Origin of the sequence: Asanoa sp. NPDC049573 (genome assembly GCF_040676615.1) — a bacterium.
In the GTDB taxonomy this organism is placed as follows: Bacteria; Actinomycetota; Actinomycetes; order Mycobacteriales; family Micromonosporaceae; genus Asanoa.
The window spans coordinates 224,115-335,548 of record NZ_JBFAPI010000003.1 but is presented as its reverse complement, the minus strand read 5'-3'; the positions used below and the strand labels follow the sequence as shown (position 1 = coordinate 335,548).

Genomic DNA, 111,434 nt, shown 5'->3' with positions numbered 1-111,434 from the left:
AGCACGGTGGCGTTCGCCAGGTCCGCGGCCGAGACGCTGTGCGTGCGCGGGAGCACGACGGTGGCGCCACACGCGCGGGCATGAGCGACGGAGAACATGGTGACCGAGGAGACCAGCGGCGACGGTAGGTAGACCACGTCCGCGGCGGTCAGGCCGGTCAGCCGCTCGACGGCCGGGAACGACGCCGACCAGGACTCCTCGGTGCGCAGCACCACCCGGGGCGTACCCGTGCTGCCGCTCGTGAACGTCCCCCAGGCCATCCCGGGCGCCGGCGCGGCCGCGTCCACCCGGTCCTTCAGGGCGGCCCAGTAGGCGCCGTCCCAGCGGTCGTCGCCGACCAGCGGCACGCCGCCGGCCGCGCGCACCGCGAGCGCGGTGACCAGCGCGTCGACCCGGTCGGTGGCCCGGATCGGCACCGCCCGCCCGGGTGTGTCGACGCCGGCGGCGCCGGCGGCGGCGATCCGCTCGCGCAGGTCGTCGTCGGTGAGGACGGTGTCGCCGCAGACGAGCCCGGTCACGCGGCCACCCGGCGGGTCGGGTCGCCGAACGCGCGGGGGTAGGCCCGCCACAGGGCCATCGTGATGATCGTGGCGACCACGGCCTTGAGCAGGTCGCCGGGCAGGAAGGCGGCGGTGGTCACCAGGGTCTTGCTGATCGGCAGGCGGGTGACCAGCGACTGCACCGGGACGCCGATCGCGTACACGACCAATGCCCCGCCGATGAAACAACCCAGCGCGGTGCGCCACCAGACCGGCGGCCGTGCCCCGAACCGCACGATCGCGCCGACGACGAAGGCACCGAAGATCCAGCCGATCAGGAAGCCGGCCGACGGGCCCATGAAGACGCCGGCCCCGCCGCGACCGCCGGACAGCAGCGGCAGACCCGCGAGGACGAGCAGCAGGAAGATCACGACGGCGCTCGCGCCCCGCCACGGGCCGAGCACCGCGCCGGCGAGCATGACACCCAGGGTCTGCGCCGTGATCGGCACCGCGCCGCCCGGCACCGTGATCGCGCCCGGGATCCCGAGCACGGCGATGATGGCCGCGAACACCACGATCCGCGTCAGGTCTCGCATCTCGAACTGCTGCCGCACAGCCCTTCCCCTCCCGAACGCCGTTCACCTGAACACCGTTCTCCTGAACGGCGTTCACTATACTGGCGGCATGCCGAGATCGGATAGCGCCGGTTACGCCCGCAACACTCGCGATGACGTCGTCGACGCCGCGCTGCGCATCCTCGACCAGCAGGGCCTACCCGACCTGACGATGCGCCACCTGGCGGCCACGCTAGGTGTTCAGCCGAGCGCGCTCTACTGGCACTTCCCCAACAAGCAGACCCTGCTGGCGGCGGTCTCCGACCGGATCATCGCCGCGGCGCGCCCCTTGGCCGCGGCGGCGGGCGATTGGCAGACGGGGGTACGCGCGGAGGCGGCGGCGCTGCACGACGCGCTGCTGGCCTACAAGGACGGGGCCGAGGTGGTGTCCAGCACGCTGGCGCTCGGCCTCGGCGCCGGCGACCTGCACCGCAGGCTGGCAGCCGCGATCGGCGTGGGCGGCTTCGACGAGAAGACGACGGCCCTGGCCGCGGAGACCATGGTCCACTTCATCGTCGGCCACGCCTTCCACCGCCAGCAGCGCATCCAGGCCGACAGCCTGGGCGCCGTGGCGCGGGAGCATTCCCTTGACCGCGAAGACCCGGCCGTCGACACCCGCGAGCCGCAGGCCTTCGACCTGGGCATCACCTTGCTGGTGGCGGGCCTCGACGCCCAGTCCCGCGCGGCGGCCGACCGTTAGGTGGCCGCTTTTGCCGCGCGCTCGATCTCCGCGCGGCGGTCGGCCCAGAATTGCGCGCCGTGCGCGTCTTCCCGTTCGGCCCGTGTGCCGGTGGCCCCGTCGATCTGCTCGCGCAGGATGTCGGCGTGACCCGCGTGCCGGCTGGTCTCGGCCAGGCTGTGCACCATGATGTTGAACAGCTTGACGTCGGGCCGGGGCCACCAGGGCACGTGGCCGGGCGCGTCGATCGCCAACGCCTCGATCGTCGCGTCGGCGTGGTCGCAGACGCGCCGGTAGCGCTCGACGATCTCGGCGCGCGTCTCGTGCTCGGTCGCCCACATGTCGGGGCCGTCGGCGGCCGGGTCGTCCCAGCGCGGGAGCGGCTCGGGGAAGGGCCGGTCGAAGACCTCGCCGAAGTATTTGGACTGCCAGAGCGAGAGGTGCTTGACCAGGCCGAGCAGGTTGGTCCCGGTCAAGGTCATCGGGCGGCGGACGTCGTACTCGGAGAGGCCGTCGAGCTTCCACAACAGCGCTTCGCGGGTCACCCGCAAATCGCGGTGCAGGTAGTCCTTGGCGAACTCGTCGATCATGACCGACGAGCCTGCCACGGCCCGCCGGTGTGCTCAACCGGCGGGCGGCGCGACTCAGACCGTGTGGCGCTGCCGGAGCCAGAGCAACGGGCCGCTGGCCAGGTAGGCCACGACGATCGCGACGAAGGTGACGCGGATGTCGAGCAATGCGCCGACGACCGGGAGGACCAGGAGCCACGGCGGCAGCTTCACCAGGCGTGCCAGCTTGGCGTAGGGGAAGCTCGAGACCATCGCGAAGGCCAGGATCGCGACGCCGGCCACCACGAGAAGGCCCGAGACCGGGAGACCGATCAACACGGCCAGGGCGAGCACCGCGGCGGCCATCGTGGTCGGCACGCCGCAGAAGAAGCGGCCGTCCTTCGGTGAGACGTTGAAGCGGGCCAGGCGGATCGCCGCGCAGCCGGCGACCAGCGCGCAGGCTATCGCCGCGGCGGCGGTCGAGACGGTGCCGGCCAGCGACGCGTAGACGACAACGGGCGCGGCCAGGCCGAACGAGCACATGTCGGCCAGCGAGTCCATCTGGGCGCCGAATGGGCTGGCGACGCCGAGGCGGCGGGCCAGGATGCCGTCGAGGCCGTCGAAGATCACGCAGGCGACCAGGCAGATCGCGGCCAGGCGGACCTCGGACTGCATGGCCAGGAAGATCGCCAGCAGGCCCAGGCCGAGGCTCGACAGCGTGCAGGCGTTGACCACGGCGAACTTGAAGCGGCGGGCCAGCGTGCGATCGCCCGGCAGCAGCGGGATCGACATGCCGACCGTCGGCGCGGCCTCGCTGGGGCCCATCGCCGGGCTGACCGGAGCGATCGCCTGGATCTCGCGGATCACCAGCGGGTCGACGGCGTGGCTGTCGGGGTGCATCACCGTCATCCGGGAGCGCCGGCCGACCCGCACCCGCAGCACCTGACGGGCCAGCGTGGTGCCGCCGCGACGCAAGCCGTACCAACGGCGACCGCCCGGGCGCGGGCTGTCGAAAGCGAGACGCGGACTATCGGTGGTGATACGCCGACGCCAAGGGGCTCTCGGCACGTGGTCCCTCCAGGTCCGGATCGGAGCTCCGCCGCCAGTCGAGCGACCGCCCGATCTTGCGGTTTACACCATCGCACAGATGGGGCTCGTTGGCGAGACTCGTACACCGCTTTATCGGGTGAACGAGCCTAAACGCGACAGAATTCACTTAAGTGTCATAGCCGGCGATACGAGTTCTAGGCCCAACCAATGATTATACCGTCTAGGCGGCAACATTGGTGATTTGTGACGTCTGGCCAGCTCAGGCGGCCCATGCCGGGATCGCTGCCGCGGCGACATCGGTGAGCGTCAGCCCGCGCACCTCCTCGCGTGTGAACCAGCGCGCGTCGACTGTCGATCCGCTCACTTCGGTCACCCGCGGCTCCGTGGGGGTCGCGACGGCGACCCGGTAGACCACCCGGACGGCATGCCAGTCGATCGGATAACCCTCCGGGCCGAGCGCCCGCGGGTTGCGGTGGTCCGACACCGCGAGCAGTTCGACGATCTCCCCCGCCTGGGCCGACTCCTCCGCGAGCTCGCGCAGCAGCCCGGCCGCGGGCTGCTCCCCGAAGTCGGTGCCGCCGCCCGGCAGGTGCCACTTTCCGGCGCCGGGAAAACCTTCGGAGATCAGCGTCAGGAGTACGCCGCGCGGCGAAGTCACCAGGCCGTACGCCGCGAATCGTTGCCCCCGGTCCGTCGGCCGCGGCGGTGGCGGCCGGCGGCGCCCGAGCGGGTGCGGTGCGGCGAAGTCGAGCGGGACCACCGGCTGGCCGAGCAACTCGGCGGTGAACGGCATCAGCCGCAGGCCGGGCAGGTCGCTCTCGGGCACCCAGACGACGTCGTCACTGGTACCGGCGACCTCGCGACGCAGGATGCCGGTGCGCACCTCGACCTCGTACACGATCAGGTCGAAATGCCAGGCGACGTCGATGTCCCAGAGCTCGCGGACGGAGGCCAGCGCGGTCAGCGGCCGGCGGATCGCGATCTCCAGGCCGGTCTCCTCGCGGTACTCGCGGACGAGCGCGTGCGCGGGCGACTCGCCGTGCTCGAGCCCGCCGCCGGGGATCTGCCAGACACCGGGAAAGTCCGACTCGTCGGACGAGCGGGCGAGCAACACCCGCCCGTTGTCCCGGCACAGCCCGTACGCGCCGATCCGCCGCCGTTGCTCCATCAAGAAATGATCTTAAGTCGGCGTCAGCCGGCGTGCTCCCCGAAGGCGGCGCGGACCGCGTCGGCGGTGACTTCGGTGATGGCCGCGGGCGGCAGGTCGCGCAGTTCGCCGGCCGGGAACCAGCGCGCCTCGTCGGTCGAGCCGCCGACGTCGCCGACCCGCGGTTCGGCCGGGTCGTCGACCGCGACGCGGTAGAAGGCGCGGACGCCGTGCCAGTCGATCGGGTAGCCCTCCGGGCCGAGCGACGCCGCGTCGCGGTGGCTGGCCACGCCGAGCAGCGCGACCAATCGCCCCGTCTGACCGGTTTCCTCCACGAGTTCGCGGAGCAGCGCCTCGCCGGGCTGCTCGCCGAAGTCGGTGCCGCCGCCCGGGAGGTGCCAGCAGCCGGCGCCGGGGTAACCCGGTGCGACCCGGGTCAGCAGCACCCGGCCGGCCGGGTCGGTGGCCACGGCGTAGGCGGCGAAACGCTGGGCGCGGTGCAGGCCGTCGGGGCCGGGCGCGGCGTAGAACGAGGGGAAGTCCGGGGTCTCGTCGGGCCGCAGGTCGATCGAGCCCGGCGGGAGGCCGAGCGCGTTGGCGGTGAACGGGCGCAGCGGCAGGCCCTTGGCCTCGTCGAGGGTGTGCCAGCGGGCCAGGTCGGTCGGTTGGCCGACCCGGTCGAGCAGGGTGCCGCCACGGACCGAGGCCGCGTAGATGAGGCGGTCGGTGTGGATGGTGACACCGCGGTGCGGGAGGGCCCGCATGTCGGCGAGGACGTCGTACAGCCCGGTGACCGTGATGGACAGACCGGTCTCGGCGGCGGTCTCGCGTACGACCGTGTGGTTGGGGTCTTCGCCGTGATCGACGGCGCCGCCGGGTAGCGACCAGGCACCAGGGGTGCCGGAGCGCGTCGAGGCCCGGACGAGCAGCACGCGACCGCTGCCGTCGGTGCAGACGGCGTAGGCCGCGATGCGGCGGAGGGGTTCGAGCGCAGGGGTCACAGAGGGAGATTCTTCCCGAATCACACGACACCTCCGGGGGCGGAGTCGGATTGCTGACACCTGATCACCCGCAGGGGTCAGGATTCAGGGTACGGGTCCGGGCGGTACCCGAGGTAGGACCGTCCTGTCGGGTGGACTGTTGAAGCATGACGACGAGCGCGAACCCACCGTACAAACAACTCCGCCGAACCACCGACGACAAGATCATCGCCGGCGTCTGCGGCGGCCTAGGCCGCTACTTCGGCGTCGACCCGGTCCTGATGCGCGTGATCTTCGCGGTCACCGTGGTCCTGACCGGCGGCCTGGCCCTGTTCGCCTACCCGGTGCTGTGGTTCCTGATGCCCGAAGACCACGCGATGGCGCCGATGGCAAGCCCGTGGCAGGGCGGCGGCGCGTCGGCCAACTGGCAGAGTGCGACGCACGGCAACAGCCACTACCAGCCGCCGACCTACCAGCCACCATCCAACCCGGACCCCGCGCCCTACCAGGCGCCGGCCGACCACGCACCGTACGACACCCCGTCGCACCAGCCGCCGGCAGGCGGCACCACGCCGGGCGAGGGCGACACGCCGCCGCGCGCGTGACCCCGCTCGGCCGAGGATCACCCCCCGCGGCGTCCCGGGCCCGGCTCGAACTCGGCCCCAACCCACGCCGCGGGGCGGCGACCTCGGCCAAGACGACCGGCCGGCGACCCTCCACGTAGGGCTCGGCGGCCACCGGGGGCATGGCCGTCGGCCACAACCGTCCGCTGGGGACCGACGACGTCGGCCCCTTCGCACCAGGGTGCTCGGCCAAGGTCGTGGCCTGGCCAGCAGCATTCTTAGCTAGGTCTGGCACAGCCAGGCGCCGGGACTAGCCGCCCGCGGGCGGACGAGCCTAGGCCGGTGGTGGCCGCCGCGCACGCGTGACCGACGTAGACCCTTCCCTGGAGCAAGCGTCGGGCGGCGGCGGGCCATCAGCTCTTGGGGCAGCACGCCCAGATCCGGCTACAACCCGGCCTGTGGCAGCGGCACCCCAGATCCCAACGGCGGAGTCCGGGTAGGTGTCTGCCAGTGCCCACATGTTTTTCCATGTAGCTACATGGCGAAGCATGTAGGCGCTGGCAGAGAGGTCCCCGCTACCAAGTCACCAGCCGCAAGCCACGCCAGGTGAACCGACGCGGGCTCGCCAACGCGGCAGGCGGCCACGAACAGCCCGACTCCGGTCCCGCCGTCAACGGCGCGGCCCGACGTGGCCCAGCTCGGCGTGGCTCGGCCCGGCGTGGCTCGGCGTCGCTCGGCTCGGCCCGGCTCGGCCCGGCCCGGCGTGGCTCGGCGTGGCCCGGCCCGGCGTGGGCTCGGCCCGGCGTGGCCCGGCGTGGCCCGGCTCGGCCCGGCGTGGCCCGGCCCGGCGTGGCCCGGCCCGGCGTGGCCCGGCCCGGCGTGGCCCGGCCCGGCGTGGCCCGGCCCGGCGTGGCCCGGCCCGGCGTGGCCCGGCCCGGCGTGGCTCACCTCGGCTCGGTGCAGATCGTCGTGGCTCGGCTCGACTCGCTCAGCTCCACCCGGCCCGGTTCGGCTCGCTCCACTCGCGCAGCTGCGCCCGGTCCGGTCCGTCCTGGGTGACGATGATCGACCAGACACGGGCCCCGCAGGTTCTGGCTCGCCGAGGCGGACCGGTGGCGGACCGTCCTCGCGGGTCGCGTCACACGCGTCGGCGCGACGCGTGGTTGGGCGGTGAGCGGGCGTGGACCCGGGGGCGCGGTCAATCGGGCGGGGTGGTTACTCCCACTCGATGGTGCCCGGGGGCTTGCTCGTGACGTCGAGGACGACGCGGTTTACTTCGGGGACCTCGTTGGTGATTCTGGTGGAGATGCGGGCCAGCAGGTCGTAGGGCAGGCGGGACCAGTCGGCGGTCATCGCGTCTTCGCTGGAGACCGGGCGGAGGACCACCGGGTGGCCGTAGGTGCGGCCGTCGCCCTGGACGCCGACGCTGCGGACGTCGGCGAGTAGGACCACCGGGAACTGCCAGACGTCGCGGTCGAGGCCGGCCGCCGTTAGTTCTTCGCGGGCGATCTTGTCTGCCGCGCGCAGGACCTCGAGGCGGTCGCGGCTGACCGCGCCGATGATGCGGATCGCCAGGCCCGGCCCCGGGAAGGGGTGGCGCCAGACCATCGGGTCGGGCAGGCCCAAGGCTGCGCCCAGGGCCCGGACCTCGTCCTTGAACAGCGTGCGGAGCGGCTCGACCAGGGAGAACTTGAGGTCTTCGGGCAGGCCGCCGACGTTGTGGTGGGACTTGATGTTGGCGGTGCCGGTGCCGCCGCCCGACTCGACCACGTCGGGGTAGAGGGTGCCCTGCACCAGGAACTCGACGTCGCCTTCCGCGGCGACTTCGCGGGCCGCCTGCTCGAAGACCCGGATGAACTCGCGGCCGATGATCTTTCGTTTCTGCTCCGGGTCGGTCACGTCGGCGAGCGCGGTCAGGAAGCGGTCGGCCGCGTCGACGACCTTGAGCTTCACGCCCGTCGCGGCCACGTAGTCTTCCTCGACCTGCTCGGCCTCGCCCGCGCGGAGCAGGCCGTGGTCGACGAAGACGCAGGTGAGTTGGTCGCCGACCGCTTTGTGGACCAGGGCCGCGGCCACTGCGGAGTCGACGCCGCCCGACAGGCCGCAGATGACCTCCTTGTCGCCGACCTGGGCGCGGATCGCGGCCACCTGGTCGTCGATGATGTTGTCGGACGTCCAGCTGGGCTCGATGCCGGCGATGTCGTAGAGGAACCTGGTGAGCATGTCCTGCCCGTGAGCCGTGTGGCCGACCTCCGGGTGGAACTGGGTGCCGGCCCGCCGGCCCGCCAGGTCTTCGAACGCCGCCACCTCGGCGCCCGGCGTCGCGGCCGTGACCGTGAAGCCGGCCGGCGCCGCGGTCACACTGTCGCCGTGGCTCATCCACACCGGCAGGGACGCCGGCAGGTCGCGGAGCAGCACACCGGCCTCGGGCGCCACGCGCAACTCGGTGCCACCGAACTCGCGCCGACCGGTGTGTGCCACCGTGCCGCCGAGGGCCCGGGCCATCGCCTGGAAGCCGTAGCAGATGCCGAACACCGGGACGCCGGTCTCGAACAGGTCGCTCTCGACCTGCGGGGCACCCGCTTCATAGACGCTGGACGGGCCGCCGGACAGGATGATCGCGACCGGGTCCTTGGCCAGCATCTCCTTGACCGGCATGGTGTGCGGCACGATCTCGGAGTAGACCTTGGCCTCCCGCACCCGGCGTGCGATGAGCTGTGCGTATTGCGCGCCGTAATCGACGACGAGTACCGGGCGAGGCATGGTCATGCGTCCGGAGTTTACCGACCGTGTTGGCCGGCCCCCACCGCGCTCACCCCCTCGCCGAGCCCGGGGGAAGCCACCTCGCGGCGGCCGACGACCCGGCGGGTGACCAGCAGCAACAGCACCGCCGTCACGGCGAAGACCCCGTTGCCGGCCCACCGCACCGCGTCGCCGGGCCCGTAGAGCAGGGTGAGGATGAACCCCAACCAGGCATAGGTCAGCAGAGCGCCCGCCAGCAACGCCAACCGGTGGCGGTCGGACCAGCCGGGACGCCGGGCCAGCCAGGCCACCGCGACGGCCGACGCGGAGACGATCGCGACGTCGAACCAGAAGCCGGGCCAGCTCTCCGGGACCAGCACGTGCAGGCCCGCCGTAACGAACGTCACCGCCGCGACCAACCACGGCATGGGTAGCCAGCCCGCGGCGGCCACGACGACCGCACGCCGCCGGGGCACCAGGAACCCCAGGGCGATCAGCACGATCGCGGTCACCGCGGCCACCACGAGTTGGTGCGGCGCGGCCAGGAAGCTCTCCTGGTCGCGCAGTTCCTTGAAGATGAGCCAGCAGCCCAGCAGGTAGAAGACGAACGTGACCGACAGGCCGAACCGGCCCAGCCAGGGCGATCCGCGGCGGGCCGGGAACCACAGCTCGACCAGGGCGATCGGCACCCCGATGCTCCACACCGTGTGGCCGACCAGGAACGCCGCCGCGTTGTAGGCGCTCACCCCCAGCCAGGGCACGGGCGTCACGCCGCGCTGGTCGAGCCCTTCGAACGTGGTGTTGAACAGCGACTGGTCGACCAGGCCGGCCTCGATCACCCCGTAGGCCATCGCCAGCAGGAAGATCGTCGGCCAGCCCCGGCCGGTGTGCCGGGCGATCTCGCGGGCCAGCAGCGCGCCGCAGCCGTAGAGCGGGATCAGCACCGGCAGGAACGGCAACCGCTGGATCGGGACGTTGCCCAACAGGTATTCGCCCACCCACGGGGCGAGCACCAACAGCACGAGCACAGGCCAGAAGCGACGCATGCCAGCAAGCCTGGTGTACCACCGTGAGCCGGCGGTAAGGCGCGATTAAGAGTTCGATGAGAGCGGCAGCGTCACCGTGAAGACCGCACCGGAGACGCCGATCGTGCCGCCGTGCGCCGTCACGATCGACCGGGCGATCGCGAGACCCAGCCCCACGCCACCAGCGGGCCCGCGCGCCGGGTCGGCCCGGAAGAACCGGCCGAACACCGCCTCGGCCAACTCCGCCGGCACCCCCGGACCCTCGTCCGACACCACCAACGTGGCCGACCCGGCCGAGTCGGAGACGACGACGGACACCGCGCCCCGGCCGTGCCCCAGCGCGTTCGAGACCAGAATCCACACCAACCGCCGCAGGGCGTCGGCGTCACCCGACACCACGACCGGTGAGCCGGCACACGAAACCCCGGCCGCGACGCACACCGACGAGGCCACCGTGAAGAGGTCCACCGGGGCCGCCACCAGCGACACCCCGCCGTCCGACCGGGCCAGCAGGAGCAGATCGTCGAGCAGCCGCGCCATCCGCCCGCTCTCCGCCTCCAGGTCGTCAAGCGCCGCATCCCGGTCCGACGAAAGCGCCGAAGGATGCGCCCGCAGAAACCCCACGTTGCCCCGAATAGTGGTCAACGGCGTACGCAACTCGTGCGAAGCGTCCGCCGTGAACCGCCGTTGCGCGGCCAGCGCCGACTCGGTCCGCCGGTACGCCGCCTCCAGCCGGCCCATCATCGTGTTGAAGCTGACAGTCAGCCGCCCCAGGTCATCCCGTTGCCGCACCGCCGGCAACCGGCGCGTCAGATCGGCCGACCCACCCACCGAGTCGGCCAGCGACGCCAGCGTCCGCAACGGCAGCAGCGCCCGCCCGACGGCGAACCAGGTCGCCGCGAACGCCGCCACCAACCCGACGAACCCGACGGCACCGAGAACCCCGATCATCCCCTGCCGCTGCACCTGGATCGCCCGGATGGGCTGCGCCGCGACGACGTACCCGGAGCGCCCGAGATCCGTTCTTGCCCACGGCACCACCCGCACCCGAGTGGTAATCCCGGCAACCGGCACCGTGGAAACGGCCGACCCGGAGCGCGCCGCGTCCGCCAGCAACGACGGCGGCACGGCCGGCGGCCCGTCTCCGATGTGCCCGGTCGCGGAAAGCACCACACCGGCGTCGTCGAGCACCACCACCACGGCCTCACCGGTGGCCACCGCGTCGATCGACATCAGCGGCGTCCGCGGACCGAGATCGGCGGCCGGCACCGCGGCCAGCGCCGAGACCGCCGCGGTGGTCCGGCTCGCCAGCAGCGTGTCCTGGTCTTCGGCGAAGCCGTAGGAGAGCAGCGCGTAGACCAGCACCGCGATCACCGTGTAGATCACCGCGACCACGACGGCCCCGAACAACGTCACCCGGGCCCGGATCGACAGCGACATCAGCCGCCGCTCCGCAACACGTAGCCCACCCCGCGCACGGTGTGCACCAGCCGCGACTCGCCGCAGGCCTCAAGCTTCGACCGCAGGTATCCGATGTAGACGTCGACCACGTTGCTGGCCACCGGCTCACCGCCCCAGACCGCGGCCAGCAACTGCGGCCGGCTCAGCACCTGCCGCGGATGCCGCATCAGATGCGCCAGCAGGTCGAACTCCAGGGCGGTCAGCGAGACCGGCCGGACACCGCGCAGCACCTCACGCGCACCGGGGTCAAGAACAAGATCGGCCATCCGCAGTACGCCGCCCGCCGGCGCCGCCGGTGCCCGGCGCAGCAACGCGCGCACCCGGGCCAGCAACTCCTCGTGCGCGAACGGCTTGACCAGGTAGTCGTCCGCCCCGGCGTCGAGCCCGTCGACCCGGTCGCCGGTCGCGTCCCGCGCGGTCAGCATCAGCACCAAGGCCGCGCCGCCGGCCGCGCGCAGCGCCCGGCAGACCCCGAACCCGTCGAGCCCCGGCAGGTTGACGTCGAGCACGACGAGGTCGGGGGCGTCCCGGATCGCCGACGCCAGCCCGGTCGGTCCGTCAGCGGCAAGCGCGACACGGTGGCCGGCGTATTCCAGCGACCGCCGCAGCGCCGCCGCGACCCGTGCGTCGTCTTCGACCACGAGCACCCGCGCCGCCATGGCCGGCACGCTAGCGCAGGACCGCCACGGGCATGGGCCGAGCGCTGCCCACAAGGGTGCACAGCAAGGGGTGATCAGCTAGCGCAGGGCTCCGGGCGCGGCCGTTGGCACCGCGGGCCGCACCGGCCAGACCCGGTCGACCGGTTCATACGGCGTGCCCAGAGGCGGCCGCGAATCCGCCGCACCCTTGTTGGGCCAGAACGACAACGCCCGCTCGGCCAGCGCGGTGATCGTCAGTGACGGGTTGACCCCGAGGTTCGCCGGCACCGCCGCGCCGTCGACGACGTGCAGGCCCGGATGCCCGTACACCCGTTGATAGCCGTCGATGACCCCCGAAGCCGGCGCCGCTCCGATCGCCGCGCCGCCCAGGATGTGCGCGGTCAGCGGGATGTCGAAGGCCTCGGTCAGCGACCCGCCAGGCACCCCGCCGATCTCCTCGGCGAGCAAACGGGCGGCCGTGTTGCCGGCCGGGATCCAGGTCGGGTTCGGCGCGCCGTGCCCGGGCATGCTGACCAGCCGGCCGCGCCGCCAGCCGAGCGTCAGCGAGTTGTCGACCGACTGCATCACCAGTGCGATCACCGTGCGCCGGGACCAGTCGCGCACCGACAGCGCGCGCAGGTAGGTCAGCGGCGACGAGACCAGCGTGCCCAGCAGCCGCCGGACCCGACGCGGCCCGCCGTCGACCAGAGCCGACTGGAGCAGGCCCATCGCGTTGGAGCCGTGCCCGTAGCGGACCGGTTCGACGTGCGTACGCGAATCCGGGTGAAAAGAACTGGTGATCGCTGCGCCCTCGGAGTAGTCGACCGCCGACCGGCCCGGCACCGTCGCGCCAAGGATCGACTCCGAGTTGGTCCGGGTCAGCGCGCCGAGCCGGGCCGACAGCGCCGGCAGTGCGCCCGCGGCGCGCATCCGGTGCAGCAACTCGACGGTCCCGAGCGCCCCGGCCGCGAACACCACCTGGTCGGCGTGCACGGTCGCCCGGCCACCGAACCAGCGACCGGTCCGCGCCGTCGAGACGACGTACCCACCGCCCGCCGCGGGCCGCACCGCGGTGACGGTGGTCAGCGGCCGAACCGACGCGCCCAGTCGCTCGGCCAGATAGAGATAGTTTTTCACCAGGCTGTTCTTCGCACCGTGCCGGCAGCCGGTCATGCAGGCGCCGCAGTGCAGGCAGCCGGTGCGGGCCGGCCCGGCCCCGCCGAAGTAGGGATCGTCGACCGTCTCCCCCGGCCGTCCGAAATGGATGCCGACCGGAGTCGGGTGGAACGTGTCGCCGACTCCCATCCGGCTCGCCACCGCGCGCATCGCCCGGTCGGCAGCGGTCGTCTTCGGGTAGGTGGCGACGCCCAGCATCCGCTTGGCCTGGTCGAAGTGGGGCGCGAGTTCGGCCCGCCAGTCGGCGATCCCCTGCCACTGCGGGTCGGCGTAGAACTCCGGCAGCGGCTCGTAGAGCGTGTTGGCGTAGACCAGCGAGCCGCCGCCGACACCCGCGCCGGAGAGCACCAGCACCTTGTCGCCGGGCCCGCCGCGGGCGGCCGGGCGCAGCACGCGCAGCCGCTGGATGCCGAAGCAGCCGAGCTTGGGCGCCCAGAGGAAGCGGCGCAGCCGCCAGGAGGTCGCCGGCAACTCGTCGTCGGCGAACCGCCGCCCGGCTTCCAGCACGAGCACCGAATAGCCCTTCTCCACCAGGCGTAACGCCGCGACGCTGCCACCGAACCCGGAGCCGATGACGACCACGTCGTAACCCATGCCCTCATCATTACCGGCCGGTAGCTATTGCGCCATCGCGAACTTCCGTCATCATTTCGGCGTGACTGGCGCGGGTAATGACGTACGCGGCATCTGGCAGCGGCTCCCCGGGCGCAAGCCCGTGATCGTGATCGCCGCGGCGGTGATCGCGGTCCTGCTCATCGGCGGCGCGGTGTTCGCGGTGACCGCCGGAGACGACGACCCGAAGCCGGCGCCGGTGGCAAACGGCCCGGCTCCGACGACGGCAGCGGCGGCTCCGACGCCGACCCCGAGCCCCACGGTCCAACCCGGCGCCGACATCCGCGGCCCGCTCGACCTGCTGCTCGTCGGCGTCGACACCCGGGTCGCCGTGCCCGGCTGGGAGCCGCACGCCGACGCGGTGCTGATCCTCCACGTCAACAAGGGCCTCGACAGCGGCTACCTGTTCTCGCTGCCGCGCGACCTGGTCGTCGACATCCCGAAGTTCCCGAAGTCGGGCTACGGCGGCGGGCGCACCAAGCTCACCCACGCGATGAGCTACGGCAGCAAGCGCGGCACGGCCAAGCCCTCGGCGGCGCAGGGCTATCAGCTGCTCAGCCAGACGGTCAGTAGGTACACCGGGATCAAGACGTTCCAGGCCGGCGCGATCCTCAACTTCGGCGGCTTCCAGAAGCTCGTCGACGAACTCGGCGGCGTCGACATGTACGTCGACCAGAAGGTGGTGTCCAAGCACCGCCAACCCAACGGCAAGGCGCGCACGCTGAGCGGCGGCGACTACATCGGACCGCAGGCGACCTACAACCCCGGCAACCGGCACTTCGTCGGCTGGCAGGCGATCGACTACGCCCGCCAGCGCTACACGGCCGGCGGCGACTACGCCCGCCAGCGCCACCAGCAACAGCTGATCAAGGCGATCCTGGCCAAGGCGCTGTCCAGCGGTCTGCCGACCGACGCCGACGCGCTGAACCGGCTGCTCAAGGCGCTGGGCAGGTCGGTCGACGTGATCGCCGGCGAGCGCACCGCGATCGACTTCGTGTTCGCGCTGAGCAAGCTGACCCCGGCCAACCTCAAGCTGGTCTCGCTGCCGGGCAGCGGCGTCGGCTCCGGCGGCGGCTATCAGGGCGAGCAGCTCACCTCGGTCGGCCGCGGCTTCATCACCCAACTGCGGGCCGGCAAGGCCGACGCCTACCTCAAGGCCCACCCGACGCTGGCGGTCAAGCGCTAGGAGCCCGGCTTGGGCGGAGCGGTCTTCGAGGTCAGCCAGCTCATCAGGAACTCGCGCAGCGGCTTGCCGGACACCCGCTCGGCCAGCGCGATGAAGTCGTCGGTGGTCGCCGACGCGTTGCGCTTCTGGGTCGTCCACTCCTTGAGGATCCGGAAGAAGGCGTCGTCGCCGACCTGGAGCCGCAGCGCGTGCACGGTCAGCCCGCCGCGGGTGTAGACGCCGTTGCCGAACAGCCCGGCCCGGCCCGGGTCGTACGCCGGTTCCGCCCAGTTCATGCCCTCGTACTGCCGGTCGAACGCGGACTGCACGGACGTCCCACCCTCGTGCTCGGTCCACAGCCACTCGGCGTAGGTCGCGAAGCCCTCGTTGAGCCAGATGTCCTTCCACTGCGCGACCGACACGCTGTCGCCGAACCACTGGTGTGCCAACTCGTGCGCGACCACCCACTCACTGGCCGACGACGTGAAGAAGGCGTCGCCGTAGATCGGGCGGGACTGGGTTTCCAGGGCATAGCGGATGCGGGAGTCGTCGACCACGATTCCGCCGTACGCGTCGAACGGGTATGGGCCGAACTGGGTCTCCAGGAAGTCGACGACCTCGCCGGTGCGGGCCATCGCCTGGTCGGCGTTGCCGTCGCGCGGCAGCGTGTTGTCGACCGCGGTGACCAGCGGCTTGCCGTTGTGTGTGCCGGTGCTGACCCGGTAGTCACCGATCACCACCGTGGACAGATAGCTGGCCATCGGCTCCGACTCGGCCCACCGCCAGGTGGTCCACCCGTCCTTGTTGGTCTTCTCGCCCTGCACGCCGTTGCTCAGCACCGAGATGCCGGTCGGTACGGTCATCTCCAGCGCCCAGGTGGCCTTGTCGCTCGGGTGGTCGTTGACCGGGTACCAACTGCTCGCCGACTCGGGCTGGCCGAGCGCGATCGCGCCCTTGGGCGTCGACAGCCAGCCGCCGGTGCCGAGTTCGGGACTGGTGATCGGCTGCGGCACACCGCCGTAGGTCACCACCGTGGTGAAGGTGTTGCCCTTGGGCAGCCCCGTCTTCGGGGTGACGACCAACTCGTCGGCCTCGCGCCGGCTCTCGACGGTCGCACCGTCGACGGTGACGGCGGAGATCTCCGGGCCGCGGTAGTCCAGGTTGAACCGGGACAGGTTCTGGGTCGCCGTCGCCGTGATCTTCGCGGTGCCCTCGAGCTTGTCGGTCCCCGGGTCGTAGCGCAGCGTCAGGGCGTAGCCCGAGACGTCGTAGCCGCCGTTGCCGTAGGTCGGGAAGTAGGGGTCGCCGACGCCGTCGGCGCCGGGAGCGAACCCCTCGCCGGCGTTGCTCGACCCCGTGCAGGCGGCCGCGCCACCGATGGTCAGGACCGCCAGGACAGCGACCGCCGATCGCCTGATCATCATCACGGGAGCCTATTCTTCCGGGGTATCGACTGGGTGTCAGGCCGCGGCTGGCCGAGCGGCTGGTCCTTCTGCGTGGTGAACCGCTGCACCACGAGCAGCAGGAGCAGCGAATACAGGCCGGCGCTGCGGCTGATCAACGCGAGCACGATGGCGAGCGCGAAGACCGCGGTGGTGCCGGCCGCCGGGCGGATCTGGTCGCGCAGCGAGCGGCGGTCACCGCTGCGCCGCAGCCACGGATGGCGGGCGACATACCAGGCTTCGGCCAGCATCAGCGCGCTGACGCCGAAGAGCACCAGCAGGTAGAAGATCGCCGAGTCGGGATGTGTCGCGTCCTCGGCGAAGAGCCGGGCGGTCGGGTACGGCAGGAACACGACCAGCAACAGCCAGAACGTGTTGATCGCGAGCAGCCGCTCGTCGTAGTCGCCCAGGTGGTCCCAGAGCCGCCGGTGGGCTCCCCAGAACTGCGAGATCACCAGGAACGAGACCAGGAAGCCGAGCACCTGCGGCCCGGAGCGGTCGAGCTGGTCGAGGATGGACTCGGCGGGGTTGTCGGTGGCGATGTCGACCAGCGGCAGCACGAGCAGGGTCAGCGCGATCGACATGACGGCGTCGCTGAACGAGAGCGCGCGGTCGAGGCTCCGACCGCGCTGCTCCCGTAATGCCGCCAACTCGTCCGGCGCCGGTTCGGACATAAGGCCCAGTATGGGCCCTACCTGTCGATAACCAGGCCGACCTTCTGGAACTCCTTGAGGTCCCGGTAGCCGCACTTGGCCATCGCGCGCTTGAGGCCGCCGAACAGGTTGAGCTGCCCGTCGGGGTCGTCGGCGGGGCCGTAGAGGAGCTGCTCGAGGCTGCCCAGCGGCGGGCCGGCCACACCGAACGCGCCGCGCGGCAACTTCGGGTGGCTGGCGACCGAGTGCCACCAGGCACCGTTGGCCGGCGCCTCTTCCGCCTGGGTCAGCGACTCGCCCAGCATCACCGCGTCGGCGCCGCAGCCCAGCGCCTTGGCGATGTCGCCGGAGGTCTGCACGTCGCCGTCGGCGATCAGGTGCACGTAGCGGCCGCCGGTCTCGTCGAGGTAGTCGCGGCGGGCCGCGGCCGCGTCGGCGATCGCGGTGGCCATCGGCACCCGGATGCCGAGCACGGTGTCGGTGGTCGACCACTCGTCGGCACCAACCCCGACGATCACGCCGGCCGCGCCGGTGCGCATCAGGTGCAGCGCGGTCTTGTAGTCGGTGCAGCCGCCGACGATGACCGGGAGGTCGAGGTCGGCGATGAACTCTTTGAGGTTGAGGGGCTCGTCGGTGGTCGACACGTGCTCGGCGGAGACCAGCGTGCCCTGGATGACCAGTATGTCGACGCCGGCGTCGAGGATCACCGGGGCCAGCGCGAGGGTGTGCTGCGGCGAGACCCGGACGGCCACCGTGACGCCGCCCTCGCGGATCTCGCGGACCCGCTCGGCGATCAGCTCGGGGCGGATCGGCTCGGCGTAGACCTCCTGCAGCCGGCGGGTGGCCGGCGCTTCCTCGTCGAGGGCGGCCAGCTCGTCGAGGATCTTGCGCGGGTCTTCGTAGCGGGTCCACAGGCCCTCGACGTTGAGCACGCCCAGCCCACCGAGCTGGCCCAGCGCCACCGCGGACGCGGGGCTCATGGTGGCGTCACTCGGGTGCCCGACACAGGGGATCTTGAAGGGGTACGCGTCGAGCTGCCACGCGGTCGACACGTCGTCGACGTCACGGGTGCGGCGGCTCGGCACGATCGCGATGTCGTCAAGGTGATAGCCGCGCAACGCGGTCTTTCCCATGCCGATCTCGACCACGTCACGCACTGGTGGAACTCCTCTGTCGATTTAGGTCCTCAGAAGCCTGGATGCTGCCGCATCCCGACTTCTTCCGGTCATCGGGAGTGGTAGTTAGGGGCCTCGACGGTCATCTGGATGTCGTGCGGGTGGCTCTCCTTCAGCCCGGCCGCGGTGATCCGGATGAGCTGGCCGCGCCGGTGCATACCGGTGATGTCGGGCGCCCCGACGTAGCCCATCGCGGCCCGCAGGCCGCCGATGAGCTGGTGTGCCACCTGCGACAGCGGGCCGCGGTAGGGCACCTGGCCCTCGACGCCCTCGGGCACCAGCTTGTCTTCGCTGAACACATCGTCCTGGAAGTAGCGGTCCTTGGAGTAGGAGCGGGCCTGCCCGCGCGACTGCATCGCGCCCAGCGAGCCCATCCCCCGGTAGGACTTGAACTGCTTGCCGTTGACGAAGATCAGCTCACCCGGGCTCTCTTCGCAGCCGGCCAGCAGGCTGCCCAGCATCACCGAGTGGGCGCCGGCCACGATGGCCTTGGCGATGTCGCCGGAGAACTGGATGCCGCCGTCGGCGATGACCGGCACGCCGGCCGGGCGGGCCGCTCGGGTCGCCTCCATGATGGCGGTGATCTGCGGCACGCCGACGCCGGCGACGACCCGGGTGGTGCAGATCGCGCCGGGGCCGATGCCGACCTTGACCGCGTCGGCGCCGGCGTCGACGTGCGCCTTGGCGCCGGCGTAGGTCGCGACGTTGCCGCCGACGACCTCGACCTGGGTCTCCCGCTTGAGCCGGGCGACCATCTCCAGCACGTTGCGGCTGTGCCCGTGTGAGCTGTCGACCATCAGCACGTCGACGCCGGCGTCGATCAGCAGCCGGGCCCGCTTGTAGGCCTCGTCGCCCACGCCGACGGCGGCGGCGACCCGCAGCCGGCCGGCGTCGTCTTTGGTCGCGTTGGGGAACTGCTCGCTCTTGGTGAAGTCCTTAACCGTGATCAGGCCGCGCAGCCGGCCGCTCTCGTCGACCAGCGGCAGCTTCTCGATCTTGTGCTGGCGCAGCAGCCCGAGGGCCTCGTCCTTGGTCACCCCGACGCCGGCGGTGACCAGCGGCATCCGGGTCATGATCTCGTGCACCGGGGTGTTGCCGTTGGTGACGAAACGCATATCGCGGTTGGTCACTATGCCGACCAGCGCGCCGCCGTTGTCGACCACGGGGACACCGGAGATGCGGTAGCGACCGCAAAGGGCGTCGACGTCACGAACGGTGTCGTCGGGGCTGCAGGTGACCGGGTTGGTGATCATCCCGGCCTCGGACCGCTTGACGAGGTCGACCTGCAGCGCCTGGTCTTCCATCGACAGGTTGCGGTGCAGCACGCCGATGCCGCCGTTGCGGGCCATCGCGATCGCCATCCGCGCCTCGGTCACCGTGTCCATCGCGCTGGACATGAGTGGAATGCCGAGACGCACGTTGCGGGTGAGCTGGGTCGCGGTGTCGACCTGGCTCGGCACCACGTCACTCTCACCCGGTTGGAGGAGGACGTCGTCGAACGTGAGACCGAGCGGCACGGTCGCCGCGGGGCCGGCCCCGGGGTCCTCGAAGGTGCCGACCGGCAGGTCGTTGACGGGCTTGTTGTCCATGGTTAGTCCCCTCAGCGGCGCGATACGTCATGTTACCCGCGCGAGCGCGCGGACCGGCCGGCGCGGCCCCGCTCTGGGCAGGCGCGACAGGCCCGAAAACGACTACGGTGGGAGGGTGAACGACGAGCCCATCGATCCGTTCAAGGACGACCCCTCCGCGGGGCTCTCCGACGACGCGGGCGACGACGACCCGACCCTCGACCCGTTGACCGAGGTCGAGCGGCAGGACGTGCTCGAGGACCTTGCCGACCTCGAGGTTTATCAGGCCCTGCTGGGCCCGGTCGGGATTCGTGGGCTGGTCATCGAGTGTGAGGACTGCCACGAACCCCACTATTTCGACTGGGACCTGCTCCGCGGCAACCTGCGTCACCTGCTGAGCTCCGGTCGGCCCCGGGTGCACGAGCCGGCCTACGACCCTGATCCCGATCACTATGTGACCTGGGAATACGCCAAGGGCTACGCCGACGGCGTGCACGACACCCTGGCGGATGAAGCCGACGATCCCGAGCTGCCCGGCAAGCCGGACAGCTCGGGATCATGATCGCCGCACGCTGACCGGCCCAAGGAGAGGGGTGGGGGCCGGTCGGTCGCGTGTGTCAGGCCACGAGGCCTGACCGGAAGCCCGCGGCCACGGCGTGCGCGCGGTCACGCGCGCCCAGTTTCCGGAACAGCCGCCGGGCGTGGGTCTTCACGGTGTCTTCCGACACGAAGAGCTCGCGCCCGATCTCGGCGTTGCTCTTCCCGTCGGCCATGCCGCGGAGCACCTGGAGTTCCCGTTCGGTGAGCGCGGCGCGCCGGGCAACCGGCTCCTCGCGCCCGCCGTAGCGGTTGACCGGGTCGCCCTGGCCGCCGAAATAACGCCCTTCCTCGGCGTTGTCACGGATGTCCATGCCGGGACCCGCGTCGCCGCGCTGCACCGGGACGACAGCCGACGTCGACTCGGCCAGCCCGATCTGGGGGTGTCCGGCCCCCACACCGGCCTGCATCCGCATCGGCCCGGCGTTGCGGCCGGCGGCGGCGCCGGCGAGACCGCCGACTGCGGCCGGCACCCGGCCGGCGACGCAGAGCAGCAGCACTGCCTTGGCCACGACGCTGACCAGGTCCTGGTCACCGCCCTGGATCAGGGCCCGGGCTCCGGCGTTGACCGCGGCGGCCGCGATCCGCGGGTCTTCCGACCCGAAGAGCACGATCGTCGCGCCCGGGGCCCGACCCAGCACCCGCTGGGTGAATCCCACAGTGTCCGGTCTGGTCACAGCTGTGTCCGCGAGCACCACATCGGCGGGACGCTCGGCTAGACGGAGCAATACCTCGGGCTCGGATACCGCAGTTCGCACGGCGCCGGCTACTCCGAGCCGGGCCGCGGCCGCATTGACGTTCTGAGCGGCCTGCGATGTCCGAACGCAAACGAGGACAGTTCGCACGGTGGTCCTCCTCTCCTCATAGAAGAGGACCACGGAGCACTGAGATCATTACGGCGTTTCAGCTGAAAGAACAGGAAAGTTCCGGACAGTTCGCCACGCCGAGGTGGTAGGTGCGCGCAACGAATCGATCAGGCACGTGTGAGTGGACAGCGCTCGGGGTAGTGACACCGCTAGTCCAGAACGGCGCGGAGGCGCGCGCGAAAGGAGGGGTGCCGATGTCCAACGTACGCAGGCTGCCCGGGCCCATCGACGAGCGTTGGGATTGGCAGCGGCTAGGCGCGTGCCGGGGTCGCGACAGTGCCCAGTTCTTCCATCCCGACGGGGAACGCGGCTCGTCCCGCAACCGGCGCGAGATGAAGGCCAAGTCGGTATGCGGCACCTGTCCCGTGCGCGCGCAGTGCGCCGCGCACGCCCTCTCGGTGCGCGAGCCCTATGGCGTCTGGGGCGGCTTCAGCGAATCCGAACGGCTCCGCCTGCTGGCCACCGGCTGGGAAGACCTGGCCGATCGCCGGCAGACCACGGTCGACGTCGAGCGCCTCGAGGCGCGACTCGGCCGGCCACACAAGTCAGCGGTCCCGGCCGCGGTCCGGCCCACCCCCGCGCCGCTCCAGCGCCGCGCCAGCTGACCAACCTTCTTGCGGTCCGGGACCCCGACGGGTCCCGGACCGCCGTTCATCCGACGGTGACCGCCACGTTGTGATAGCCGGTCGCGCCGTCGGGCAGCACGTCGGCCGGCTGCGAGGTCTGTGTCTCGCCGGTCTTGTCGGTGGCCCGCACCCGCAGCACGTGATCTCCGCCGGTCGCCTCCCACGTCCACGACCACTGGACCCAGGTGTCGTCGGAGACGGCGCGGGCGAGCATCGCCTCCTGCCAGGGCTCGTTGTCGACCTGCACCTCGACCTTGGCGATGCCGCGGTGCTGTGCCCAGGCCACGCCGGCCACGGTGACCGGGCCGGCGCGGAGCGCGGTGCGGCCGCGCGGTGTGTCGATCCGGGACTCGGTCTTGATCGGACCCTCCTGCGACCAGCCGCGCGGCACCCAGTAGGCGTCGTAGTCGGCGAAGCTGGTCACCTCGAGTTCGACCACCCACTTGGTCGCCGAGACATAGCCATACAGACCCGGCACGACCACGCGTACGGGAAATCCGTGTTCGATCGGCAGCGGAGCGCCGTTCATGCCGATGGCGAGCATCGCGTCGCGGCCGTCGCGCAACACCGCCGTCGGCGTGCCGCAGGTCCACCCGTCGGCCGACCGGCCCACCACCTGGTCCGCGCCGTCGAGCGGCTGCGCCTGGTCCAGCAGCGGTTTCAGGGGTACGCCGAGCCAGCGCGCGTTGCCGATCAGGTCGCCACCGACCTCGTTGGACACGCAGGCGAGGGTGACGTAGCGCTCGATCATCGGCCGGGCCAGCAGGTCGGCGTAGGTCAGCTCGATCTCGTTGCGGACCCGGCCGTGGATCCGCAGCTTCCACCCCGCCGGATCGACCTGCGGCACCACCAGCGCGGTGTCGATCCGGTAGAACTCGTCGTTGGGCGTCACGTACGCGGAGAGATCGGGCAGCCGCAGGTCGGCACCGGCCGGCACCTCGGGCCCGGGCGTGGCCGGGGCAGGCAGTTTCACCTCGGCCCTGGCGGTCGCGACGCTGCGCCGGGTCGACAGCAGTCGGCCGGCGAACCCGACCGCGACGGCACCCAGGATGATCAACGCGCCGCCGCGCAGGAACCGGCGCCGCCCCTCGACCGCCTCTTCCTCCTCGTGCACCGAGGGCGCGACCAGTTCGGTCACCTCGGCCGGGGCCAGCGGGCCGACCACCAGCAACCAGAGTGTGCCGCCGGCCGCGGCCGCGCCGAGCAACGCGGGCAGGGCCGCCGAGGGGCCGGCGTTCGGGCGGGTCAGCGCGGCGGCGACACCGACGGCCGCGAACAGCCCGATGCCGGCGAAGCCGACCGCGAGCCAGCGCACCGACAACGCCCCGATCACGGCGGCGAACAGCACGAGCAGCACGGCGGTGCCGACCAGCAGGGCGGTCTTGTCGTGGACGCCGAACATGGTGATCGCGAACTGCTTGAGCGTCTCTGGCACGTGGTCGACGACCACACCGCCGACCGCGACCAGCGGGGCGCTGCGCGACCCGGTCACGACGGCGACCACCTCGGCGAGACCGAGGGCGACGGCGGCGGCCGCGACCCCGGCGAGCGCGCCGAACTTCCACGACTTCCTCGTCACGGCAGCAAGTGTGATCCCTGCCGGCCGTGAACCGGTAACGGGAGGCGGTGAACGTAATGAAACGACAAGATCCGCGCGGCCCGGGGGCCGCGCGGATCTTGTTTTCGTTGCTGGCTCAGGCTCAGAAGCCCGGGCCGTGCTGGTGCCCGTGGCCGTGCCCGTTGCCGCCCTCGGCGGGCTGCGCCTTCTCCGGCTTCTCGACCACCAGGCTCTCGGTGGTGAGCAGCAGCCCGGCGATCGACGCGGCGTTGAGGACCGCGTTGCGGGTCACCTTCACCGGGTCGATGATGCCGGCCTTGGCCAGGTCGACGAAGGTGTCGTCGGCCGCGTTGAGGCCGTTGCCCCAGGCCAGCTCGCGCACCTTCTCGACGACGACGTAGCCGTCGTGGCCGGCGTTCTCGGCGATCCAGCGCAGCGGCTCGTTGAGCGCCTTGCGGACGATCGAGACACCGGTCTTCTGGTCGCCGGTCAGGCCCAGGTCGCCGTCGAGCACCGACGCGACCTGCACGAGAGCGGCGCCGCCACCGGGGACGGTGCCCTCTTCGACCGCGGCCTTGGTCGCGGCGATGGCGTCTTCGATGCGGTGCTTGCGCTCCTTGAGCTCCACCTCGGTGGCGCCGCCGGCCTTGATCACCGCGATGCCGCCGGACAGCTTGGCGAGCCGCTCGGCGAGCTTCTCCTTGTCCCAGTCGGAGTCGGAGGCCTCGATCTCCTTGCGGAGCTGCGAGACGCGCTCGGCGACCTCGGTCGCGTTGCCGGCGCCGTCGACGACGGTGGTGTTGTCCTTGTCGATGACGATCCGGCGGGCCGAACCGAGCTGGTCGAGGCCGACCTGGTCGAGCTTGTAGCCAAGCTCGGGGGCGATCACCTCGCCGCCGGTCAGGATCGCGATGTCCTGCAGCATCTGCTTGCGGCGGTCGCCGAAGCCCGGCGCCTTGACGGCGGCGATCTTCAGCGTCTTGCGCACCGCGTTGACCGCCAGCGTCGCGAGGGCCTGGCCCTCGACGTCTTCGGCGATCAGCAGCAGCGGCTTGCCGGCCTGCACGACCTTCTCGAGCAGCGGGAGCAGCTCTTCGACGGCTGAGATCTTCTGCGTGGTGATCAGGATGTAGGGCTCGTCGAGGACGGCCTCCTGCGACTCCGCGTCGGTCACGAAGTGCGGGGAGATGTAGCCCTTGTCGAACTGCAGGCCCTCGGTGATCTCCAGCTCGGTCGCCAGGGTCGAGCCTTCCTCGACGGTGATGACACCGTCACGGCCGACCCGCTCCATCGCCTCGGAGATCAGTTCGCCGATGGTGGCGTCCTGCGCCGAGATGGTGGCGACGTTGGCGATGGAGCCCTTGGTGTCGACATCGGCGGCCTTGCCGAGCAGCGCCTCGGAAATGGCGTTGGCGGCAGCGTCGATGCCGCGCTTGAGGTCGCTCGGGCTGGCGCCCGCGGCGACGTTGCGCAGGCCCTCGCGGACCATTGCCTGGGCCAGGACCGTCGCGGTGGTGGTGCCGTCACCAGCCACGTCGTTGGTCTTGGTCGCCACCTCCTTGACGAGCTGGGCACCCAGGTTCTCGTAGGGGTTGGTGAGCTCGATCTCCTTGGCGATGGTCACACCATCGTTGGTGATCGTCGGAGCGCCGAACTTCTTGTCGAGGACGACGTTGCGCCCGCGGGGGCCGAGAGTGACCTTGACCGTGTCCGCGAGGGCGTTGACGCCGTGCTCGAGAAGGTGCCGGGCGTCGTCCGAGAAGCTCAGGATCTTCGCCATTTAAGTCCCTTCACAGACACGATGCCCCGGCCCGGGAAGAACCGGTCCGGGGCATCGCGCACTTCAGCTTGATCAGTTACTTCTCGATGACCGCGAGGACGTCGCGGGCGGAGAGCACCAGGTACTCCTCGCCGGCGTACTTGACCTCGGTGCCGCCGTACTTCGAGTAGATCACCGTGTCGCCGACCTTGACGTCAACCGGAACGCGGTTGCCGTTGTCGTCGACCCGGCCGGGGCCGACGGCGATGACGGTGCCCTCTTGCGGCTTCTCCTTGGCGGTGTCGGGGATCACGATGCCCGACGCCGTGGTCGTCTCAGCCTCGTTGGCCTGGACGAGAATCCGGTCCTCGAGAGGCTTGATCGCAACCTTGGTCGCGGTAGTCACGGGCATACCCTCCTGGGGTATCAGGTTCGTAGCCGGCCGACTTTCCGGCCGGCGCCAATTTGCCTCATGCCACCAGGGCGGGTCCGTCGTCGCGGGTGCCGGGCCTGCCTGGCGTTGTTGGCACCCTCAGACCGAGAGTGCTAATCGCAGGTTATGCCGCGACTAGCACTCCGTCAAGGAGAGTGCCAGCGAGCCGCCACGGAAGAATGGGTCCGTGGACCTGCCTGCCCTGCGTACCCCCGCCGGTGTCGCGGCGCTCACCGCCGCGACCGACCTGGCCGGCGGCGACCCGCTGGCCGCGGCGGCCGCGCTGCGTTCCGCGGGCGTCCCGCCCGAACTGGCCGCCGCCGCGCTCACCCAGGCGGCCCTGCGCCGCCAGGCGGCCGGCAAGTTCGGCCCGGACGCCGCCGAGATGTTCTTCACCCGTGCCGGGCTGGAGCAGGCGACCCGTGCCGTGGTGGCCGGGCGGCGGGCCCGGCGGCTGGTCGCGGCCGGCGTGCGCACCCTGGCCGACCTCGGCTGCGGCATCGGCGCCGACGCGATCGCGGCCGCTCGGGCGGGTATCGAGGTGGTCGGTGTCGAGATCGACGCGACCACCGCGGCGGTCGCCGCCGCGAACGCCGAGGCGGCCGGGGTCGCCGACCGCTTCCGGGTGGTACGCGGCGACGCGACCGGCTTCGACACCGGCGGTTTCGACGCGGTGTTCTGCGACCCGGCCCGCCGGTCGACCGGTGGCCGCCGGGTGTTCGACCCGTCGGCCTATTCGCCGTCGTGGGACTTCGTGGCCGGGCTGGCGGAGCGGACCGAGCGGCTCGCGGTCAAGGTCGCACCCGGGTTCGACCACGCGCTGGCGCCGGTCGGCGCCGAGACCGAGTTGGTCAGCGTCGACCGGGAGGTGGTCGAGGCGACCCTGTGGTGCGGCGCGCTGGCGGCGGTGCCGCGCCGGGCGACCGTGCTGCGGGCCGGCGTCGCGGCCGAGCTGACCGGTTCCGGGACGGTCGCCGCGCCGGTCGGCCCGGTCGGCGACTACCTCTACGACCCGGACGGCGCGGTGGTCCGGGCCGGGCTGGTCGCCGAGTTCGCGGCGACGGTCGACGGCCGGCTGGGTGACCCGACGATCGCCTACGTGTGGGCTTCGGAGGCCGCGCCGACCACGTTCGGCCGCTGTTTCGCGGTGACCGACGTGCTGCCGTTCTCGCTCAAGCGGTTGCGCGCCGAACTGCGGGCCCGCGACGTGGGCACGGTCGAGATCCTCAAGCGCGGCTCCGCCCTGGATCCAGCCAGGTTCCGCCGCGACCTGCGGCTGTCCGGCAGCGCCTCGACCTCGCTGTTGCTGACCCGGGTGGCCGGTGCGCAGGTAGCCGTCCTGGCCCAACCGGTGGCCCGATAGCCTCAAGGGGTGGCCAAGCCAGCCCGGGGAACGCCCGCAACCGTGGTGCTGACCCGCGAGAAGGTCCCGTTCACCACGCACCCCTACGACGTCGACCCGAAGACGCCCGCGTACGGCGAGGCGGTCGCGGCGGCGCTCCGCATCGACCCGCCGAGGGTTTTCAAGACGCTGGTCGCGACCGTCGACGGCCAACTCGGCGTCGGCATCGTCCCGGTGGCCCGGTCGCTCGACCTGAAGGCGCTGGCCGCGACGCTGGGCGCCAAACGGGCGATGATGGCCGAGCCCGCGGCGGCCGAACGCGCGACCGGCTATGTCACCGGCGGCATCTCGCCGCTCGGGCAGCGCTCGCGGCTGCCGGTCGTGCTCGACGACTCGGCGCTGGCGTTCGAGACCATCTTCGTGTCGGCCGGCAAACGCGGCCTCCAACTCGAACTCTCGCCGGCCGACCTCGTGCACCTCACCGACGCCGCCGTCGCACCGATCGCCACCAGCTGAGGAAGGGCGCCTTGCGTATAGGAAGGGGCCCTTGTCGACGAGCGCGGGCCCGGCAGCCGCAGCCGCCGGGCCCGTGTCGTGCGTCCGGCTAGACCCGGCCGGTGGACCGGGCGCGGCGCCGCGAGATCGCGTCGACGCTTGCCGCCACCAGGAGGACCAGGCCGGTCACCATGTAGACGACGCTGGAGGGCTGGTTGAGCAGGCCCATGCCGTTGATGATGATCGCGATCACGAAGCCACCCAGGATGGCGTCGACGATCCGGCCCTTGCCGCCGAAGAGGCTGGTGCCGCCGATGACGGCCGCACCCACCGCGTAGAGCAGGGTGGACGCGCCGCCCGTTGACGGCGAGATGGAGTTGTCACGGCTGGCGAGCATGATGCCGCCGACCGCGGCCAACGTCGAGGCGATCATGAAGCAGGCCAGCTTGACCAGCCCCACGTTGATGCCGGCGCGCCGGGCCGCCTCGGCGTTGCCGCCGACCGCGTAGACGTGTCGGCCGAACGACGTCTTGGTGAGCAGGAAGGTCAGGCCGACCAGCAGCACCAGCAGGACCGCCACCACGATCGGGACGCCCTTGATCGACGTCACGGCCGCGTTGCGGCTGCGCTCGGTGCTCAGCCAATAGGTGACCAGGCCGAGCAGCACCGCCAACGAGATGATTTTGGCGAGGGTCACCTGGATCGACTCGTAGGTCAGGCCGCCGGCCCGTCGCTTCGCGCCGCGGCGCAGCGCGATCAGGGCGTATCCGCCGACCACCAACGCGAACAACGCCCAGCCCAGCCAGATCGGCATGTCGTTGTTGTTGATCGCCCGCAGCGTCTCGTCGCGGATGGCGATGGTGCCACCCTCGCCGATCAGCTTGAGCAGCACGCCTTGCAGCGCGAGGAACGCCGCCAGCGTCACCACGAACGACGGGATGCCCAACTTGGCCACCAGCAGACCGATCACCAGGCCCACCACGGCGCCGGTGATCAGACAGGCCAAAAGGCCCAGCGGCCAGGACCAGCCCCAGCGGGTGACCACCACGCCCATCACGGCAGCGGCCGTGCCGGCCGTGTAACCGGCGGACAGGTCGATCTCGCCGAGCAGCAGGACGAAGACCAGACCCATCGCGATCACGATGACGGCCGCCGCCTGGTGGATCAGGTTGGCGAAGTTGAACGCGTTGGTGAACGTGTTGGGCCGCAGCGCGGCGAACACGATCACCAGGGCGATGATGCCGAGCACCGCGGGCAGCGAACCCGCGTCACCGCCGCGAACCTTGGCCCACCAGTTGCCGATCGCACCGACGATCGGGTTGGCCGGCGCGGTCGACTGCTCGTGGGCTTCTTCGGTCGTCTCGACCTTGGTCGGGGTGCTCATTTCAACTCCCCGTTTCCGTTGGTGATGCCGCCGATGGCGTCGGAGCGGCCGGTCGTGATGACCTCGACGACCTGGTTGCTCTTCACGTCCTTCGTCTTCATCTGGGCCGCCATGCGCCCCAGGTAGAGGACCGAGATGCGGTCGGCGACCTGGAACACGTCGTTGAGGTTGTGGCTGATCAGCACGACCGCGAGGCCGTTGTCGGCCAGCTGGCGCACCAGCCGCAGCACCTGCTCGGTCTGCGCGACGCCGAGGGCGGCGGTCGGCTCGTCGAGCACCACGAGCTTGGAGTTCCAGATGACCGCACGGGCGATCGCCACCGTCTGGCGCTGGCCACCGGAGAGGCTGGCGACCACCTGACGGATCGACTTCACCGTGCGGACCGACAGGCCGGCCAGGGTCTCCTGGGCCCGCCGTTCCATCGTCGCTTCGTCGAGGATGCCGTTCTTCGTGACCTCGCGGCCGAGGAACAGGTTGTCGACGATGTCCAGGTTGTCGCAGAGCGCCAGGTCCTGGTAGACGACCTCGATGCCGAGATCGTTGGCGTGCTTGGGATTCGTCACCGTGACCTGCTGGCCGTCGAAGACGTATTCCCCGGAGTCGAACGGCTGACTGCCGGCGACCCCCTTGATCAAAGTGCTCTTGCCCGCGCCGTTGTCGCCGACGAGCGCCGTCACCTGTCCCGCATATGCATCGAAGTCCACGTCTTGCAGGACGTGGACCGCACCGAAGCTCTTGTTGATCCCGCGCAGCGACAGCAGCGGCGCGGCATCCTCCGTCGCCGTCGCCGCCCCCGCAGCACCCTCCGGCACCGTCATGGTCACCTCACTAGTTGTTTCCCGGCCCGGCGGTAACCGTGGCCTTAAGCGCCCAGAAGGCCCGGCAGGACGTGCCTGCCGGGCCCTCCGCGTCAATTAGCTAACGCCTGCCGAAGTGCAGAGCGCGGCGTACTGGCCGGTGCAGATGTCGCTGGCCTTCCAGAAGCCGTCGGCGATGACGTCCTTGACGGAGTCCTTGAAGATGGCCTGCGGGGTCGCGAGCGCCGAGGGGACGTCCTTGTTGAGGACGGTGTCCTTGACCGAGCCGTTGACCAGGTCGCTGCCCGGGGTCTCGCCGTTGATCAGCGCGATGGCCAGCTTGGAGGCGGCGTCCGCCTCCTTCTTGATGGCCTTGTAAACGGTCATGCACTGGTTGCCGGAGAGGATGGCCTGCAGGCCTTCCTTGCTGGCGTCCTGGCCGGTGACCGGGACCTTGCCGTTGAGGCCGTTGGCGGTCAGGCGGGCGATGATGCCCTGGGCCATGGTGTCGTTGGCGGAGATGACGCCGTCAACCTTGCCGCCGTTCTGGGTGTAGAGCTGCTCGAACGCGGTGCCCGCGATCGTGGCGTCCCAGTTACCGGTCTGGTCACCGACTATCTTGTAGTCGCCGCTGTCCACCTTCGGCTTCAGCGCCTCGACGTAGCCCTGCTTGAACAGCGCGGCGTTGTTGTCGGTCGGGTCACCGTTGATCTGAACGATGTTGGCCTTGGTCTTCTTGGCGTCGGTCAGGCACTTGGTCAGGCCCTCGCCCATCAGCTTGCCGACCTGCACGTTGTCGAAGGAGACGTAGTAGGACGCCTCGCCACCCAGGGTCAGGCGGTCGTAGTCGATCGTCTTGATGCCGGCGCCCTGGGCCTTCTTCAGGCAGGCGCTGCCGGAGTCAGAGTCGAGGTTGACGATCAGCAGGACGTTGACGCCCGAGGTGATCATGCTGTCGCAGAGGGTGCCGAACTTGGCCTTGTCGCCGTCGGCGTTCTGGATGTCGGCCTGAATGCCCGCGCCGTCAAACGCGGCCTTCAGCAGCGGGCGGTCGTTGGCTTCCCAGCGCGGCGACGTGGAAGCGTCGGGCAGGATCACGCCGACCTTCTTGGCGGCGGTGCCGCCACCACTGTCTCCGCCCGAGTCGTCTGACGAACACCCCGCAAGTGCCAGCGCGCCGACCGCCATAGTGGCGACAGCGACCGACAGAAATCGGTTACGCATAACCTTTTGACTCCTTCATGGCCGTTGAGCGGACCACGTGGGCAGGGTGGCGTCGTTGGCCTTCGCTACCCAGCGATCCGAAACACAAAATACTCGCGCATTTGCCGCCCAACCTCGCGCGGTCGACACGCTGCCGTAACGATCCGGTCACGGCACTGGAACCGGCTTCGATGCGTTCGGGCGAGCCGAGAAAGCGCTCTCAGAGCGTACGCTTTCGCCCGCGGAGAGGGGATAGGTTGACTTTGGATACTCGTGCGTCAGACGCCGATCGACAGCGCGTAGTCGAGTTGTTACAACGGCATACCGCCGTCGGCCGACTCACCCTTGACGAGTTCACCGATCGTGTCGGCGTGGTCTACAACGCCGATACTTTGGCCGATCTGGCCGGGGTGACCAGCGATCTTCCGGCGCTGCCGGAGAAGCCCGGCGCGGTCCGCCGAGACCTTCTTGCAATGTTCGGAATCGCCGCCGTGACCTTGCTGTTACTTGCGCTCTACATGGCCGTGACCCGATAGGGACGTCAAGTTACGCCACTGTCGAATAAGGACTTTCGCGCCGTTTGGGGTCGGAACCGGCCTGGGGCTCTTCGTCGCCGTGCCACGAACGCCAGAGGGCCGCGTAGGAACCGCCCGCGGCGACCAACTCGTCGTGCGAGCCGAGTTCGGTGATCCGCCCGTCTACGACCACCGCGACCCGGTCCGCGTCGTGCGCCGAGAACAACCGGTGTGCGATGGCGATGACGGTGCGTCCCTGAAGCACAGCGGCCAGTGACCGCTCCAGGTGGCGGGCGGCCCGCGGGTCGATCAGCGAGGTCGCCTCGTCGAGCACCAGGGTGTGCGGGTCGGCCAGCACCAGGCGGGCCAGCGCCAGTTGCTGTGCCTGGGCCGGCGGCACGGTCTGGCCACCGGTGCCGACCACCGTGTCCAAACTGGAGGGCAGCGCCTCGACCCAGTCGAGCGCGTCGACCGCCGACAACGCCGCGCGCACCTCGTCGTCGGTCGCACCCGGCCGGGCCATCACCAGGTTGTCGCGCACGGTGCCGATGAACACATGGTGCTCCTGGGTGACCAGGGCGACGTGCGACCGCAACGCGTCGAACGGCAGCGAGGCCAGCGGGACGCCGCCGACGGTGACCGTGCCGGCCGTGGGCGCGTGGATGCCGGCCAGCAGCCGGCCGAGCGTCGACTTGCCGGCGCCGGACGGGCCGACCATCGCCAGCCGCTCCCCCGGCTCGATGGTCAGGTCGATGCCGTGCAGGACGTCGCGACCCTCCACATAGGCATATCGGACGCCGCTGGCCACCAGCCGCTCGCCGCGCGGGGCGGCCGCGGCTTCGGTGGCCGGCGCCGACCGGCCGGCGACCCCGAGCAGGCGGGCCAGCGACGCGCCGCCGACCTGCAACTCGTCGAGCCACGACAGCAGCCGGTCGATCGGGTCGACCAGCGCCTGCACGTAGAGCGTCGCCGCGGTCACCTGGCCCAGCGTCACCCAGCCCTCGAGGTAGAACCAGCCGCCGATCAGCAGGGTCGACACCACCGGCACCACGTAGCCGATCTCGACCACCGGGAACCAGACGGTGCGCAGCATCAGCGTGTAGCGCTCGGCGGCGTAGGAACGGCGGATGTCGTCGTCGGTGCGGGCTCGGCGGCGGTCCTGCAGCCGCAACGCCTCGGTGGTGCGGGAACCCTCGACGGTTTCGCTGATCCCGTCGGTGATGTCGGAGTAGGCGGCGTTTTCCCGCAGGTAGCCGGCGGGTGCCCGGCGCAGGTACCACCGGGTGCCGGCCCACAGCATCGGCACCGCGATCAGGCAGGGCAACGCCAGCAGCGGGCCGGTGAGCACGATGGCGCCGACCACGAAGCACCCGGTGACGATGGCGATCAGCGTCTCCGGCACCGCGAAGCGCACGCTGTGCGACAGCGCCGAGACGTCGCGCGAGGTGCGGGTGAGCAGGTCGCCGGTGCCGGCGCGTTCCACGGTGGACAGTGGGATGGCCAGGATCCGGTCGACGAACTCCTCGCGCAGCTCGGCCAGCACCCGCTCGCCGAGCCGGGCCGAGCAGAAGGCGGCAAACCGCGTCAGCACCGCCTGGGTCACCACGAAGGCGGCGATGGCCACCGCGATCTGGTCGACCGCGCGGGTCGTGGTGCCGGTCGACAGGCCCTCGACCAGGTTGCCCAGCAGGCGAGGGGCGACCAGGCCGGCGATGGCGGCCAGGCCGTGCAGGCCCAGCGCGAGGGCCAGGCTGCCGGGATGCCGGCGCATCAGCCGGCGGGCGTATTGCCGCACCTCGGCCGCGTCGGCCACCGGGAGTTGCTGGCTCATTGGTCTTCCTCCCGGGTGACCGTGGCGGCATAGGCGCGCGAGCGGCGCAGCAACTCGCGGTGGGTGCCGACGGCGGCCACCCGGCCGTCGGCGACGAAGGCCACCTCGTCGGCCCGGTCGAGCACCAGGGGGCTGGTGGTGCAGACGACCGTGGTGCGGCCGGCCCGCGCGGCGCTGAGCCGGGCGGCGATCCGGGCTTCGGTGTGTGCGTCGACCGCGCTGGTCGGCTCGACCAGCACCAGCGTCTCCGGGTCGGCGACCAGCGCCCGGGCCAGGCGCAGCCGTTGCTGCTGGCCGCCGGAGAACTCCCGGCCGCGTTCGGCGACGGCGGTGTCGAGGCCGGCCGGGAGCGCGTCGACGACGTCGACGGCGCTGGCCGTGTCGAGGGCGGCCGCGATCGAGCCGTCGCCCGCGCCGCGCGGGTCGAGTTCGGTGCGCAGCGGCCCGGAGAACAGCCGCGCGTCGTTGTCGGCGACCAGGATCCGCTCGCGCACGGCGGTCAGGTCGAGGTCGGCCAGGGAGACGCCGGACAGGGTCACCGTGCCGTCGGCGAACCGGCCCAACCGGTCGGCGATCGCGGCCGCGTCGACGGGGTCGCGGGCCGCGACGGCGGTGAACCGGCCTGGCCGGACGGTCAGGCCGGACTCGGCGTCGACCAGCGGCCCGCCGGGCGCCGCGGTGACCGGGGCGGCCGGCGAGGTGAACTCGGGCTCGAGCGTGAACATCCGCACCACCCGCCGGGCCGCGACGTGCCCGCGGGTCAGCCGGTCGATCGCCTCGGTGAGCTGGCGCAGCGGGCTGACCAGGAACGCGGCGTAGCCGTAGAGGGCGACCAACTCGCCGGCGGTGATCTCGCCGCGCAGGGCGAACCGGGCGCCGAGCCAGGTGACCAGGACCAGGAACATGCCGGGCAGGAGGATCTCCGACGCGGCGAGGAGCGACTCGATCCGGGCGACCCGCACGCCGGCCGACCGGAGTTCCTGCGACTCGGTGCGGTAGCGGCCGGCGAAGGTCGATTCTCCGCCGACGCCGCGCAGCACCCGCAGGCCCGCGACGATGTCGCCGGCCCGGGTGGTCAGCTTGCCCTCCTGGTCGCGGTAGACCTGCTGGCGCCGCTGCAGCGGCTTGATCAGCCCGGTGGCGATCAGCATCATCACCGGCACGCCGACCACGACGATCAGGCCCAGCGGCACCGAGGTGCGCAGCAGGATCACGCCGACGGCGACCACGGCGACCAGCGAACCGGCGGCCCGGGCGGTGATGTCGAGCGCGCCGCCGATGTGGTTGATGTCGGAGGTGCCGATGCTGACCACCTCGCCGGTCGCGAGTCGCTTGGGCAGCGTGGCGCCGACCCGGTTGGCCTGGCGCACGGTCAGCTGGACGGTGCGGTAGGCGGCGGCCAGCCAGTTGAACGCGGCCATCCGGTGCCGCAGGATCCCGGTCACCCCGGTGACCACGCCGAGGCCGAACAGCACCGCGCCCCACCGCAGCAGGCTGTCGGGGTCGCGGGCGGTGAGCCCGGCGTCGATGGCCCGCCCGACCGTGGCCGGAATGAGCGCCTGGCTGAGCATCCACAGGATGGCGAAGGCGATCGCGGCCGTCAGTGACGGCCAGGTGCGGGCCGCCAGCCACAGCAGGTAGCGGGTGGCCGACCGGACGTCGGGGTCGCCGGGATCACCGACGGGTAAGGGCCGCATAACAGGACGAAGTTAAATGATCAACTTCGCCCGGCGCCACCGATTATCGGTCGACCAGCGTGAAGTCCCACTCGTGCGGTGGCCTGGCCACCAGCGGCGACGGCGGGGCCGGCAGCGGCTCCGGGTCACTGCGCCATCTGGAAATCACGACGCAGCGGTCGTCGGACGAGGAGAACACCTCGCTCGTGATGTGCAGCGGGTTGACCTCGATCCGCGGCAGGGCCGTGTCACAGACCCAGTTGACCAGGTCGGGCAGCCGGCCGGGCTCGGCACGGGCCTCCCACATGCGAGCGATCACGGGGCCGGACATTACACACTCACGAGCGTCAACGGCATCGCGGAGTCGGCCGGAAGATCCAGCCGGCTGGGCCGGACCCCGGCGGCGACCAGGTGCGAGCCGAGCGCGGCGACCATCGCGCCGTTGTCGGTGCACAGCTTCGGCCGCGGCACCCGCACGGTGATGCCGGCCTTCTCCGCCCGCTGCTCGGCCAGGGCCCGCAGCCGCGAGTTGGCAGCCACCCCGCCGCCGATGACCAGGGTGTCGACGCCGCGCTGGCGGCAGGCGTCGATCGCCTTCGCGGTCAGCACGTCGCAGACCGCGTCCTGAAAGGACGCCGCGACATCGTTGACGGGCACCGGTTCGCCGGCCCGCTCGCGCGCCTCGACCCAGCGGGCCACGGCCGTCTTCAGCCCGGAGAAGGAGAAGTCGAAGCGGTGGGCGGCCTGGTCCTTGGCGGCGGTGAGGCCGCGCGGGAAGGCGATCGTGGCCTGGCCGTCGCGGGCGGCGCGGTCGATCGGGGGTCCGCCCGGGAACGGCATGCCGAGCAGCCGGGCCACCTTGTCGAACGCCTCGCCGGCCGCGTCGTCGATGGTCGAGCCGAGCGGGGTCACGCCGCCGGCCAGGTCGTCGACCAGCAGCAGCGAGGAGTGGCCGCCGGAGACCAGCAGAGCGATCGCCGGCTCGGGCAGCGGGCCGTGCTCGAGTGTGTCGACGGCGACGTGCGCGGCGAGGTGGTTGACGCCGTAGATCGGCTTCTCGGCGGCGATCGCGTAGCCCTTCGCGGCGGCCACGCCGACCAGCAGCGCGCCGGCCAGGCCCGGGCCGGAGGTGACGGCGATCGCGTCGACGTCATCGAGCGTCACGCCGGCCTCGTCGAGCGCCCGCTGCATGGTCGGCACCATGGCTTCGAGGTGGGCCCGGCTGGCCACCTCGGGCACCACACCGCCGAACCGGGCGTGCAGGTCCACACTGGACGCCAGCGCGTCGGCGAGCAGCGTGGTGCCGCGAACGATGCCGACTCCGGTCTCGTCACACGAGGTCTCGATGCCCAGGACCAAAGGTTCGTCAGTCACGTCTCATCACCAGTGCATCCGTGTTGCTCGGTTGGTAATACCCACGGCGTACGCCGATCGGCTCGAAACCGTAGGTGGCGTAGAGCTTCTGGGCCGGGGCGTTGTCGACCGCGACCTCCAGCAGCACGGCGCGGGCCTGCTGCCGGGCGGCCTCGGCGAGCAGGGCCTCCAGCATGGTCCGGCCGATGCCCCGGCGTTGCGCGTCCCGGCGGACGGCGATGTTCTGGATCCACGCCTCGTCACCGTTGACGGCCAGGCCGCCGTACCCCAGGATGCGCTCCTGCTCGTCTTCGGCGACCAGGTAGTAGTGGCCGCTGGACAGCTCGTTCCAGAACATGCCGGCCGACCACTTCTCGTCACCGAACAGGTCTTCCTCGATCGGCAGCAGGTCGGCGATGTGCCACCAGCGCAGTCGGGTCAGCGTGACGGTCACCGCAGCACCGGCTTGTGCCCTCCCGCGGCGACCGCGTCCGGCCGGCGCAGGTAGAGCGGGGTGAGTGGCTCGCTCGGCGCCCCGGCGCGGATCCGCTCGGCGGCCAGGGCGGCGAAACCCTCGATCGTGGGATAGCGCGGCTCGTCGAGCACCTTGAGCCCGAGCCGGTCGGCGTAGAGCAGCGCGCCGTCACCGACGGCCACCGAAGCGTCCTGTGCCAACTCGGCGACCCGGGCCGGCTGGTCGACGTGCGGGCCCTCGCGGCGGGCGCCGTCGGCGTCGTAGATCGCCCAGTAGACCTCACGCCGGCGCGCGTCGGTCGCGACGAGGGTGACCTGGCCGCGGACACCGCCGATGGCGTCGAGGGAGCAGACCCCGTAGGTGGGTCGGCGCAGCGTCTGACCCATGCTGGCCGCGGTGACCAGGCCCACCCGCAGGCCGGTGAACGGCCCGGGGCCCGTGCCGGCCACGATCGCGCCGAGGTCGCGGACGGTCGCCCCGGCCTGCGAAAGCGCCAGCTCGACCAGCGGCGCCATCCGTTCGCCGTGCTGCGGCCGCTGGTCGACGGTGCGGTGTTGGGACCGCACGGCGAAGCCGGTCGCGGTGACCTCCACCACAGCCGCGAGGACGGCCTGGGTGGACGTGTCGACGACGAGAGCAAGCACGATATGCACCTTATCCGGGTGGTCAGGCGGGGGCCGAACGGCTCCAGTCGATGGTGTGCCGGCCGGCGTCGGCGAGGGCCTTGTTGGCCGCGCTGAACGGGCGGCTGCCGAGGAAGCCACGCGGGTTGAGCGGGCTCGGGTGGCCGGCCTCCACCACCACGTGGGCGGGGTTGGTGACCAGGGCCGCCTTCTTGCGGGCGTAGTTGCCCCAGAGCAGGAAGACCACCCGGTCGGGCTGGTCCGACAGCGCCCGGATGGTGGCGTCGGTGAACGCCTCCCAGCCCTTGTTGGCGTGTGACCCGGCGGCACCCTCGCGCACCGTGAGCACCGCGTTGAGCAGCAGCACCCCCTGCGTGGCCCAGCCACGCAGGTCACCACCGTCGGGTGCGGCGGCGCCGAGGTCGGCCGCCAACTCCTTGTAGATGTTGCGCAGCGACGGCGGCACCCGGACGCCGGCCCGCACGCTGAAGCTGAGCCCGTGTGCCTGCCCGGCCTTGTGATAGGGGTCCTGGCCGAGGATCACCACCCGGGTGTCGGCCGGCTTGCACAGCCGGTAGGCGGTGAACAGGTCGGGTAGCGGCGGGTAGACGGCGGTGGCGGCATATTCGGCCTCGACGAAGGAGCCCAGGTCGTCGGTCGCGGCCGGGTCGAGGTGCGGCGCCAGGGCGGTCTGCCACTCGACAGGCAGCAGGTCGGTGAGGTTCATCGGGCGTCCTGGGTCAGCCCGGCGATCCGGCTCGCCCAGTCGCCGCCGGCCGGCTCCAGGGTGACCACCCGGGTGTCGTCGTCGCGCCGGTCGATGCGCACCCGCAGGTGCTCGTCGCGCAGTTGCTCGACGATGCCCTCGCCCCACTCGACCACGGTCACCGCGTCGTCCATCGAGGCGTCGAGGTCGAGCCCGTCGATCTCGGCGAGCGGGTCGGCCGCGGCGCCGATGCGGTAGGCGTCGGCGTGCACCAGCGGGACGGTGCCGCCGCGGGCCGAGTCGGGCCGGTGCACCCGGGCGATCACGAAGGTCGGTGAGGTCACGTCGCCCTGCACCCGCAGGCCGGCGCCGATGCCCTGGACCAACGCGGTCTTGCCGGCGCCGAGCGGGCCGGTGAGCACGACCAGGTCGCCGGGGCGCAACAGCGCCGCCAACCGGGCACCGAAGGCGCGGGTGTCGTCCACAGTGGTCAGCTCGATCATGCGGATGTCTTCTCCAGGAATGCGATGAGCGTCGCGTTGACTTCGTCGGCGTGTTCGAGCATGACGACGTGGCCGCTGTCGTTGACCTTCACGAACTCGGCGTCGGGCAGGTGCCGCAGGATCTCCTCGGAGTGCGCGACCGGCGTGATCATGTCTTTGTCGCCGACGATTATCACCGTGGGCGTCCGTTCGAGCGCCGCCAGGGCCGGGTAGCGGGCGTGCGTGTAGAGGGTGCGCAGGTAGCGGGCGACCGTGTCGACCGAGGTGCGCGAGTTCATCTTCTCCACATAGGACACCAACGAGGGGCTGGGCCGGGACTCGCCGAAGCCGTAGCGGCGGGTGAGCAGCCAGGCCAGGTCGGACGCGGCGGTGCGGGCCCGGTCGATGGTCGGGCCGGTCAGCCGGGTAGCGCTGTTGACCAGCGGCATCAGCGGGCCGCCGACCCGGCCGATCAGGGCGGGCAGGCCCAGCCGGGTCTCGTCGATCAGGCCGCCCGAGGTGGCCATCAGCACGCAGCCCTTCACCCGGTCGTCGAAGAACTCGGGGTAGAGCTCGGCGAACGCCATGATGGTCATGCCGCCCATCGAGTGGCCGATCAGGATCACCGGGCCCTCGGGCACGGTCTCCTGGAGCACCGCGTGCAGGGTCTCGCCGAGCGCCGGCAACTCGTATTCGCCGGTCTCCAGCTTGCCGGAACGGCCGTGGCCGGGCTGGTCGTAGAAGACCATCCGGTGCTCGCCGCGGGCGGTCAGCGCGCTGCGCTGGAAGTGGAAGGTGCCCATGTCGAGGCAGAAGCCGTGGACGAACACCAGCGTCGGCGCGGCCGGCACGGCCGCCGTCGGCTCGACCACCTCGACGCGGATGTCGGTGCCGTCAGCGGTGACGACCGTCAGCAACTCGTCGTAGGGCAGGCGATCGAAGGGCTCGTCCACGTAGGGGTCAGCCACGCCGCGCTTCGAGCGGCGGACGACCGCGCGCTCGACCGCGATCCCGGTGGCGATCCCGGCTGCGGCGAGACCGACCACCGCGCCGAGGATTCCCGCGCGGCGTCGGGTGCTCATTCACCGGCCTCACTCTCGTACACCCTGGGGGTTCGGGTGCTCCCGAAGCGGGTGACGATCTCGTAGTTGATCGTGTCGATCGCCTCGGCCCAGTCGTCGGCGCTCGGGCCGCCCTTGCCGAACAGCGTCGCCACGTCGCCCGGCGCGACCCGCTGGTCGCCCACGTCGAGCACGATCTGGTCCATGCAGACCCGGCCGGCGATCGTGTGCCGGACGCCGTCGATCGAGACCGGGCCGACGTTGGAGGCGTGCCGCGGGACGCCGTCGGCGTAGCCGAGCGGCACCACGGCGAGGGTGGTCTCCCGGGTCGTGGTGTAGGTGTGGCCGTAGGAGACGCCGGTGCCGGCCGGCACCCGCTTGGTCAGCATCACCCGCGCCCGGGCGGTCATCGCCGGCTTCAGGCCGAACTGCTCGCCCGGGATCGGCGACAGGCCGTAGACCGCGATGCCGGGGCGGACCAGGTCGAAGTGGGCGTCGGGGCGGGTCAGCGTGGCGGCCGAGTTGGCGATGTGGCGAAGCTGCGGCCGGACGCCGAGCCGCTCGGCCACCGCCAGCGCCTCGCGGAACACGTCGAGTTGGCGGTCGATCGTCTGGTGGCCGGGTGCGTCGGCGTAGACGAAGTGGCTCCACACCCCGACGATCTCGACCGCGCCGTCGGCCTCGGCCTTGGCGGCGGCCTCGACCAGGGCCGGCCAGTCGTCGATGGTGGCGCCGCCCCGGGACAGCCCGGTGTCGATCTTGAGGTGCACCCGGGTGGGGCGCTGCGCCTGCTGGCCGGCGGCGATCATCTCGTCGAGTTGGCCGAGGCTGGCCGCGCTCAGGTCGATGTCGTTGGCGACGCCCTCGTGCAGCGGCAGCCCGGGTGTGAGCAGCCAGGCCAGCACGGGTGCGGTGACGCCGGCCCGGCGCAGCCCGAGGGCCTCGTCGAGGGTGCAGACACCGAGCCAGGTGGCGCCGCCGGCCAGGGCCGCCCGGGCCGCCGGGACCATGCCGTGCCCGTAGCCGTCGCCTTTGACGACCGCCATCACCGCGGCGCTGGTGCCGGCGCGCAGCCGGGCCACGTTGTCGCGGATGGCGTCGAGGTCGACGCGGACTTCGGCTTGCCACATAGCGCCCAGCCTACTTGCCGGTAGCGACGTTTTCCGGTTCACCCGCTCGCGGTGCCCGTCAGGTCCGCCTGCACCGGGCGCAGCGCGGCGGCGACGTCCGGCGCGGTCACCGGCCCGTGCCGGGCCGCCTCGCGCCCGGCGAGTCCGTGCAGGTAGGCGGCTGTGATCGCGGCCACTTCGGGCCGCAGGCCGGCGGCCAGCAGGGAGCCGAGCAGGCCGGCCAGGACGTCGCCCGTGCCACCGGTGGCGAGTGCCGCGGTGCCGGTCGGGTTGGCGTAGGTCAGCCCATCGGGGGTGGCCACGATCGTGCGATCACCCTTGAGCAGGACGACGGCGTTGGTGTGCGCGGCCAGCCGCAGGGCAGCGCCCACCCGGTCGGTACCGGGCTCCTCGCCGGCCAGGCGGGCGAACTCGCGGTCGTGCGGTGTCAGCACCATCGGTGCGCTGCGGCCCCGCATGAGGTCCGCCATCCCGCCGTCGACCAGCAGGTTGAGCGCGTCGGCGTCGAGGACGACGGGGAGGCTGGTGGCCAGGACCATGCGTACGGCCGTGACGGCCGCCTCGTCGGTGCCCAGGCCGCTGCCTACCACCCAGGCCTGCACCCGGCCGGCGTCGGCGAGCCGGTCGGTGGCGATCACGCTCGGGTGCGCCTGCACGACCTGCTCCCGGGCGGTGCCGGCGTAGCGGACCATCCCGGCCGGCCCGGCCAGCGCGCCCCACGTCGACAGGATCGCCGCGCCCGGGTAGGTCGCCGAGCCGGTCGCGATGCCGACCACGCCGCGGGTGTATTTCTCGTCGCCGGGGCCGTGCTTCGGCAGCGCCCGCGCGATGTCGGCGCGGTCCGGCACCAGGATCGCCGGGTCCGCGCGCAGCCACGGCCGCAGCCCGATGTCGACGAGTTCGACCTCGCCGGCCAGCGGTGCGGCCGGGCCGACGACGTGGGCGGGCTTGAGGCAGCCGAACGTGACGGTGACGTCGGCGCGCACGACCACCCCCTCGACGTTGCCGGTGTCGACGTCGACGCCGCTGGGCACGTCGACGGCGACCACGACGGGGCGCTGGCCATGGCGGCCCCGTCGTTCGAGGGTGCGGTGCAGGGTCGTGGCGGCGCCGCTGCGCAGGCCGCCCTTCGCGCCGATGCCGACGATGCCGTCGACGACCAGGTCCACAGTGGCGGGTGGGGTCGCGGCGGCACGACCGCCCGCGGTTTTCAGCGCTTCCAGACCTTCCCGGTGTACGCGTTCCGGGTCGAGCACGACGGCCGTCACCGCGGCGCCACGGCGGGCCAGCATCGCGCCGGCGTAGAGGGCGTCGCCACCGTTGTTGCCGGCGCCGACGAGGAGCGTGACATGTGCTCCGTACACCCCTTGGTCGAGGATCAGGGCGCAGCGGCGGGCCAGGCCCGCGGCGGCGCGTTGCATCAGGGTGCCCTCCGGGAGGCGGGCCATCAGCGCTTCTTCGGCCGACCGGACGTCGGCGACCCGCCAGGCTCGTCTCACTGCTCCGCCACCACCATCGCGGATGCGATGCCGCCGTCGTGCGAGAGCGAGAGGTGCCAGCGGTTGACGCCGCGCTCGGTCGCGGCCGCGGCGACCGTGCCGCTCACGGTCAGCCACGGCCGGCCGTCCGGGTCGGTGACGATCTCGCAGTCGTGCCAGTGCAGGCCAGCGGGCGCGCCGAGCGCCTTGGCCACCGCCTCCTTGGCCGCGAACCGGGCGGCGAGCGACTCCGGGGCCCGCGGGTTGCCGGAGCCGGTGACCCGTTCCGCCTCCGTGAACAGGCGGTCGCCAAGCAGTGGGGTGCGGTTCAGCGCGCTCGTGAATCGTTCGACGAGGACCACGTCGATGCCGACTGCGACGATCATCAGCACAGCCTATTAGCACCCGGCGTACGGCGTGGGCAAGGCATGTGGACAGCGCCGGCCGCCCCTCCGCCGCCGTTGTCCACAGGCTGGTCTTTCGCCGCTTGTCCCGACCTAGCGTTCTCTGACATGGACGGTGATTTGCGGGTCGACCCCGACCTGTTGCGGGACCGGGCGGCCGAGTTGTCACAGGTGGCGCGGGCGCTGGCCACGGGCGGCTTCGGCCTTTCGGTGGCCGCTGCCGACTGGTCCGCCGGCGTGGGGCTCGCCGGTCTGGCGTCGGCGGTGTCGTCGGCGCTGGGGTCGGCGGCGGCGGGGGTGGCCCATTCCGGTGACCTGCTGCGGGCGGCGGCCGCCGGCTACGAAGACGCCGACCGGCGGGCGGCGAGCCGCCTGCACCGGGTCGGGTGAGCGGTGATGGTGACCTACGCCCAGTTGTGGCAGGCCGACCCCGGCGTCTGGCGGGCGGCCGGCGCGGCGTGGAACAGGCTGGCGACCGGCGTCGGCCAGCGGGCCGCCGAGCTGGGCGGGGTGGCGGCGCGGGTCGCCGACGGCTGGCAGGGCGCGGCCGGTTCGGCGGCCCGCGACCACGTTGGCGCGCTGCGCGAGCCATTGGATGCGGCCCGCCTGGCATTCGTCGAGACCGACCAGGTGCTGTCCGGCTTCGCGTCCGCCCTGGTCCGCGCCCGTGGCCTGCTCGCGGCGGCGGTGGCCGCGGCGGCACCGGCCCACGTGGAGATCGACCGCAGCGGGCGCACCGCGCCAGACGTCACGGTCACGGGGATCGACCGGGCCGCCGCCCTGGCCGCGGCCGACCGGGTCGGGACCGCGATCGGCGCGGCGCTCGACGCGGCGGCGGCCGCCGACCGGGCCACGGCCGAGCATCTCGCCCGGCTCGGCGCGGCGGCCGCCGCGGGCTGGCCGACCGCGCCGCCCCCGACCCGACTGCCGGTCGGCGCGCCACCGGTCGCGGTCCGCCACTGGTGGGCGGGTCTTCCCGAGGCGTCGCGGCGCTGGCTTCTGGTGCACGAGCCGGCCTACGTCGGCCGCCTCGACGGCATCCCGGTGGCGGCCCGCGACCAGGCCAACCGCTCAATGCTGGCGGAGCAGCGGGCGGCGCTGATGCGCGAGCGGGCCGCGGCGGTGCGCACGGCGATGCCCGGGCACGGTGCGGTCGCGGCGAGCATCCGGCTGGTCGGCCTGATGTCGGGCATCGACGCGGTCAACGCCCACCTGTCCACGCATTCCGGCGAGCGTGCCTACCTGCTGGGCCTGTCCACGGCCGGCGACGGCCGGTTGGTGCTCGCGGTCGGCGACCCGGACGGCGCCGACAACGTGCTGACCTACGTCCCGGGGATGACCGCCGACCTCGGCGCGATCCGTGACGACCTGGGCCGCACGGAGGCCCTGGCCGCCCGGGCGGCGTCGCTCGACCCGGCGCAACGCACGTCGGCGGTGCTGTGGCTCGACTACGACGCGCCGTCGTTCCTCGACGAGGCCATGTTCGCGTCGCGGGCCCACGAGGCCGGCCCGGCGTTGCACCGCTTCGCCGAGGGGCTGCGCGCGACCCACGAGGGCCCGCCGGCGCAGCAGGTGGTGCTGGGCCACAGCTATGGCGCCCTGACCGTCGGCACGACGGCCCGCGAGCAGGGTCTGGCCGCCGACGACCTGGTCTTCGTGGGCGCGCCGGGCGTGGGTGCCGACCGCGCGTCGGCGCTGGGCCTGCCGCCGGGCCACGTCTGGTCGAGCACGGCGGCCAACGACCCGATCGCCTACCTGGCGCCGGGCTGGAAGGAACCGTTCGCCAACGTGCGCGACCACCTTTTCCAGATCCACCCCCACGAGCATCTCTGGTTCGGCCGCAACCCCACCGACCCGGATTTCGGCGCCCACGTCTTCACCGGCGCGGCTGGCGGGCACAGCGGCTACTGGCGGGCCGGCAACGACGCCCTCGACGACATGGCCCGCATCGCCCTCGGCCCCGAACACCAGGGGGAGGTGAGGTGAGGTGACACGTCGGCGCGAACCTGTTGAGCCGGCCGGGGGGGCGGCCTTGTGCCCTCTGGGGACTCGGCATCAATCCACAGTCGGCCCCGTCCGCCCGCTCCGGGGAGCAATGCACATGGTTCGATCAACTGCCGCCCCGGGCAGGGTAGCGTCGTGACCATGGAGACGCGCGCGGCGATCGGCCCGATCGGGGTCTGGAGCAGGGAGTTCCGCAACGACGATCCGTCCGCCGCCGGGGTTCTGCGGGACGCGGCGGCCGAGTTGGAGGCGCTGGGCTACGGCGCCGTCTGGATCGGTGGCAGTCCCGGCACGGCGGCCGCGCGGCCGCTGCTCGACGCGACCACCCGGCTGGTCGTCGCCACCGGGATCCTCAGCGTCTGGGAGCACGACGCCGCCGAGGTGGCGGCCGAGACCGCCGCGCTCGACGAGCATTACCAACACCGCTTCGTGCTCGGTCTCGGCGTCAGCCACGGGCACATCGTCACCGGCTACGAGAAGCCCTACGCGAAGATGGTCGACTACCTCGACGCCCTCGACACGACCGGGATGGCGGCCGAGCGGCGGGTGCTCGCCGCCCTCGGGCCGAAGATGCTGCGGCTCGCCGCCGAGCGCTCCGCCGGCGCGCACCCCTACATGGCGCCGCTGGCGCACACCGTCACCGCACGCGCGACGCTCGGCGCCGGGCCGCTGCTCGCGCCGGAGGTCAACGTCGTGCTGGAGCGCGAGCCCGAGGTCGCCCGCGCCGCGGCCCGCGCGCACGTCAAGCCCTACCTCGAACTCATGCCGAACTACACCAACAACATGCGGCGGTACGGCTTCACCGACGACGACATCCGCGACGGCGGGAGTGACCGGCTCATCGACAGCCTCTACCTCTGGGGCGACGAGGAGCGCATCCGCGAGCGGGTCGCGGAGTTCCACGCCGCCGGCGCCGACCACCTCGCCATCCAAGTTGTCCGCGCGGCGCCGGACGACAGCCCGCCGATGTCCGAATACCGCAGGCTGGCGGCCGCGCTGATCTAGCTATTCGACCGTGACCGACTTCGCCAGGTTGCGGGGCTGGTCGACATCGTGGCCGCGGGCGGCCGCGATCTCGCACGCCAGCACCTGGAGCGGCACCGTGGTCACCAGCGGCGCCAGCAGCGTGGGAGTGCGAGGCACGGAGATCACGTGATCGGCGTACGGCAGGACCGCCTCGTCGCCCTCCTCGGCGATGACGATGGTGCGGGCGCCGCGCGCGCGTACCTCCTGGATGTTTGAAACGATCTTGTCGTGCAGCATGCCGCGGCCGGCCGGTGACGGGACCACGCAGACGACCGGGGTGCCCTGGTCGATCAGGGCGATCGGGCCGTGCTTGAGCTCGCCCGCCGCGAAGCCCTCGGCGTGCATGTAGGCCAGTTCCTTGAGCTTGAGCGCGCCCTCCAGGGCGACCGGGTAGCCCACGTGGCGACCGATGAACAGCACCGTGTTGGACGTGGCCAGCTCGCGGGCCAGCTCGCGGACCGGGCTCATCCGGTCGAGCAGCGTGCGCAGCTTGTCGGGCATCTCCTGGAGCTGTGCGACGACGGCGCCCACCTCGTCGGCGTATTTGATGCCGCGGACCTGGGCCAGGTGCAGGCCGATCAGGTAGCACGCGACGAGCTGGGTCAGGAACGCCTTCGTCGACGCGACCGCGATCTCGGGGCCGCCGTGCGTGTAGAGCACGGCGTCGGACTCGCGCGGGATGGTCGAGCCGTTGGTGTTGCAGATGGCCAGCACGCGGGCCTTCTGGTCCTTGGCGTGGCGCAGCGCCATCAGGGTGTCCATGGTCTCGCCGGACTGGGAGATCGTGACGACCAGAGTGGACCGGTCGAGCACCGGGTCGCGGTAGCGGAACTCGCTGGCCAGCTCGACCTCGCACGGGATGCGGGTCCAGTGCTCGATCGCGTATTTGGCGACCAGGCCGGTGTGGAACGACGTGCCGCAGGCGACGATGAAGATCTTGTCGACGTCGCGCAGGTCCTGATCGGTCAGGCGGACCTCGTCGAGGCGGATCTCGCCCTGCTCGGTCAGCCGGCCGAGCAGCGTCTCGGCGATCGCCTGGGGCTGCTCGGCGATCTCCTTGAGCATGAAGTAGTCGTAGCCGCCCTTTTCGGCCGCCGAGACGTCCCAGTCGATGTGGAAGTCGCGCCCGGTGGCCGGCGCGCCCTGGAAGTCGAAGATCTCGATGGCCTCGGGCGTGATCAGCACGACCTGGTCCTGGCCGAGCTCGATCGCCTCGCGGGTGTGCTCGATGAACGCCGCGACGTCGCTGGCCAGGAAGTTTTCGCCGTCGCCGCGGCCGACCACGAGCGGCGAGTTGCGGCGGGCGGCGGCCACCGCGCCGGGGGTGCCGGCGTCGGTCGCGAGCAGCGTGAACGCGCCCTCCAGGCGCCGGCACACGCGGAGCATCGCCTCAGCGAGCGCCTGCGGGCCGTCGATGCCGGGATTCTCCAGGTGCACGGCGGCCAGCGCGATCTCCATCAGGTGCGCCGCGCACTCGGTGTCGGTGTCGCTGGCGAACTCGATGCCGGTCGCCTCCAACTCGGCCCGCAGCGCCGCGAAATTCTCGATGATTCCGTTATGGATGACCGCGACCCGGCCGTTGCGCGACAGGTGTGGGTGGGCGTTGCGGTCCGTCGGGCCGCCGTGGGTGGCCCAGCGGGTGTGGCCGATCGCGGTGGTTCCGGTGCCGATCTGTGCCTCGGCGGTGTCGATCGGCCGGTCGGCGAGCGCCTTCTCGAGGTTGGCCAGCTTGCCGGCGCGCTTCTCGGTCAGCAGGCAGTCGGCCCCCACGACGGCGACGCCCGCCGAGTCGTAGCCCCGGTATTCGAGCCGCCGCAGTCCGTCGAGCACGATGCCCAGCGCCGGCCGAGCGCCGACGTAACCCACGATTCCACACATGAGGAGGACTCTAACCGAAAATCGCTCATGGCGCGTGCTCGAAAGTGTGGCTATCAATCATCTGACATGAGCGATCCCCCGCGTACGCTACGTGGCCGCCAGCGCCTCCCGCCACGTTGACCGGCACCGCCCGGTGTGGACGCCAACCGGTACTGTCGGCCCGTATCGCCGCGGTTGCGCAGATGGCCTGGTTGACGGGTTTCTGCTTGCCCGTGGCATCGGTTTCGGGGACGCTCGACGGCGTCCCGCGCCGTGGGTGGCCGCCCGCGGCCGCCCCTCGCTTGGAGCGCAGATGAGCCGACCCACCCCTCCCGAGCCCGACGACGCGGGAGGCGGCGAGCACAGGCCCGATCCGACCCAGGCCTATCCGCCTCCGCCCCCGTTCCCGGCGACCTCCCCGGCACCGCCGCAGCCGGCCACCGACGCGACCCCCACCGAGCCCCTCAGCCCGGCAACGCCCCCGGTCACCTCCGCCCCGCCTGCGCCGCAGTCCGACGCGGCACCGCCGGCCCCCTCGGCCCCGCCGGTGACCTCGGCACCCCCGGCGCCGGCATCGCCCCAGGCCAGCTCCGCGCCCCAGGTCGCCTCCGCGCCCCCGGCCAGCTCCGCGCCCCCGGCCAGCTCCGCGCCCCCGGCCAGCTCCGCGCCCCCCGTCACCTCCGCGCCCCCCGTCACCTCCGCGCCCCCCGTCAGCTCCGCGCCCCCCGTCAGCTCCGCGCCCCCCGTCAGCTCCGCGCCCCCCGTCAGCTCCGCGCCCCCGGCCGGCGGGCCGACGGATCCGTTCACGGTCTCCCCGCCCAGCGCCCCGCCGCCACCGCCCGGCGCCCCGCTGTGGCCGGCCGCGACGGCGCCACTGGACGCCCCCACCGCTGACGACGACCAAACGACGGCGTTCCCGCCCACCGGCCCCAGCGCCGGTGACACCGCGGCGCCTTCGCCGCCCGCGTCGGCCCCAACCAGCCCGCCGCCGCCGGCTTCGGCGCCGACCGCCCCGCTGCCGCCCGCACCAGGCCCGGCAACGACCGCCACGCTGCCGCCGCCCCCAGCAGGCCCGGCAACCACCGCCCCGCTGCCGCCTTCGACCGCCCCGGCCGCCGCCGGCCGCGGCGGCACGCCGACCTTCACCCCGGGCTCGGCACCGGTCTACCCCAGCGCGCCCCCGCCGACCGGCAGCCCGGTCGGCTACCCGGCCAGCGCCCCACCCGGCTACTCCGTCGACACCCCGCCGGGCGGTGACCCGGCCTACCCGAAGACCTCACCTCTGCCCCCGGGCGGCGCACCGGATCCCTACAACCCCTACGCCCGCCCACCCGGCACCCCGCCGGACGCACCGTTCGCTCCCCCGGACCCGGCCCAGCCGACCAGCCCCTACGCGTCCGGCGCCCCGAGCAACCCGTACGCACCGCCGCCGGCCAGCACCTACCAGTACGCGCCGGGCTACCCGCCGCAGAACCCGGGCGGCCCGCCACCGCCCTACGGTCCCTACAACGCGGCCCCGGCCTATGACCAGCCGCCCAAGCGCCGCGGCAACGGCTGGATCATCGCGGTCGTCGTGGTGCTGGCCCTGCTCTTCTGCGGCGGCGTCGTCACGGCCGGAGTGCTGCTGATCGCCAACCGCGACGACGACCCCGTGGTGACCCAGCCCGACAACCCGAGCCTGCCCGACCCGGTCGACCCGATGCCGACGTTCGACGTGCCGGACACCCCCGACGACCCCGCCACCGCGCTGCCTGGCCTGCCCGGAGTCGCCGGCAAGACCGTGGTCTACGAGGTCACCGGCTCGGGCCGGGCCGACATCAACTACGTCGACGATCTCGCGGGCGAGCCGCGCGAGCTCAAGAACCAGAAGCTGCCCTGGACGCACACGTTCAAGAGCACCGAGGGCTCGCTGCTGCTGACCGTCAGCGCGACCAGCAGCAGCGGCCACAACGACGGCATCGGGTGCCGGATCACGGTCGACGGCAAGGAATCGGCCGCCAACGAAGGCAGCATCATCGGCGCCTTCTGCATCGGCACGATCTTCGACTAGACGAGCACGCGACGTCAGGCGGTGCGGCGCTGGAACAGCAGCGCCGCCCAGCCGAACGCCACCACGGTGATCCCGCCGAACCAGATCAACGCGATCCACCAGCTCGAACCGATCGGCGTACCCATCAGCAGGCCCCGGGTGGTCTCCACGATCGGCGTGATCGGTTGGTGCTCGGCGACGCCTCGTAGCCAGCTGGGCAGGGTGTCGACAGGTACGAACGCGCTGCTCACGTAGGGCAGGAAGGTGATCGCGAAGGTCGCGCCGCCGGCGGCGTCGACGCTGCGCACCAGCAGGCCCAGGCAGGCCGACAGCCACGAGATCGACAGCATGCACAGCGCCAGGAACCCGGTCGCGGCCAACCAGCCGCCGACACCGGCCGCCGGACGCCAGCCGACCATCAGGCCGACGCCGACGACCAGGGCCATCGCGACCAGGTTGCGGGCCACACTGGCGACCACGTGCCCGGTGAGGACGGCCGAGCTGACCACCGGCATCGACCGGATCCGGTCGATGATGCCGCCGACCATGTCGTGCGTGACGCTGACGGCGGTGGTCGACGCGCCGAACCCGGCACACACGATGATGATCCCGGGTACGACGTAGTTGACGTACTCCGTGCCCGCGTCGATCGCTCCGCCGAAGATGTAGACGAAGATCAACATCAGCATGATCGGCAGCATGACCGCCAGGAGCAACGCCTCGACGTTGCGCGCGGAGATGCGAAGGCTACGGCCGATCAGCGCGAGCGAGTTGTCGACGGCCCAGTAGGCGCTGGTCATCGGGGGTTACCTCCGGTCAGGGCGAAGAACACGTCGTCGAGCGTGGGTCGGTGGATGGCGACCTTCTCGACCGTCGCGCCGAGCTTCTCCATCCGGTCGAGCAACTCGCGGACCTCGCCCGCGCTGCCGGTCGTCGCGACCGTCACCGATCGGTCGGCCGAGGACAGGACGGCCGCGCCCAGGTCCGCCGCGGCCAGCACCCGGTCGCTCGCCGAGCCGAACTCGAGTTCGACCCGCTCCTCGCCGATCCGCACCTTGAGTTCGGCCGCGGTGCCGTATGCGACCGTTTCGCCGTGATCGATCAGCATGATCCGGTCGGCCAGCTGATCGGCCTCCTCCAGGTATTGCGTGGTCAGAAAGATGGTGCTGCCCGCGCCGGCCAGGTCCCGGACGAACGACCACATCTGCTGCCGGCTGCGCGGGTCGAGGCCGGTGGTCGGCTCGTCGAGGAAGATCACCGGCGGCCCGGTCACCAGGCTCATCGCGAGGTCGAGCCGGCGCCGCATGCCTCCGGAATAGGTCTTCACCAGCTTGCGGCCGGCCTCCGCGAGGTCGAAGCGGTCGAGCAACTCGGCCGCCCGCCGTTTGGCGCCGGCCCGGCCGAGCCGGCGCAACCGCCCGACCAGGACCAGATTCTCCAGTCCGGTCTGCAACTCGTCGACCGCCACGAACTGCCCGGTGAGGCTGATCTTCTGACGGACCTCGAACGCCTCGGCCCGCACGTCGTGCCCGGCCACCTCGGCCCGGCCCGCGTCCGGCCGGACCAGCGTCGCGAGGATTCGCACGAGCGTCGTCTTGCCCGCCCCGTTGGGCCCCAGCAGCCCGAAAACCGTCCCGGCCGGCACGGCCAGGTCGATTCCGCTGAGCACCTGTTGGCCGCCGTAGGACTTCCCGATTCCTGAAACGCGGATCGCGTCCACGCCCCGCCCCCTAAACTGTTTATGCCCTACACGAATCAGTTTAGGCTATACGCAGTTCTAGGATGAAGCAATGTCCGACCTGCCACCCGGCGTCGACGTGCTGTGGGGACGCCGCGAGCCGGCCAAGCGCGGCCCGCGCCCCAACCTCAGCATCGAGCAGATCGTCGACGCGGCCATCGAGATCGCCTCGGCCGAGGGGCTCGGACCCGTCTCGATGAACCGGGTCGCCGAGAAGCTCGGGCGCTCGGCGATGTCGCTCTACCGCTACGTCCGCAACAAAGACGAACTGCTCCAACTCATGATCGACGTGGGCGCGCAGAAGAGGCCGCCGCCGGAGCCGGACGAGACCGTTGGCTGGCGACCCAACCTGGAGCGCTGGGCAATCGAGCTGGTCGAGCTCTACCGGCAGATGCCCTGGGTGCTCAACGTGCCGCTCGGCCCGACGCCGCCGATCGGGCCGGGCCAGCTCGCCTGGCTCGACCGCGCGCTGGCCTGCTTCCGCAAGACCAACCTGCCGGTCGAGATCCGGATGGGTGTGGTCCTGCTGCTCCTGACGTTCATCCGTGGGCAGGTACGCATGGCGCAGGAGATCAACCAGGGTGCGGTCGGCCAGGGAACGGGTGCACCCAGCTACGGCGACATGCTGCGCCAGGTCGTCGACAAGGACCGCTTCCCCGCGCTCGCCGAGATCGTCGACCACGAACTCTTCGACGACCCCAACGGGGGGATGAGCGAGCAGGAGTTCGACATGGAGATCCAGTTCGGCCTCACCATGATTCTCGACGGCATCGAGCGCCTGGTGGCCAACTTCGAGGAGGAACAGTGACGGATCCGCTGGTCGCGCGGATGCGCCCCTTCGGCACCACGATCTTCGCCGAGATGTCGGCGCTCGCCGTCAAGACCGGCGCCGTCAACCTCGGTCAGGGCTTCCCCGACACCGACGGTCCGCAGGAGATGCTCGACGCCGCCGCCGACGCGATCCACTCCGGACAGAACCAATACCCGCCGGGGCCGGGCATCCCAGCGCTGCGGGCCGCGATCAGCGCGCACCAGCGACGGTTCTGGAGCCTCGACTACGACCCCGACGGCGAGGTGCTGGTCACGGCTGGCGCGACCGAGGCGGTGGCCGCCGCGATTCTGGCGCTCTGCGAGCCCGGCGACGAGGTGGTCTGCTTCGAGCCCTACTACGACTCGTACGCGGCGTCGATCGCGCTCGCCGGTGCGGTGCGCCGGCCGGTGACGCTGCGACCGGGCGCCGACGGGCGTTACGCGGTCGACCCCGACGAGTTGCGGGGCGCGTTCGGGCCGCGTACCCGGATGGTGTTGTTGAACTCCCCGCACAACCCGACCGGCAAGGTCTTCACTCGCGCCGAACTGGCCCTGGTGGCCGAACTCTGCCAGGAGTTCGACGTCTACGCGGTCACCGACGAGGTCTACGAGCACCTGGTCTTCACCGACGCCGCGACACCGCACGTGCCGCTGGCGGCGCTGCCCGGCATGCGCGAGCGCACGCTGCGCATCTCGTCGGCCGGCAAGACCTTCTCCTGCACCGGGTGGAAGATCGGCTGGGCCAGCGGGCCGCGCGAGCTGGTCTCGGCGGCGCTGCGGGTCAAGCAGTTCCTGACCTTCGTCAACGGCTCGCCGTTCCAGCCCGCGGTCGCCATCGCGCTGGGCCTGCCCGACGCCTATTTCGACGGCTTCCGCGCCGGCCTGGAGGGACAGCGCGACCTGCTCGTCGCGGGGCTGCGCGACGCCGGCTTCGAGGTGCTGGTGCCGGAGGGCACCTATTTCGTCACCGCCGACATCACCCCGCTCGGCGGCACCGACGGTGTCGAGTTCTGCCGCTCGCTGCCCGAGCGCTCGGGCGTGGTGGCGGTGCCGACCCAGGTGTTCTACGACCACGAAGACGCCGGCCGCCGCCTGGTGCGGTTCGCGTTCTGCAAGCGGCCGGCGGTCCTCAACGAAGCGGTCGCCCGCCTTCGGAAGAACTAGATCGGTGATGCCGTACGCACGACCGCCGCGAGCCGCTCCGCCACCTCGTGTGCGGTCTCGGCGGTCGACGCCTCGACCATGACCCGCACCAGCTGCTCGGTGCCGGACGGGCGGAGCAGCACCCGGCCGGTGTCACCCAGCTCGGCCTCCGCCGCGGCGGCCGCCTCACGCACGGCCGGCAGCTGGGCCGCGGTGGTGCGGTCGCCGACCGGCACGTTGATCAGCACCTGCGGCAGCTTGGTGACCACGGCGGCCAGCTCGGCGAGCGACTTGCCGGTGGCGGCGATCCGGGCCAGCAGGTGCAACCCGGCGAGCACACCGTCACCGGTGGTCGCGTACGCCGGCATGATGATGTGTCCGCTCTGCTCGCCGCCCAGCGCGAGCCCGGAGGCCCGCAGCTCGTCGAGCACGTAGCGGTCGCCGACCTTGGTCTCGACCAGCTGGACGCCCTCGGCCTTCATGGCCAGCTTCAGGCCGAGGTTGCTCATCACCGTGGTGACGAACGTGTCGCCGGTCAGCGTGCCGGCCTCGCGCATGGCGAGCGCGAGGATGGCCATGATCTGGTCGCCGTCGACCTCGGTGCCGTCTGCGGTGACCGCGAGGCAGCGGTCGGCGTCGCCGTCGAGCGCGATGCCCAGGTCGGCGCCGTGCTCGACGACGGCCGCCCGGACGGCGTCGAGGTGGGTCGAGCCGCACCCGTCGTTTATGTTGAGGCCGTCGGGCTCGGCGTGGATCGCGATCACCTCGGCGCCCGCCTCGCGGTAGACGACCGGGGCGATGTCGGCGGCCGCGCCGTTGGCGCAGTCGATCACCACCTTGATCCCGGCGAGCGACTGGCTGACCGAGCCGACCAGGTGTTGCACGTAGTGGTCCGCACCGTCGAGCAGGTCGTGCACGCGGCCGACGGCGGCGCCGGTCGGCCGGACCCAGTCGGCGGTGCCGGCCTCGATGGCCGCCTCGATCCGGTGCTCGATGTCGTCGGGCAGCTTGTGCCCGCCGGCCGCGAAGATCTTGATGCCGTTGTCGGGCATCGGGTTGTGCGAGGCGGAGAGCATCACGCCGAAGTCGGCCTTGGTCTCGCCGACCAGATAGGCGACCGCCGGCGTGGGCAGCACGCCGACCCGCACCACGTTGGCACCGGCGCTGGTCAGGCCGGCGACGGTGGCCGCCTCGAGCATCTCGCCCGAGGCCCGGGGATCACGGCCGACGACGGCCAGCGGCGGGTGGGACCGGTCGACTTCGGCGAGGGTACGGGCGGCCGCGACCGCCACGGCGAGCGCGAGCTCGGGGGTGAGGTCGGCGTTCGCCTTGCCACGTACCCCGTCGGTGCCGAAGAGACGGCCCATCTGAACCTCCGCAGTGGATTGGTCGCGGGAATGCCAACGGCCGGGCTGCCACCGCCCGTGGCGATGGCAATCCCGGCCGTATGGTCAGTGAATCAACGCTTGGAGTACTGCGGAGCCTTACGGGCCTTCTTGAGACCGTATTTCTTGCTCTCCTTGACGCGGGCGTCACGGGTGAGGAAGCCGGCCTTCTTGAGCGCCGGACGGTCGTCGACGTCGTTGGTGATCAGCGCACGGGCGATGCCCAGGCGCAGCGCGCCGGCCTGGCCCGTGATGCCGCCGCCACGCAGGTTGGCGATGACGTCGAAGGCCTCGGCCTTCTCGACGGTGCCCAGCGGCTCGCGGATCAGCTGCTGGTGGACCTTGCTCGGGAAGTATTCCTCGAGCTCGCGACCGTTGCAGGTGATCTTGCCGGTGCCCGGCACGATGCGCACCCGGACGATGGCTTCCTTGCGCCGCCCGACGGTCTGGATGGGACGGTCGCCGCGCGGTGCGCGGGTAGCGGGCGCGGGTGCCGGAGCGGTGGCCTCGGCGACGGCGACCGGAGTGGGCGCGCTGATGTCGGTCATCTCTGTGGCTTCCTCGTCCGCGCTCACTGCGCGATCTGCTTGATCTCGAAAGGCACCGGCTGCTGGGCCGCGTGCGGGTGCTCGGCGCCGGGGTAGACCTTCAGCTTCTTGATGATCTGACGGCTGAGCTTGTTGTGCGGGAGCATGCCCTTGACGGCGAGCTCGACCGCGTGCTCGGGGCGCTTGGCCAGCAGCTCCTCGTAAGCGACCTGCTTGAGCCCGCCCGGGTAGCCGGAGTGCCGGTAGGCCACCTTGGTCTGCCGCTTGTTGCCGGTCAGCGCCACCTTGCCGGCGTTGATGATCACAACGAAGTCGCCGGTGTCGACGTGGGGGGCGAAAGTCGGCTTGTGCTTGCCGCGCAGCAGCGTGGCCGCGTGGGTGGCCAACCGGCCCAGCACGACGTCAGACGCGTCGATGATGAGCCACTGACGCTCGATCTCACCCGGCTTCGGGCTGTACGTACGCACAGGTTTACCTTGTCTCGTCGTCGGTCTGGGGTCGCACGCCAGAAATGTTCGCGTCGCGCACAACAGCAGACAACGATACCTGCTGCGAGCAGGCAGGGTCAAAACGAGGTTGTGCTCTAGCGCGACGTCAGTCTACCGCGAGGCGGTAGCCGCGTTTCACCACGGTCTGCACCACTCTAGGGATGCCCAGTCCGGCGCGCAGCCGGGCCACCGCCATCTCGACCGCGTGCTCGTCGGCACCCCGGGGCAGGGTGCGCAGCAGGGCGGCCCGGGGGAAGACCCGGCCGGGCTCGGCGGCCAGCGCGCGGAGCACCGCCATCGGCCCCGGCGCGAGCGGCCGGAGGACGCCGTCGACCACGGCGGCGTGGCCGCGCAGGGTCAGGTCGTGGCCGGCCGCGCGCACGCTGACCGCCCGGGGCGGCAGTTCCTTGATGATCGTCCGGGCCAGGGCACCCACCCGGGCCCGGCGCGGCGCGACCACCGGCACGCCGTGGCGGCGCAGCGGGGCCGCCGTGACCGGCCCCACGCAGGCGGCCAGCACGTCCGAGCGGAGCGCGTCGAGGAGCGGCTCGATATCGGGGCCGGCGGCCCTGAGCAGGGCGTGCACCGCTGGGGCGGAGGTGAACGTCACGGCGTCGACCAGGCGGGCGGCGATCAGGTCGACCATCCGGTGCAAGGGCGCCGGGTCCAGCGGCGGTGCCCAGCGGTAGACCGGGATCTCGATCACGGTGGCGCCGGCGGCCTCCAGCGCCGCGGTCCACTCCGGCTGGCGTTCGCCGGGCAACTGCATGGCCACCACCTGACCGCGTACGCCCCGGTGGCGCAGGTGGTCGATCACCTCGGCGTAGCTCTCGTCGACGGGTTCGGGCCCGCCCCGGACGCGTGGGTCGCGGGTGACCAGGTAGGCCTGGGCCAGCACGCCGCGCAGCGGTTCGGCCAGGCCCCAGCCGTCGGCGGCCTCCAGCCAGCCGCGCATGCCGATCGAGGTGTTGGCCACCACGATGTCGGGCGGGCGGTCGAGGCACGCCCTGGTCGCGGCGCGTAGTTCGGTGTCGTCGGCCAGCGGCACGATGCGCAGGGCGGGCGCGAGCACGACCCGGGCGCCGCGCTCCTCCAGCAGGGTCGCGAGCGCGTCGCGGGGCCGGTCGGCCGTGACGCCGACGGTGAAACCGGTCAGCTCGCCGCGCATGTCCGGAAGCGTGCAGGTGTCCCGTTTCCACGCTGCGTCCCGTTTGTTTCGAAAGTGCTAAGACCATCTCACCGTACGCTTGGGCGTACTCTCGGAATGCCTTTTGGTATGGTCCTTGGTATGACCGCCAAGGTGACCCTCTCGTTTTCCGACGAGACGATCGAAGAGGCCCGCCGGTTCGCCAAGCGCGAGGGCCTGTCCCTGTCCGCGTGGATGGACCAGGCCGCCCGCGAGAAGGCGGTCCGCGAGCTGTTCACGGCGCACGCGGCCGCGGTCGGCCGGGCCGGTGCCGATCTCGAGGCTGCCGCCCTGGCCGACGAGCGAGAGGTGGCGATGGTCGACGACGCCCTGTTCGGAGGCGACGGGCGTGCAGCGTAGGGGCGAGATCTGGCGCATCAACGGCGCCCGTGAACGCCTCGGGCTGGTGATCAGCTCAGACCTCTACAACAGCACCGACGTGCCGATCCTGATCGTGGCCGAAGTGGTCGAGTCCGATCTGCTCCGCGACTCGCCGCTGGCGGTGACGATGGGCTCCTATGTGGTCATGCCCGACCGGCTGTCGTCGCCGATGAAGAAGTGGTTCAGCGAGCTGGTCGAAGTCGCCGACAGCGACACCATGTTCCGGGTCTCGCGGGCCCTGCGCATCCTGCAGAACCTCTGACACTGAGTAGTTATCCACAGTCTCCGATTGGCGGGTGGCGGTCCGCGATGCAGGGCCGTACCGTGCCCGCATGGCCTATCGGACCTGGGGCAGGGTGTTGCTCGCGGCGCTCGTCGTCGGCCTGCTCGCCGGTGCCGGCCAGCTCGGCTTCGCCTACGGGCTGGGTGTGGTGCGGTTCGCCCGTGACTTCGAGCAGCTGTCCGGCCATTGGACGGCGCACCTGGCGTGGGTGGCGTGGTTCGCGATGCTGGCCGCCGTCGCCGGCGCTCTCGCGGGCAACTGGCTGGCCGGCCGCGACGGCCTGCCGGCCACGATCGCTTCGCGGGTCGCGGTCGCGGTCGCGGGCGGTGTCGGCGCGCTGGCGGTAGCACCACTGGCGATGCTCCCGGCCCGGGCCGCCACGACCGGCGACGGCAATCCGGTGGCGATCGCCGGCCTGTCGGCCGCGCTGGGCGCCCTGGTCGGCGTGTTCGCGGCCGTGGCGGTCCTGTCACAACGGGTGGCCGGTCTCAACCTGGGCGCCGTCACCGTGGTGGTCTGGCTGATCGCCCTCCTCTCGGTGGCGCCGTCGCTGGGCCCCGACGATCCGTTGCCGGAAGTACGCCTCGGCGTGCTCGACGCCACGTGGCTCGGTGAGGGTCTGGCGCAGCGGCTGGCCGTGATCGTGATGCCGGCGATCGCGCTGGCGGTCGGCGCCTTGATCGGGGCCCTGGCCCGCTGGCGGGGTCTGCCGATGATCCCGGTGGCCGTGTCCGGTGTGGTGGGTCCGGCGCTGCTGGCCCTGGCCTATCTGATCGCCGGCCCCGGCAACGACGCCGACCGCTACCAGGCGGCGCCCTACTGGGGCGCCCTGATCGCGGTGGCGGCCGGTGGGCTCGGCTCGGTGCTGGCCTCGGTGGCGCGGCAGCTCACCAACGGGGCAACCGGCGCGAGCGCCCCGGCGCCCGGCCCCGGGCCGCGGCACAGCGACCACACGGCCGAGGTCTTTCCCAGCTACGGCGGCTCGGGCTCTGACCCGTCCCACGAACCCACCGAGCCCGAGAAGGACCTGTTCGGCAACCCGAGACACGAACAGCGCGGATCGGCCGACGCAGACCTCTCCACCACCGGCGGCGGGGTCGGCCCCGACGACCGCGACCGACCCGGCAACACCTCTTTCACCGGCTTCGGCCGCGGCGGATCGACCAGCATCTCCGAGAGCAGCCACGACCCCCTCGGCAGCCCGGAGAGCGACGCCACTTTCAGCTTCGGCGGCCGCTCCGGCCGCGACGACCCCGATCCCCTTGCCAGCCGCGACGGCGACACATCGGTCAGCCGCTTCGGCCGCGGCAGCCGCGAAAGCGACGCGCCTTTCAGCGGCTTCGGACGCTCGGACAGCAGCCGCGAACCGGTCGGCGGCGGCGAAAGCGACGCGCCCTTCAGCGGCTTCGGACGCAGCGCATCGACCAGCAGCGACGACCGCGACTCGCGCGGCTCCCGCGAAAGCGGCGGCTCGTTCAGCGGCTTCGCCGGTGACGATCCCGTCGGCAGCGCCGAGGGTGACGCGACCTTCACGGGTTTCGCGAGCAAACGCGAGCCGCTCGGCGGTTCTGGCGCCCGGTCCGAGGGTGGTTCGGCGTCGTCCGGCGAGATCGCCGCCAGGCGCGCACGTGATCTGAGCGACATGGAGCGGTCGACGGCGCCGCCGGCCGGCGGCCGGCGGTCGCCGTCCGGCCCGGCGCCGGCGGGCGCGTCGCTGTTCAACCCACCGACTCCGGTAGCGCCGCCGCGCCAGCCCGAGGTGGTCTCACCGCCGCCGGGTCCCGAGCCGACGCCGGTCCGGCCCTTCGACCGGCAGAGCACCGCCGGGCCGGGCGACTGGCGCACCGACCGACCCTCGACGTTCGCGACCCCGTCCGTGCCCGTGGTGCCGGCCACGCCGGCGACCGGGTCCGAGCGGCGCGACGACGCCGACCTGCATCAGCGGCCGACCTCGATCCGGCCGCAGTCGCCGGCGCCGAGCGCGAGCCCGCGCCGGCCCGGCCACGGCGAGGGAACCGGCGCGATCGACCTACCCGAGCGGCCGGGCCAGGCCGCAGGCGCGGGTTGGGCGGGCCGCACCGACCCGGCCGGTCAGGCCAGCGGCGAGATGCCCGACTGGCGGTTGGCACCGCCGGCGTGGTCGCCGCCGCCACCGGTGACACCGGGCGAGCCGGCCACCGGGTCGAGCACGCCCGACACCGCCCCGCCCGCCGCCGGCCCGAGCGCGCCCGCCACCGCCCCGGCCGCCGAGGCCGCGCCGGCCAAGGCACCGGAGCAGAAGCGCCGCGGCCTCTTCCGCCGGAAGAACAAGTCCGAGCCGGCACCGGCCGCCGAGCCGGCCGAGACCGGCTGGGTCGAGGTGCCGCCGGCCGGCGGCGCCGGCTCCGACCAGCCGACAACCGGCGACCCGACCCCGACCGGCCCCAGCGGCTTCGGCTTCGGGGGCCTGGTCACCGGCCGCTTCGGCGGCGGCGACGACGCGACGGCCGACAACCGCCCGGACCGCGATCCGGCCAGCGGCATCCCAGACCTCGGCCGCAGCCCCGGCGACAGCGACCCGGCGGCGCGAGACCTCGGAACTAGCGGCTCCGGCCGCCACGGCGGCGAGTCCGCGGGCCGGGACCTGGGCCCGGCCAACCGGCGACGCAACTCCTGGGACTCCGACGACGCCACCGCGGCCGACCCCGGCACCAGTGGCCGCGGCACGAGCCGCGGCCCAGGTTCGTGGGACCCCGCGGCCGCCAACCGGCAAGACCAGTCAGACAGCGCCGCCCGCCGGCACCGCGGCTCGTGGGACTCGGCCGGTGCCGACGAGCCAGGTGCGGCCGGCGCGGGCCGCGGGTCGTGGGACCCGGCCGCGAGCGCCGGTCAGGACCCGGCCGCCGGCGGCTCCCGGCCAGCCGAAACAGACCGGCCAGCCGACACAGACCGGCCAGCCGACCGGAACACGGGCCGCAAGGCCGGCCGCGCCCAGCGCCACCTCCGCAGCGTCGACCTCGGCGCCGGCAACGACGACGGCAGCTGGGACATCGACGAGCCACCGACCAAGGAAGCGAAAGACGAGGACAAGGACGGGGAGAGCCCGACGACCCCGTCGCGGGGGCTCTTCCGCCGCAACCGCAACAACACCTCCGAGACCGCCGACCAGCCCGCCGACGACGCGCCCGAGCAGCCCCGTGGCAAGCGCGGCAAGGGCGACAAGCCGCTCCGCGAGCGCGACGAGGAATACGTCGACTGGGTCACCGGCCTCAGCGCCCCGGAGCCGGTCAACGAACGCCGGCGCGACGAGACGCCGCGCCGGTCGTTGCGGTCGACGACACAGCGGAAGGACGACTGACCCGTCCCACCGGGCGGTCGACCCCGTGGGCTCGACCGTCCCGGGCGAGAAGGCCATCGAGAAGGTCGTCGAGACCGACACCGCTACGCGGAGAAGGCCGCGAAGCTGGGCCAGCCGAAGTGGTTGAGCGGACCGCTGCCGTTGCCCAGCTTCCAGTCGCGGGCGCCGACGAGGCCGCGGGCGACGTATTCCTTCGCCACGACCAGCGCTTCGAGCACGTCGTCGCCAAGGGCCAGGCGGGCGGCGATCGCGGCCGAAAAGGTGCAACCGGTGCCCCGGCTGTTGCGGGTCTGCACCCGCGGATAGCGCAGGAACCGGGCGCCGGCATCGGTCCAGACCGCGTCGACCGCCTCGTCACCGGCCACCATGTCGCCGCCGGTCACGACGACATATGTCGGCCCGTTGGACGCGATCTGCGCCGCCGCGCCGGCCATGTCGGCCGGGGTCGAGACCTGCCAGCCGACCAGCGCCGACGCTTCCTCGCGGTTGGGCGTCGCCACGACCGCGTACGGGAGCAGCCGCTCCAGCGCGCTGATCACGCCCCGCCGGCGGCCGGACGCCGACTCGAGCACCGGGTCGACCACCAGCTTGGGCAAGGCACCGGCCCGGGCCTTCGCGGTCACGGCCGCGGCCGCTTCGGCGGTCGCCAGCATGCCGACCTTCACGGCCGCGATCGGCATGTCTTCTAGCACGGCCGAGAGCTGTGCCGAGACCACGTTGCCGGGTAGTTCGAAGACGTCCTGGACGCCTCGGGTGTTCTGTGCCGTCACCGCTGTCGCCACGAACGCGCCGTAGAGCCGCATCGCCGCGAACACCTTCAGGTCTGCCTGTAGCCCGGATCCCGCGCTGGAGTCCGAGCCGCCGACCGCCAGCACCGCGAGTGGTGTCATGGGTTCCTCCCGCCTCTCGTCCTACACGGGTAGCACGGGAGGCGGGACGGGCGACGGACTAAATCGCACTAACGATCGACAGTGGGGTCACCCCAGGGCGCGCAGCGCCGCGAGATCCTCGGCCGAGGGCTGCCAGGCGGCGGCCGCCGCGTTGGCGCGGATCTGGCCGGGCGTGGTCGCGCCGGCGATCACCGAGGCCACGGCCGGCTCCGCCGCGAGGCCGCCCATGGCGACGTCGAGCAGAGACAGATCGCGTTCGTCCGCGTACTGCTGGTAGGCCTCGATGCGATCCCACGGCGCATCCGCCAACCGCCGCGCGAACCGCTCCTTGGTCAGCCGGGTCCCGGCTGGCGCCGCCTGGCCGCGCCGGTACTTCCCGGTCAGCAGCCCGCTCTCCAGCGGGAAGAACGGCAGCACGCCCAGCCCGAACTTCTCGCAGGCCGGCACGAGCTCGGCCGCCACCTCGCGGTGCAGCAGGCTGTAGTGGTTCTGCGCGCTGATGAACGGCGCCCAGCCGCGGGTCTTCGAGATCCAGGCCGCGTCGGCGACCTCCCACGCGGCGAAGTTGGAGCAACCGATGTAGCGCACCTTCCCCGCGGTCACCAGATCGTCGAGCGCCGAGAGCGTCTCCTCGATCGGCGTCGACCGGTCCGGCTCGTGCATCTGGTAGAGGTCGATGTAGTCCGTCTCCAGCCGGCGCAGCGAACCTTCCACGGCCCGCATCACGTACCGACGCGCGCCGCGGGCGCCCAGATCGGGGCCGTTGATGCCCGACATCGACATGCCGAACTTGGTGGCCACCACGACGTCGTCGCGGCGGCCCCTGAGCGCGGCGCCGAGAAACCGCTCCGACGCCTCGTGGCGGGGGCCGCCATAGGTGTCCGAGGTGTCGAAGAAATTGATCCCGACTTCGAGCGCGGCATCGACCACATCATGCGCGCCGTCCGCGTCGATATCGCGGCCGAAGGTGTTGCAGCCGACTCCGGCAACGGACACGACCAGTCCCGAATTGCCGAGCCGGCGATAGGTCATCGCACTCACGCCGTACTCCAGAAAAGAAGGGGTTGTCACACCGTGCGCCCGTTTCCGCACCGCGGGCGACGGTGTCGGCCGATAGCCCACGCCTTAACACGTGGCACTATCCTTTGCGCGGGCATTGCTAGAGTCTGACACCTTGTGGCGGCCACCTATTTCGGTCGCCCCCCGATGGGAGCGTGGACCGGAATGACGGCAACCAACAGGTTCCAGCAGCGGTCCGCCGCGACGGAGCCAGCTGACGTCACGGCGCCGGAGCGGCTGGACGTGACGGTCGTGCTGCCGTGCTACAACGAGCAGGATCACGTGCTGCTCGAGATCGAGCGGATTTCCGCCGCGATGGATCGCAGCGGCTACAGCTACGAGCTGCTGGCCATCGACGACTGCTCGACCGACAACACCCTCGCCGTCCTCCGCGACGCCGAACTGCGCTTCCCCAATCTGCGCGTGATGCCCTTCCACCGCAACGGCGGCTCCGGCACGGCCCGGCGGATCGGCACCCGCGAGGCCCGCGGCGAGATCGTCGTCTGGACCGACGCCGACATGACCTACCCCAACGAGCGCATCCCCGAGCTGGTGCAGCTGCTGGAGAAAGACCAGAACATCGACCAGGTGGTCGGTGCGCGCACCAGCGAGCAGGGCACGCACAAGATGCTCCGGGTGCCGGCCAAGTGGGTCATCCGCAAGATCGCCGAGCGGCTCGCCGGCCAGAAGATCCCCGACCTCAACTCGGGCCTGCGGGCGTTCCGCCGCGAGGTGTCACTGCCCTACCTGCGGCTGCTCCCGCCCGGGTTCTCCTGCGTGACGACCATCACGATGGCGTTCCTGCACAACCAGCACGACGTGCGTTACGTGTCCATCGACTACGCGAAGCGCGCCGGCTCGTCGAAGTTCCACTTCGTCCGCGACGCCTACCGCTACATCCTCCAGGTCGTCCGCATGGTCATGTACTTCAACCCGCTCAAGGTGCTGATGCCCCCGGCGCTGTGGCTGATCGGCATCGGCCTGGCGAAGATCATCTACGACGTGATCGCCCACCCGGTCCGGGTCGCCAACAACACCGTCATGATTTTGATGGCCGGGCTGATAATCGGGGCCGTCGCATTGCTGGCCGACCTCATCGTGCGGTCCCGCGCGGAATAGCCGCCACGCCATGACCGCCACCGACGTCGCACAGCCTGCGCAGACCGCGGAAGAGCCGCCCCGCCCCACGACTTCCAAGGAAGACCGCTGGGGCTGGGCCGGCGTCGGCGCGATCACCGTCGTGCTCGCCGTCTCCTTCATCCCCCGGCTCAACCTGCCGTTCGGCGACAACCACATGGGCCGGATCATCAGCCGCTACGCGCTGCATCTGGCCAACCTGCACGAGAAGGGCATCGTCGGCTCCGACTTCAGCGCCGACTGGGAGCCCTACAGCAATGCCGCCTACGCGCACCACCCGCCGCTGCTCAACATCCTGACGGCGCTGTTCGGTTCGTTCCCCGGCGACCAGCCGATCGAGGTGTGGCTCGCGCCCTACCTGCTCGCGCTGCTCGTCGTCCCGGCCGGCGCCGCCCTGCTGCGCGGCTTCGGCCTGCGCTGGACGGCCACGCTGCTCGCCGTCGGCCTGATGGCGTCGACGACGTTCTTCTGGGTCTACAGCCCGATCATGTTCGACCTGGGCCCGATCCTGCTGATCTCCGCGGTCGTGGTCGTGCTGCGCCGCAAGGACTACCAGCCACCCCGCTGGCTGCTGGTCATCGCCTGCATCGCGGCCCTGCTGGCGACCATGGTCTCCTGGCCCGGCATCGGCTTCGCCGGCGCGATGGGCCTGTGGCTCCTGCTCGGCCGCCGCAAGATCGACCGCGTGGTCCTCTGGGTCGGCGGCGCGATGGTCGTCGGCCTGCTGATCAGCCTGACCTTCATCGTCGGCGTCAGCGGCATCGCCGACCTGACGCACCAGGCCGAGTTCCGCACCCAGGGCGGCACCTTCACGGCCGAGCAGTTTCTGCGCCGCCAGGGCCGCAACCTCGATGCGCTGCTCCCGATCTGGTACCTGGTCCTGCTGGCCCTGGGCACCCTGGCCGGGCTGTGGGACAAACGCACCCGCCTCTACATGGCGTTCGCGCTGCTGTTCAACATCTTCTGGACGGTAGGCCTCAATAACGGCGCCTACATCCACGACTACTGGGACTACCCGGTCATGATCCTGGGCCTGGTCGGCATGGGCGTGCTGATCGACCGCGTGATCGCGTTCCTACCGGGCAAGCTCACGCTGGTCGGCGCCACCGCGGCCGGCCTGGTCCTGACCGCCTGGCTGGCCTTCATCGTGACGGGCAAGACCGACCGCAGCTACGTCGAAACTCCCACCGACGCGGGCACGCTGGTCTCCCAACACGATCCGGCACCCGACCAGACGGTCGCCTGGGTAGCCGGCGGCGGCCTGTCCACCCCGCGCTGGTTCGCCTACTACTGGGACATGGCACCGAAGGCCGTCACGCCCGAGGTGCTGGCCAGCAACCAGGCCAACCCCGACGACCTGGTCCTGATGGACCTCCGCAAGGTCCCCACGTGGCTCCCGAAGACCATCGGCGACCGCGCGGCGGCCAAGCAGGGCCATTACGCCCTGCTGCGCATCTCAGACCTCAAGGCTGCGGAAATCACGCCCTGATTCGTGACACGAAGAAGCCGCCGCCTCGATCGACATCGAGGCGGCGGCTTTCTTTTGACTCGGGTCCGCCGTGGGCGCGACCGTCGCTCCCGCCAGAGACCGCTTCGCTGCCAGGCCCGCGGTGGGCCCAGCCCAAACCGCGGCGGGAGCGGTCAGGCCGGGCGTTGGGCGACCGCGACCAGGCCGGGGCCCTTGCCGGTGCGCAGGCGCTGCAGCCCGATCCACGGCGCGACCGCAAGCTTGATCATGGCTCCGGCCGCCGCGCCGCTCGGCTGCAGGATGCGGCCGGAGCCCGAGGTGCGCTCCTCGGCCGTCTCGCCCTCGGCGGTCTTGCCGCCGGCCAGCCGGTCGCGGACCGAGTCGAGCAGATAGCCCAGCGGCCAGCCGTAGTGGATCATCTTGACGTCGACGGCGCCGGCCTCGGTCAGGCGCGCGGTCAGCCCGGGCGCGTCGTAGCGGCGGTAGTGGCCGACCAGTTCGTCCCACGGGCCGAACCGGTCCGGCTCTGACGGGACCGACAGCACCAGGTGGCCGCCGGGCTTGACCAGGGGCAGCCAGCCCGCCAGCGCGGCCGCGTCGTCGGCGATGTGCTCCAGCACCTCGAACGCGCAGACCACGTCGTACGTCGTGCCCTCCGGCACCTTGTTGTGGTCGCCGTGGATGACCGTGCCGCCCAGCGGGGTGATCCGGGCGTGCGCGGTCTCGAAGCTCTTGTCGTCGGGCTCCGCCGCCAGGTAGGTGCCCATCCGTGCCAACCGGGTGCCCATCGCGCCCTGCCCGCAGCCCAGCTCCAGGATGGTTGTCGGGCGCAGGCCGGCGACCACCCGGCTCACGACGTTCCAGCGCAGCGCGGCCCGGGGGGCCAGGGGCGGGGTCTGCGGCGTTGTCATCGGGTCTCCTGCATGGCGGGGGGTTGGGGGGAAAGGACCTTCGCGCGGATCGGCTCGACAACGGTGGCGGCGGCGAACCGGGCGGCGGCGCGCGCCTCGGCCTTGCGCTGATAGCTCGCGAGCAGCGCCGGGTCGTCGGCCAGTGCGCGCAGCGTCGCGGCCAGCGCCGAAGCATCACCCGGGGGTACGAACAGCGCGTCGTCGCCGAGCGTACGGCGCTGCGGCGCGGTGTCAGAGGTGACGATCGCGCACGCGGCCGCGGCGCCCTGGAAAACCTTGGTCGGCACCACGTTCTGGGCCTTCTCGGTCGTGCCGAAGATGCCGAGTGATACGTCGTGGGCGGCCACGAGCGACGGCAACTCGGCCGCCGTCACCCAGTCGACCCAGGTGACCCGCGAGTTCGCGGCGGCGGCCGCGCGGCAGGCCGCGTAATCCTGACCCTTGCCGACCATCGTCACGTCGATCCGGTCGTCGCCGGCCAACTCGGCCAGCGCGGCACCCAGATATTCGGTGCCGTGCAGGGGCGTGAACAAACCGACGAAGATGACCTTGAGCGGGTCGGCGGACGACACCGGCCGCGCGGCACCGGCCGCGAACCACTGCTCGCCCGCGCCGACCAACGCCACCACACCGCGGGGCGCGGCGTCGGCCGGCAACGCGGCCAGGTGCTCATCGGTGTCGACGACGACCACGTCGGCCGAGCGCAGCGCGCCCCGGTCGATCCAGCGCATCAGCTTCGACTTGAGCCCGCCCCCGCCGGTCAGCGCGCGGTCACGGGCCGTGCCGGCCGCGGAGACCAGGTGGTCGAGCACGATCGGCGTGCGACGGCGGCGGAACAGCAGCCGGGCCAGGCGCACGTCGAAATGCCCGAGATAGCCGACCAGGACGGCGTCGGCGGGGCCGGCCCGGCGGGCGCGCACCGCGAGCAGGGTCCAGCAGCGCGCCAGCAGCCAGGCCAGCTTGGGCAGCCGCCATGGTTGGCGCAGCATCGCGACGCGTCCCGCGGTGTCGAGCTCGAGCGGGACGTTGACCTCGACCACTTCGTCACCGGCGGCCCGGAGGCCCTCGATCAGGACGCCCACCCGGGGGTGCCGGTGCACGTCATAGGTTCCGAAAGCGAGCCAACGCACCGCGGTAGCGTAACGGACCCGCGCCGAACCGGACGATCAGGGCAGCAGGCCCTGGCGCTATTCGCTCGCGACCGCGGTCGATGCGGCCGGTGCCGGGTCGGGCACCGTGTCGATGTCGGGTGCGTTGATGATCGGCCGCTTGCGCTTGCGGTCGGTGAGCAGCGCGATCGCCGGCCAGGCCAGGTCGGCGACGGTCATCAGCAGCCGGGAGACCAGCGCGGCGACCAGCGCCACCGGCTCGCTCACCGAGCCGGCGAGCAGCACCACCAGCGCCGTCTCGCGGGGGCCGAGACCGGCCGGGGCGATCGCCAGGAGGAAGCCGATCGACCAGGCGCCGGCGAACGCGGCGATCGACCGGACGATCAGGTCGGAACCGCCGGCGCCGAAGTCGAGCAGCAGCGCCCACAGGTGTGCGCCGTAGCAGAACCAGGTCGCGATCGCCCAGAAGACGGCGAGCCCGATGCCCTTGGCCGACAGCGGCTTGGGCATCGCCTCCCGGCGGGCCAGCCGCATGGCCAGCGCCAGCAGCCGGTTGAGCACCGGCGGCAGCAGCACCACGACCGCGATCGGCACGGTGAACAAGGTCCACCAGTAGTTGTGCCAGGCCTGCCCGCCGAGCAGCGGCAGCACCACCGCGGTGAGCAGCAGGCCGGTGCCGAGCGTGATGAACATGGTGATCAGCACGGCGGCGGCCGACGACCGGCCGGGCACCTGGTAGGCCTTGCCGAGCCGCATCTGGGTCAGCACCGGCCAGACCTTGCCGGGCAGGTATTTGCCGAGCTGGCCGACGAAGAAGATGCGCATCGCGCCGGTCAGCGGCACGTGGCTGCCGAAGTCGGCGAGCAGCACCCGCCAGCCAAGGAACGAGCACCAGACCGCGGCCAGCGAACCGACCAGCGAGAGCGCGATGGCCGACACCGAGAGGTCGCCGATCACGCCCTGCACCTCGGACCAGCGCTTGCTCACCGACCAGGCCACATAACCGACGAACGCCACGGTGATGACGATCTCGGCGACCCGGCGCAGCACCGACTTGCGCTTTTTCACCGGGGGCGACGCGGGAGCTGACACACGAGCACGATACCCACCCTCACTCATCACCCCAGACCGGCTCCGGTGTCTCGGTCACCTCGCCGTCCCCGGCGAACCGGATGAACCGGTCGAACGACCTGGTGAACCAGCGGTCGTGGGTGACCGCGATGACCGTGCCCTCGAACGCCGCCAGGCCCTCCTCCAGCGCCTCGGCCGAGGCCAGGTCGAGGTTGTCGGTCGGCTCGTCGAGGAGCAGGAGCGTGCAACCCGAAAGCTCCAGGAGCACGACCAGGAAGCGCGCCTGCTGGCCGCCGGAAAGCGTGCCGAACTTCTGGTCGCCCTGCCCCGCCAGGTCGTAGCGGTTGAGCACCTTCATCGCCTGGTGCCGGTCCATCCCGGCCCGGTGCTCGTCACCGCGCCAGAGGATCTCCACAAGGGTGCGCGCCATCAGCTCGGGCCGGTCGTGGGTCTGCGAGAAATGCCCGGGCCGGACCCGGGCGCCGAGCCGCGCGACCCCGTTGTGCGCCACCGGCGCCAGCTTCTCGCCGCCGTCGACCGGCAGGTTGGCCGGGTCGGGGTCGGTGCCGCCGCGGGCCAACAGTCGCAGGAAATGCGACTTGCCGGTGCCGTTGGCGCCGAGCACGGCCAGTCGGTCGCCGTACCAGAGCTCTAGGTCGAACGGGTAGGTCAGCCCGTCCATCTCCAGCGCCTCGCAGATCACCGCCCGCTTGCCGGTGCGACCGCCGGCCAGCCGCATCCGGATGTCCTGGTCGCGGGGCGGCGTCGGGGGCGGCCCGGCCTCTTCGAACTTGCGCAGCCGGGTCTGCGCCGCGCGGTAGCGCGACGCCATGTCGGAGTTGTAGGCGGCCTTGTTCTTGTACATCAGCATCAGCTCGCGCAGCTTCTGATGCTCTTCCTCCCAGCGCCGCCCGTCTTCCTCGAGCTTCTCGTGGCGGGCCACCCGGGCCTCGTGCCACGACGCGAAGCCGCCCGGGTGGGTCCAGGCGCTGCCGCCCTCGACCGCGACCACCCGGTCGGCGGTCTGCGCGAGCAGTTCGCGGTCGTGCGAGACGTAAAGCACCGACTTGCTCGACTCGCGCAGCCGCGCCTCCAGCCAGCGCTTGCCGGGCACGTCGAGGAAGTTGTCGGGCTCGTCGAGCAGCAGCACCTCGTCGCCGCTGCGCAGGAGCAACTCGAGCGCGACCCGCTTCTGCTGACCGCCGGAGAGCGTACGCACCGGCCGGTGCTTCGACTCTTCCCAGGTCTTGCCGAGCACGATCGTGGTGACGGTGTCGAACAGCACCTCGGCGTCGTAGCCGCCGGTCTCGCCCCAGGCCGCGAGCGCCTCGGCGTAGGCCACCTGTGCCCTGCCGGCCGCGGTGCTGTATTTGCCGCGGACTTCCGCGGTGTGCATCGCCGCCTCGGCGGCGGTCAGCCGCTCGCCCGCGGCCCGCAGCGCCGGGGCGGCCAGCGAGAGCACCAGTTGCTGCAGCGTGGTCTCGTCGCCGACCATGCCGATGAACTGGCGCATCACGCCGAGCCCGCCGAACCGGGCGATCACCCCGGTGCGCACCGGCAGGTCGCCGGCGACCATCCGCAGCAGCGTGGTCTTGCCGGCTCCGTTGGGGCCCACGAGCGCGACCTTGGCGCCCTCGCCGACCCGGAACGAGACGTCGGCGAACAGCTCACGGCCGTCCGGCAGGACATGCGCCACGCCCGCCACATCGATGTAACCCACGCACGAATGGTGCCCGAGGGAGACCCCCGCCGTCGCGTCAATTCCTGGCGATCCGGAGCACCCGGAAGCCCTTCTGGCTGGCGTGCCGCTCGACCTGCCACCCCTCGTCGACCAGCCACCGGTGCAGCGAGTCGCCGCCCAGATGCCGCCCCGCCACCAGCCAGGCCACGCCGTCGGCCGACAGCCGGGGCAGCCAACGACCGAGCAACGCGTGCAGCTCGGTCTTGCCGATCCGGATCGGCGGGTTCGACCAGATCTCGTCGAACCGCACCGCCTCGGCGACGTCGTCGGGCGCGCACACCCGGACCCCGAGCGCGGCCGTGTTGGCCGCCGCCAGCGCCCGCGCCCGCGCATTGACGTCGACCGCGTAGACGGTCGCCCGCGGCGCCACCGTGGCCAGCACGGCGGCGATCGGGCCGTAGCCACACCCGAGGTCCAGCAGCGTGCCCACCGAGGCGGCGGCGGGCAGCGGAGCCTTGCGCAACAGCACGCCGGTGCCCGGGTCGAGCCGGTCGGCGGAGAACACCCCGCCGGCGGCGCGCAGGGCGAACTCGTGGCCCCCCGCGGCGAACTCGACGATGCGCTCGGCGCCGGCGGTAGCCGCGGACGGCTCGGCGGTGAAGTAGTGGTCCCCGGTCACGCCCCGCATTGTCGCCCACCACAGCGCGGTCACTCGAACGGGCGCCACCCTTTCGAAGGGCACCGCCCGGATTCGGGCCCGCGGCGCCGCGCAGGGCCTAGCGTGGCCGGCGTGCTACTGCGGCGCGCGCTCGCGATCTGGCGGTCTCCGGACTGGCGACCATCCCGCCGCTGGCGCCCGGCCTGCGCGCTGACCGCGTTCGTGGTGCTGGCGCTCTGCGGCTACGGCACCTATCTGGTGGCGGCCGAGGACCCGACCGGTGTCGCGGTGGCCGAGCAGCCGGCGGCCGCGATCGTGCTGCGCGAACTGGCCTCGCGGACCGACGACCCCCGCCCGCTCAGCGCGACCGAGGTCTTCCCGGGTCCGGTGGTGGTCGCCGGGCCGGACGGCAACGCCTACCCGGTGCTGCGGGTGCAGGCGCTCGACCGGTGCGCGGTGGCGGCCGCGGGCACCGTCGTCGCGCTGCTCGAGACGGCCGGCTGCAACCAGGTGGTCCGCGCGACGCTGCGCTCCCCCGACGGCTTCTACGTGGTCACCGCGGGCCTGCTCAACCTGGCCGACGCGACCGGCGCGCAGACCGTGCACGGCGGGATCCGCACGTTGCTCGACGCCGGCACCGGCCGGCTACGCGGCCTGCCCGCGGGCACCGGCACGGGCGCGCTGGCCACCGAGAACACCCAGCTCGGCTGGCACGTCCGCGGCCATTTCCTGGCGTACGCGGTGATCGCGCGCAGCGACGGCGGCAAGATCTACCCGCAGGACCCGGACGCCCGCGTGATCCTGTCGGACCTGATCGAGCAGTATCTGCACACCCGCGTCCTGGACCGCCGCGCCGCCGGCTGCCTGGGCGGCCCCTGCTAGCCGAACTAGCCGGCCGGGGCCCGGAGGCGACGGGTCGCGGCGGCCCGGGCGGCCAGCGCACCCGCCTCACCGGGATAGCCGACCTCGACCAGCGTCAGCCCGTGCGGCGGCGCGACCGTCACCGCGCTGCTGCGCGAGCGCAGGTTGAGCTGCTCGGCCGGCCACGACGTGGCTCGGCGGCCGTCGCCGGCGACCAGCATCGCGCCCACCAGGCTGCGCACCATCGCCTGGCAGAACGCGTCGGCCTGCACCGTCGCCACCAGCACGCCGGACGGGTCGCGCACCCAGTCGAGCCGGGTCACCTCGCGTACCGTCGTCGCGTTCTCCTTGCGCTTGCAGAAGGCCGCGAAGTCGTGCTCGCCGTGCAGCCCCGCGGCGGCCTCGTTGAGCGCCTCCAGCGACAGCGTGCGCGGCCAGGCGAGGGTGTCCAGCCGGCGCAGCGGGTCGGCGCCCCAGGGCGCGTCGGTGACCCGGTAGGTGTAGCGGCGGAACAGCGCCGAGAAGCGGGCGTCGAACTCGGCCGGCACCGAGGTCAGCGACGTCACCCGCACGTCGCCGGGCAGCAGGCCGGCCAACCGGCGCAGCAGCGTCGGGCCGGTCGCGGCCCAGACCGGGTCGGGCAGGTCGACGTGCGCCACCTGGCCGGTCGCGTGCACGCCGGCGTCGGTGCGGCCGGCCACCGTGAGCCCGGTGGCGACGTCAGCGCCGAGCACCTGCTCCAGGACCGACAGCAAGGAGCCCGCGACGGTACGCCGCCCCGGCTGCACGGCCCAGCCCGAGAACGAAGTGCCGTCGTAGGCGATGTCCAGTCGCGCGCGCACGTCGTACCCCCTGATGAGACGAAGAAGGCGCCCCGCGAAGGGCGCCTTCATCGTCGTGCGGTGCTGCTTAGTTGTCGTCGTCCTTGGCGTCGGCCTCATCCGGAGCGGAGGTCTCGACCGGTGCCGACGTCGACGTGGCGGCCGGGGGCTCCTCCTCGCGGGTGAGCGCCTCGACCTTGTCCCGCTGCGCGGCGGCCTTGCGGGCCGCCTTCTTGGCCGGCGCGGCCGGAGCCTCGACCAGCTCCTCGACCAGCTCGATGATCGCCATCGGAGCGTTGTCGCCCTTGCGGGGAACGGTCTTGATGATCCGCGTGTAGCCACCGTTGCGGCTGGCGTAGCGCGGGGCGATCTCGTCGAACAGGGCGAAGACCACGTCCTTGTCCCGGACGACGGTCAGCACCCGGCGCCGGGCGTGCAGGTCACCGCGCTTGGCCTTGGTGATCAGCTGCTCGGCGAGCGGACGCAGGCGCTTGGCCTTCGTCTCCGTCGTGGTGATCTTCCCGTGACGGAACAGCGCGGTGGCCAGGTTGGCCAGCAGCAGCCGTTCGTGCGCCGGGCTACCGCCGAGGCGGGGGCCCTTGGTGGGCGTGGGCATCGTTGGTGCTCCTCAGGTGTCGCAGCGGGGTGTCAGAGCTGCTCGGTCTCGCGGTAGTCGTCGGTGTCGTAGTCAACCTCGCCGAAGGAGTCCACGACGTGCGCGGGGTCGAAGTTGGGCGCCGAGTCCTTCAGGCCCAGACCCATGCCGGCGAGCTTCATCTTGACCTCGTCGATCGACTTCTGACCGAAATTCCTTATATCGAGGAGGTCGGCCTCTGTGCGCCCGATGAGCTCACCGACGGTGTTGATGCCCTCGCGCTTGAGGCAGTTGTAGGAACGGACGGTCAGGTCCAGCTCCTCGATCGGCAGCGCCAGGTCGGCAGCGAGCTGCGCGTCCTGCGGCGACGGGCCGATGTCGATGCCCTCGGCGGTCTCGTCGAGCTCGCGGGCCAGGCCGAAGAGTTCGACCAGGGTGGAGCCGGCGGACGCGAGGGCGGTGCGCGGGCCGATCGACGCCTTGGTCTCGACGTCGATGATCAGCCGGTCGAAGTCGGTGCGCTGCTCGACACGGGTCGCCTCGACCTTGTAGGTGACCTTCAGCACCGGCGAGTAGATCGAGTCGACCGGAATCCGGCCGATCTCGGCACCCGCGCTCTTGTTCTGGTTCGCGGTCACGTAGCCGCGACCCCGCTCAACGGTCAGCTCCATGTCGAGCCGGCCCTTGCTGTTGAGCGTCGCCAGCTTCAGGTCGGCGTTGTGCACCGAGACGCCAGCCGGAGGCTGGATGTCGCCCGCGGTGACGTCGCCGGGGCCCTGCTTGCGCAGGTACATGCTGACCGGCTCGTCGTGCTCGGAGCTGACGCACAGCTCCTTGACGTTCATGACCAGCTCGACGACGTCTTCCTTGACGCCCGGGATGGTGGTGAACTCGTGCAGCACGCCGTCGACCTTGATGCTGGTGACGGCCGCGCCCGGGATCGAGCTGAGCAGGGTCCGGCGCAGCGAGTTGCCGAGCGTGTAGCCGAAGCCGGGCTCGAGCGGCTCGATGGTGAACCGGGAACGGGTCTCGCTGATCGACTCCTCGGAGAGAGTCGGCCGCTGGGTGATGAGCACTTCGTTTCTTCCTTCGTTCGGGACCGCCCACTATTTGACGGTCGCCTTGTGATGGTGCGACCCCGCGCCGCGTCGCCGCGGCGCGGGGTTCTCGAGCCCTACTTGGAGTAGAGCTCGACGATCAGCTGCTCCTGGACCTGGGTGTCGATCACCTGGCGGGCCGGGAGGGTGTGCACCAGCACCTTGTGCTGGGTGGGGATGGCCTCGAGCCACGCCGGAACGGTCTTCGAGCCGGCCTCGGCCTGCGCCACGATGAACGGGGTGAGGTCTTGCGACTTCTCCCGCACCTGCACGATGTCGTGCTCCTTGACGCGGTAGGACGGGATGTCGACCTTCTTGCCGTTGACCACGAAGTGGCCGTGCTTGACAAGCTGGCGCGCGTGGTCGCGGGACTTGGCCAGGCCAGCCCGGTAGACCACGTTGTCGAGGCGCGACTCGAGGATCTGGAGCAGGACCTCACCGGTCTTGCCCTTCTTCGAGACGGCTTCCTCGTAGTAACCGCGGAACTGCTTCTCCAGCACGCCGTAAACCCGGCGGGCCTTCTGCTTCTCACGAAGCTGGAGCAGGTACTCGGTCTCCTTGGTCCGGCCGCGGCCGTGCTGCCCGGGCGGGAAAGGCCGGGACTCGAACGGGCACTTCGGACCGTCGCACTTGCTGCCCTTGAGGAACAGCTTCATCTTCTCCCGCCGGCAACGGCGGCAGTCAGCACCTGTGTAGCGAGCCATCTCTCTCTAACCTCTCAGACCCGACGACGCTTCGGAGGACGGCAACCGTTGTGCGGCTGCGGGGTGACGTCGGCGATCTGGCCGACCTCGAGGCCCACGGCCTGCAGCGAACGGATCGCGGTCTCCCGGCCGGAACCGGGACCCTTGACGAAGACATCGACCTTGCGCATGCCGTGCTCCATCGCCCGACGCGCGGCGGCCTCGGCGGCGAGCTGCGCGGCGAACGGAGTCGACTTGCGGGAGCCCTTGAACCCGACCTGGCCCGCGGAGGCCCAGGAGATGACCGCACCGGTCGGGTCGGTGATCGACACGATGGTGTTGTTGAAGGTGCTCTTGATGTGCGCCTGCCCGTGGGCGACGTTCTTGCGTTCCTTGCGCCGGACCTTCTTTACAGCGGCCCCGGCACGAGCCTTCGGTGGCATAAGTCTTCTGCGCTCCTAATTACTTCTTGCCGGGCTTCTTCTTGCCGGCGACGGTCCGCTTCGGGCCCTTACGGGTGCGCGCGTTGGTGCGCGTGCGCTGCCCGCGGACGGGCAGACCGCGGCGGTGCCGGATGCCCTGGTAGGCGCCGATCTCGACCTTGCGGCGGATGTCAGCGGCGACCTCGCGGCGCAGGTCGCCCTCAACCTTGAAGTTGGCCTCGATGTAGTCGCGGAGCTGGACCAGCTCCTCGTCCGTGAGGTCCTTTGCACGCTTGTCCAGGGAAACGCCGGTAGCGCCAAGGGCTTCCTTGGCGCGGGTCCGACCGACCCCGTAGATGTAGGTGAGCGCGATCTCCATGCGCTTGTCGCGCGGGAGGTCGACGCCGGCTAGACGTGCCATGTGCGGGCGTACTCCTCGTGTGTTCGCGGAGGTCTGTGCCCATCCCCGCCCCGCGTGCCCGCGCGGGCCCTGGCCTCCGACCAGGGGTGTGCCACGAGATCGCCTTGCTCCCGCGGCTGGGACGAGCTTGTTCACTTGTGCGGCGATGCCGCCCGGGACTCAGCCCTGGCGCTGCTTGTGGCGCGGGTCGTCACAGATGACCATGACCCGGCCGTGCCGGCGGATGACGCGGCACTTGTTGCAGATTCGCTTGACGCTCGGCTTGACCTTCACGGTTTGCCTTTACTTCCCATCAACGCCCGGCGGCGCCGCATGGCATGCCGGACCGTCGTCACGGACGGGGACTGATCGCCCCGGAGCCGTCAGTCAGGATTTGTTACTTGTAGCGGTAGACGATGCGCCCACGGGTGAGGTCGTAAGGCGAGAGCTCCACCACGACCCGGTCTTCGGGCAGGATGCGGATGTAGTGCTGCCGCATCTTGCCGCTGATGTGAGCCAGTACCTTGTGGCCGTTGGCGAGCTCAACCCTGAACATGGCATTCGGCAATGGCTCGATGACCCGACCCTCGATCTCGATGGCCCCGTCTTTTTTCGGCATATCCTCCGCTGTCCTGACGTCGGTGTTCCGGGTCGGTGCACAGAATCTCCCGGGCGAGGGATCACCCAGGCCAGCCGCGGGCCCTGTCGACCGCCGAAGCGCGTGGCGGGCATGACAGAGCGGACGCTGTGCGCCGAAGGACCATACTACGCGGGGGTACGCATCGACGCCAAACCGGCGCCGACCCGTGTGCGCCCGCGGTCAGTCGTCTTCGTTTTCAGCGTCTTCAGCCGCCTGTTTGTTCCGTTTCCGCTGTTCCTGTCGGGCCTGGTCGGCCGCCCACTTCTGCGGCTCGCCGCTGGCCAGCCCGCCGATGGTCGAGATCAGCAACACCGCGCCCCACGGACCGGCGACCCAGGCCGGCCAGAAGTAGAGCCACTGCGCCGTCATCAGGCAGATGACCGCCCAGATGGCCACGACGATCGTGACCGTGGCGAAATAGCTGTCCCAGGTGTGCGAGAGCCAGCGCGCGGTGGCGTTGGGGAACCGCCCGTCCGGGCCTGGCACCAGGGCGTCGTTGCGCACGGGAATCATGAGTTGCGCGCCGGCGGTGGGTGGCTTGGTGTCCGGGAGGTCGTCGAGGAGCCCGTCGAGGTCGCCGAACGTTTTCGCCGCGTACGTCCGGCTCAGCCGTTCGTCGTATTCGGTGAGGTCGAGGCGGCCCAGTTCGAGGGCCGTGCGAAGTTGGTCGGCCACGTGCTGCCGCTCCGCGTCACCCGCCCGCATCTGACGCCGGTCCATACTCCTGAGGATGCCTCATGTCGGCCCGCTACCGTGCGGGGTCATGAATGTCTCCGGTAATTACGAAACAGACCGGAATCTACGGACCCGGCAGAGCATCTGGGCGTACGGTGCCGGCGCTCCGTTCTTCCGCCGGGTGCTGGATCTGGTCAGCGTTCCGGAGACGGCGCCCGTCGTGGACGTGGGCTGCGGAAACGGCAACTACCTGGCCGAGTTGCGCCGGCGGGGGCACCGGGGACCGCTGCTGGGCCTGGACCTGTCGCCCGGCATGGCGGCCACCGCCGCCGCCGCGTCGGGCGCGCCGACGGCCGTCGCGGACGCGCAGTTCCTTCCCGTGGGCACCGCCACCGCCGGGCTCACCCTCGCCCCGCACATGCTCTACCACGTCCCGGACATCCCGTTGGCGGTGGCGGAACTGCGGCGCATCACGGCACCCGGCGGCCTCGCGGTCATCACCGTCAACACACCGTGGCACACGCACGAGGTCGACGCGTTGCTCGCGAAGGTCACGACCGACCTCCTGGGCCACCCGGTCACCATGGCCTGGGATGGTCAGCGGTTCCGCAGCGACCGCGCCGGCGCGCTGCTGCCGACCGTGTTCGACGACGTCGCCAAGCACGATCTGGGCTGGGTCGCGCGGGTCACCTCGGCCGCCGCGATGCGGGGCTATGTCGAGAGCATCCCGGCCACCGGTCTGGCCGTGCCCGACGAGTGCCGCGCCGAGGTGCTGGCCGAGTTCGAGCGCCGGGTCGCGGCGCGGATCGAGGCGACGGGCAGCTTCCCGGTGACCAGCGGGGCGGTCGCCTACGTCTGCGGCTGAAGCGCGGCGCGCAGGAAGTCGCGTTCGGCGACCAGCAGGTGGGCGGCGACGTCACCGCCCACCATGTGGCTGCCGGTCGGGACCGGCAGCACGTTGTGCGGCCGGCCGGCGGCCAGCAGCGCCGCGGAGAGCTTCAGCGTGTGTGCCGCGTGCACGTTGTCGTCGCGCAGCCCGTGCACCAGCAACAGCGGGCGGCGCAGGTCGGGCGCGTAGCGCAGCAGCGAGTCGCGCTCGTAGATGTCGGCGTTGTCGTCGGGGTGCCCGAGGAACCGCTCCTGCCAGTGGGTGTCGTACAGCCATTGGTCGGTGACCGGCGCACCGGCGACGGCCGCGTGGAAGACGTCGGGCCGCTGCAACACCGCCCGGGCGGCCAGATAACCGCCGTAGGACCAGCCGCGCATGGCGACCCGGGCCAGGTCGAGGTCGGTGTGCCGCTCGGCGGCGGCCGCCAGACCCGCGATCTGGTCTTCCAGCGCCGCGGCGCCGAAGTCGAGATGCACCAGCCGCTCCCACCGCGGCCCGCGACCCGGCGTGCCGCGGCCGTCGACGACCACCACGGCGAAGCCCTGGTCGGCGAACCACTGCGAGGTGACGTAGGCCGACTGCGCGGCGAGCACCCGCTGTGCGGCCGGACCGCCGTAGGGGTCGAGCAGCACCGGCAGCGGGCCGTCGCCGGGGCGGTGGCCGGTCGGCAGCAGCACGGCGGTACGCAGCGCCCGCGCGCCGGCGTGGAAGAGGTCGACCCGCGGCGCGACCGGCGGGCGGTGGGCGTGGCTGAGGACGGCGGCCGGCGGCCCGTCGCCGACCCGTACTGTCGCGCGGGTTTCCGGATCGTCGAGCCCGCGACTCACCAGCACGCTGGTGCCGCCGGCCAGGTGTCCATCGTGGACTCCTTGGGTGGTCGACCGGGCCAGGCCGGCGGGCGACCAGGTCCAGACGTGCCGCTCGACCGGCTCGGTGGTGGCGCTGAACAACACGGTGTCGCCGTCGACGCCGAGCACCGCGGCCACCTGCAACCCGGCCGGGGTGACCGGCTCGCCGCCGACCAGCAGGTGCCGGGTCTCGTCGATGTCGGCGGTCCACACCAGGGCGCCGCCGGCAGTGCGGGCCGGGGTGCCCGGCACCAGCGAGACCCACGCCGCGTCGCGCTGCTCGTGTTCGACCTCGGAGGCGCCGGTGCCGGGGTCGACCCGGAGCACGCGTACGCAGGTCTGGGCCCGGTTCTGCACCGCGATGGTCAGGCCGGTGCCGTCCCAGGTGACGCCGGTGAGGTATTCGAAGCCGGCCCGGTCCCAGTCGACCGTGACCCGGCTGCCGTCCAGGCCGAGCACGACGAGTCCGACGTCGGCGTTGGCCGTGCCGGCCTCCGGATAGCGCCGCGCGGCCGGCCGCGCGGCGGGATCGGCGACGTCCGCCACCCACCAGACCCGCACCCCACTCTCGTCGACGCGGGCGGTCACCAACCGCTGCCCGTCGGGCGCCCACCACCAGCCGCGCAGGCGGTGCATCGACTCGCCCGCGACGTGCTCGGCCAGCCCGTAGGTGACCTCCGGCGCCTCGGGTGCGGCGAGTGTCCGCCGGCCGGTGCCGTCGACCCCGATGACGTGCAGGGCGCCGTCGCTGACATAGCCGACCAGCGCTCCGGTCGGGTCGGGGCGCGGGTCGACCACGCCGCCGCCGGTGGGGAGCGTGCGGACGGCGCCGGTCTCCGGCTCGACCACGACCAGTTCGCCGCCGAGGGCGAGCGCGACGACGGCCTGGTCGCCGTCTGTCGCATAACCGGCGACCCCGCCGCCGGCTTCGCGGGCCCGCTCGCGCCGCCGGATCTCGGCCGCCGGCAGGGCCCTCTCGTCGAGCCCCAGGTCGCGGGGGTCGAGCAGCAACCGCTCCTTGGAGCCGGCGACGTCGAGCGCCCAGAGGCAGGAGATCGGGTCGACACCGGACCGGCTGCGGGTGAACAGGACCTGCTGCCCGTCGCGGCGGACCTGGAAGCGGTTGGGTGCGCCGAGGGTGAACCCGCGGGTGCGGGCCCGGGCCGCCGGGTAGTCCGCGGCCGGGGCGGTCAGGACGGTGCCGAGGTCGAGGCCGTGGCCCGGGCGGTGAGCAGGTCGCCCAGCCGGGCCCGGCCGCCGTCGGCGGCGGTCAGCACCCAGGCGCCGTCGTCGAGCAGGGCGATCGAGTGCTCGACGTGTGCCGCGACCGAGTTGTCGCGGGTGATCACCGTCCAGCCGTCGTCGAGTTCGACCGTGCGCGGCGAGCCCATCGTGATCATCGGCTCGATGGCCAGGCAGAGCCCGGGCACGAGCTTGATGCCGCGGCCCGGGCGGCCGTGGTTGAGCACGTGCGGGTCCTGGTGCATCTCGGTGCCGATGCCGTGGCCGCCGTAGCCGTCGACGATGCCGTAGCGGCCGCCGGCACGGACCGCGGTCTCCACCGCGTGGCCGATGTCGGTCAGCCGGCCCCGGCCGGAGATCGTGCCACGGGCCGCCGTGGCGATGCCGGCCCACATGGCGTCTTCGGCCACCTCGGCCATCCGGAGCAGCTTGGGGTCGACGTCGCCGACGGGGACGGTGATGGCCGCGTCGCCGTGCCAGCCGTCGAGGACCGCGCCGCAGTCGATGGAGATCAGGTCGCCGGTCTCGAGGACCTGCCTCGGTGACGGGATGGCGTGCACGATCTGCTCGTTGACCGACGAGCAGATCGACCCGGGGTAGCCGTGGTAGCCCTTGAACGACGGGACGCCGCCGGCGTCGCGGATGATGCCCTCGCCGATCGCGTCGAGGTCGGCGGTGGTCACGCCCGGCGCCACGGCGGCGCGCATCGCGGCCAGGGCGTTGGCCACGACCAGGCCGGCCCGGCGCATCAGGTCGATCTGCTCAGGAGTCTTCAGCTGAACGTTCAGCTGGTGTCGGCGCATCAATCGAGACTACCCATGCGAAGAGTCCTCAGCCGTCGCGATGCTGTCGCATCGCCACCCCTTCCGGTCATCCGCCGTAGGAGCGGAGCGCGTCGATCGCCCGGACCGTGACATCTTCCACGGGTCCGGTCGCGTCGATGCCGACCAGCTTGCCCTGCGCGCCGTAGTAGTCGACCAGCGGCGCGGTCTTCTCGGAGTATTCGACCAGCCGCTTGGCGATCGTCTCGGCCTTGTCGTCGTCGCGCTGGAACAGCTCCGAACCGCAGCGGTCGCAGATGCCCTCGCGCGACGTCGCGTCGAACTCGACGTGCCAGATCTTGCCGCAGCCCCGGCAGGTCCGGCGGCCGGACAGCCGCCGGATCACCTCGTCGTCGTCGACCACGAGTTCCATCACCAGGTCGAGCGCGGTGCCCAGGTCGGCCAGCAGCTTGTCGAGCGCGGCCGCCTGCGGCGTGGTGCGCGGGAAGCCGTCGAGCAGGAAGCCCTCGCCGGCGTCGGGCTCCGCGAGCCGCTCGCGCACCATGTTGATGGTGACCTCGTCGGGCACCAGCTTGCCGGCGTCCATGTAACGCCGGGCCTCGACGCCCAGCGGGGTGCCCTGGGAAACGTTGGCGCGGAAGATGTCCCCGGTCGAGATCTTGGGCACGGCCAGGTGCGCGGCGATGAACTCGGCCTGCGTCCCCTTTCCCGCGCCCGGAGGACCCACGAGAACAATTCGCACTAGCGGAGGAACCCTTCGTAGTTCCGCTGCATGAGCTGGCTCTCGATCTGCTTAACCGTCTCCAGCCCGACGCCGACCATGATCAGCACTGCCGTGCCGCCGAACGGGAAGTTCATGTATTGCTGACGGTCGAGCCAGATGAAGAAGAAGCTCGGCAGGATCGAGATGATTCCCAGGTAGAGGGCGCCGGGAAGGGTGATCCGGCTCAGGATGAAGTCGAGGTATTCAGCGGTCGGCTTGCCCGGCCGGATGCCGGGCACGAACCCACCGTACTTCTTCATGTTGTCGGCAACCTCGGTCGGGTTGAACGTGATCGACACGTAGAAGTAGGTGAAGAAGATGATCAGCAGGAAGTAAAGGGTGATGTAGACCCAGCTGGTCGGCGTGACCAGGTTGTTCTGGATCCACGCCTGCCAGTTGTTGAGGTTGTTGCGGTCGTAGAACTGCAACAGCAGGGCCGGCAGGTAGAGCAGGGACGACGCGAAGATCACGGGGATGACGCCGGCCTGGTTGACCTTGAGCGGTATGTAGGTGGACGTGCCGCCGTACATCCGGCGCCCGATCATTCGCTTCGCGTATTGCACCGGAATCCGGCGCTGGGCCTGTTCGATGAAGACCACGAAGAAGATGATCAGCAGCACCAAGGCGATGACCAGGAAGAACTTCCACCAGCCCTGAGCGATCTTGATCTGCCATCCCTCGCTGGGGAGGCGGGCCATGATCGAGGTGAAGATCAGGACCGACATGCCGTTGCCGACGCCGCGGTCGGTGATCAGCTCGCCCAGCCACATGACCACGCCGGTGCCGGCGGTCATCGTGATGACCAGCGACACGAGGGTGATCCAGCTCGGCAGCCCGGTGCCGTCGGGCACGATCGGGAACTGGTCGCACATGTTGTTGAACAGCTGCCCGGAGCGGGCCAGCGCGACGAACGCCGAGGCCTGGAGGATGCCGAGGCCCAGAGTCAGGTAGCGGGTGTATTGCGTGATCTTCGCCTGACCGGCTTGACCCTCCTTGCGGAGCTGCTCCAGCCGTGGGATCACGACGGTCAGCAGCTGCAGGATGATCGACGCTGTGATGTAGGGCATGATGCCCAGCGCGAAGACCGACAGCGACAGCAGCGCGCCACCGGAGAACAGGTTGAGCAGGTTGAAAACGCCACCCGCGTTGTTGGTCTGCATCAGGTCCATGCACTTCTGCACGTTTCCGTAGGAAACGCCCGGGCTGGGCAAGGTGGCGCCCAACCGGTAGACCGCGATGATCAGGACCGTGAACAACAGTTTCTTGCGCAGGTCAGGCGTGCGGAACGCACTGAGAAATGCGGAGAGCAACGTCTTCCTCCTGCGCGGGCGGGCCGTCGGGGTCGTGGCGGCTCGAGGTGGCTGTCGGTAGTGGCCCGACACCCTGTCGGGAACGGACTCTAACTTATCTGGCTATGAACAGAACCGGCTGGCCCGGACCCATCCATCTGGAACGATATCCGCTCCAGATCAACGCTGGAAGGGCGCGGCCCCCTACGGCCTGCTGACCGTTGGAACCGCGCCCCTGCCAGCGCTACAGCTCGGTGGTGGCGCCACCAGCGGCGGCGATCTTCTCCTTCGCGGTCGCACTGAACGCGTGCGCCGCGATGCGGAGAGATACGCCACCCAGATCGCCGCTGCCCAGAACCTTGACCGGCTGGCCCTTGCGGACCGCGCCCGCGTCGACGAGTTCGGCCGGGCCGACCTCGCCGCCGTTGGGGAACAGTTCGGCCAGCTTGTCCAGGTTGACGACCTGGAACACGACCTTGTTCTGGTTGCGGAAACCCTTCATCTTCGGCAGCCGCATGTGGATGGGCATCTGCCCACCCTCGAACGACGCCGGGACGTTCTTGCGGGCCTTGGAGCCCTTCGTGCCGCGACCGGCGGTCTTGCCCTTGGAGCCTTCACCGCGACCCACCCGGGTCTTGTCGGTCTTGGCGCCCGGGGCCGGACGCAGGTGGTGGACCTTGATCGTCATTATTCGACCTCCTCGACCTTCACGAGGTGGTTGACGGTGAAGATCATGCCCCGAATCTCGGGGCGGTCCTCCTTGACCACCACGTCGTTGATCCGCTTCAGGCCGAGCGACCGCAGGGACTCCCGCTGGTTGTGCTTCGACCCGATGTGGGACCGGACCTGAGTGACCTTGAGCCGTGCCATCAGACGTTCACCCCAGCCCGGTTCGCCAGCATGGCGGCCGGCGCGACGTCTTCCACCGGCAGGCCACGGCGGGCGGCGACCGCCTCCGGCGACTCGAGGGCCTTGAGGGCCGCCACGGTCGCGTGGACGATGTTGATCGGGTTCGACGAGCCGAGGCTCTTGGAGAGCACGTCGTGGATGCCCGCGCACTCCAGCACGGCGCGGACCGGCCCGCCGGCGATGACACCCGTACCGGCCGAGGCCGGCTTGAGCAGCACCACGCCAGCGGCGTCTTCGCCCTGCACCGGGTGCGGGATCGACTGCGCGATCCGGGGCACCTTGAAGAAGTGCTTCTTGGCCTCCTCGACACCCTTGGCGATCGCCGCGGGCACCTCCTTGGCCTTGCCGTACCCGACGCCGACCGTGCCGTCGCCGTCGCCGACGATCACCAGGGCGGTGAAGCTGAACCGCCGACCACCCTTGACGACCTTGGCGACACGGTTGATCGCGACGACCCGCTCGAGGTGCGGAGTCTTCTCGACGGGCGCGTTTCCGCGGCCGCCCTCGCGGCGGTTGTCGCGGCGACCACCCTCGTTGCCACCGGACCCGCCGCCACGGCGCTGTTGACCTGGCATCAGCAGCCTTCCTTTCTCAGATGTGACGGGGTCAGAACTCGAGCCCGGCTTCGCGCGCGGCGTCAGCCAACGCGGCGATGCGACCCGCATATTTGCTGCCACCGCGGTCGAAGACGACCTTCGACACGCCAGCGGCCTTGGCCCGCTCGGCGAGGAGCGCGCCGACCTTGCCGGCCATCGCGCTCTTGTCGCCGTCGGTGCCTCGGATCGAGGCGTCCATGGTCGAAGCCGACGCCAGGGTGTGACCCTTGGCATCGTCGACGATCTGGGCGTTGATGTGCCGCAGCGACCGGCTGACGACCAGGCGCGGACGCTCGGCCGTACCCACCAGGTTCTTGCGGACCCGGAAGTGCCGACGCGCCCGGCCGACGGCCCGCTTCGCGGCGACGCCGCGACGGCGCTTGAGTAGCGTGGCGGTCACTTCTTACCTGCCTTTCCGGCCTTGCGGCGGATGACCTCGCCCTGGTAGCGGACGCCCTTGCCCTTGTAGGGCTCCGGCGGACGGATCTTCCGGATGTTGGCGGCCACCTCACCGACCTGCTGCTTGTCGATGCCGGCGATGTGGAACAGCGTCGGGCGCTCCACCGTGAAGGTGATGCCGTCCGGCGCCGGAACCACGACCGGGTGCGAGAAGCCGAGCGCGAACTCGAGGTCCTTGCCCTTGGCGGTCACCCGGTAGCCGGTGCCGGCGATCTCGAGCGTCTTGCGGTAACCGTCGGTCACCCCGACGACCATGTTCGCCACCAGCGTACGCGAGAGGCCGTGCAGCTCCTTGGCCTTGCGCTCGTCGTTGGGGCGCTTGACCACGAGCTCGTTCTCGGCGCGCTCGATGGTGATCGGCTCGGCCAGCGTGTGGCTGAGCTGACCCTTCGGGCCCTTCACCTGAACGGTCTGGCCGTTGATCGTGATGTCGACGCCCGTCGGCACCGGGATCGTCTTACGTCCAATTCGCGACATTTCTACAAACTCCCCGGTTACCAGACGAAGGCGAGGACTTCCCCGCCCACGCTCCGCTTGCGGGCCTGCCGGTCGGTCAGCAGCCCCTGGGACGTTGAAATGATCGCCACGCCCAAACCGCCGAGCACCCGCGGGAGCCCGTCCGACTTGGCGTAAACCCGCAGACCGGGCTTGGAGACGCGCTTGATCCCGGCCAGGCTCCGCTCGCGGTTCTGGCCGTATTTGAGCTCGACGACCAGTCGCTTGCCGACGACGCCCTCGGCGGGCTCCTCGACCGACCAGGTGGCGATGTAGCCCTCGCTCTTGAGGACCTCGGCGATGTTCGCCTTGATCTTCGAGTAGGGCATCGTCACCCGGTCGTGGTAGGCCTGGTTGGCGTTGCGCAGACGGGTGAGCATGTCTGCGATCGGGTCGGTCATCGTCATGAGTTCTCGTCAACCTTTCTCGCCGTGGTTCCCCGCCCGGGGCCTGCGGCGAAGCGGTATTTCGGGTGGTGGGTTACCACGAGGCCTTCGACACACCGGGGAGCTCACCGCGGTGAGCCATCTCCCGGATGCAGACCCGGCACAGACCGAACTTGCGGTAGACCGCCTTGGGACGCCCGCAGCGCTGGCAACGGGTGTATGCGCGAACCGCGAACTTCGGCTTCGCGGCAGCCTTGAGGATCAGCGCCTTCTTAGCCATGTGCTCAGTTCTCCTTGAACGGGAAGCCCAGGAGCTTGAGCAGCGCCCGGCCCTCGTCGTCAGTCGTCGCGGTCGTGACCACCGTGATGTCCATGCCCCGCACGCGGTCGATCCGGTCCTGGTCGATCTCGTGGAACACCGACTGCTCGGTCAGCCCGAACGTGTAGTTGCCGTTGCCGTCGAGCTTGCGGGCGTCGAGGCCGCGGAAGTCGCGGATACGCGGGAGGGCGATCGACAGCAGCCGGTCGAGGAACTCCCACATCCGGTCGCCGCGCAGCGTCACCTTCGCGCCGATCGGCATGCCCTCGCGCAGCTTGAACTGCGCGATGGACTTGGTCGCCCGGCGGACCTGCGGCTTCTGGCCGGTGATGGTGGCCAGGTCGCGCACCGCACCGTCGATCAGCTTCGCGTCCCGGGCCGCCTCGCCGACGCCCATGTTGACGACGATCTTGACGAGGCCCGGCGTCTGCATCGGGTTGCCGTAGTTGAACTGCTCGCGCAGCTGCCCAACAACCTCGTCGCGGTAGCGCTGCTTCAGGCGCGGCAGCGTGGTGGCTGTCGTGGTCATCAGAGTTCCTTACCGGTGCTGCGTGCGATGCGCACCTTGATGCCGTCGTCGCCGACGCGGTAGCCGACGCGGGTCGGCTTGCCGTCGGAGTCCACGACCATCACGTTCGAGACGTGAATCGGTGCCTCCTGCGTGACGATGCCGCCCGTCTTGGCGCCGCGCTGGGTCGTGCGGATGCGTTCGTGCTTCTTGACCCGGTTGACGCCCTCGACAATGACCTTGTCCTGGCGCGGCAGGGCCGAGATGACCTTGCCCTTGGCGCCCTTGTCCTTGCCGGCGATGACGACGACCGTGTCGCCCTTCTTCACCTTCATGGCTAGAGCACCTCCGGTGCCAAAGAAATGATCTTCATGAACCGCTTGTCACGCAGTTCCCGGCCGACCGGGCCGAAGATACGGGTGCCGCGGGGGTCGCCGCCATCCTTGATGATGACGGCGGCGTTCTCGTCGAAGCGGATGTAAGAACCGTCCGGGCGCCGCTTCTCCTTCGCGGTGCGAACGATGACCGCCTTGACGACGTCACCCTTCTTCACACCGGCGCCGGGGATGGCGTCCTTGACGGTGGCGACAATCACGTCGCCGATGCCCGCGTAGCGCCGACCCGAGCCACCGAGGACCCGGATGCACAGGATCTCCCGCGCACCCGTGTTGTCGGCGACACGCAGTCGCGACTCTTGCTGAATCACGTCTATCTCCTCTGTCTGCCAGTCCTCCGGCGCTGCCGGAGCTTGGAAGAACCGGTCGGCTTACTTACTTCGCGCGCTCGAGGATCTCCACGACGCGCCAGCGCTTGGTGGCGGACAGCGGACGGGTCTCCATGATCAGGACCCGGTCGCCGATGCCACACGAGTTCTGCTCGTCGTGGACCTTGAGCTTGCTCGTCCGCCGCAGAACCTTGCCGTAGAGCGGGTGCTTGACCCGGTCTTCGACCTCCACCACGACGGTCTTGTCCATCTTGTCGCTCACCACGAGGCCCTCACGGGTCTTGCGGCGGGCCCGCTCGGGAGCGGCGGTGGTGTTCTCAGTCATCACGCAGTCACCTCAGTTGGCGCGGCCGAGAGCCCCAGCTCACGCTCACGCATGATCGTGTAGATCCGGGCGATCTCCTTACGGATGACCTGCAGCCGACGGTTGTTGTCGAGCTGGCCCGTCGCGGACTGCACGCGGAGGTTGAACAGCTCCGCCTTGGCCTCGCGCAGCAGCGAGATCAGCTCCTCTTCGGGGAGCTCTCGCAGCTCGGAGGCCTTGGTGCCCGCTGCCATCAGGATTCACCCACTTCGCGTGTCACGATGCGGCACTTCATCGGAAGCTTGTGGATCGCACGACGCATCGCCTCTCGCGCAATCTGCTCGTTGGGGAACGACATCTCGAACAGGACGCGGCCCGGCTTGACGTTGGCCACCCACCACTCGGGCGAGCCCTTGCCGGAACCCATCCGGGTTTCGGCGGGCTTCTTGGTCAGGGCCTGGTCCGGGAAGACCGTGATCCAGACCTTGCCACCACGCTTGATGTGGCGGGTCATCGCGATACGGGCGGCCTCGATCTGCCGGTTGGTCAGGTAGGCCGACTCGATCGCCTGGATACCGAACTCGCCGAAGACCACCCGGTTGCCGCCCTTGGACGCGCCATGGCGGTCCGGGTGGTGCGGCTTGCGGAAGCCCTTCGGGGGCTTACGTGGCATGAGCATCGGGATCAGCCCTCCTGCGCTGAGCTGTCTTGGCCGGCGGCGGGCGCCGGCGGTGCTGCCTGCTCGGCGGCGGGCGCCGAAGGAGCAGCGGTCTCGGTCGGGGTCTCGGCGGGCGCGGCCGGCGGCGGACCGCCGGCGAGCTCGGCCTGGGCCGCGCGGCCCGCCTCGGTGCCGCCCGCGGTCGTGCCGGACGAACCGGAACGGCCACGACGCGGACGCTCGGGACGGTCGCCCCGCTCGCGACGCGGACGCGGCGCGCCGGCGTCGGCCGGAGCCTCGCGACCCGGAACGGCGTCGCCCTTGTAGATCCAGACCTTCACGCCGATGCGGCCGAACGTCGTGCGGGCCTCGAAGAAGCCGTACTCGATGTTGGCGCGCAGCGTGTGCAGCGGGACGCGACCCTCGCGGTAGAACTCGGTGCGGCTCATCTCGGCGCCGCCCAGGCGGCCGGAGACCTGCACCCGGATGCCCTTGACGATCGGGTTCTTCATCGCCGACTGCATGGCCTTGCGCATCGCCCGGCGGAAGCTGACCCGGCTCGACAGCTGCTCGGCCACGCCCTGCGCGACGAGCTGTGCGTCGGACTCGGGGTTCTTCACCTCGAGGATGTTGAGCTGGACCTGCTTGCCGGTGAGCTTCTCGAGCTCGCCGCGGATCCGGTCGGCCTCCGCACCCTTGCGGCCGATGACGATGCCCGGCCGGGCGGTGTGGATGTCGACCCGGACCCGGTCGCGGGTGCGCTCGATGTCGACCTTGGAGATGCCGGCACGCTCGAGGCCCTTGGACATCATCCGGCGGATCTTGACGTCCTCGCCGATGTAGTCCTTGTAGAGCTTGTCCGCGAACCAGCGGGACTTCCAGTCGGTCGAGATGCCGAGCCGGAACCCGTGCGGGTGAACCTTCTGACCCATTACTCGGTCCCTTCCTCAGCGGTCTCGTCCGCCTTGGTCTCCGTCGCCTTTGCTTCGGTCGCCTTGGTCGCCTTCTTGGCGGCCTTCTTGGCAGGCGCCTTCTTCGCGGGCGCCGATTCGGCGGTCGCCTCGGTGGCCGGAGCCTCCGTCGCCTCGGTCGCCGGCGCGGCCTTCTTGGCCGGCGCCGCCGCCTTGCGCGTCGAACGCTGGGCCGGAGCCACCGCCTCGACCGCCACGGTGATGTGGCAGGTCCGCTTGCGGATCCGGTAGGCCCGACCCTGTGCGCGCGGCCGGAACCGCTTCATGGTCGGACCCTCGTCGACGAACGCCTCGCTGACGAGCAACGCGTCGGGGTCCAGCCGCTCGTTGTTCTCCGCGTTGGCGATCGCGCTGGCGAGCACCTTGTAGACCTGCTCGCTCGCCGACTGCGGCGCGAACTGGAGCACCGTGAGCGCCTCCTTCGCGGGCAGACCGCGGACGAGGTTGACCACCCGGCGCGCCTTGTTCGGCGAGATGCGCACGTGGCGCGCAACCGCCCGTGCGCCCGGAAGCGCCGGAGCGTCGCCCTTGACTGGCATCGCTGTAACCCCTCTGATCCTCTATCTGCACCGCGTCAGCGGCGGCGGCTCTTCCGGTCGTCCTTCTCGTGACCCTTGAACGTGCGGGTCAACGCGAACTCGCCGAGCTTGTGCCCGACCATGGCCTCGGTGACGAACACCGGGACGTGCTTGCGACCGTCGTGGACCGCGATCGTGTGCCCGAGCATCTCCGGGATGATCGTGGAACGGCGCGACCACGTCTTGATGACGTTCTTCGAACCCTTGTCGTTCTGCGTCTCCACCTTCTTGATCAGGTGGTCGTCGACGAACGGGCCCTTCTTCAGGCTGCGTGGCATCTCGGGTTATCCCCGCTTCCGGTTGGCGTAACGACGGCGGACGATCAGCCGGTCGCTCGGCTGGCCCTTGCGGCGGGTGCGGCCCTCAGGCTTACCCTGCGGGTTGACCGGGTGGCGACCGCCGGACGTCTTGCCCTCACCACCACCGTGCGGGTGGTCGATCGGGTTCATGGCGACACCACGGACGGAGGGGCGCTTGCCCTTCCAGCGCATCCGGCCGGCCTTGCCCCAGTTGATGTTGGACTGATCGGCGTTGCCGATCTCGCCAACGGTCGCGCGGCACCGCACGTCGACCCGCCGGATCTCGCCCGAGGGCATCCGGAGCGTCGCGTACTGGCCCTCGCGGCCGAGCAGCTGGATGCCGACACCGGCCGAGCGGGCCAGCTTGGCACCGCCGCCCGGGCGCAGCTCCACGCCGTGCACCTGGGTGCCGACGGGGATGTTGCGCAGCGGCAGGTTGTTGCCGGGCTTGATGTCGGCGCCCGGACCGGACTCGACCGCGTCGCCCTGCTTCAGGTCCTTCGGCGCGATGATGTAGCGCTTCTCGCCGTCGGCGTAGTGCAGCAGCGCGATGCGCGCGGTGCGGTTCGGGTCGTATTCGATGTGCGCGACCTTGGCCGGCACGCCGTCCTTGTCGACCCGCTTGAAGTCGATGATGCGGTACTGCCGCTTGTGGCCGCCGCCCTGGTGCCGGGTGGTGATCCGGCCGTGGGCGTTGCGCCCGCCCTTCTTCGGCAGCGGAGCCAGCAGCGACTTCTCCGGCGTCGACCGGGTGATCTCAGCGAAGTCGGCGACGCTGGAGCCACGCCGGCCCGGCGTTGTCGGCTTGTACTTACGGATAGCCATTGTTGTCTACACCCCTCAGCTGACCGGGCCGCCGAAGGCCTCGATGCGGTCGCCCTCAGCCAGCTTCACCATCGCGCGCTTGGTGTCCTTGCGCTTGCCCCACCCCGTGCGGGTGCGCTTGCGCTTGCCCTCACGGTTGAGCGTGTTGACGGTCAGGACGCGGACGTTGAAGATCTGCTGAATCGCGATCTTGATCTGCGTCTTGTTCGCATCCGGTGCCACGAGGAACGTGTACCAGTTGCGGTTCAGCTCGCTGTAGCTCTTCTCCGAGACGATCGGCGCGACGATGATGTCGCGCGGATCCGCGATGGTCGGCATCAGTTCTCCTCTTGCGCGGCTTCGGCCGGCACACCGAGGAACTCGTCCAAGGCGTCCTTGGTGAAGACCACGTCGTCGGCGACCAGCACGTCGTAGGTGTTCAGCTGGCCGGCCTCGATCAGGTGCACCCGCTCCTCGTTGCGCAGCGACAGCCAGTTGACCTCGTCGGCCGCGGTCAGCACCACGAGCACCCGCTTGGCCTGCGTCACCTTGGTGAGCGTGCCGAGCGCGGCCTTCGTGGAGGGCGTCTCGCCGGAGACGAACGCCTCGACCACGTGGACGTGACCGCCGCGGGCCCGGTCCGAGAGGGCGCCGCGAAGGGCGGCGGCCTTCATCTTCTTGGGCGTCCGCTGGCTGTAGTCGCGCGGGACCGGGCCGTGGACAACGCCACCGCCGGTGAACTGCGGCGCCCGCAGTGAGCCCTGCCGGGCGCGGCCGGTGCCCTTCTGCTTGTAGGGCTTCTTGCCGCCGCCCCGGACTTCGCCGCGGGTCTTGGCCTTGTGCGTGCCCTGGCGCGCGGCGGCCAGCTGGGCCACCACGACCTGGTGCATCAGCGGGATGTTGGCCTGCGCGTCGAAGATGTCAGCAGGCAGCTCGACGGAGCCGCTCTTGCCACCGTCGACGGTGATCACGTCGACTGCGGTCATCGCGCACCACCCTTCGTGACCAGCACCTTGGCCGCGGAGCGAACCAGGATGAGCGCGCCCTTGGGGCCGGGAATGGCGCCCTTGACGAGCAGCAGGTTGTTTTCGGTGTCGACCGCCTGGACCGTCAGGTTCTGCACGGTGTAGCGACGACCGCCCATGCGACCGGCCATCCGCACGCCCTTGAAGACGCGACCGGGGGTCGCGCAGGCGCCGATGGAACCGGGCGAGCGGTGCTTGCGCTCGACACCGTGGCTGGACTTGAGGCCGTGGAAGCCGTGCCGCTTCATGACGCCGGCGAAGCCCTTGCCCTTGGTGCGGCCGGTCACGTCGATCGACGCGCCGGGCGCGAACGCCTCGACGGTGACCTCCTGACCCAGCTCGTAGTCGCCGGCGTCGGTCGTACGCAGCTCGACGATGTGCCGTCGCGGTGCGACGCCCGCCTTCGCGTAGTGGCCGGACTTCGGCTTGTTGACCTTGCGCGGGTCGATCGCGCCAAAGGCCAGCTGGACGGCCGGGTAGCCGTCGTTGTCACCGGTGCGGACCTGGGTCACGACGCAGGGGCCGGCCTGGACCACGGTGACCGGGACGACTCGGTTGTTGTCCCAGACCTGGGTCATGCCGAGCTTGGCGCCCAGGATGCCCTTCACTTGCCTGTCCATGAGTTCGCAGTCCCTACAGCTTGATCTCGATGTCGACACCGGCCGGCAGGTCGAGGCGCATCAGCGAGTCGACCGTCTTCGGCGTCGGGTCGATGATGTCGATCAGCCGCTTGTGCGTGCGCATCTCGAAGTGCTCGCGCGAGTCCTTGTATTTGTGCGGCGAGCGGATGACGCAGAAACGGTTGATCTCCGTGGGCAGCGGCACCGGGCCCGCGACCTGCGCCCCGGTGCGGGTCACCGTCTCGACGATCTTGCGCGCCGACGAGTCGACGACCTCGTGGTCGTAGGCCTTGAGCCGGATGCGGATCTTCTGTCCCGCCATGGTGGCTTCTGTTCCTTCTCTCGATGCCGCTCTTGCCGTGGGTTGACCCCACTTCTCCGACCCCCGCGGTCGGGCGTGTCGCGCCCTGTGGCCAGGCTCCGCCGCGAAGCGGCGGTGTCTCTCGGGGGTCGGGCACCTCGGTAAGAGGTGCCACGCGCGAGGGTGGCTGCTGGGCCATTTGTCGCCCCTCCCGGCGCCAAATGACGCAGGGAGCGGACCAACCCAGGGGCCAACAGCCACCCGTCGCGTACGCAACCTGACTAGTATGCCGTATTGAATCCGGCAGACCTAATCGGGGTTACCTGTTTACTTGATGATCTTCGTGACGCGACCGGCGCCGACCGTGCGGCCACCCTCACGGATCGCGAACTTGAGGTTCTCGTCCATGGCGATGGGCTGGATCAGCTTGACGGTCATCGTCGTGTTGTCGCCCGGCATGACCATCTCGGTGCCCTCAGGCAGCGTGACGACGCCGGTGACGTCCGTGGTCCGGAAGTAGAACTGCGGACGGTAGTTCTGGAAGAACGGGGTGTGCCGGCCGCCCTCCTCCTTGGAGAGGATGTAGACGGTCGCCTCGAACTCCGTGTGCGGGGTCGAGGTGCCTGGCTTGACGACCACCATGCCGCGCTCGACGTCTTCGCGCTTGATGCCGCGCAGCAGCAGACCGACGTTCTCACCCGCACGGGCCTCGTCGAGCAGCTTGCGGAACATCTCGATGCCGGTGCAGACCGTCTTCATCGACTTCTCCTTGATGCCGACGATCTCCACCTCCTCGTTGGGCTTGAGGACGCCGCGCTCGGCGCGACCGGTCACCACGGTGCCACGACCGGTGATCGTGAAGACGTCCTCGATGGGCATGAGGAACGGCTTCTCGGTCTCCCGCTCGGGCTGCGGGATCGCGGTGTCGACCGCGTTCATCAGCTCCATGAGCTTGTCGGTCCACTCGGGGTCACCCTCGAGGGCCTTGAGCGCCGAGACGCGTACGACCGGCAGGTCGTCGCCCGGGTACTCCTGCGCCGACAGCAGCTCGCGGACCTCGAGCTCGACGAGCTCGAGCAGCTCCTCGTCGTCGACCATGTCGCTCTTGTTGAGCGCCACGACGATGTAGGGAACGCCGACCTGGCGAGCCAGCAGCACGTGCTCGCGGGTCTGCGGCATCGGGCCGTCGGTCGCCGCGACCACCAGGATCGCGCCGTCCATCTGCGCGGCACCGGTGATCATGTTCTTGATGTAGTCGGCGTGACCGGGGCAGTCGACGTGTGCGTAGTGCCGCGCCTCGGTCTGGTACTCGACGTGCGCGATCGAGATCGTGATGCCGCGGGCCTTCTCCTCCGGCGCCTTGTCGATCTCGTCGAACGGCGTGTAGGGGTTCACGTCCGGGTACTTGTCGTGCAGGACCTTGGTGATGGCCGCGGTCAGCGTCGTCTTCCCGTGGTCGATATGACCAATGGTGCCGATGTTGACGTGCGGCTTAGTCCGCTCGAACTTCGCCTTCGCCACTGGTGTCCTCCTCAAGGACTTCTTGTTCCGTACGCCCTCGGCACCCTATGGCACCGACGACACTGTCCACTTGGTGGGTGCTGGGACGATGAAGCCCCAGCACCCTCACACAGCTATTCGCCAGTTGCCTTGGCGATGATCTCCTTCGCGACGTTCGCGGGAACCTCGGCGTAGGAGTCGAACTGCATGCTGTAGCTAGCCCGGCCCTGGGTCTTCGACCGCAGGTCACCGACGTAGCCGAACATCTCCGACAGCGGCACCAGGGCCCGGACGACGCGAGCGCCGCTGCGCTCCTCCATCGCCTGGATGATGCCGCGCCGCGAGTTGAGGTCGCCGATCACGTCGCCCATGTTTTCCTCGGGCGTCGTGACCTCGACCGACATCATCGGCTCGAGCAGTGCCGGGTCGGCCTTGCGGGCCGCCTCCTTCAGCACCATCGAACCGGCGATCTTGAACGCCATTTCCGACGAGTCGACCTCGTGGTACTGACCGTCGAGCAGGGTCAGCTTGAGGCCCACCAACGGGTAGCCGGCGAGGATGCCGTATTGCATGGCGTCCTGCGCGCCCGCGTCCACGGAAGGGATGAACTCCTTCGGGATGCGGCCGCCGCTGACGGCGTTGGCGAACTCGTAGGTCGGTGCGTCGTTGTCGAGCGGCAACGGCTCGAGGCTGACGATGACCCGCGCGTACTGGCCGGAGCCACCCGTCTGCTTCTTGTGGGTGTATTCGACCTTGTCCACCTTGCGGCGGATCGTCTCGCGGTAGGCCACCTGCGGCTTGCCGACGTTGGCCTCGACGTTGAACTCACGCCGCATCCGGTCGACCAGGATGTCGAGGTGGAGCTCGCCCATCCCGGAGATGACCGTCTGGCCGGTCTCCTCGTCGTTGCGGACCCGGAAGGTCGGGTCTTCCTCGGCGAGGCGCTGGATCGCGGTGCCCAGCTTCTCCTGGTCGGACTTGGTCTTCGGCTCGATCGCCACCGAGATGACCGGCTCCGGGAACGTCATCGACTCGAGGATGACCGGGTTGGCCGGGTCACACAGCGTGTCACCGGTGGTGGTCTGCTTGAGGCCCTGCACGGCGATGATGTCACCAGCTTGAGCGGTGCCCCGCTCCTCACGCTTGTTGGCGTGCATCTGGTAGATCTTGCCGATGCGCTCCTTGCGGTCCTTGGTCGAGTTTATGACCGGAGAACCCGAGTCGATCGTGCCGGAGTAGACCCGGACGTAGGTGAGCTTGCCCAGGTGCTTGTCCGTCTGGATCTTGAACGCGAGACCCGAGAAGGGCTCCGAGTTCGACGGCTTGCGCAGCAGCGGGGTCTCACCGTCGGTGGCCACACCCTCGATCGCCGGAACGTCCAGCGGCGAGGGCAGGAAGTCGACGACCGCGTCCAGCATCGGCTGGACGCCCTTGTTCTTGAAGGCCGACCCGGTCAGGACCGGGTTGGCCTTGCCGGCGATCGTGGCGCGGCGGATGCCGGCCTTGAGATCCTCGACGGTGAGTTCCTCACCCTCAAGGTATTTCTCGGTGATCACGTCGTCGACGTCGGCGAGGGTCTCGATGAGCTTCTCGCGCCACTCGGCGGCCTGGTCGGCGAGGTCGGCCGGGATCTCCTCGACCGCGTAGTCCTCACCCTTCTGGGTCTCGCCGCGCCAGGTCAGCGCGCGCATCCCGATCAGGTCGACGACGCCGATGAAGTCAGCCTCGTTGCCGATCGGGATCTGCAGCACCAGCGGGGTCGCGTGGAGCCGGTCGATCATCATCTGCACGCAGCGGAAGAAGTCGGCACCGGTCCGGTCGAGCTTGTTGACGAAGCACATCCGCGGGACGTTGTATTTGTCGGCCTGGCGCCAGACGTTCTCGGTCTGCGGCTCCACGCCGGCGACACCGTCGTAGACCGCCACCGCGCCGTCCAGAACACGCAGCGACCGCTCGACCTCGACCGTGAAGTCGACGTGGCCGGGCGTGTCGATGATCTGGATCGTGTGATCCTTCCACTCGCACTTGGTCGCGGCGGAAGTGATCGTGATGCCCCGCTCCTGCTCCTGCTCCATCCAGTCCATGACGGCAGCGCCTTCGTGGACTTCACCGATCTTGTAGGTGATGCCGGTGTAGAACAGGATCCGCTCGGTGGTCGTGGTCTTACCAGCGTCGATGTGCGCCATGATGCCGATGTTGCGTACCTTGGCGAGCGCGTCTGCGGCGGCCACTTCAATCCCTCTTCGTCGTCGTTCGGCCGGTGGTTACCACCGGTAGTGGGCGAAGGCCTTGTTGGACTCCGCCATCTTGTGCGTGTCCTCGCGCCGCTTCACCGCGGCACCGAGGCCGTTGCTGGCGTCGAGCAGCTCGTTCATCAGCCGCTCGATCATGGTCTTTTCCCGGCGGGCCTTCGAGTACTGCACCAGCCAGCGCAGACCGAGGGTGGTCTGGCGGGGTGCGCGCACCTCGATCGGCACCTGGTAGGTGGCGCCACCGACGCGGCGGCTCTTCACCTCGATGGCCGGCTTCACGTTGTCCATCGCGCGCTTGAGGATGACGACGGGATCGGTCCCGCCGCTCTTCTCGCGAGCGCCTTCGAGCGCGCCGTACACGATGCGCTCGGCGAGCTGACGCTTGCCGCGCATCAGGATCTTGTTGACCAGCTGGGTCACCAGCGGGGAGTTGTAAACCGGGTCCGCGACCAGCGGACGGCGCGGAGCGGGGCCCTTACGCGGCATGTCAGCTCTTCTCCTTCTTGGCGCCGTAACGGCTGCGGGCCTGCTTGCGGTTGCGGACACCCTGGGTGTCGAGCGAGCCACGCACGATCTTGTAACGAACGCCGGGAAGGTCCTTCACGCGGCCGCCACGCACGAGCACGATCGAGTGCTCCTGCAGGTTGTGGCCGACGCCGGGAATGTAGGCGGTCACCTCGATCTGGCTGCTCAGCTTGACGCGGGCGACCTTGCGCAGCGCCGAGTTGGGCTTCTTCGGGGTGGTGGTGTAAACGCGCGTGCACACACCCCGCCGCTGAGGGCTGCCCTTGAGCGCGGGTGTCTTGGTTTTGGTGGTCTTCGCCTGCCGGCCCTTGCGGACCAGCTGCTGAATGGTGGGCACCGGGTTTTCCGCTCCCTTCGACCGCTTCCAAGCGGCCGCGCCGTCGCCTTAACCGCCCGGCTGGGCGGTTCTCTTACACTCCCCCGGGCCAGGTGCTCCCGGTACCCGCGGTCGGGCGTGTCGGCCTCTCCACGGTCCCCGTGCGCGCTAACGCGAGCCCGGGTTTTCTGCCATTGTCGTGCTCACGCACTCGGCGGCTTGTCGCTGCCTGGCCAGAACGGTGCGCGCACGCACGGATTGCCCGGGCGAGCCCGGGCACGAAAGGAAAGAGTACCGATCGTCAGCGCGCAGGTCAAAACCCCTGACGACGCCCGCGATCAGTCCCTACCTTCGTCAATTGTAGCGACTACCCCAGGGAACTGCCGAACCAGGCGCCGTGCCCGGTTACGCGGCCACCTGCAGGGCGACCGCGGCGCCGAAGGAGACCACGGCGATGACCAAGGCCGCGATCCCACAGATCAGCCCGGCCGAGGCCAGCCCCTGACCCTGGAACCGCATCGAGGAGGCCGGGCCGACCGCCCGGATCTGCCGCCGGGCCAGCACGCCGAGGGCCACACCCGCGGCTCCCGCGGCCACCGCCAGCACCGTGAACGCACCCGCGGCCCAGGCGCCCCAACCGTCGTCGGAGCCGACCAGCCCGAAGCAGAGCACCACGAACGCCACGCCGATCGCGGCGATGCCCGCGACCAGGGCCCCGATGGCCAGCCCGGAGGTCGCCGGCGGCACCTCGAGATGCACGACGCCGAAGACGGTGCCGGGCACCGAATCGACCCGCCGGGTGCGTTGCTGCGCGTCCGTCGGGGGCGGCGGGACCGAGACTGGTCGCGGTTGATTCACCGGGTACGACGGTCCGCCCTGCTGCGTCACGCAACGAGCATGCCATGCCGACGGATCAGTCGACCCCGGGCGCGTAATCCTGGACGCCGCCGGTCCAGTCGAGAATGCCGATCACGATCGCGATGACGACGGTGACCAGGCAGAGCATGATGCCGATCCAGGCCAGCCGCTCGCCGCGGCGGATCCAGTCGCGGCCGGTCAGGTAGCCCCCGGAAGCGTAGGCCTCCCGCCGGGCCTGCCGGGCCAGCAGCAGCGCGATCGTCGCGGGCACGATCCCACCGACGAACAGCCCGGCCACGGCGCCGGCCAGGCCGAGCCCGAAGACCGCCGGGGCCTTGGTCGACCGGACCGGATCCGGATCGAGCGGATGCCGCGTCTCCTGCGTCGGTTGCACGAACCCGACCCTATCCGCACCGGACGCCCACCAGCATCATGATCGGGTGACCGACTGGTTCCCCGTGTCGAAGGGCAGGTCCGGCGCCCTGGTCTGGCGCGGCGACGGCGTGTATCGAAAGGACGGTCCGCCGGCGGACATCGCGGCCGAGGCCGCCCGCCTCACCTGGCTGGCCGGCCAGGGCTTCCCCTGCCCCGCGGTCGCCGACCACACGCCCGGCCGCCTGATCACCACGGCGCTTCCCGGCCGCGCCGGCGACGACCCCGGCTGGCCGGCGGCGATGCGCCCGAAACTGGCCGCGGGCCTTGGCCAGCTGCTCCGCGCGCTGCACGCGCTCCCGATCGAGGGCTGCCCCTTCGACCACACCCTGACCCAGACGATCGCGGCCGCCGAACACCACGCCCACACCGGCCAGGTCGACCTGACCAACCTCGACCCGGCCCACACCGGATGGTCCGCGGACCGCCTCCTGCGGCAGCTGCACGAGACCCGTCCAGCCGATGAAGACCTGGTCGTCGGTCACGGCGACCCGACCCGGTCCAACGTCCTCTTCACCGACGACGGCTCCCCGACCGGGGTGCTCGACGTCGCCCGCCTCGGCGTCGCCGACCGCCACAACGACCTGGCCATCGCGACGAGGAGCGTCGGCTCCGCCGACGTGCTGGCCGCCTACGGTCTGTCCCGGCCCGACCCGGCGAAGATCGCCTTCTACCGGCTCCTGGACGAGTTCTTCTAAGTTCTGGCCGCGACCAACGACGGAGATCAAGTCCGGCGGGAGCGACGGTCCGGACCACCGCGGACCCGGGACAGGAAAGCTAAAGGCGCCCTCCCCTTCCGGGGAGAGCGCCTTTAGCCGAACAGCGACTAGCGGTAGGAACCGAAGTCGAAGTCGTCGAGCGGAACTGCCTGCCCGCCGGCCGGGCCGAAACCGTAGTCGGTCTCGGGGTAGCCGGTCATCGAGTAGACCTTGGCCTTCGCCTCCTCGGTCGGCTCGACCCGGACGTTGCGGTACTTGCTGATGCCGGTACCCGCCGGGATGAGCTTGCCGATGATGACGTTTTCCTTCAGGCCGATCAGCGAGTCGCTGCGGGCGTGGATCGCCGCGTCCGTCAGCACCCGGGTGGTCTCCTGGAAGGAGGCCGCCGACAGCCAGGAATCCGTGGCCAGCGAGGCCTTGGTAATGCCCATCAGCACCGGACGACCGGCGGCGGGCTCGCCGCCCTCGCCGACGAGCCGGCGGTTCTCCGACTCGAACAGCGCCCGGTCGACCAGCACACCCGGCAGGAACTCGGTCGAGCCGGAGTCGATGACCGTCACCCGCTTGAGCATCTGGCGGATGATGATCTCGATGTGCTTGTCGTGGATGAGCACGCCCTGCGAGCGGTAGACCTCCTGGACCTCGTGGGTCAGGTGGACCTGGACCGCGCGCGGACCGAGGATGCGCAGCAGCTCGTGCGGGTCGATGGTGCCCTCGGTGAGCTTCTCGCCGACCTCGACGTGGTCGCCGTCGCCCGCCCGGAGCTTGACCCGGCGCGACACCTTGTCGTGGACGATCTCGTCGCTGCCGTCGTCCGGCACGATGATGATCTTCCGCGAACGCTCGCCGTCTTCGATCCGGATGCGACCCGGAGACTCCGCGATCGGCGCCTTGCCCTTGGGGACACGGGCCTCGAAGATCTCCTGGACACGGGGCAGACCCTGGGTGATGTCCTCACCCGCGACACCACCGGTGTGGAAGGTACGCATCGTCAGCTGCGTACCCGGCTCACCGATCGACTGGGCGGCGATGATGCCGACCGCCTCGCCGACGTCGACGGTCTTGCCGGTCGGCAGCGAACGGCCGTAGCAGGCCGCGCAGACGCCCAGCTTCGACTCGCAGGTCAGCACGCTGCGCACCCGCACGGTGTCGACACCGGCGGCCACGAGCTTGTCGACCAGGATCGAGTTGAGGTCGGCGCCCCGCTCGACGACGAGCGAACCGTCGGCACCCTTGATGTCGTCGGCCAGCGTCCGGGCGTGCACACCGGTCTCGGCGTGCTCGTGGACCATCAGCTTGCCGTCGGCGCCGTTGGTGCCCACCTGCATGGTGATCGCCCGGTCGGTGCCGCAGTCTTCCTCGCGGATGATGACGTCCTGGGAGACGTCGACCAGACGACGGGTCAGATAGCCCGAGTCAGCGGTACGCAGAGCGGTGTCGGCCAGACCCTTGCGGGCACCGTGCGTGGAGATGAAGTACTCCAGCACGGACAGACCCTCCCGGTAAGAGGCCTTGATCGGCCGCGGGATGATCTCGCCCTTCGGGTTGGCCACCAGGCCGCGGATCGCGGCGATCTGGCGGAGCTGGAGCAGGTTACCGCGAGCACCCGAGTTGATCATCTTCCACAACGGGTTTTCCTGCGGCAGCGCGACTTCCATCTCCTTGGCGACCTCGTTGGTCGCCTTGGTCCAGATCTCGATGAGCTCGCCGCGACGTTCCTCAGCGGTCATCAGACCACGCTGGTACTGCTTGTCGATCCGCTCCGCCTCGCGCTCGTAGCGCTCGAGGATCTCCCACTTGCGCGGCGGCTGGATGACGTCTTCCATGCCGATCGTCACGCCGGACCAGGTGGCCCAGTGGAAACCGGCCTCCTTGAGCCCGTCGAGGGTCGCGGCCAGCGCCACCTTCGGGAACCGCTCGGCGAGGTCGTTGACGATCGCCGAGAGCTGGCCCCGCCGGATCTCGTAGTTCACGAAGCGGTAGCCCGGGGGCAGCGTCTCGTTGAACAGGATCCGGCCCAGGGTGGTGTCGACCGTGAGCTGCTGACCCTGCACCCACTCCTCGGGCGCCTCCCACTTGGGCTGGCCGGCGCCGTTGTCGACACCGACCACGTTGGGGAGACGGACCTTGATCGGGGCCTGCAGGTGCAGCTCGCCGTTGTCGAACGCCATCCGCGCCTCGGCGTCGGAGCTGAACGCCCGACCCGCACCCTTCTCCTCGGGCGAGAGGTGGGTGAGGTGGTAGAGGCCGATGACCATGTCCTGGGTAGGCATGGTGACCGGCTTGCCGTCGGCCGGCTTGAGGATGTTGTTGGACGAGAGCATCAGGATCCGCGCCTCGGCCTGGGCCTCGGCCGACAGCGGCACGTGCACCGCCATCTGGTCACCGTCGAAGTCCGCGTTGAACGCGGTGCAGACGAGCGGGTGGATCTGGATCGCCTTGCCCTCGACCAGCTGCGGCTCGAAGGCCTGGATGCCCAGGCGGTGCAGCGTCGGCGCCCGGTTGAGCAGCACCGGGTGCTCGCCGATGACCTCTTCCAGCACGTCCCACACGACCGGGCGCTGACGCTCGACCATCCGCTTGGCGGACTTGATGTTCTGTGCGTGGTTGAGGTCGACCAGCCGCTTCATCACGAACGGCTTGAACAGCTCGAGTGCCATCTGCTTGGGCAGGCCGCACTGGTGGAGCTTGAGCTGCGGGCCGACGACGATGACCGAACGGCCGGAGTAGTCGACGCGCTTGCCGAGCAGGTTCTGGCGGAACCGGCCCTGCTTGCCCTTGAGCATGTCGGACAGCGACTTGAGCGGGCGGTTACCCGGGCCGGTGACCGGCCGGCCGCGGCGGCCGTTGTCGAACAGCGCGTCGACGGCCTCCTGCAGCATCCGCTTCTCGTTGTTGACGATGATCTCGGGCGCGCCCAGGTCGATCAGCCGCTTGAGCCGGTTGTTCCGGTTGATCACACGACGGTAGAGGTCGTTGAGGTCGCTCGTCGCGAACCGGCCACCGTCGAGCTGGACCATCGGCCGCAGGTCCGGCGGGATCACCGGAACGCAGTCGAGCACCATGCCCAGCGGCGAGTTGCGGGTGTTGAGGAACGCCGCGACGACCTTGAGCCGCTTGAGCGCACGGATCTTCCGCTGGCCCTTGCCGGACCGGATGATCTCGCGGAGCAGGTTGGCCTCGGCGTCGAGGTCCATGTTCTCCAGCAGCGACTTGATCGCCTCGGCACCCATGCCACCGGTGAAGTACTCACCGAAGCGGTCGCGCAGCTCGCGGTAGAGCAGCTCGTCGGTGACCAACTGCTTGGCGTCGAGCTTGCGGAAGGTGTCGAGCACCTCGTCGAGACGGTCGATCTCGCGCTGCGCCCGGTCGCGGATCTGGCGCATCTCGCGCTCGCCGCCCTCTTTGACCTTGCGGCGCACGTCGGCCTTGGCGCCCTCGGCCTCGAGCTCGGCGAGGTCGGCCTCGAGCTTGGCGGCGCGACCCTCGACCGCGGAGTCGCGGCTGTTCTCGCTCTGCCGCTTCTCGGCCAGGATCTCGTTCTCGATCGTCGACAGGTCGCGGTGGCGAGCCTCGGCGTCCACGCTGGTGACAACGTAGGACGCGAAGTAGATGATCTTCTCGAGGTCCTTCGGGGCGAGGTCGAGCAGGTAGCCGAGGCGGCTCGGCACGCCCTTGAAGTACCAGATGTGCGTCACGGACGCGGCCAGCTCGATGTGACCCATCCGCTCACGCCGGACCTTGGACCGGGTTACTTCGACACCGCAGCGCTCGCAGATGATGCCCTTGAAGCGGACACGCTTGTACTTACCGCAGTAGCACTCCCAGTCACGCTGAGGACCGAAGATCTTCTCGCAGAAGAGCCCGTCCTTTTCCGGCTTCAGGGTGCGGTAGTTGATCGTCTCGGGCTTCTTGACCTCACCGTGCGACCACTGACGGATGTCGTCAGCCGTCGCCAGGCCAATGCGCAGCTCGTCGAAGAAGTTGACGTCGAGCAATTTATGTCCCTCGAGTCTGTCGTTGCACTTTATCTACCGGGCGGGGGGAGCCGGGGCCTGTCGGCCCCGGCTCCGACTCACACTTCCTCGACGCTGCTCGGCTCTCGCCGAGACAGGTCGATGCCGAGTTCCTCCGCGGCGCGGAACACCTCGTCGTCGGTCTCGCGCATCTCGAGGGCAACGCCGTCGCTGGAGAGCACCTCTACGTTGAGGCACAGCGACTGCAGCTCCTTGAGCAGCACCTTGAACGACTCCGGGATGCCCGGTTCTGGGATGTTCTCGCCCTTGACGATCGCCTCGTAGACCTTGACCCGGCCCAGGACGTCGTCGGACTTGATCGTGAGCAGCTCCTGCAGCGCGTAAGCCGCACCGTAGGCCTGCATCGCCCAGCACTCCATTTCACCGAACCGCTGGCCACCGAACTGCGCCTTACCACCCAGCGGCTGCTGCGTGATCATCGAGTAGGGGCCGGTCGACCGAGCGTGGATCTTGTCGTCGACCAGGTGGTTCAGCTTGAGGATGTAGATGTAGCCGACCGCGATCGGGTCGGGCAGCGGCTCTCCGGAACGACCGTCGAACAGCTGCGCCTTGCCCGAACCGCCGACCAGCTGCACCCCGTCGCGGTTGGGCAGGGTGCTGCTGAGCAGGCCGGTGATCTCTTCCTCTTTGGCGCCGTCGAAGACCGGCGTCGCCACATTGGTGTCCGACACAGACTCGCCGGCACCGATGGACTTGAGCGCGGTCTTCCACTTGGCGTCGTCACCGTCGATCTTCCAGCCGGTCTTGGCCACCCACCCGAGGTGGGTCTCCAGGACCTGCCCGATGTTCATCCGGCTCGGCACGCCGAGCGGGTTGAGCACGATGTCGACCGGGGTGCCGTCCTCCAGGAACGGCATGTCCTCGACCGGCAGGATCTTCGAGATGACGCCCTTGTTGCCGTGGCGGCCGGCGAGCTTGTCGCCGTCCTGGATCTTGCGCTTCTGTGCCACGTAGACGCGGACCAGCTCGTTGACACCCGGAGGCAGCTCGTCGCCGTCTTCGCGGGAGAACGTGCGGACGCCGATGACCGTGCCGGTCTCGCCGTGCGGCACCTTCAGCGAGGTGTCCCGGACCTCACGCGCCTTCTCACCGAAGATCGCGCGGAGCAGTCGCTCCTCCGGGGTCAGCTCGGTCTCGCCCTTGGGCGTGACCTTGCCGACCAGGATGTCACCGGTGACCACTTCGGCGCCGATCCGGATGATTCCCCGCTCGTCGAGGTCGGCGAGCATTTCCTCGCTGACGTTCGGGATGTCGCGGGTGATCTCCTCCGGCCCCAGCTTGGTGTCGCGGGCGTCAACCTCGTGCTCCTCGATGTGGATCGAGGTGAGGGTGTCCTGCTGAACCAGCTTCTGGGACAGGATGATCGCGTCTTCGTAGTTGTGACCCTCCCAGGGCATGAACGCCACGAGCAGGTTTCGCCCGAGCGCCATCTCGCCCTCGTCGGTGCACGGACCGTCGGCGATGACCTGGCCGGCCTCGACCCGGTCGCCTTCGAACACCACCGGCTTCTGGTTGACGCACGAGCCGGAGTTGGACCGACGGAACTTGTGCAGCAGGTAGGTGCGACGGTGACCGTCGTCCTGGTGCACCGTCACGTAGTCGGCGCACAGGTCTTCGACCACGCCACCGACCTCGGCCACGACCACGTCGCCGGCGTCGACCGCGGCACGGTATTCCATGCCGGTGCCGACGAACGGGGACTCGGCCTTGACCAGCGGCACGGCCTGACGCTGCATGTTGGCGCCCATGAGCGCGCGGTTGGCGTCGTCGTGCTCGAGGAACGGGATCATCGCGGTCGCGACCGAGACCATCTGCCGCGGCGAGACGTCCATGTAGTCGACGGCGGTGCCGGTGACGAAGTCGACCTCACCGCCCTTCCGGCGGACCAGGACGCGGTCGTCGGCGAAGGTGCCGTCGCTGTTGAGCACAGCGTTGGCCTGCGCCTTGACGTAGCGGTCTTCCTCGTCAGCCGTCAGATAGGAGATCTGGTCGGTGACCACACCGTTTTCGACCTTGCGGTAGGGCGTCTCGATGAAGCCGAACGGGTTGACCCGCCCGAACGTCGCGAGCGCACCGATCAGGCCGATGTTGGGGCCTTCGGGCGTCTCGATCGGGCACATCCGGCCGTAGTGGGACGGGTGCACGTCGCGAACCTCGAAGCCCGCCCGCTCACGGGACAGACCGCCCGGGCCGAGCGCGCTCAGCCGGCGCCGGTGGGTAAGACCCGCCAGCGGGTTGGTCTGGTCCATGAACTGCGAGAGCTGCGAGGTGCCGAAGAACTCCTTGATCGCAGCCACCACGGGGCGGATGTTGATCAGGGTCTGCGGCGTGATCGCCTCGACGTCCTGGGTGGTCATCCGCTCGCGGACGACGCGCTCCATGCGGGACAGGCCGACCCGAACCTGGTTCTGGATCAGCTCGCCAACCGTCCGCAGACGCCGGTTGCCGAAGTGGTCGATGTCGTCGGCCTCGTAGCCTTCCTCACCGGCGTGCAGCCGGCAGAGGTATTCCACGGTGGCGACGATGTCGTCCTCGGTCAGCGTCCCCTTGTTGATCGGGACGTCGACCTCGAGCTTCTTGTTGAACTTGTATCGACCGACCTTGGCGACGTCGTACCGCTTCGGGTTGAAGAAGAGGTTGTCGAGCAGGGTCTGCGCGTTCTCCCGCGTCGGCGGCTCGCCAGGGCGGAGCTTGCGGTAGATGTCGAGCAGCGCCTCGTCCTGACCGGCGATGTGGTCCTTTTCGAGCGTGGTCATCATCAGCTCGGACCAGCCGAAGCGCTCGCGGATCTGCTCCGCGCTCCAACCGATCGCCTTGAGCAGGACGGTGACCGCCTGGCGACGCTTGCGGTCGATGCGGACACCGACCGTGTCGCGCTTGTCGATGTCGAACTCCAGCCAGGCACCCCGGCTCGGGATCACCTTGACGCTGGAGAGGTCGCGGTCGGAGGTCTTGTCCGGCTGCTTGTCGAAGTAGACGCCCGGAGACCGGACGAGCTGGCTGACCACGACGCGCTCGGTGCCGTTGATGATGAAAGTGCCCTTGGGCGTCATCATCGGGAAGTCACCCATGAACACGGTCTGGCTCTTGATCTCGCCAGTCGTGTTGTTGGTGAACTCCGCGGTCACGAAGAGCGGGGCGCAGTAGGTCAGGTCCTTCTCCTTGCACTCCTCGATCGAGGCCTTGACCTCGTCGAAGCGTGGTGCGGAGAAGGAAAGGGACATGGTGCCAGAGAAGTCCTCAATTGGACTGATCTCATCGAGAATCTCTGCAAGACCCGAGCGGGCGTGCGGATCATCAGCCGACCGGCCCTGCCAAGCCTCGTTGCCGACCAGCCAGTCAAAAGACTCGGTCTGGATGGCGAGGAGGTTGGGGACCTCGAGGTGTTCGGTGATCCGGCCGAATGAAATTCGGCGGGGAGCGAAAGCGCTCGACGTGCGACTGGTCTTCGCAGGGCGGGAAGCTGCCAAGATGCGTCCTTCCGAGGACCGGTGTTGCTAAAACGGCCGTTGTTCGTGCAGTCCGACGGGCCCTCCCCGCAAATGTCCAGCTGGACATTACGGACAGGGTCAAAGACGGAAGACACGGCAAACTAGCAGTGTAGCCGAACGGCTAACCGCTGTCCAGCCCACAGCGCAGCAGGCCGCGGAGCGTGTCTTCGGGGCGCTTATCGCGCCTCCCTGGCCGCTCAGAACGCGTCTTCTGCACCTCGGTAGGGTCTGGTGTCCCATACCCAACCGGTGGCTGTTGCAAGCGCGGAAGGTCTTGCTGATAGCAGCGTGCCTGTAAGCACACTCCGCGTCAAGGGTTCTGACGCGGGTCGGACCAGGTCTTTGAACTTGATCCGATTCCAGCGTACGCCGACGGGCGGCGGCCCACGACCGGAAGCCTCCGGGTCCTGGACCACCGCCCGCCGTACGTGGGTGGAACCTACTTCATGGTGACCTTGGCGCCCTCGGCCTCGAGCTTGGCCTTGGCCTTCTCCGCGGTCTCCTTGTTGACCTTCTCCAGGACGGCCTTCGGCGCGGCCTCGACCAGGTCCTTGGCCTCCTTGAGGCCCAGCCCGGTCAGCTCGCGCACGACCTTGATGACCTGGATCTTCTTGCCACCGTCGGCGTCGAGCACGACGTCGAACTCGTCCTGCTCCACGGCCTCTTCGGCGGGGGCGCCGGCCGGGCCGGCAGCCGCGACCGCGACGGGGGCGGCGGCCTTGACGTCGAAGGTGTCCTCGAACTGCTTCACGAACTCGGAGAGCTCGATCAGCGTCATCTCCTTGAACGCGTCGAGCAGCTCGTCGGTGCTGAGCTTCGCCATGTTTCCTTACCTCTTCTGATAGATCGTGGGTCGGTGATGCGCTCAGGCCGCGTCGGCGGCCGGTGCGCCTTCCTGCTCGCGCTTGTCCTGCAGAGCGGCGACCGTGCGGACGGTCTTCGACAGCGGCGCCTGGAACAGGGCCGCGGCCTTGGCCAGGTTGGCCTTCATGCCGCCGGCCAGCTTGGCCAGCAGCACCTCGCGGGACTCGAGGTCGGCGAGGCGGTTGACTTCAGCCGCCGTGATCGCCTTGCCCTCGAAAACGCCGCCCTTGATGATCAGAAGCGGGTTGGCCTTCGCGAACTCGCGCAGACCCTTCGCCGCTTCCACGACATCGCCGGAGACGAAGGTGAGCGCGGTAGGACCGGTGAACAACGCCTCGAGGCCGTCGATGCCCGCCTCCGACGCCGCCCGCTTGGCCAACGTGTTCTTGGCGACCGAGTAGGTGACGTCTTTGCCGAGTGAGCGCCGCAGCTGGGTCAGCTGCGAAACCGTCAGACCGCGGTACTCGGTCAGCACGGTGGCGCCCGAGCTACGGAACTTGTCGGTGAGCTCGGCGACGGCGGTGGCCTTGTCGGCCCGAACCGGCTTGTCCGCCATGTCCCTCCTTCCAAATGCTCGAAGCTGGTTGGCTCCGGCAACGAAAAACGCCCCGGCGCAGGGCGCACGGGGCGGGAGGCGACTTTGGGGCCGCTGACCCACGAACCGTCCAGCCTGCGCGGGCCGCCCGCGATGCGGGGCCTTCGATCGCACCCTTTCGGTGCGATGACCAGCGGTCTCTGGTGGAACTTCGCAGTTACCTTAGCCGACCCGAATACTCAACACCAAACCCAAGATCAGCTTCGGGTACGCCGCAGGCGCGCGTAGATCGCGACCACGACGGCCGCCCAGAGCGTTCCCTGGACGGTGAGCGCGGCGATCGAGGCGCTGCCCGGCTGGTCGGCGAGGCGGCGGGCGGCACCCATCAGCGGCGGGGCGAGCCAGGGCACGACCGAGCCGTTCAGGCCCAGGACGATCGCCAGCACCGAGCCGGTGACCAGCACGGCTATGCCGTACAACGTCGATCTTGTCACCGGCCGGCTGGCCAGCGCGCCCAGGCCGACGGCCGCGACCAGGCTCGCGGCGTGCGCCCAGGCGCCGAGCGTGAGCCCGATGCCGACCGGTCCTTCGATCCCACCCATGATCCACGGCAGCCCCATCGCGAAGATCACGGTGGCGAGGCCGACGGCGCCGGCGGCGAGCAGCCCGGCGATCACCTCCCGGCGCAGCCCCACGGCGGTCACCGCCAGCCGGCGCTGCACATCGGGCTCGGTGTCGAGGAGCAGTCTGGCCTGCCAGGCGATCACCGGAAAGAGCGCGACGGCGGAGAAGCCGTAGGCCTCCGCGGCCTCCGACCTGCCGCCGCCGTAGATGATGCCGACCACCACCAGGGTGCCGAGCAGGCCGGGCAGCACCCGGCCGCTGCGCAGGAACGCGGTGATCCGCATCAGGACCAGCGCGCCCACGTCAGACCGTCGCCTTCCCGCGCACGCCGACCACGTCGTGGCCGGCCTGGCGAAGTTCCGCCGCCGTTCGGGCTGCGTCCGCGGCGGGCACGGCGATCTCGATGATGGCGCTGTCTTCCGCGCCGGTCGGTTCGCCGGGCCGAACGGTGCCCTCGGCGACGGTCCAGGTGACCGCTCCCGGCAGCCGACCGGTCTCGCCGCGGTGGTCGCTGACCAGAACGGTCCCGCCCCGCGCGACGATCTCCGCCACGATCTCGGGCACCATCTCGCGGGCGGCGGCGTCGAGCCCTTCCCAGGGCTCGTCGAGCACCAGCAGCCGCGGATCCGGCGCCAGCGCCTGGGCGAGCCCGACCTTCTGCGCGGTGCCTTTGGACAATTCACCCAACCGGGTGCCACGGTACGGGCTGAGCCCGAGCCGCTCGACCCATGCGGCCGCGCCCGGTTTTGCGACGCCGTGCACGCGGGCCATCGCCGACAGGTAGCCGTCGACGGTGAACGGCTGGTCGGCCGGAAACCGTTCGGGAACCCATCCGACGGGCATCGGCCGGTCTCGCACGGCGCCCTGACTGGGCTTCAACACCCCGGCGGCGAGTTGGAGCAGGGTCGACTTGCCGGCTCCGTTGCGCCCGAGCACCACCACGGTGGCGCCGGGCGGCAGGTCAACGGAGACGTCATGCAGGACCCACCGGCCAGCCCGCCCATAGCGGTAGGAAACGCCATCCAGACGCACGCGGGTGACTCTCCCACGTGAACCTGAGAAGCGAAACCCCGGGCGAGAACTTGTATCAAGGGGTTGATGCAAACCCGGATGACTTGTCACAATCACCTGACACAACTTTCGGAGGGGTCGATGGCAATCTTTCTGCGCCTGGCCGGCGTGGCCGGCGGCCTGGTGGCCGCGTTCCTGTTGACACTGGGCCGCGAGCCCGGCATCCGTGCGGCCTTCGCGGTGCCCGCGCTGGCGGCGTTCGTCGCGGCCGGCCTGCTGGCGGCCGACCGCACCGTGCCCCGCCCGCCCGGCGACGGCATCCGCACCGCCCGCCTGGCCCGCCGGCGACTGCTGGACTACGCGCCGCTGGCCTCGACCGGGGGCGTGGTCCTTTTGGCCGCCACGCTCGGCGCCCTGCTGGTGGCGACCAGCGCGGCGTCGACGCCGCACACGTCCGCCAGCGCGAACGCGCCCTATGCCAACGACGGCCAACACATCGGCTGCCTCACCGGTGGCACGCCGCAATCCGGCCCGTGGCCCGGCTGGTACTACGCCATCCCGCTCGCACTGACGATCGCGGTGGCGGCGGCGGCCGCGCTGGTGGCGCTCCGCCGGGTTGTCACGCGCCCGATCGAGACGCGCCGCGACGAGCCCTACCGGCGAGGCACGGCGCGCGCGATCGTCGCGGCGCTGGGCCTGGTGGTGGCGGCCCCGTTGGCCGGCGCGGCCTACTTCACCTACTCGATCCTCGGGCAGTCCGGGGTCTGCGTCGAGCCGGCCATGCCCGAGGCCCGCCCCTGGCTCCTGACCCTGACGTTCATCGCGGTCGCCGCGACGGCCGCCTACGCGGTGCGGATCGTCTACCCGGGCGCGGTCAAGACCGATACACACCCGACACTCGCGACCGTCCGATGAGCACACCGCCGCTGATCACCATCGACCCGAGCCAACCGGTTCCGCCCTACGTGCAGATCCGAGACCAGATAGCCGACCTGATCGGCACCGGTGAGTTGCCGGAGGGCACCCGGCTCCCCCCGGTCCGCCAACTGGCCGCCGACCTGGGCCTGGCAACAGGCACGGTGGCCAGGGCCTACCAGGAACTAGAGGCGACGGCACACCTGACCACCCGCCGCGGCGGCGGCACCCGCGTAGCCCCTCAGCCCGGCGGCACCCGAGACGCGATAGTCCACCAGCACGCGGCCGAGTTCGCCCGCACCATGCGCCGCCTGGGCGTAACCGAAGCGGAGGCCACCGCCGCGCTGAAAGCCGCATTCGCCGCCCCAACCAGACCCGACTGATCCCCCGCGGCGACGCCGGACGCGGTCAGGGCGGGAGGGTCGTGATTCGCTGGAGCGTCAGGTCCGGTGCGGCTTGGCGGATGGCCAACGCGGGCCTGGCGTCACGGCGAGAGCGGTCGTGCCCACGACGGACTGGAGCGAGGGCCGCCCAGCGCGTCGTTGGCTTCCGCGGCGAAAGCGAGGGTCGCCCGACGATGGTGTAGCTGTGCGCCGCTGGGAGCAAGGACGCCAGCGTCTCTGCCGCCAGCAACCCGCGCCCCGCGCCTCCGCCACCAGCAACCCGCGTCCCCGCCGCCTAC

The 111,434-nt window shown here is 70.7% G+C and carries 117 protein-coding genes and 2 pseudogenes (1 of these 119 only partly in view); 25 read left to right on the top strand and 94 right to left on the bottom strand.

Annotated elements, in window-relative coordinates:
* Together AB0J74_RS08570 and AB0J74_RS08565 are read right to left on the bottom strand one after the other, a co-directional pair.
* Positions 1–518: the 5' end (the start) of a fatty acid--CoA ligase family protein gene (locus AB0J74_RS08570; protein ID WP_363446056.1), read on the bottom strand. It extends 721 nt beyond the left edge of the window; 518 of the gene's 1,239 nt are visible here — the first part of the coding sequence; it begins with the start codon at positions 516–518; the stop codon falls past the left edge of the window.
* A complete protein-coding gene (locus tag AB0J74_RS08565) occupies positions 515–1,075 on the bottom strand; it encodes a biotin transporter BioY (protein WP_363446055.1) in 561 nt (186 codons plus the stop codon). The genes AB0J74_RS08570 and AB0J74_RS08565 overlap by 4 nt, the downstream gene beginning before the upstream one ends.
* Before the next feature lie 88 nt (positions 1,076–1,163).
* Between AB0J74_RS08565 and AB0J74_RS08560 the strand changes: the two genes are divergently transcribed.
* Positions 1,164–1,793, top strand: coding sequence for a TetR family transcriptional regulator (locus AB0J74_RS08560; RefSeq protein WP_363446053.1), 630 nt, complete (start codon positions 1,164–1,166; stop codon positions 1,791–1,793).
* Here AB0J74_RS08560 and AB0J74_RS08555 read toward each other — a convergent pair.
* The 4 genes from AB0J74_RS08555 to AB0J74_RS08540 all read right to left on the bottom strand — a co-directional run bounded on the left by AB0J74_RS08555 (position 1,790) and on the right by AB0J74_RS08540 (position 5,518).
* Positions 1,790–2,362 (bottom strand): DinB family protein, encoded by a 573-nt coding sequence (locus AB0J74_RS08555; RefSeq protein ID WP_363446051.1) that lies wholly within the window; start codon positions 2,360–2,362, stop codon positions 1,790–1,792. The genes AB0J74_RS08560 and AB0J74_RS08555 overlap by 4 nt on opposite strands.
* Before the next feature lie 54 nt (positions 2,363–2,416).
* Positions 2,417–3,295 (bottom strand): CDP-alcohol phosphatidyltransferase family protein, encoded by an 879-nt coding sequence (locus AB0J74_RS08550; RefSeq protein WP_363446049.1) that lies wholly within the window; start codon positions 3,293–3,295, stop codon positions 2,417–2,419.
* A 334-nt stretch (positions 3,296–3,629) separates the two neighbouring features.
* The gene (locus AB0J74_RS08545; protein ID WP_363446048.1) at positions 3,630–4,538 is read right to left on the bottom strand and encodes an NUDIX domain-containing protein; all 909 of its coding nucleotides are present in this window, start codon (positions 4,536–4,538) and stop codon (positions 3,630–3,632) included.
* Between the two features lie 23 nt (positions 4,539–4,561).
* A complete protein-coding gene (locus AB0J74_RS08540) occupies positions 4,562–5,518 on the bottom strand; it encodes an NUDIX domain-containing protein (RefSeq protein WP_363446046.1) in 957 nt (318 codons plus the stop codon).
* 146 nt (positions 5,519–5,664) lie between these two features.
* Here AB0J74_RS08540 and AB0J74_RS08535 point away from each other — a divergent pair.
* Both AB0J74_RS08535 and AB0J74_RS08530 read left to right on the top strand, forming a co-directional pair.
* Positions 5,665–5,883 (top strand): annotated as a pseudogene (locus AB0J74_RS08535) (PspC domain-containing protein); the annotation flags it as partial.
* Positions 5,884–6,666: 783 nt separating this feature from the next.
* A complete protein-coding gene (locus tag AB0J74_RS08530) occupies positions 6,667–7,119 on the top strand; it encodes a hypothetical protein (protein ID WP_363446044.1) in 453 nt (150 codons plus the stop codon).
* A 156-nt stretch (positions 7,120–7,275) separates the two neighbouring features.
* Here AB0J74_RS08530 and guaA read toward each other — a convergent pair whose 3' ends face one another.
* From guaA to AB0J74_RS08505, 5 genes are all read right to left on the bottom strand, one after another.
* Positions 7,276–8,829: a glutamine-hydrolyzing GMP synthase gene (gene guaA, locus AB0J74_RS08525; protein ID WP_363446042.1), complete on the bottom strand. Its 1,554-nt coding sequence runs from the start codon at positions 8,827–8,829 to the stop codon at positions 7,276–7,278.
* Positions 8,830–8,840: 11 nt separating this feature from the next.
* On the bottom strand, positions 8,841–9,848 hold the full coding sequence (locus tag AB0J74_RS08520) for a hypothetical protein (RefSeq protein WP_363446040.1): 1,008 nt from the start codon (positions 9,846–9,848) through the stop codon (positions 8,841–8,843).
* A 45-nt stretch (positions 9,849–9,893) separates the two neighbouring features.
* Positions 9,894–11,267, bottom strand: a complete 1,374-nt coding sequence (locus AB0J74_RS08515; protein ID WP_363446038.1) for a HAMP domain-containing sensor histidine kinase — start codon at positions 11,265–11,267, stop codon at positions 9,894–9,896.
* Complete coding sequence (locus AB0J74_RS08510) at positions 11,267–11,947, bottom strand: response regulator transcription factor (RefSeq protein ID WP_363446037.1); 681 nt, start codon at positions 11,945–11,947, stop codon at positions 11,267–11,269. The genes AB0J74_RS08515 and AB0J74_RS08510 overlap by 1 nt, the downstream gene beginning before the upstream one ends.
* 78 nt (positions 11,948–12,025) lie before the next feature.
* Entirely contained in the window at positions 12,026–13,696 is a 1,671-nt protein-coding gene (locus AB0J74_RS08505; RefSeq protein ID WP_363446035.1) for a GMC family oxidoreductase, read from the bottom strand.
* 61 nt (positions 13,697–13,757) lie between these two features.
* On the opposite strand from AB0J74_RS08505, the gene AB0J74_RS08500 reads away from it, so the two are divergent.
* The gene (locus AB0J74_RS08500) at positions 13,758–14,900 is read left to right on the top strand and encodes an LCP family protein (protein WP_363446033.1); all 1,143 of its coding nucleotides are present in this window, start codon (positions 13,758–13,760) and stop codon (positions 14,898–14,900) included.
* Here the strand turns inward: AB0J74_RS08500 and AB0J74_RS08495 are convergent.
* The 4 genes from AB0J74_RS08495 to guaB all read right to left on the bottom strand — a co-directional run bounded on the left by AB0J74_RS08495 (position 14,897) and on the right by guaB (position 19,738).
* Positions 14,897–16,300: a M1 family metallopeptidase gene (locus AB0J74_RS08495; RefSeq protein WP_363446594.1), complete on the bottom strand. Its 1,404-nt coding sequence runs from the start codon at positions 16,298–16,300 to the stop codon at positions 14,897–14,899. The genes AB0J74_RS08500 and AB0J74_RS08495 overlap by 4 nt on opposite strands.
* A gap of 2 nt (positions 16,301–16,302) precedes the next feature.
* Positions 16,303–16,995, bottom strand: a complete 693-nt coding sequence (locus AB0J74_RS08490; protein WP_363446031.1) for a TMEM175 family protein — start codon at positions 16,993–16,995, stop codon at positions 16,303–16,305.
* 17 nt (positions 16,996–17,012) lie between these two features.
* Entirely contained in the window at positions 17,013–18,131 is a 1,119-nt protein-coding gene (locus AB0J74_RS08485) for a GuaB3 family IMP dehydrogenase-related protein (RefSeq protein WP_363446029.1), read from the bottom strand.
* A gap of 68 nt (positions 18,132–18,199) precedes the next feature.
* Positions 18,200–19,738 (bottom strand): IMP dehydrogenase, encoded by a 1,539-nt coding sequence (guaB, locus tag AB0J74_RS08480; RefSeq protein WP_363446027.1) that lies wholly within the window; start codon positions 19,736–19,738, stop codon positions 18,200–18,202.
* A gap of 115 nt (positions 19,739–19,853) precedes the next feature.
* On the opposite strand from guaB, the gene AB0J74_RS08475 reads away from it, so the two are divergent.
* A complete protein-coding gene (locus tag AB0J74_RS08475) occupies positions 19,854–20,279 on the top strand; it encodes a DUF5319 domain-containing protein (RefSeq protein ID WP_363446025.1) in 426 nt (141 codons plus the stop codon).
* Between the two features lie 55 nt (positions 20,280–20,334).
* On the opposite strand, the gene AB0J74_RS08470 is transcribed toward AB0J74_RS08475, so the two are convergent.
* Positions 20,335–21,159, bottom strand: coding sequence for a helix-turn-helix transcriptional regulator (locus AB0J74_RS08470; RefSeq protein WP_363446023.1), 825 nt, complete (start codon positions 21,157–21,159; stop codon positions 20,335–20,337).
* Positions 21,160–21,374: 215 nt separating this feature from the next.
* Between AB0J74_RS08470 and AB0J74_RS08465 the strand changes: the two genes are divergently transcribed.
* Positions 21,375–21,785 (top strand): WhiB family transcriptional regulator, encoded by a 411-nt coding sequence (locus tag AB0J74_RS08465; RefSeq protein WP_363446021.1) that lies wholly within the window; start codon positions 21,375–21,377, stop codon positions 21,783–21,785.
* Positions 21,786–21,831: 46 nt separating this feature from the next.
* On the opposite strand, the gene AB0J74_RS08460 is transcribed toward AB0J74_RS08465, so the two are convergent.
* The 3 genes from AB0J74_RS08460 to groES all read right to left on the bottom strand — a co-directional run bounded on the left by AB0J74_RS08460 (position 21,832) and on the right by groES (position 25,535).
* The gene (locus tag AB0J74_RS08460; protein ID WP_363446019.1) at positions 21,832–23,385 is read right to left on the bottom strand and encodes a molybdopterin-dependent oxidoreductase; all 1,554 of its coding nucleotides are present in this window, start codon (positions 23,383–23,385) and stop codon (positions 21,832–21,834) included.
* A gap of 121 nt (positions 23,386–23,506) precedes the next feature.
* On the bottom strand, positions 23,507–25,144 hold the full coding sequence (gene groL / locus AB0J74_RS08455; RefSeq protein WP_363446018.1) for a chaperonin GroEL: 1,638 nt from the start codon (positions 25,142–25,144) through the stop codon (positions 23,507–23,509).
* A 76-nt stretch (positions 25,145–25,220) separates the two neighbouring features.
* Complete coding sequence (gene groES, locus AB0J74_RS08450) at positions 25,221–25,535, bottom strand: co-chaperone GroES (RefSeq protein WP_203700089.1); 315 nt, start codon at positions 25,533–25,535, stop codon at positions 25,221–25,223.
* A gap of 208 nt (positions 25,536–25,743) precedes the next feature.
* Between groES and AB0J74_RS08445 the strand changes: the two genes are divergently transcribed.
* A complete protein-coding gene (locus AB0J74_RS08445; protein WP_363446016.1) occupies positions 25,744–26,919 on the top strand; it encodes a methyltransferase domain-containing protein in 1,176 nt (391 codons plus the stop codon).
* 9 nt (positions 26,920–26,928) lie between these two features.
* Positions 26,929–27,414: a Cys-tRNA(Pro) deacylase gene (gene ybaK / locus AB0J74_RS08440; protein WP_363446014.1), complete on the top strand. Its 486-nt coding sequence runs from the start codon at positions 26,929–26,931 to the stop codon at positions 27,412–27,414.
* Positions 27,415–27,502: 88 nt separating this feature from the next.
* Here ybaK and AB0J74_RS08435 read toward each other — a convergent pair whose 3' ends face one another.
* The 3 genes from AB0J74_RS08435 to AB0J74_RS08425 all read right to left on the bottom strand — a co-directional run bounded on the left by AB0J74_RS08435 (position 27,503) and on the right by AB0J74_RS08425 (position 30,798).
* Entirely contained in the window at positions 27,503–28,777 is a 1,275-nt protein-coding gene (locus AB0J74_RS08435) for an ABC transporter permease (RefSeq protein WP_363446013.1), read from the bottom strand.
* Positions 28,774–29,595, bottom strand: a complete 822-nt coding sequence (locus AB0J74_RS08430; RefSeq protein ID WP_363446011.1) for an ATP-binding cassette domain-containing protein — start codon at positions 29,593–29,595, stop codon at positions 28,774–28,776. The genes AB0J74_RS08435 and AB0J74_RS08430 overlap by 4 nt, the downstream gene beginning before the upstream one ends.
* A 96-nt stretch (positions 29,596–29,691) precedes the next feature.
* Positions 29,692–30,798, bottom strand: a complete 1,107-nt coding sequence (locus AB0J74_RS08425; RefSeq protein WP_363446010.1) for a substrate-binding domain-containing protein — start codon at positions 30,796–30,798, stop codon at positions 29,692–29,694.
* A 236-nt stretch (positions 30,799–31,034) separates the two neighbouring features.
* On the opposite strand from AB0J74_RS08425, the gene AB0J74_RS08420 reads away from it, so the two are divergent.
* Positions 31,035–31,313, top strand: coding sequence for a DUF1707 domain-containing protein (locus AB0J74_RS08420; protein ID WP_363446008.1), 279 nt, complete (start codon positions 31,035–31,037; stop codon positions 31,311–31,313).
* Between the two features lie 10 nt (positions 31,314–31,323).
* Here the strand turns inward: AB0J74_RS08420 and AB0J74_RS08415 are convergent, their stop codons facing one another.
* The 12 genes from AB0J74_RS08415 to AB0J74_RS08360 are packed head-to-tail and all read right to left on the bottom strand — an operon-like array spanning position 31,324 to position 42,493.
* Complete coding sequence (locus tag AB0J74_RS08415) at positions 31,324–33,123, bottom strand: ABC transporter ATP-binding protein (protein ID WP_363446006.1); 1,800 nt, start codon at positions 33,121–33,123, stop codon at positions 31,324–31,326.
* Entirely contained in the window at positions 33,120–34,820 is a 1,701-nt protein-coding gene (locus AB0J74_RS08410) for an ABC transporter ATP-binding protein (RefSeq protein ID WP_363446004.1), read from the bottom strand. Before AB0J74_RS08410 ends, AB0J74_RS08415 begins: the two co-directional genes overlap by 4 nt.
* A gap of 43 nt (positions 34,821–34,863) precedes the next feature.
* The gene (locus AB0J74_RS08405; RefSeq protein ID WP_363446002.1) at positions 34,864–35,118 is read right to left on the bottom strand and encodes a hypothetical protein; all 255 of its coding nucleotides are present in this window, start codon (positions 35,116–35,118) and stop codon (positions 34,864–34,866) included.
* Between the two features lie 11 nt (positions 35,119–35,129).
* Positions 35,130–36,173, bottom strand: coding sequence for a tRNA (adenosine(37)-N6)-threonylcarbamoyltransferase complex transferase subunit TsaD (gene tsaD / locus AB0J74_RS08400; protein WP_363446000.1), 1,044 nt, complete (start codon positions 36,171–36,173; stop codon positions 35,130–35,132).
* A complete protein-coding gene (rimI, locus tag AB0J74_RS08395) occupies positions 36,166–36,606 on the bottom strand; it encodes a ribosomal protein S18-alanine N-acetyltransferase (protein WP_363445998.1) in 441 nt (146 codons plus the stop codon). The genes tsaD and rimI overlap by 8 nt, the downstream gene beginning before the upstream one ends.
* Positions 36,603–37,271 (bottom strand): tRNA (adenosine(37)-N6)-threonylcarbamoyltransferase complex dimerization subunit type 1 TsaB, encoded by a 669-nt coding sequence (gene tsaB / locus AB0J74_RS08390; RefSeq protein WP_363445996.1) that lies wholly within the window; start codon positions 37,269–37,271, stop codon positions 36,603–36,605. The genes rimI and tsaB overlap by 4 nt, the downstream gene beginning before the upstream one ends.
* A gap of 22 nt (positions 37,272–37,293) precedes the next feature.
* Positions 37,294–37,977, bottom strand: coding sequence for a uracil-DNA glycosylase (gene ung / locus AB0J74_RS08385; protein WP_363445994.1), 684 nt, complete (start codon positions 37,975–37,977; stop codon positions 37,294–37,296).
* Positions 37,974–38,459, bottom strand: a complete 486-nt coding sequence (gene tsaE, locus AB0J74_RS08380; protein ID WP_363445993.1) for a tRNA (adenosine(37)-N6)-threonylcarbamoyltransferase complex ATPase subunit type 1 TsaE — start codon at positions 38,457–38,459, stop codon at positions 37,974–37,976. Before tsaE ends, ung begins: the two co-directional genes overlap by 4 nt.
* Entirely contained in the window at positions 38,456–39,520 is a 1,065-nt protein-coding gene (locus tag AB0J74_RS08375) for an alpha/beta hydrolase (RefSeq protein WP_363445992.1), read from the bottom strand. The genes tsaE and AB0J74_RS08375 overlap by 4 nt, the downstream gene beginning before the upstream one ends.
* Complete coding sequence (alr, locus tag AB0J74_RS08370) at positions 39,517–40,629, bottom strand: alanine racemase (RefSeq protein WP_363445991.1); 1,113 nt, start codon at positions 40,627–40,629, stop codon at positions 39,517–39,519. The genes AB0J74_RS08375 and alr overlap by 4 nt, the downstream gene beginning before the upstream one ends.
* A gap of 38 nt (positions 40,630–40,667) precedes the next feature.
* Positions 40,668–42,128 (bottom strand): NAD(P)H-hydrate dehydratase, encoded by a 1,461-nt coding sequence (locus AB0J74_RS08365; protein ID WP_363445990.1) that lies wholly within the window; start codon positions 42,126–42,128, stop codon positions 40,668–40,670.
* Complete coding sequence (locus tag AB0J74_RS08360) at positions 42,125–42,493, bottom strand: holo-ACP synthase (protein WP_363445988.1); 369 nt, start codon at positions 42,491–42,493, stop codon at positions 42,125–42,127. The genes AB0J74_RS08365 and AB0J74_RS08360 overlap by 4 nt, the downstream gene beginning before the upstream one ends.
* 126 nt (positions 42,494–42,619) lie before the next feature.
* Between AB0J74_RS08360 and AB0J74_RS08355 the strand changes: the two genes are divergently transcribed.
* The 3 genes from AB0J74_RS08355 to AB0J74_RS08345 all read left to right on the top strand — a co-directional run bounded on the left by AB0J74_RS08355 (position 42,620) and on the right by AB0J74_RS08345 (position 45,520).
* On the top strand, positions 42,620–42,901 hold the full coding sequence (locus AB0J74_RS08355) for a hypothetical protein (RefSeq protein WP_363445986.1): 282 nt from the start codon (positions 42,620–42,622) through the stop codon (positions 42,899–42,901).
* Between the two features lie 6 nt (positions 42,902–42,907).
* Positions 42,908–44,497 (top strand): alpha/beta hydrolase, encoded by a 1,590-nt coding sequence (locus tag AB0J74_RS08350; RefSeq protein ID WP_363445984.1) that lies wholly within the window; start codon positions 42,908–42,910, stop codon positions 44,495–44,497.
* A 159-nt stretch (positions 44,498–44,656) separates the two neighbouring features.
* Positions 44,657–45,520, top strand: a complete 864-nt coding sequence (locus AB0J74_RS08345; RefSeq protein ID WP_363445982.1) for a TIGR03620 family F420-dependent LLM class oxidoreductase — start codon at positions 44,657–44,659, stop codon at positions 45,518–45,520.
* Here the strand turns inward: AB0J74_RS08345 and glmS are convergent, their stop codons facing one another.
* Positions 45,521–47,419, bottom strand: a complete 1,899-nt coding sequence (gene glmS / locus AB0J74_RS08340; RefSeq protein WP_363445980.1) for a glutamine--fructose-6-phosphate transaminase (isomerizing) — start codon at positions 47,417–47,419, stop codon at positions 45,521–45,523.
* Positions 47,420–47,711: 292 nt separating this feature from the next.
* On the opposite strand from glmS, the gene AB0J74_RS08335 reads away from it, so the two are divergent.
* A complete protein-coding gene (locus AB0J74_RS08335; protein ID WP_363445978.1) occupies positions 47,712–49,448 on the top strand; it encodes an MmpS family transport accessory protein in 1,737 nt (578 codons plus the stop codon).
* Positions 49,449–49,462: 14 nt separating this feature from the next.
* Here the strand turns inward: AB0J74_RS08335 and AB0J74_RS08330 are convergent, their stop codons facing one another.
* Both AB0J74_RS08330 and AB0J74_RS08325 read right to left on the bottom strand, forming a co-directional pair.
* Positions 49,463–50,227: an ABC transporter permease gene (locus AB0J74_RS08330; protein WP_363445976.1), complete on the bottom strand. Its 765-nt coding sequence runs from the start codon at positions 50,225–50,227 to the stop codon at positions 49,463–49,465.
* Entirely contained in the window at positions 50,224–51,147 is a 924-nt protein-coding gene (locus AB0J74_RS08325; protein WP_363445974.1) for an ATP-binding cassette domain-containing protein, read from the bottom strand. Before AB0J74_RS08325 ends, AB0J74_RS08330 begins: the two co-directional genes overlap by 4 nt.
* A gap of 70 nt (positions 51,148–51,217) precedes the next feature.
* Between AB0J74_RS08325 and AB0J74_RS08320 the strand changes: the two genes are divergently transcribed.
* Positions 51,218–51,973, top strand: a complete 756-nt coding sequence (locus tag AB0J74_RS08320; protein ID WP_363445972.1) for a TetR/AcrR family transcriptional regulator — start codon at positions 51,218–51,220, stop codon at positions 51,971–51,973.
* A complete protein-coding gene (locus AB0J74_RS08315) occupies positions 51,970–53,139 on the top strand; it encodes a pyridoxal phosphate-dependent aminotransferase (protein WP_363445970.1) in 1,170 nt (389 codons plus the stop codon). The genes AB0J74_RS08320 and AB0J74_RS08315 overlap by 4 nt, the downstream gene beginning before the upstream one ends.
* Here AB0J74_RS08315 and glmM read toward each other — a convergent pair.
* The 4 genes from glmM to AB0J74_RS08295 form a co-directional block, all read right to left on the bottom strand.
* On the bottom strand, positions 53,136–54,485 hold the full coding sequence (glmM, locus tag AB0J74_RS08310) for a phosphoglucosamine mutase (protein WP_363445968.1): 1,350 nt from the start codon (positions 54,483–54,485) through the stop codon (positions 53,136–53,138). The two genes, AB0J74_RS08315 and glmM, sit on opposite strands and share 4 nt — an antisense overlap.
* A 92-nt stretch (positions 54,486–54,577) precedes the next feature.
* Positions 54,578–55,051, bottom strand: coding sequence for a 30S ribosomal protein S9 (gene rpsI / locus AB0J74_RS08305; RefSeq protein WP_363445966.1), 474 nt, complete (start codon positions 55,049–55,051; stop codon positions 54,578–54,580).
* Positions 55,052–55,074: 23 nt separating this feature from the next.
* A complete protein-coding gene (gene rplM, locus AB0J74_RS08300) occupies positions 55,075–55,518 on the bottom strand; it encodes a 50S ribosomal protein L13 (protein ID WP_363445964.1) in 444 nt (147 codons plus the stop codon).
* Between the two features lie 127 nt (positions 55,519–55,645).
* Positions 55,646–56,707, bottom strand: a complete 1,062-nt coding sequence (locus tag AB0J74_RS08295; protein WP_363445962.1) for a uroporphyrinogen-III synthase — start codon at positions 56,705–56,707, stop codon at positions 55,646–55,648.
* A 120-nt stretch (positions 56,708–56,827) separates the two neighbouring features.
* Here AB0J74_RS08295 and AB0J74_RS08290 point away from each other — a divergent pair, with 120 nt between their 5' ends.
* The 3 genes from AB0J74_RS08290 (at position 56,828) to AB0J74_RS08280 (ending at position 60,726) form a co-directional block, all read left to right on the top strand.
* Positions 56,828–57,085, top strand: a complete 258-nt coding sequence (locus AB0J74_RS08290; protein WP_363445960.1) for a DUF6364 family protein — start codon at positions 56,828–56,830, stop codon at positions 57,083–57,085.
* A complete protein-coding gene (locus AB0J74_RS08285) occupies positions 57,075–57,368 on the top strand; it encodes a hypothetical protein (protein WP_363445958.1) in 294 nt (97 codons plus the stop codon). The genes AB0J74_RS08290 and AB0J74_RS08285 overlap by 11 nt, the downstream gene beginning before the upstream one ends.
* Before the next feature lie 70 nt (positions 57,369–57,438).
* Positions 57,439–60,726 carry a hypothetical protein gene (locus tag AB0J74_RS08280; protein ID WP_363445956.1) on the top strand — a complete coding sequence of 1,096 codons (3,288 nt, stop codon included), beginning with the start codon at positions 57,439–57,441 and terminating at the stop codon, positions 60,724–60,726.
* 83 nt (positions 60,727–60,809) lie between these two features.
* Here the strand turns inward: AB0J74_RS08280 and thiD are convergent, their stop codons facing one another.
* Together thiD and AB0J74_RS08270 are read right to left on the bottom strand one after the other, a co-directional pair.
* The gene (gene thiD / locus AB0J74_RS08275; protein ID WP_363445954.1) at positions 60,810–61,616 is read right to left on the bottom strand and encodes a bifunctional hydroxymethylpyrimidine kinase/phosphomethylpyrimidine kinase; all 807 of its coding nucleotides are present in this window, start codon (positions 61,614–61,616) and stop codon (positions 60,810–60,812) included.
* Positions 61,617–61,703: 87 nt separating this feature from the next.
* Entirely contained in the window at positions 61,704–62,648 is a 945-nt protein-coding gene (locus tag AB0J74_RS08270) for an aldo/keto reductase (protein WP_363446592.1), read from the bottom strand.
* A 192-nt stretch (positions 62,649–62,840) separates the two neighbouring features.
* Between AB0J74_RS08270 and AB0J74_RS08265 the strand changes: the two genes are divergently transcribed.
* On the top strand, positions 62,841–63,794 hold the full coding sequence (locus AB0J74_RS08265; protein ID WP_363445952.1) for a glycosyltransferase family 2 protein: 954 nt from the start codon (positions 62,841–62,843) through the stop codon (positions 63,792–63,794).
* Positions 63,795–63,804: 10 nt separating this feature from the next.
* Complete coding sequence (locus tag AB0J74_RS08260; RefSeq protein ID WP_363445951.1) at positions 63,805–65,301, top strand: hypothetical protein; 1,497 nt, start codon at positions 63,805–63,807, stop codon at positions 65,299–65,301.
* A gap of 152 nt (positions 65,302–65,453) precedes the next feature.
* On the opposite strand, the gene AB0J74_RS08255 is transcribed toward AB0J74_RS08260, so the two are convergent.
* From AB0J74_RS08255 to AB0J74_RS08235, 5 genes are read right to left on the bottom strand one after another with little or no spacing between them, the layout of a single operon-like run.
* Positions 65,454–66,191, bottom strand: coding sequence for a methyltransferase domain-containing protein (locus AB0J74_RS08255; RefSeq protein ID WP_363445949.1), 738 nt, complete (start codon positions 66,189–66,191; stop codon positions 65,454–65,456).
* A complete protein-coding gene (locus AB0J74_RS08250) occupies positions 66,188–67,321 on the bottom strand; it encodes a glycosyltransferase (protein WP_363445947.1) in 1,134 nt (377 codons plus the stop codon). The genes AB0J74_RS08255 and AB0J74_RS08250 overlap by 4 nt, the downstream gene beginning before the upstream one ends.
* 57 nt (positions 67,322–67,378) lie before the next feature.
* The gene (locus AB0J74_RS08245; protein ID WP_363445945.1) at positions 67,379–68,392 is read right to left on the bottom strand and encodes a lysylphosphatidylglycerol synthase transmembrane domain-containing protein; all 1,014 of its coding nucleotides are present in this window, start codon (positions 68,390–68,392) and stop codon (positions 67,379–67,381) included.
* A 19-nt stretch (positions 68,393–68,411) separates the two neighbouring features.
* Entirely contained in the window at positions 68,412–70,091 is a 1,680-nt protein-coding gene (locus AB0J74_RS08240; protein WP_363445944.1) for an ATP-binding cassette domain-containing protein, read from the bottom strand.
* 37 nt (positions 70,092–70,128) lie between these two features.
* Positions 70,129–70,731 (bottom strand): methyltransferase, encoded by a 603-nt coding sequence (locus AB0J74_RS08235; protein ID WP_363445943.1) that lies wholly within the window; start codon positions 70,729–70,731, stop codon positions 70,129–70,131.
* Between the two features lie 111 nt (positions 70,732–70,842).
* Here AB0J74_RS08235 and AB0J74_RS08230 point away from each other — a divergent pair, with 111 nt between their 5' ends.
* Positions 70,843–71,592 carry a hypothetical protein gene (locus AB0J74_RS08230; protein WP_363445942.1) on the top strand — a complete coding sequence of 250 codons (750 nt, stop codon included), beginning with the start codon at positions 70,843–70,845 and terminating at the stop codon, positions 71,590–71,592.
* 5 nt (positions 71,593–71,597) lie between these two features.
* On the opposite strand, the gene truA is transcribed toward AB0J74_RS08230, so the two are convergent.
* From truA to AB0J74_RS08185, 9 genes are all read right to left on the bottom strand, one after another.
* Complete coding sequence (gene truA, locus AB0J74_RS08225) at positions 71,598–72,464, bottom strand: tRNA pseudouridine(38-40) synthase TruA (RefSeq protein WP_363445940.1); 867 nt, start codon at positions 72,462–72,464, stop codon at positions 71,598–71,600.
* A gap of 16 nt (positions 72,465–72,480) precedes the next feature.
* Positions 72,481–73,008, bottom strand: a complete 528-nt coding sequence (rplQ, locus tag AB0J74_RS08220) for a 50S ribosomal protein L17 (protein WP_363445938.1) — start codon at positions 73,006–73,008, stop codon at positions 72,481–72,483.
* A gap of 32 nt (positions 73,009–73,040) precedes the next feature.
* Positions 73,041–74,063: a DNA-directed RNA polymerase subunit alpha gene (locus AB0J74_RS08215; protein ID WP_116067052.1), complete on the bottom strand. Its 1,023-nt coding sequence runs from the start codon at positions 74,061–74,063 to the stop codon at positions 73,041–73,043.
* 98 nt (positions 74,064–74,161) lie between these two features.
* Complete coding sequence (gene rpsD / locus AB0J74_RS08210; protein WP_363445936.1) at positions 74,162–74,788, bottom strand: 30S ribosomal protein S4; 627 nt, start codon at positions 74,786–74,788, stop codon at positions 74,162–74,164.
* 14 nt (positions 74,789–74,802) lie between these two features.
* A complete protein-coding gene (gene rpsK, locus AB0J74_RS08205; RefSeq protein WP_030329919.1) occupies positions 74,803–75,210 on the bottom strand; it encodes a 30S ribosomal protein S11 in 408 nt (135 codons plus the stop codon).
* 19 nt (positions 75,211–75,229) lie between these two features.
* Entirely contained in the window at positions 75,230–75,610 is a 381-nt protein-coding gene (gene rpsM, locus AB0J74_RS08200) for a 30S ribosomal protein S13 (RefSeq protein ID WP_363445934.1), read from the bottom strand.
* Between the two features lie 159 nt (positions 75,611–75,769).
* Complete coding sequence (rpmJ, locus tag AB0J74_RS08195) at positions 75,770–75,883, bottom strand: 50S ribosomal protein L36 (RefSeq protein WP_023358216.1); 114 nt, start codon at positions 75,881–75,883, stop codon at positions 75,770–75,772.
* 103 nt (positions 75,884–75,986) lie between these two features.
* Positions 75,987–76,208 (bottom strand): translation initiation factor IF-1, encoded by a 222-nt coding sequence (gene infA / locus AB0J74_RS08190; RefSeq protein WP_007073013.1) that lies wholly within the window; start codon positions 76,206–76,208, stop codon positions 75,987–75,989.
* Between the two features lie 201 nt (positions 76,209–76,409).
* A complete protein-coding gene (locus tag AB0J74_RS08185) occupies positions 76,410–76,949 on the bottom strand; it encodes a DUF1707 domain-containing protein (RefSeq protein ID WP_363445932.1) in 540 nt (179 codons plus the stop codon).
* Positions 76,950–76,992: 43 nt separating this feature from the next.
* Between AB0J74_RS08185 and AB0J74_RS08180 the strand changes: the two genes are divergently transcribed.
* Positions 76,993–77,769 carry a class I SAM-dependent methyltransferase gene (locus AB0J74_RS08180; protein ID WP_363445931.1) on the top strand — a complete coding sequence of 259 codons (777 nt, stop codon included), beginning with the start codon at positions 76,993–76,995 and terminating at the stop codon, positions 77,767–77,769.
* Here AB0J74_RS08180 and AB0J74_RS08175 read toward each other — a convergent pair.
* The 31 genes and pseudogenes from AB0J74_RS08175 to AB0J74_RS08025 form a co-directional block, all read right to left on the bottom strand.
* The gene (locus AB0J74_RS08175; RefSeq protein WP_363445929.1) at positions 77,754–79,652 is read right to left on the bottom strand and encodes a prolyl oligopeptidase family serine peptidase; all 1,899 of its coding nucleotides are present in this window, start codon (positions 79,650–79,652) and stop codon (positions 77,754–77,756) included. The genes AB0J74_RS08180 and AB0J74_RS08175 overlap by 16 nt on opposite strands.
* Positions 79,653–79,831: 179 nt before the next feature.
* Positions 79,832–80,686 carry a type I methionyl aminopeptidase gene (gene map, locus AB0J74_RS08170; protein WP_363445927.1) on the bottom strand — a complete coding sequence of 285 codons (855 nt, stop codon included), beginning with the start codon at positions 80,684–80,686 and terminating at the stop codon, positions 79,832–79,834.
* 67 nt (positions 80,687–80,753) lie between these two features.
* Positions 80,754–81,407, bottom strand: a complete 654-nt coding sequence (locus AB0J74_RS08165) for an adenylate kinase (RefSeq protein WP_116067057.1) — start codon at positions 81,405–81,407, stop codon at positions 80,754–80,756.
* Complete coding sequence (gene secY, locus AB0J74_RS08160) at positions 81,407–82,738, bottom strand: preprotein translocase subunit SecY (RefSeq protein ID WP_363445925.1); 1,332 nt, start codon at positions 82,736–82,738, stop codon at positions 81,407–81,409. The genes AB0J74_RS08165 and secY overlap by 1 nt, the downstream gene beginning before the upstream one ends.
* Positions 82,739–82,961: 223 nt before the next feature.
* Positions 82,962–83,405 (bottom strand): 50S ribosomal protein L15, encoded by a 444-nt coding sequence (rplO, locus tag AB0J74_RS08155; protein ID WP_363445923.1) that lies wholly within the window; start codon positions 83,403–83,405, stop codon positions 82,962–82,964.
* Complete coding sequence (gene rpmD, locus AB0J74_RS08150) at positions 83,405–83,587, bottom strand: 50S ribosomal protein L30 (protein WP_116067060.1); 183 nt, start codon at positions 83,585–83,587, stop codon at positions 83,405–83,407. The genes rplO and rpmD overlap by 1 nt, the downstream gene beginning before the upstream one ends.
* Positions 83,587–84,201, bottom strand: coding sequence for a 30S ribosomal protein S5 (gene rpsE, locus AB0J74_RS08145; RefSeq protein ID WP_363445921.1), 615 nt, complete (start codon positions 84,199–84,201; stop codon positions 83,587–83,589). The genes rpmD and rpsE overlap by 1 nt, the downstream gene beginning before the upstream one ends.
* A 31-nt stretch (positions 84,202–84,232) precedes the next feature.
* Positions 84,233–84,622 carry a 50S ribosomal protein L18 gene (gene rplR, locus AB0J74_RS08140; RefSeq protein WP_363445920.1) on the bottom strand — a complete coding sequence of 130 codons (390 nt, stop codon included), beginning with the start codon at positions 84,620–84,622 and terminating at the stop codon, positions 84,233–84,235.
* On the bottom strand, positions 84,619–85,158 hold the full coding sequence (gene rplF, locus AB0J74_RS08135) for a 50S ribosomal protein L6 (protein ID WP_363445918.1): 540 nt from the start codon (positions 85,156–85,158) through the stop codon (positions 84,619–84,621). Before rplF ends, rplR begins: the two co-directional genes overlap by 4 nt.
* 17 nt (positions 85,159–85,175) lie before the next feature.
* Complete coding sequence (rpsH, locus tag AB0J74_RS08130; protein ID WP_363445916.1) at positions 85,176–85,583, bottom strand: 30S ribosomal protein S8; 408 nt, start codon at positions 85,581–85,583, stop codon at positions 85,176–85,178.
* A gap of 73 nt (positions 85,584–85,656) precedes the next feature.
* Positions 85,657–85,842: a type Z 30S ribosomal protein S14 gene (locus AB0J74_RS08125; protein WP_033342853.1), complete on the bottom strand. Its 186-nt coding sequence runs from the start codon at positions 85,840–85,842 to the stop codon at positions 85,657–85,659.
* A gap of 4 nt (positions 85,843–85,846) precedes the next feature.
* Entirely contained in the window at positions 85,847–86,410 is a 564-nt protein-coding gene (gene rplE / locus AB0J74_RS08120; protein WP_363445914.1) for a 50S ribosomal protein L5, read from the bottom strand.
* Complete coding sequence (gene rplX, locus AB0J74_RS08115; RefSeq protein WP_116067065.1) at positions 86,410–86,724, bottom strand: 50S ribosomal protein L24; 315 nt, start codon at positions 86,722–86,724, stop codon at positions 86,410–86,412. The genes rplE and rplX overlap by 1 nt, the downstream gene beginning before the upstream one ends.
* A 2-nt stretch (positions 86,725–86,726) precedes the next feature.
* Entirely contained in the window at positions 86,727–87,095 is a 369-nt protein-coding gene (rplN, locus tag AB0J74_RS08110) for a 50S ribosomal protein L14 (RefSeq protein ID WP_116067066.1), read from the bottom strand.
* A 64-nt stretch (positions 87,096–87,159) separates the two neighbouring features.
* On the bottom strand, positions 87,160–87,438 hold the full coding sequence (gene rpsQ / locus AB0J74_RS08105) for a 30S ribosomal protein S17 (RefSeq protein WP_363445912.1): 279 nt from the start codon (positions 87,436–87,438) through the stop codon (positions 87,160–87,162).
* Positions 87,438–87,671, bottom strand: a complete 234-nt coding sequence (gene rpmC / locus AB0J74_RS08100) for a 50S ribosomal protein L29 (RefSeq protein WP_089244875.1) — start codon at positions 87,669–87,671, stop codon at positions 87,438–87,440. Before rpmC ends, rpsQ begins: the two co-directional genes overlap by 1 nt.
* On the bottom strand, positions 87,671–88,096 hold the full coding sequence (rplP, locus tag AB0J74_RS08095) for a 50S ribosomal protein L16 (RefSeq protein ID WP_363445911.1): 426 nt from the start codon (positions 88,094–88,096) through the stop codon (positions 87,671–87,673). Before rplP ends, rpmC begins: the two co-directional genes overlap by 1 nt.
* A 5-nt stretch (positions 88,097–88,101) precedes the next feature.
* Complete coding sequence (gene rpsC / locus AB0J74_RS08090) at positions 88,102–89,007, bottom strand: 30S ribosomal protein S3 (RefSeq protein ID WP_363445909.1); 906 nt, start codon at positions 89,005–89,007, stop codon at positions 88,102–88,104.
* 125 nt (positions 89,008–89,132) lie between these two features.
* Positions 89,133–89,585, bottom strand: a pseudogene (gene rplV / locus AB0J74_RS08085) (50S ribosomal protein L22); the annotation flags it as partial.
* Between the two features lie 35 nt (positions 89,586–89,620).
* Positions 89,621–89,902, bottom strand: coding sequence for a 30S ribosomal protein S19 (rpsS, locus tag AB0J74_RS08080; protein WP_046567212.1), 282 nt, complete (start codon positions 89,900–89,902; stop codon positions 89,621–89,623).
* A gap of 6 nt (positions 89,903–89,908) precedes the next feature.
* The gene (gene rplB / locus AB0J74_RS08075; RefSeq protein ID WP_116067071.1) at positions 89,909–90,748 is read right to left on the bottom strand and encodes a 50S ribosomal protein L2; all 840 of its coding nucleotides are present in this window, start codon (positions 90,746–90,748) and stop codon (positions 89,909–89,911) included.
* Positions 90,749–90,763: 15 nt separating this feature from the next.
* Positions 90,764–91,066, bottom strand: a complete 303-nt coding sequence (rplW, locus tag AB0J74_RS08070) for a 50S ribosomal protein L23 (RefSeq protein ID WP_116067072.1) — start codon at positions 91,064–91,066, stop codon at positions 90,764–90,766.
* On the bottom strand, positions 91,066–91,713 hold the full coding sequence (gene rplD, locus AB0J74_RS08065) for a 50S ribosomal protein L4 (RefSeq protein WP_363445906.1): 648 nt from the start codon (positions 91,711–91,713) through the stop codon (positions 91,066–91,068). The genes rplW and rplD overlap by 1 nt, the downstream gene beginning before the upstream one ends.
* The gene (gene rplC, locus AB0J74_RS08060; protein ID WP_363445904.1) at positions 91,710–92,372 is read right to left on the bottom strand and encodes a 50S ribosomal protein L3; all 663 of its coding nucleotides are present in this window, start codon (positions 92,370–92,372) and stop codon (positions 91,710–91,712) included. Before rplC ends, rplD begins: the two co-directional genes overlap by 4 nt.
* A gap of 13 nt (positions 92,373–92,385) precedes the next feature.
* A complete protein-coding gene (gene rpsJ, locus AB0J74_RS08055; RefSeq protein ID WP_007073037.1) occupies positions 92,386–92,694 on the bottom strand; it encodes a 30S ribosomal protein S10 in 309 nt (102 codons plus the stop codon).
* A gap of 306 nt (positions 92,695–93,000) precedes the next feature.
* Positions 93,001–94,194: an elongation factor Tu gene (gene tuf, locus AB0J74_RS08050; protein WP_363445902.1), complete on the bottom strand. Its 1,194-nt coding sequence runs from the start codon at positions 94,192–94,194 to the stop codon at positions 93,001–93,003.
* A gap of 113 nt (positions 94,195–94,307) precedes the next feature.
* A complete protein-coding gene (fusA, locus tag AB0J74_RS08045; protein WP_363445900.1) occupies positions 94,308–96,404 on the bottom strand; it encodes an elongation factor G in 2,097 nt (698 codons plus the stop codon).
* A gap of 33 nt (positions 96,405–96,437) precedes the next feature.
* Positions 96,438–96,911, bottom strand: coding sequence for a 30S ribosomal protein S7 (rpsG, locus tag AB0J74_RS08040; RefSeq protein ID WP_363445899.1), 474 nt, complete (start codon positions 96,909–96,911; stop codon positions 96,438–96,440).
* 1 nt (position 96,912) lies between these two features.
* The gene (gene rpsL, locus AB0J74_RS08035; RefSeq protein ID WP_007465318.1) at positions 96,913–97,287 is read right to left on the bottom strand and encodes a 30S ribosomal protein S12; all 375 of its coding nucleotides are present in this window, start codon (positions 97,285–97,287) and stop codon (positions 96,913–96,915) included.
* Positions 97,288–97,671: 384 nt separating this feature from the next.
* Positions 97,672–98,049 carry a hypothetical protein gene (locus tag AB0J74_RS08030; RefSeq protein ID WP_363445896.1) on the bottom strand — a complete coding sequence of 126 codons (378 nt, stop codon included), beginning with the start codon at positions 98,047–98,049 and terminating at the stop codon, positions 97,672–97,674.
* 130 nt (positions 98,050–98,179) lie between these two features.
* Positions 98,180–98,518: a hypothetical protein gene (locus AB0J74_RS08025; protein ID WP_363445894.1), complete on the bottom strand. Its 339-nt coding sequence runs from the start codon at positions 98,516–98,518 to the stop codon at positions 98,180–98,182.
* Positions 98,519–98,564: 46 nt separating this feature from the next.
* Between AB0J74_RS08025 and AB0J74_RS08020 the strand changes: the two genes are divergently transcribed.
* Entirely contained in the window at positions 98,565–99,254 is a 690-nt protein-coding gene (locus tag AB0J74_RS08020) for an aminoglycoside 3'-phosphotransferase (RefSeq protein WP_363445892.1), read from the top strand.
* A 128-nt stretch (positions 99,255–99,382) separates the two neighbouring features.
* Here AB0J74_RS08020 and AB0J74_RS08015 read toward each other — a convergent pair whose 3' ends face one another.
* The 6 genes from AB0J74_RS08015 to AB0J74_RS07990 all read right to left on the bottom strand — a co-directional run bounded on the left by AB0J74_RS08015 (position 99,383) and on the right by AB0J74_RS07990 (position 109,858).
* Positions 99,383–103,273, bottom strand: coding sequence for a DNA-directed RNA polymerase subunit beta' (locus AB0J74_RS08015; protein WP_363445890.1), 3,891 nt, complete (start codon positions 103,271–103,273; stop codon positions 99,383–99,385).
* Between the two features lie 77 nt (positions 103,274–103,350).
* Entirely contained in the window at positions 103,351–106,782 is a 3,432-nt protein-coding gene (locus AB0J74_RS08010; RefSeq protein ID WP_363445888.1) for a DNA-directed RNA polymerase subunit beta, read from the bottom strand.
* Between the two features lie 460 nt (positions 106,783–107,242).
* The gene (gene rplL / locus AB0J74_RS08005) at positions 107,243–107,626 is read right to left on the bottom strand and encodes a 50S ribosomal protein L7/L12 (RefSeq protein ID WP_363445887.1); all 384 of its coding nucleotides are present in this window, start codon (positions 107,624–107,626) and stop codon (positions 107,243–107,245) included.
* 42 nt (positions 107,627–107,668) lie between these two features.
* Positions 107,669–108,223: a 50S ribosomal protein L10 gene (gene rplJ, locus AB0J74_RS08000; protein WP_363445885.1), complete on the bottom strand. Its 555-nt coding sequence runs from the start codon at positions 108,221–108,223 to the stop codon at positions 107,669–107,671.
* A 236-nt stretch (positions 108,224–108,459) separates the two neighbouring features.
* Positions 108,460–109,128, bottom strand: a complete 669-nt coding sequence (locus AB0J74_RS07995; protein ID WP_363445883.1) for a hypothetical protein — start codon at positions 109,126–109,128, stop codon at positions 108,460–108,462.
* A gap of 1 nt (position 109,129) precedes the next feature.
* A complete protein-coding gene (locus AB0J74_RS07990; RefSeq protein WP_363445882.1) occupies positions 109,130–109,858 on the bottom strand; it encodes an ABC transporter ATP-binding protein in 729 nt (242 codons plus the stop codon).
* Between the two features lie 120 nt (positions 109,859–109,978).
* On the opposite strand from AB0J74_RS07990, the gene AB0J74_RS07985 reads away from it, so the two are divergent.
* Both AB0J74_RS07985 and AB0J74_RS07980 read left to right on the top strand, forming a co-directional pair.
* Positions 109,979–110,752: a hypothetical protein gene (locus AB0J74_RS07985; protein WP_363445880.1), complete on the top strand. Its 774-nt coding sequence runs from the start codon at positions 109,979–109,981 to the stop codon at positions 110,750–110,752.
* On the top strand, positions 110,749–111,135 hold the full coding sequence (locus AB0J74_RS07980; protein WP_363445878.1) for a GntR family transcriptional regulator: 387 nt from the start codon (positions 110,749–110,751) through the stop codon (positions 111,133–111,135). Before AB0J74_RS07985 ends, AB0J74_RS07980 begins: the two co-directional genes overlap by 4 nt.
* The last annotated feature ends 299 nt before the right edge of the window (positions 111,136–111,434 follow it).

Coding starts and splice junctions, on each gene's coding strand:
- AB0J74_RS08490 (WP_363446031.1), bottom strand. CDS start 16,995: ATGTCCGAACCGGCGCCGGACGAGTTGGCGGCATTACGGGAGCAGCGC.
- guaB (WP_363446027.1), bottom strand. CDS start 19,738: ATGGACAACAAGCCCGTCAACGACCTGCCGGTCGGCACCTTCGAGGAC.
- AB0J74_RS08270 (WP_363446592.1), bottom strand. CDS start 62,648: ATGACCTATCGCCGGCTCGGCAATTCGGGACTGGTCGTGTCCGTTGCC.
- AB0J74_RS08295 (WP_363445962.1), bottom strand. CDS start 56,707: ATGCGCGGCGAGCTGACCGGTTTCACCGTCGGCGTCACGGCCGACCGG.
- rpsS (WP_046567212.1), bottom strand. CDS start 89,902: ATGCCACGCAGCCTGAAGAAGGGCCCGTTCGTCGACGACCACCTGATC.
- rplX (WP_116067065.1), bottom strand. CDS start 86,724: ATGAAGGTGAAGAAGGGCGACACGGTCGTCGTCATCGCCGGCAAGGAC.
- AB0J74_RS08545 (WP_363446048.1), bottom strand. CDS start 4,538: ATGGAGCAACGGCGGCGGATCGGCGCGTACGGGCTGTGCCGGGACAAC.
- infA (WP_007073013.1), bottom strand. CDS start 76,208: ATGCCGAAAAAAGACGGGGCCATCGAGATCGAGGGTCGGGTCATCGAG.
- rpsJ (WP_007073037.1), bottom strand. CDS start 92,694: ATGGCGGGACAGAAGATCCGCATCCGGCTCAAGGCCTACGACCACGAG.
- AB0J74_RS08515 (WP_363446038.1), bottom strand. CDS start 11,267: ATGTCGCTGTCGATCCGGGCCCGGGTGACGTTGTTCGGGGCCGTCGTG.
- glmS (WP_363445980.1), bottom strand. CDS start 47,419: ATGTGTGGAATCGTGGGTTACGTCGGCGCTCGGCCGGCGCTGGGCATC.
- AB0J74_RS08280 (WP_363445956.1), top strand. CDS start 57,439: ATGGCCTATCGGACCTGGGGCAGGGTGTTGCTCGCGGCGCTCGTCGTC.
- rplB (WP_116067071.1), bottom strand. CDS start 90,748: ATGGCTATCCGTAAGTACAAGCCGACAACGCCGGGCCGGCGTGGCTCC.
- rplE (WP_363445914.1), bottom strand. CDS start 86,410: ATGACCACGACAGCCACCACGCTGCCGCGCCTGAAGCAGCGCTACCGC.
- rpmC (WP_089244875.1), bottom strand. CDS start 87,671: ATGGCAGCGGGCACCAAGGCCTCCGAGCTGCGAGAGCTCCCCGAAGAG.
- AB0J74_RS08185 (WP_363445932.1), bottom strand. CDS start 76,949: ATGGACCGGCGTCAGATGCGGGCGGGTGACGCGGAGCGGCAGCACGTG.
- rpsI (WP_363445966.1), bottom strand. CDS start 55,051: ATGACCGACATCAGCGCGCCCACTCCGGTCGCCGTCGCCGAGGCCACC.
- AB0J74_RS08345 (WP_363445982.1), top strand. CDS start 44,657: ATGGAGACGCGCGCGGCGATCGGCCCGATCGGGGTCTGGAGCAGGGAG.
- AB0J74_RS08430 (WP_363446011.1), bottom strand. CDS start 29,595: ATGACGGTGCCGGAGGGTGCTGCGGGGGCGGCGACGGCGACGGAGGAT.
- rplW (WP_116067072.1), bottom strand. CDS start 91,066: ATGCCGACCATCGCGGATCCGCGCGACATCATCGTCGCGCCGATCGTC.
- glmM (WP_363445968.1), bottom strand. CDS start 54,485: ATGGGCCGTCTCTTCGGCACCGACGGGGTACGTGGCAAGGCGAACGCC.
- AB0J74_RS08435 (WP_363446013.1), bottom strand. CDS start 28,777: ATGAGCACCCCGACCAAGGTCGAGACGACCGAAGAAGCCCACGAGCAG.
- rpsM (WP_363445934.1), bottom strand. CDS start 75,610: ATGGCACGTCTAGCCGGCGTCGACCTCCCGCGCGACAAGCGCATGGAG.
- thiD (WP_363445954.1), bottom strand. CDS start 61,616: ATGACACCACTCGCGGTGCTGGCGGTCGGCGGCTCGGACTCCAGCGCG.
- truA (WP_363445940.1), bottom strand. CDS start 72,464: ATGAAGGCGCCCTTCGCGGGGCGCCTTCTTCGTCTCATCAGGGGGTAC.
- rpsE (WP_363445921.1), bottom strand. CDS start 84,201: ATGCCAGGTCAACAGCGCCGTGGCGGCGGGTCCGGTGGCAACGAGGGT.
- AB0J74_RS08265 (WP_363445952.1), top strand. CDS start 62,841: ATGACGGCAACCAACAGGTTCCAGCAGCGGTCCGCCGCGACGGAGCCA.
- AB0J74_RS08375 (WP_363445992.1), bottom strand. CDS start 39,520: ATGAGCACCCGACGCCGCGCGGGAATCCTCGGCGCGGTGGTCGGTCTC.
- AB0J74_RS08555 (WP_363446051.1), bottom strand. CDS start 2,362: ATGATCGACGAGTTCGCCAAGGACTACCTGCACCGCGATTTGCGGGTG.
- rplP (WP_363445911.1), bottom strand. CDS start 88,096: ATGCTCATGCCACGTAAGCCCCCGAAGGGCTTCCGCAAGCCGCACCAC.
- AB0J74_RS08520 (WP_363446040.1), bottom strand. CDS start 9,848: ATGCGTCGCTTCTGGCCTGTGCTCGTGCTGTTGGTGCTCGCCCCGTGG.
- AB0J74_RS08255 (WP_363445949.1), bottom strand. CDS start 66,191: ATGACAACGCCGCAGACCCCGCCCCTGGCCCCCCGGGCCGCGCTGCGC.
- AB0J74_RS08350 (WP_363445984.1), top strand. CDS start 42,908: ATGGTGACCTACGCCCAGTTGTGGCAGGCCGACCCCGGCGTCTGGCGG.
- AB0J74_RS08495 (WP_363446594.1), bottom strand. CDS start 16,300: ATGATCAGGCGATCGGCGGTCGCTGTCCTGGCGGTCCTGACCATCGGT.
- AB0J74_RS08290 (WP_363445960.1), top strand. CDS start 56,828: ATGACCGCCAAGGTGACCCTCTCGTTTTCCGACGAGACGATCGAAGAG.
- rplQ (WP_363445938.1), bottom strand. CDS start 73,008: ATGCCCACGCCCACCAAGGGCCCCCGCCTCGGCGGTAGCCCGGCGCAC.
- AB0J74_RS08320 (WP_363445972.1), top strand. CDS start 51,218: ATGTCCGACCTGCCACCCGGCGTCGACGTGCTGTGGGGACGCCGCGAG.
- rplD (WP_363445906.1), bottom strand. CDS start 91,713: ATGACCGCAGTCGACGTGATCACCGTCGACGGTGGCAAGAGCGGCTCC.
- map (WP_363445927.1), bottom strand. CDS start 80,686: ATGCGCCGACACCAGCTGAACGTTCAGCTGAAGACTCCTGAGCAGATC.
- AB0J74_RS08415 (WP_363446006.1), bottom strand. CDS start 33,123: ATGAGCCAGCAACTCCCGGTGGCCGACGCGGCCGAGGTGCGGCAATAC.
- AB0J74_RS08465 (WP_363446021.1), top strand. CDS start 21,375: ATGTCCAACGTACGCAGGCTGCCCGGGCCCATCGACGAGCGTTGGGAT.
- AB0J74_RS08360 (WP_363445988.1), bottom strand. CDS start 42,493: ATGATCGTCGCAGTCGGCATCGACGTGGTCCTCGTCGAACGATTCACG.
- rpsD (WP_363445936.1), bottom strand. CDS start 74,788: ATGGCTCGCTACACAGGTGCTGACTGCCGCCGTTGCCGGCGGGAGAAG.
- rpsK (WP_030329919.1), bottom strand. CDS start 75,210: ATGCCACCGAAGGCTCGTGCCGGGGCCGCTGTAAAGAAGGTCCGGCGC.
- AB0J74_RS08335 (WP_363445978.1), top strand. CDS start 47,712: ATGAGCCGACCCACCCCTCCCGAGCCCGACGACGCGGGAGGCGGCGAG.
- AB0J74_RS08560 (WP_363446053.1), top strand. CDS start 1,164: ATGCCGAGATCGGATAGCGCCGGTTACGCCCGCAACACTCGCGATGAC.
- AB0J74_RS08565 (WP_363446055.1), bottom strand. CDS start 1,075: ATGCGAGACCTGACGCGGATCGTGGTGTTCGCGGCCATCATCGCCGTG.
- AB0J74_RS07985 (WP_363445880.1), top strand. CDS start 109,979: ATGGCAATCTTTCTGCGCCTGGCCGGCGTGGCCGGCGGCCTGGTGGCC.
- AB0J74_RS08505 (WP_363446035.1), bottom strand. CDS start 13,696: ATGGGTTACGACGTGGTCGTCATCGGCTCCGGGTTCGGTGGCAGCGTC.
- rplL (WP_363445887.1), bottom strand. CDS start 107,626: ATGGCGAAGCTCAGCACCGACGAGCTGCTCGACGCGTTCAAGGAGATG.
- alr (WP_363445991.1), bottom strand. CDS start 40,629: ATGTGGCAAGCCGAAGTCCGCGTCGACCTCGACGCCATCCGCGACAAC.
- groES (WP_203700089.1), bottom strand. CDS start 25,535: ATGCCCGTGACTACCGCGACCAAGGTTGCGATCAAGCCTCTCGAGGAC.
- rpsG (WP_363445899.1), bottom strand. CDS start 96,911: ATGCCGCGTAAGGGCCCCGCTCCGCGCCGTCCGCTGGTCGCGGACCCG.
- AB0J74_RS08260 (WP_363445951.1), top strand. CDS start 63,805: ATGACCGCCACCGACGTCGCACAGCCTGCGCAGACCGCGGAAGAGCCG.
- AB0J74_RS08425 (WP_363446010.1), bottom strand. CDS start 30,798: ATGCGTAACCGATTTCTGTCGGTCGCTGTCGCCACTATGGCGGTCGGC.
- rpsQ (WP_363445912.1), bottom strand. CDS start 87,438: ATGACTGAGAACACCACCGCCGCTCCCGAGCGGGCCCGCCGCAAGACC.
- AB0J74_RS07980 (WP_363445878.1), top strand. CDS start 110,749: ATGAGCACACCGCCGCTGATCACCATCGACCCGAGCCAACCGGTTCCG.
- rpmD (WP_116067060.1), bottom strand. CDS start 83,587: ATGGCACGGCTCAAGGTCACTCAGGTCCGGTCCCACATCGGGTCGAAG.
- ung (WP_363445994.1), bottom strand. CDS start 37,977: ATGAACCTCACCGACCTGCTGCCTGTCGAGTGGCAGACCGCCCTGGCG.
- rplC (WP_363445904.1), bottom strand. CDS start 92,372: ATGGACAGGCAAGTGAAGGGCATCCTGGGCGCCAAGCTCGGCATGACC.
- guaA (WP_363446042.1), bottom strand. CDS start 8,829: ATGACCATGCCTCGCCCGGTACTCGTCGTCGATTACGGCGCGCAATAC.
- rplJ (WP_363445885.1), bottom strand. CDS start 108,223: ATGGCGGACAAGCCGGTTCGGGCCGACAAGGCCACCGCCGTCGCCGAG.
- AB0J74_RS08180 (WP_363445931.1), top strand. CDS start 76,993: ATGAATGTCTCCGGTAATTACGAAACAGACCGGAATCTACGGACCCGG.
- AB0J74_RS08355 (WP_363445986.1), top strand. CDS start 42,620: ATGGACGGTGATTTGCGGGTCGACCCCGACCTGTTGCGGGACCGGGCG.
- rplO (WP_363445923.1), bottom strand. CDS start 83,405: ATGACGATCAAGGTCCACCACCTGCGTCCGGCCCCGGGCGCCAAGACC.
- rplF (WP_363445918.1), bottom strand. CDS start 85,158: ATGTCGCGAATTGGACGTAAGACGATCCCGGTGCCGACGGGCGTCGAC.
- AB0J74_RS08330 (WP_363445976.1), bottom strand. CDS start 50,227: ATGACCAGCGCCTACTGGGCCGTCGACAACTCGCTCGCGCTGATCGGC.
- AB0J74_RS08410 (WP_363446004.1), bottom strand. CDS start 34,820: ATGCGGCCCTTACCCGTCGGTGATCCCGGCGACCCCGACGTCCGGTCG.
- rpsC (WP_363445909.1), bottom strand. CDS start 89,007: ATGGGTCAGAAGGTTCACCCGCACGGGTTCCGGCTCGGCATCTCGACC.
- rpsH (WP_363445916.1), bottom strand. CDS start 85,583: ATGACGATGACCGACCCGATCGCAGACATGCTCACCCGTCTGCGCAAC.
- AB0J74_RS08125 (WP_033342853.1), bottom strand. CDS start 85,842: ATGGCTAAGAAGGCGCTGATCCTCAAGGCTGCCGCGAAGCCGAAGTTC.
- tsaE (WP_363445993.1), bottom strand. CDS start 38,459: ATGATCGAGCTGACCACTGTGGACGACACCCGCGCCTTCGGTGCCCGG.
- groL (WP_363446018.1), bottom strand. CDS start 25,144: ATGGCGAAGATCCTGAGCTTCTCGGACGACGCCCGGCACCTTCTCGAG.
- AB0J74_RS08510 (WP_363446037.1), bottom strand. CDS start 11,947: ATGGCGGCGCGGGTGCTCGTGGTCGAAGACGACGCACGGGTCGCGGCG.